The organism is Aquitalea sp. LB_tupeE (genome assembly GCF_013391415.1).
Taxonomy (GTDB): domain Bacteria; phylum Pseudomonadota; class Gammaproteobacteria; order Burkholderiales; family Chromobacteriaceae; genus Aquitalea.
Map to the genome: position 1 here is coordinate 167,240 of NZ_JACAXB010000013.1, position 114,116 is coordinate 281,355.

A 114,116-nucleotide genomic window follows, 5' to 3' on the forward strand; every position below is an offset into this window, starting at 1 on the left:
TGCGTGTGGTTTCATCCTTGAACGGCACCACGGCAATCGCATGCTTGCTGGCACCACCACCGACGATCTCGATGGTCATCTCGGCACGGGCAGACTGGCCAGCAAGCAGGAAATATATTAGCAATAGCTTAAACAGAGTACGAATGCCCGGCATGAGTTCCCTCTGAAACTGAAATTTTTGCAAAAACAGGATATTTCTCCCGACGCTGTTACTCAGCGCGGGCGGAATTCCATCTTGAACTGGCGGTAGCCATCATTGAAATTGGCACCTGGCGGCAAACTGGGGAAGGTGCGTGCTTCCCAGATGGCACGCTGTACCGCCTCATTGTAAGCACTGCTGCTACTTGGCCCTATCACCTGCACCTTGCTCACTTCCAGCGTGGGCAATAGCGTAACCAGCACCACCACCTTGGGGTTGCCGCTCAGGTCCGGCGGCAGTTGCACCAGCGGGGTGATCTTGGCCTTGACCTTGTCGATCCAGCCGCCTTTGGCAGCAGCCGAACCATTCTGTGCGCCGCCAGCCACGCCATTGGCACTACCCGCCTGGGTGCTGCGGGCATTGGCCTTGTGGCCGGTATTGGGGGCATCCAGTTGCGACAGCAAATCGTCGGCCTGGTTGTCATAGGTTTTCGACTGCTTGCTACCCTTGCCTGGCGTGACTGCTGGCGGCAGCTTTGCAGTTTTCTTGTCCGCCACGACTGGGGTAACGGGCTTGGCTGGGGCTTTTTCTACCGTTTTGGGTAATTTTTCCTGCTTTTTCACCGGCTCGGGCTGCTTGGCTGGCGGTGTTTTTACCGGCTCCGGCTTGGGCTTTTCCGGCAGCAACTTATGTACCGGCTCTGGCTTTTTCGGTACTTCAACCGGTGGTTTTACCAGATGCTGCGGCTTGGGTTCCGGCTTTTTCTTCGCACCCAGATTCACCTCGGCAGCCGGCTCCGGCGGTGGTGCGGGAGGGGCTGGGGGCTCTGCAACGCGAACCGGCTTGCTGACCGGTACCGGTTCTACCACGGCAGCGGGGGCTGGCGGCGGACTGCTCCACAACTCCAGCGCCAGCGGCACTTCGCTCACCGGCTGCTTGCTGACAAGGCCGGCCCACAGCATCAGGCCAATCACTGCGCCATGCAGCAGCAAGGAAGCAAGCAAGGACCAGGAGGAAGAAGGAGAACGGCTCATGCCTTACTGATGATTCTGCTGCTTGACGGTGAGGGCAACGCGCTTGATGCCGGCCTTGTGCAGATCATCGGCCACGGACACCACATCGGCGTACTTGAGGTCTTTGTCGGCCGAGATGGCCACCGGACGGTCGGCTCCGGCCAGCATGGCGGCAACCTGGCTGGCGAGCGTGCTGCGCGAATCCACCGGAGTCACCTTGTCGCCATCCTTGATTTGCATCTTGTCACCGGCATCCAGCACCACTTCCAGCGGCGGCGCATCCAGCGTGGCGGCCTGCGATACGCTGGGCACCTGAATGACACCGGGGGTGAACATGGGAGCTGTCACCATGAAAATGACCAGCAGCACCAGCATGACGTCGATGTAGGGCACCACGTTCATCTGGTTCATTTGACGGCGGGGACGGCGGTTGAGCATGACAATCCAGACCAAAGTTCAGCTTGCCATCATAGCACCGCAACCGCAGCGGCCGGATGACAAACATCTTGCTTAACAAAAAACCGGTCAGACTTGCCGGACGGGCGGAAAGTTCTGACCGGTCAGCCGGCCATCAGCGCAGACGGGTGCACAGGGTCAGGCCGTCGCCTATAGGCAATACGCAGTGACGGATGCGCGCATCCTGTTGCAGACGGGCATTGAAAGCGTGCATCAGGTGCACGCCGGGCGGGTCTTGCGGCCGTGGCGACACCACGCGGCCGGACAGGAAGATATTGTCGATGGCGATGACGCCACCGGGCCGTACCAATTGCAGGCAGGCTTCAAAATAGTCCTGGTAGGAGGGTTTGTCCGCGTCGATGAACACCAGATCGAACAGACCGGCCTGCCCCTCTGCCAGCAACTGCTGCAAGGTAAGCAGGGCGGGCTGCAACTCCAGCCGGATACGCTCTGCCACCCCGGCACGTTGCCAGTAGTCGCGGGCAATACTGGTGAACTCTGCGCTGACATCGCAGGCCACCGCATCGCCATCTGTCGGCATCGCCAGCATGGCGGCAAGCATGCTGTAACCCGTGAACACGCCGATTTCCAGATAACGGCGTACCCCCAGCAAATGCACCAGCCAGCCCATGAACTGACCCTGCTCGGGGGCAATCTGCATCTTGGCCATGCGATGGTCAGCGGTGAATTCGCGCAGTTCGCGCATTACCGGGTGTTCAGTCAGGCCAATGGCCATCAGGTAATCATGCAAGGTGCCGTCCAGCGGCACGGTACGACTGGTCATGGATACTCTCGGGAAAATGACAAAACGCCCACTGGCAGCGCCGGACCGACAGGGTGAGCCATCGGTGGCAACAGGGGGCGTTGGTACATGGCCACGGCGAGCGCCGGGCCGGGACTGCTTATTCCGGCTGGTAGACGTAAGGCTTTTGCGGGACGCGCGATTCTTTCCAGCGGAGCTGGTCGTCCAGATTGACATTGCGATCCCACAGGGTGAGGCGCAGTTCGCGACGTTGCTGGTCTACTTCCGGATGCTTGTCCAGAAATTCGCTCATGAATTTGGTGAAGTCGGACTGGTACATGGTGTTCCCCTGGCTATGATCGCAGGATTCTAATGCATAAGCGGCGGCGCTGACCACGGTGAGGCCGGATATTTGCGCTGCATGGCAGCACAAACACCACAGCATTCAATGGCGTTCGATGGCAGGCGACTTGTCGCCATACATCTTGCGGTCGGCCACGTCCAGCAGCTCCTCGATCAGCATGCCGTCCTCCGGATAATAGGCGGTGCCTATGCTCACGCCCAGCAACACGGTATGGCCATCCACCTCGTAAGGCTGCTGGATGGCATGTTTGAGCCGTTCCACCACCCGGTCGGCCTCGCGGTTGGACTCGACATCCTCCATCAACAAGACAAACTCATCACCCCCCAGCCGGGCCACCGTGTCTTCATTGCGCATGACCGCCAGAATGCGGGCGGCAATCAGCTGCAAGACCTTGTCGCCGACAGCATGTCCGTAGCGGTCGTTGACCGGTTTGAAGCGGTCCAGATCGAGAAACAGCACCGCCAGCCGTCTGTCGCTGCGCTTGAGGCGCAAGATGGCGTGCTGCAAACGGTCGTAGAACAGATTGCGGTTGGCCAGTCCGGTCAGGCGGTCGTGATTGGCCAGATGAAACAGGTGGTTCTCACGCCGTTGCTGCTTGGTGAGCTGACCGCAATAAAAGCGTAGCCCCACACCCAGCAATACCAGCAATAACAAGGACTGCCACAGGATGACGCTGCGTTCGAAACCACTGAGCAGATACCAGCCCAGCTGCCAGTCCAGTTGCAGCAGCAAGGGCTGTGATTCGTTGCCGATGGCCCGCTCCAGCCGCAAACGTGGAAAGCCCAGGGTATCCAGCCAGCCATGCTGGCGGCCCGGCATGGTCAGATAGGGTTCCAGGTCCTGACTGGCAGGCCCGCGCGCGCGCAGGCTCAGGCTCAGCCCTTCGGGCAAGGCGGTGTTGGCCGGGCGCAGGTAGTCGGTACGCATGACCAGGGCGACAAAGCGGTCGGCTAGCTTGCCGTGCAGCAACACGTTGCTGGTATTGAGGGGCTGTATCAGCAAATGACCGCGATAGCCTTCCCGTAGCGTGAAAGCAGCTGACATCGCGGTGCGGCCAAAATGCTGGGCGTCCTGCAAAGCCTGACGGAAGCGGCCATCCACCGAGAGTTCGGTGCCCAGCAGCGGGCGTACGGTAGGGTTCATCGGCAAAATGGACACGACCGGGTAGTACTCGGCCTGAACCGGCAAGGTGCTCAGCGCGGCCTGCCCCTGGCCGGTATAGGCATGCAGGTGAAAATCACTGCCCAGGCTGGCCTGCATGGTCCGGTGCCAGGACGGCACATCCGGTGCCCGCACCCGTTCGATGCGCTCCAGCGAGACCAGTTGCGGATAACGTTCGGCCATTTGCTGGACAAACAGCAGCTCCTGCTCACCGGCATGCTGGGCATCGAGCATGCTGAAGGCGGCATAGCTGTCCAGAATGGTCTGGTTCACCAGCAACTTCTGGTTCAGTTGCTCGGACAGGCGCTCGCCCAGCATGTCGAACTCTTGTTCGGCACTGAGTACGGCACGACTGATGAAGGCCAGGGAAATGAGCAGGCTGAGCAAAAGCCACAGCAGCACGCATCCCAGCGTGGTCAGTTTTATCCGCATGGACGAGGAAGGAGAAGGGAAAACCGGAATTCTATAGAAAGCGCTGTCGGCCGGTATGTGCAAAGCCGAACTCTGCCACCAACTAAGTAATTACACCTAGCTTTATTGGTCCTTAATCTAAATACCGGGCTTTAGCTGTGTAAACCAATGCTGACGAACCATGAAAAGTGGCTGATACCACGATTCCGGCAAGGGTCAATCTTTGCTCAGGACGCCCGGTCAGCCTGACGCAAACAGGCACGAATCATGGGGAGTTGACGCCGACTGATGGCCAGTGGCTGTGCAATATCCCGCAGTTGCACACCCCATTGCTCATCTTCTTCATTACCGACGCGCAACAGCGCCAGCAGTGCATGACGCATCACCAGACAGTTGCGGTGAATGCGCAGCACGCTGTCGCCCAGCCGCTGCTCCAAGGCTACCAGTGTCTCGTCCAGCAGATATTCACCATCAGCCGTGACCAGACTGACGTATTTCTGCTCGGCTTTCAGATAGCGCACGGCGGACATGGGAATGTTCAACAGGCTGTCGCGATGGCGCACGGTGAAATGGGCTTCAATGGCAGGGTGTTGGCCACGTCGGGCAGCGGCCTTTTCCAGTGCCATACGCAAACGTTCCAGCCGCACCGGCTTGAGCAGGTAGTCGGCGGCATCCAGTTCGAAGGCATCCACCGCATACTGCTCGTGCGCGGTGGTAAAAACCAGCTGCGGCGGCAGCTGTTGTGTGCGTAGTTTGCGGGCCAATTCCACTCCGCTCATGCCGGGCATGGAGATATCCAGCAGCACCACATCCACCGTCTGCCGTTCCAGCCAGCGGGCGGCTGTGGCGGCATCCGGCAAGGCCGCTACCGCAGTAGCGCCGCACTGGGCCACCTGCCCCACCATGCGTTCGCGCGCCAGTGGTTCGTCATCCACCACCAGCACGCGCAGCGTGTTTACAGCACCCATTGCGGTTTGCCCAGCTTTTCCACCAGTTGCCGCCAGGCCTTGAGGATTTTCTGGAACTTGTTGTTGGCCGGGGACAGGTCACGCACCTGGGTCAGCATGTCATAGGCACGCCGCATATGGCTTTCGTGCCAGCCGTTGCCGTGTACGTAGGCCATGGTGGCATTGGCCAGATTGAGCATCACCTGCACATTGTGCGGCATTTCCTCGTGTGCCTTGACGAAGCGCTCGATGGCCTGCTCGAAACGACCGGCCTGGGCTTCGCGTACCGCCTGGTTGTTCAGCTCCAGTACCGACTGTACGTTTTCGGCGATCAGTTGCCGGCCGACATCGCCCAGTCCCACTTCTTCGAACAGGCTGCCAATGCTGGACAGCAGTTCTTCATTGTCGTGATTGTTGCGCACCAGATCGCGCATGGCGGCATTGCCACTGTCCTGCTTGCCCTGGGCAAAGCAGGCACGGGCAAATTCCATTTGCGCCTCGGCCGGCAGGTTACTGCCCAGCTTCTGGTAGGCGGTTTCGGCACTGGACAACAGGCTGCGGGCCTTTTCGTGATTACCCATGCGGTTCTGCAACTGGCTGTCGATGACATTGCACATCCACTCGCCGGTCTCGTTGTAGCGGTAATCACGCCGCAAATTACCCAGGGTGCGGGCCGCCGTGCCGGTTTCGCCACGCGCCATTTGCACCCGCGCCAGCATGGCGTAATGGGTGGGGTTGCGATGCCAGGTGTATTTGGCAATATTGAGGGTTTCTTCGCTGGCGGCCTCGGCGGTTTCCAGGTCTTTGTTCAGCAAGGCCACTTCGGCCAACTGTTTTTGCCGACGCAATACCACCGGAGATAGTGCGGTGGCTTTTTGCAGGGTGTCCTGCGCGCCGGGCAGGTCGTGATGGATGCGATGCAGCTTGGCAAGCCAGTCGTAGGCTTCCATCACTCGTTCATTGTCCGCCAGCACTTCTTCGAACAATAACTTGGCTTCGTCGTAGGCTTTCAGGCCGGTGAGCGATTTGGCCAGACCCAGCTTGGCCCAGGCCAGTGGCTTGAGTCGCAATACATCCATATACAGGGTGCGGGCGGTGTCATAGTCGCCAATCTTCTGCGCCAGGCTGCCCTTGAGCTTCATGAAGTCCAGCGTGAACTCGCCACGCTGGCTGATGCGTCGGCTACAGGCGTCAATGGCGGCCAGATATTCATGGCGCATGATGGCTTCGTCCACCACGCGAAAAGCTTCGCGGCGGCGCATGGCTTTTTCCAGACGCTGGCTGAGCACTTCGCCGGTGAAGGGTTTGAGCAGGTAGTCATCCGGTGCCAGTTCGGCCGCGGAGATGACGCGCTGCGCCCGTCGCTCGCCGGTGACAATCATGAACACGCAGGACTGCTTGATCAGATTGCGTTCCTTCACCTCTTCAAACAGGTAAAGGCCGTCGTAGCCATTGCCCAGATCATAATCGCACAGCACCACGTCAAACTCGAACTTGGCCATCTTGGCCAGTGCATCACTGGCCTTGCTGGCGTACTCGACCTTGTCGGCACCAAACGAGGCCAGGGTCATGGCCAGCGCACGTTGCATCTCGGGCAGGCTGTCGATAATGAGGAACAGCCGATTGCCGTACGGGTCCTCATAAGAACGGCGTGCCGTATCGGCACTGCTCTGCCCTGCTGTCAGGCTCTGGTAGGTGGTGGAGGGTAGTTTGTCACTCATGGCGTCATCATCTGCCAGCCTGGCTGAAATGTCATTATTCGGCGGTCAGTTTGGCGTAGCGTAAATCCAGCCACTTCAGCCCGTGTTCAGCAAAATTGATCTGCAAGCGCACATCACTGCCACTCCCTTCGGCATTGATCACCACGCCGGAACCGAACTTGGCGTGACTGACCCCCTGGCCAATGCGAAAGCCCTGCAAGGAGACGCTGGCAGCCGGAGCCGCCGCCTCATCCAGCCAGGGCGCGCGGCGCGGGCTTGCTGGCGGCACAGGTTTTACTGTAGCAGACAGTACCCGCACCAGCTCAGCTGGAATTTCTTCCACGAAACGCGAACGAATGGGATAGCGGCTTTGGCCGTGCAACATGCGACTCTGCGCGCAGCTCAGGTACAAGCGTTTGCGCGCGCGGGTGACAGCCACATACATCAGGCGGCGCTCTTCCTCTAGACCCTTGCTGTCGTTCATGCTGTTTTCGTGCGGGAACAAGCCTTCTTCCAGACCGGAGACAAACACGGCATCGAACTCCAGCCCCTTGGCCGCATGCACCGTCATCAATTGCAGGGCGTCCTCGCCGGCTTCGGCCTGATGTTCACCGGCCTCCAGGCTGGCCGCACTGAGGAATTCGACAATGGCCAGCTCCGGTTGGTCAGGGAAGAAACCGGCTGCGGCGCTGACCAGTTCGTCCAGGTTGGCCAGCCGCTCTTCGCCTTCTTTTTTGTCCTGCTCGTACATGGCGCGCAGGCCGGAGTGGTCGATGATCAGGCTGACCGTTTCCGCCAGCGTCATGTCGGTGCTCTTGTTGCGCAAGGCTTCGATCAGCAGCACAAACTCGCCCAGCTTGGCGGCGGTACGGCCACCCCCGGCGGCGCAGCAGGCCTGCCACAGGGTGACACCCTGCTCGCGGCTGATGGCTTGCAGGTTTTCCACGGTGCGGGCACCAATCCCGCGCGCCGGAACATTGATGACACGCAGCAGGGCATTGTCGTCGTCCGGGTTGCTGACCAGGCGCAAATAGGCCAGCGCGTGCTTGACTTCCTGTCGCTCGAAAAAGCGTAGGCCGCCATAAATGCGGTAAGGCAGCTGGGCATTCACCAATACATGTTCCAGCACCCGTGACTGGGCATTGGAGCGGTACAGGATGGCCATGTCCGACAGGTTCATGCCTTCGCGCTGCAGGTTCTTCACTTCATCGATGATGAACTGGGCTTCATCGCCATCGGAATAGGCTTCGTACAGGCGAATCTGCTCGCCCTCGCCCGCGTCGGTCCACAGATTCTTGCCCAGGCGGCCATCGTTGCGTTCGATCAGGGCATTGGCGGCATTCAGGATGGTGCCCACCGAGCGGTAGTTCTGCTCCAGCCTTACAGGCTCGGCCACCTGGAAGTCGGTCAGCAAGGCGCGCATATTGCCAACCTCGGCACCACGGAAGGCGTAGATGGACTGGTCGTCATCCCCCACGGCAAACAGCACGTTGTGCTCGCCGGACAACAGCTTGAGCCAGGCGTATTGCAGGCGGTTGGTATCCTGAAACTCGTCCACCAGAATATGGCGGAAGCGGCCCTGATAATGGGCGCGCAAGGCGGCATTGGCCTGTAGCAATTCATAGCTGCGCAGCAGCAGTTCGGCAAAGTCCACCACGCCTTCGCGACGGCACTGCGCATCGTAGGCGGCATACAGCTCCACCAGCTTGGCCTCGTAGGGGTTCAAGGCCGGCGGCAGGCGGTCGGCACGCAGACCGGCTTCCTTGTTGCCGTTGATGAAGCTTTGCACGGCGCGCGGCGGATATTTTTCGTCCGACAGTTCCAGGCTTTTGAGCAGGCGCTTGATGGCAGCTTGCTGGTCGGCCGAGTCCAGAATCTGGAAGGCCTGCGGCAAACCGGCATCACGGTAATGGGCACGCAAGAAACGGTTGCACAGACCGTGGAAAGTACCAATCCACATGGTACGGACATTCACCGGCACCATGGCGCCCAGCCGGGTATGCATTTCCCGCGCCGCCTTGTTGGTAAAGGTGACCGCCAGAATGCCGGAGGGATTGACCTGACCGGTGGCAATCAGCCAGGCAATGCGGGTGGTCAGTACCCGTGTCTTGCCGCTGCCCGCCCCTGCCAGTACCAGCGCACTTTTGGCCGGCCAGGTGACGGCACGCAGCTGTTCATTATTCAATCCGGCTAAAAGCTCACTCATGACAGGCATTTCTTCAGGGCGTGGTTGATAGGGGGCATTTTACACCAGCTGACCGGCAAGCCGTGGACAGGCTTGCCTGACAGGCAGCGACAGGTTAATTTCTGTCAAACAACCGCCTCTCTCCTCATGCGCTCACGCCTGCTTGTCGCGTTATTCCTCATGCTGCTCCCCCCTTCCTACGCGGCCGGGCTGACTGCCTATACCGAGGAATTACCGCCGCTGAATTATCTGCAAGGCCAGCAGGTGAGTGGCTTTGCCAGCGACTTGCTGACTGCCATGGCCAGCAAGGCCGGCCTGGCGCTCAGGCTGCAACTGCTGCCCTGGTCGCGCGCTTATGCCACGGTGCAAACCACGCCGGATACCATGTTGTTCAGTACCGTGCGCACGCCAGAGCGGGAAAACCAGTTCCGCTGGGTTGGCCCCATCGGCAAACGCCATATTTATCTGTACCGGCTGAGCAAGCGCGAGGACATCCGGCTCACCGATATCCGGCAGCTGGGACAATGGCGTATCGGTACCATTTTTGCCTCTGCCTCGCAAAAACAGTTGGAACAGCTGGGTTTGCGCCCGGGAATAGAGCAGGACAATGCGCCGGATGATGCCAGCAACCTGGCCAAGCTGAGCATGGGCCGTGTGGACATGGTGGCCATGCTGGACTGGGCCATGCACTGGCAACTGCGGCAATCCGGCATGCCGGACCAGCAGATTCGCCCGGTAGCGCTGCTGGATGGTCAGGCACAGTACTGGTTTGCCCTGAACTGGCAAACCCCGGATGCCACCATCAGGCAGCTGCAGAATGCCCTGGATGCGCTGGCAAGAAACGGCGAGCTCAAACGGCTGCGCCAGAAGTACATCGGTACGGAAGACTTCCCTGGCGAACTGGCCGATTTCGGTGCGCAATTACGTCAGGATGGCCCGCTTTTGCTGAGGGACAGCGACAAGCCCTCCGCCCCTTGTCCCGAACCCGGCCTGGGCAGTGGCTGGCGCCACAGACACCGGGCCGGGCCGGAAGGCATTTGCCCGCTCAAACCAGGGTATTGATGGTGCGCCCCAGTGTGCTCAGGCCATCGCCCGCCGCGGTCAGGCCATGCGCGATGGCGCTGCCGGTACCGCTGGCACCACTTGCCAGGCCACTTCCCGCCGCCCGCGCCACCGACTCCACGTCGTCTGCCACCTTCTTAGCACCCTGTTTCAGCACCTGGTAAGTCGTGGGTGTCTGATTGGTGATACCGCCGATTGTGCTCATCTTGCTCTCCCCATACCGTTAATTGGCTGTTATCCGCCATGACATGGTCAGTATCGCTGCCATGTAAATTTACGTTATGCATGGTTAAGAGACAGAGCCAATTGCTTTACATCTTATTACCTTAATTTGGCAACGGTAACCCTAATTAACTTTCCATGCCAATAGAATTAATAAGGAGTAATCAAAGAGAAAGCGGGTGATATCGTGAAAAATCAGGCAATTAAAATAATGGCTGGTTTGCTTTTTTCTGGCGTCATCACCGGCTGTTCTTCTCCGCAAATGCTGGTGACTGCACCAGTACATATCCGCCCACAATTTACCCCGGTGGCATTAGAGGACAGCCCTGGCTCCATCTATCAGCCCAACAAAGCCATGTTGCTGTTTGAAGAGCCCATTGCCAGTCATGTTGGCGACGCGCTGAAAATCAATATTGCGGAAAACCTGACTTCCAGTAATAACGCTAATACCACCTCCAACCGCACCTCCACCATTTCCGAATCCGGCCCGGGCGCCTTGTCATCCATGGGTGGCCTGCTGAAGGAAATCTTTGATTACAGCGGCAAGGCATCCGGCAGCAGCAGCCTCAAAGGCACCGGCCAGGTCAGCAACTCCAACCAGATCAGCGGCAGCCTGATGGTGTCGGTCACCGATGTACTGCCGAATGGTTATCTGGCGATTGCCGGGGAAAAAGCGGTGGCAGCCAGTGGCAATACCACCGTGCTGCGCTTTTCCGGCATTGTGAACAAGCGTGACATCAAGGTGGGCAATGTGGTGTCTTCCAGTGATGTGGGCGATGCCCGCATCGAGCAGATCGTCAACGGTATCGCCAGCGAAGTGGCTTCGCGCACCGATGCCCAGCGCTTCTTCGCCGGGCTGATCAATTTCTGGTAGTTGTTGCGCCGGCCCGCTTGCTGACATCCTGTTCAAAGCGAGCCGCGCCATTGGCACCATCACCGCTGCCCTGCCACTGAGCCATGTTTTCGCTGGAGAACATCTTGTTCAGCAAGGGCGACAGCTTCCTGCCGGTCGAACTCCACTTGTCATAGGCCATGCCGTCCAGCCGGTAAGCGGCATTGGCCAGCACCTTGCCATTCTTTTTCAGCAGCAGGTTGATGTCGGTGATATAGGGCCGCAAATCATCGCTGAACATGGGTGAACCCCATTGCGTGAGCACGGTGTAATACAGCATGGCTTCACAATCGGACGGTGCATTGCCTGGCGCATAAATGCGGCTTTCCATTTCCCGGTCGCGCAATTGCTTTTGCAATTCGGGAATGAAATCCGTCACGATCACATTGGCATTCAATTCGATACAGATATTGCGCAACTCGTCATGCGGATGCGCCATGCCATTGGTGCTGGTATTGGGTGCCATATTGGCAATCGATGTGACAGCGGTACTCGCCAATTGCACACCAGCCACCAGCGGTGAGGTAATCAGGCTGCAGGCACTTAAAGAAAGGGCCGCAGGTGCAATAAGACAGCGCCACAGAACATTCACCTTGAAACTCACCGGACAATCAAAACAGAGCCACCCTAGCAGTAAAAAAAAATGCCCCGAAGGGCATTTACAGTCATTTACACCAAATTGACCGGTCTTATTTTTTCACGCCCAGTTCACGCAGGCGCTCATCCAGATAACTGCCGGCCGTGTGGCGTTCCGACAGGACCACTTCCGGGCGCGGATGCAGGAATAGCGGCAGCGACACCCGGCTGCTGCGCGCGGCTTCGCCTTGCGGATTCACCACCCGGTGCCGGGTGGACGGATAGTAGCCGCGTGATGCCTCTTGCAGCATGTCGCCGATATTGATGATCAGCATGCCGAAGTCACAGGGCACATCCACCCAGTTTCCCGCCATGTCCTGCACTTGCAGGCCGGGCTCGCTGGCCGCGGGCAGGATGGTGAGCAGATTGATGTCACCATGCGCAGCAGCTCGCAATGCGCCCGGTGCTTCCTCGCCGGTCAGCGGCGGATAATGCAGCACCCGCAGCAGGGTTTGCTGGCTGTCGGCAATCATGCCGGACAAGGGTTCGCTGTAGTGGGCCGCGATGTCGGCAGGGGTGTATTGCTCGACCCAGCCCAGCAGCTCGCGCGCCAGCGTATTGGCGCTGACATAGTAGCGGCGGGCATCGTCGGCCAACTGTGGCGGCACGCGGCCCCAGGGGTAGATGTGGAAGTATTCCTTGATGTCCTTCAGGCTGGCGCCCTTGGCGGTCTCGGAAATGGCCGGGGAAAAATAACCGTCCTGCTTCTCCACGGAAAAGGCGTAATCGTGTTTTAGCGGGCTGCCGAAGAAAGCCAGCCAGTCGCTGTAGATTTTTTCCACCAGTTGCTGGTCGATGGGGTGGTTGACCAGCACGCCAAAACCGGTTTCGTGCAGGGAACGGGTGAATTGTTCGGCAGCATCGGCTGCGCGGTAGTCGACAATGCGGACGTTCATGCGAGGGTATCCTTGCGGAAAGCGGCCGTCAGGCAAGATCGGGACGGACCACGGCGGCGGATTCTACTCGCCCCGCCGCCACAGGCAAAGCAGCACGGTGCGAATCAGCGCAAGGCGACTTCGGGTGGCCTGCCCGGTTGCGGGGTCAGCACCACCTTGCCCGCTTCAGCCAGCATGGCCAGCCGCCAGAACAGATAGCTGTCCGGCACAAAGGCCATGACATGTTGCCCCATCACCCTGCCCACCAGCTGCGCTGCTGCTTGTGGCACTTGCTGCTGCAAACCGGCCAGCAAGGCCGCATCGAAACAGTCTGCCGGCTGCTGCTGCAGCTGGCCATTGTGCAGTTCGCGCCAGCCTGGGGCAGCTTGCTGCCAGTACTCCCACTCGGCAGCCAAGGCCTGACGGGACGAAACGTCCAGTTGCTGCGCACTGCCCAGCAACGGGCGCAACACATCAGCATCGCACATACCCATGGCAACATGCCCGTTGTGCTGCACCCTCACCTTGCCACTGACTTCCACCCGCATTACCGGCTGACTGACATGGGCATGGGCGCACACCATGGCCAGCAGCAAGCGGTCATGTGCGCCATCGCCCAGCCACAGGCATAGCGGGTGACGCTGGGCAAACACGCGGAACAACTGCTTGCGGCAGTGCCAGTAGTCCTTGAGAAAGGCTTCGTCGATGTCCGGCAGCCAGCGCATGGACCACCAGATGCGGTTCCACCACGCCACCCGTGCCTGCGGGTCGATGGCATCGGCATCGGCCAGCGGGCCGTGGGCAAAGTCTTCCACCACATCCAGCACCTCATCCCCCGGTAACAGGGTGCGCAAGGCCTGGGCGGCTGAAGGGCCGGTCAGCAGGTGCACGGTGGACTGGGTCACACGCGCTGGTCCATGTCGAGGGCTGGCATCGCGCCTTCCACCGTTTGCGCCACCACCCGTGCCGGTACACCGGCTACGGTGGTGTGCGGCGGCACGTCTTCCAGCACCACGCTGCCTGCGCCCACCTTGGCACAGTCGCCCACGCGGATATTACCCAGCACGGCGGCACCGGCACCCAGCATCACGCCGTCGCCGATTTTGGGGTGACGATCGCCCCGGTCCTTGCCGGAGCCACCCAGCGTCACGCCGTGCAGGATGGACACGTTATTGCCGATGACGGCGGTTTCCCCCACCACCAGCGCGGTGCCGTGGTCCAGCATCACGCCCTGGCCGATACGGGCCGCCGGGTGGATGTCCGCCCCGGTGACTTCGGAAATGCGGTTTTGCAAAAACAGCGCCAGTGTCTTGCGCTGCTGCTGCCACAGCCAGTGGGTGATGCGCTGGCTTTGCAGCGCATGAAAGCCCTTGAAATACAGCAAGGGGGTGGAATAGCTGTCACAGGCGGGGTCGCGCTCGAAACAGGCGCGAATATCCGCCCGGGCCGAAGCACTGATGCTGGGGTCCGAAGCCAGTGCCTCGCGGAACAGCTCCATCAGCGCGCGCGCGTCCATCACCGGGCTGGCCAGTTTGCTGGACAGGTGAAAGGCCAGCACGTCTTCCAGCGTGCTGTGCCGCAATACCGTCATGTGCAGAAAACTGGCCAGCAGCGGCTCGTCACGCGCGGCCTGCTCGGCTTCCTGCAAAATGGTGAGCCACAGGGCGTCGCCGGAATCTTGCTTCATGCTTGTTACTCCATGACCACGCGGCCCGGGCCATGCCGGGCCGGTGCTTACAACAGGACCACGTCAAACTGTTCCTGGGTATAGGTGCTTTCCACCGACAGCGAAATCGGCTTGCCGATGAAGTCCACCAGCATGGCCAGGCTTTGCGATTCTTCGTCGAGGAACATGTCGATGACTGGTTGGGCCGCCAGAATGCGATAGCCCTTGGCGTCGAACTGGCGTGCCTCGCGCACGATCTCGCGCTGCACCTCGTAACACACGGTCTGGGCGGTCTTGATTTCGCCACGGCCCTGACAGGTGGGGCAGGGTTCGCACAACACGTGCGCCAGGCTCTCGCGGGTGCGCTTGCGGGTGATTTCCACCAGACCCAGGCTGGTAAAGCCGTTGAGGGTGACACGGGTGCGGTCGCGCGCCAGCGCCTTGGCCACTTCGCTCAATACCGCAGTCTGGTGCTCTTCATTGTCCATGTCGATGAAATCGACAATGATGATGCCGCCCAGATTACGCAGCCGTAGCTGGCGGGCAATGGCCTGGGTGGCTTCCAGATTGGTCTTGAAAATGGTTTCGTCAAAATTGCGGTTGCCGACAAAGCCGCCGGTGTTGACGTCGATGGTGGTCATCGCCTCGGTCTGGTCGATGATCAGGTAACCGCCAAACTTCAGGTTCACCCGCCGCGACAGCGCCTTGTCGATTTCCGCCTCGATGGAAAACAGCTCGAACAGCGGCCGTTCGCCGGAATAGCGCTCGATTTTGCGCACGGCAGACTGCACGTATTGCTCGGCAAATTCCACCATACGGCTATAGTTTTCGGTCGAATCGACAATCACGTGTTCGGTGGTATCGCTCACCATGTCGCGCAGCACGCGCACCGCCAGCGGCAGGTCTTCGTACAACAGGCTTTGCGCCGGCAGGTGCTGCGATTTGTGGCGGATGTCGGCCCACAGCTTGGACAGGTATTCGATGTCGGCCTGCAGCTCGGTATCGGTGGCGGTTTCCGCGCTGGTGCGGATGATGTAGCCACGCGGCGTGCTGGGCGGCAGCAGTTTTTCCAGCCGTGCTTTCAGGCTGTGGCGTTCCGACTCGCTCTCGATCTTTTGCGAGATGCCGATATGTTCTTCCTGCGGCAAATGCACCAGGAAGCGCCCGGCCAGCGAGATTTGCGTGGACAGCCGCGCACCCTTGGTGCCGATCGGGTCCTTGATCACCTGCACCAGTACGGTCTGGCCTTCGAACAGCATTTTTTCGATGCGTTGCGGTTCGGTAGGGTGCTGGCGCTGCTCCAGCACATCAGCGATGTGCAGGAAGGCGGCGCGTTCCAGGCCGATTTCGATGAAGGCACTCTGCATGCCCGGCAGCACGCGCTTGACCTGGCCCAGATAGATGTTGCCGACAATGCCGCGGCTGGCGGCGCGTTCCACGTGCAGCTCCTGCACAATGGAGTCCTCCAGCACCGCTACGCGGGTTTCCTGCGGGGTGATGTTGACGAGGATTTGTTCCTTGGGGCGCTGAATGTCGCGCGGCAGCGGAATGGACTGATGCAGCATGGTCTTGTCTCCGCTCAAGGAAATGCGTGGCCGAACAGGCCCAGCAGTTCGGCAGTTTCAAACATAGGCAGACCCATCACGCCGGTATAGCTGCCGGCAATATGGTCGATGAACACCGCCGCCAGGCCCTGGATGCCATAAGCACCGGCCTTATCGAACGGTTCGCCACTGTCGATGTAACGCTGGATATCGCTATCGCTCAACACGCGGAAATGCACTTCGGTAATGCTGGTGCGCAATTCGACCCTCTCGTCCTGACGCACGGCCACGCTGGTGACCACCTGATGGTTGCGACCGGAAAACGCCCGCAGCATGCGTGCAGCATCAGCCGCGTCAGCCGGCTTGCCAAAAATTTCTCCATCCAGCACCACGGTGGTGTCGGCGGACAGCAAGGGGCGGGAAGGCAGTCCGCAGTTCTGCACTACGGCCCAACCGGCAGCTGCTTTTTCGCGCGCCAGGCGCTCGGTATACGCCACTGCGGCTTCGCCGGGCAGCACGGATTCATCAATATCTGCGTGGATACGTTCCAGATGCACGCCCAGCTGTTCCAGCAGTTCGCGACGACGCGGGCTGCCGGATGCCAGGTAAATACGGGTATCGCTTGGGGTCATGATGTTGTCGCTGCCAGTGTTATCAATATTTATTAAGCTGCAAGGGTAGCAGAGCGGCCATTTGCCTACCATCTGCTGCACTGCAAAAGCTAGCCGGCTACGTAGCTGCACCTATGCAAAACGCCCTGCATAAAAGCAGGGCGTTTGCTGGTTCATGGCATGGTCAGACGAGGTCGGACTCAGGCCAGGCGGCCATGGCACTGCTTGTATTTTTTACCGCTGCCGCAGGGACAAGGGTCGTTGCGGCTCACGCGCAGGCCTTGCTCGGCCAGGGCGTCGGGCGACAAGGGATTGTCCTCATCGTCCGCTGCACCCAGCGATGAACCCGGCTCGGCGTGCTGCATTTCGTACTCGCCATGCTGATGCGGTTCGACCGCGTCCACGTCTTCCTGACCGCGAATCTGCACCGTCATCAAGACATTGACCACGCTGCGCTTGATGCGCTCCAGCATGTCGGCAAACAGTTCGAAGGCTTCGCGCTTGTACTCCTGCTTCGGGTTCTTCTGCGCATAACCACGCAGGTGAATACCCTGACGCAGGTGATCCATGGCGGCCAGATGTTCACGCCAGTGGGTATCCAGCATCTGCAGCACCAGGCTGCGTTCGAACTGGCGCATCACCTGCTCGCCAGCCAGCTCTACCTTGGCCTGATAGGCAGCGGCAGCCTGCTGGATGATGCGGGCCTTGATGTCCGGAATATCCAGGGTGGATTCGGCCTTGATCCAGTCGGCCACCGGAGCGGCCAGCTGGAATTCGGCTTCCAGGGTTTTCTCCAGGCCAACCAGGTCCCACTGTTCTTCCATGGACTCCGGCGGCAGGTGCAGGTCTACCAGGTCGGACAGCACGCCTTCGCGCATATTGATGACCACGGCGCTGACGTCTTCATCCTGCAGGATGTCGTTACGCTGCTGGTAGATCACCTTGCGCTGGTCGTTGGCCACGTCATCGTATTCCAGCAATTGCTTGCGGATGTCGAAGTTGCGGCCTTCCACCTTGCGCTGGGCGTTTTCGATGGAGCGCGATACCCACGGGTGTTCGATGGCTTCGCCGTCCGGCATTTTCAGACGATCCATGATGGCGGCCACCCGGTCGGAGGCGAAAATGCGCAGCAGCGGGTCTTCCAGGCTCAGGTAGAAACGGGAGGAGCCCGGGTCGCCCTGACGGCCGGAACGGCCACGCAGCTGATTGTCGATACGGCGCGATTCATGACGTTCGGTACCGATGATGTGCAGGCCGCCGGCAGCCAGTACCGCGTCGTGGCGTTGCTTCCACTCGGCACGGATGGCTTCGACGCGGGCGTTCTGCTCGGCCTCAGTCAGGCTGTCGTCCTTCTGTACTGCGCGGATTTCCGGTTCCGGGTTGCCACCCAGCACGATGTCGGTACCACGACCGGCCATATTGGTGGCCACGGTAATCACGCCCGGACGACCGGCCTGCACCACAATGTCGGCTTCACGCGCATGTTCCTTGGCGTTCAGCACATTGTGCGGCAGCTTGGCCTGTTGCAGCAGTTGGGCAATCAGCTCGGAGTTTTCGATGCTGGTGGTACCTACCAGCACCGGCTGGCCACGCTCGTGGCAGTCCTTGATATCGGCCAGGATGGCGTCGTACTTCTCGCGTGCCGAACGATACACCTTGTCCTGCGCGTCCTTGCGCTGCATCGGACGGTTGGTGGGGATCACCACGGTTTCCAGGCCATAGATGCTCTGGAACTCGTAGGCTTCGGTATCGGCCGTACCGGTCATGCCGGACAGCTTGCCGTACAGGCGGAAGTAGTTCTGGAAGGTAATGGATGCCAGGGTCTGGTTTTCGCGGTTGATTTCCACGCCTTCCTTGGCTTCCACCGCCTGGTGCAGGCCTTCGGACCAGCGGCGGCCGGCCATCAGGCGGCCGGTGAATTCATCCACGATCACCACTTCACCATCCTGCACCACGTAGTGCTGATCCAGATGGAAGAGCGAATGGGCGCGCAAGGCGGCCATCAGGTGGTGCATCAGGGTGATGTTGGTGGCGGAATACAGGCTGTCGCCTTCCTTCAGCATGCCCAGCTGAACCAGGATGTCTTCGCAATGCTCGTGACCGGCTTCGGACAGCAGCACGCTATGGGCTTTTTCATCCACCCAGTAGTCGCCCTCACCGTCTTCGGCTTCCTGACGTTTTAGCAGCGGCGGTACCGCGTTCATGCGCTGGTACATGTCGATATTGTCTTCGGCCGGGCCGGAGATGATCAGCGGGGTACGCGCTTCGTCGATCAGGATGGAGTCCACTTCGTCGACCACGGCAAAAGCCAGCTTGCGCTGCACTTTTTCACCGGTGGTGAACACCATGTTGTCGCGCAGGTAGTCAAAACCGAATTCGTTATTGGTACCGTAAGTGATGTCGCAGGCATAGGCGGCCTGTTTGTCGTCATGCGCCATTTGCGACAGGTTCACGCCCACGGTCAGGCCGAGGAAGTTGTACAGGCGGCCCATGATGCCGGCATCACGGCTGGCCAGGTAATCGTTGACGGTGATGACATGCACGCCATTACCGGTCAGTGCATTCAGGTACACCGGCAGGGTGCCCACCAGGGTCTTGCCCTCGCCGGTACGCATTTCAGCAATCTTGCCGTTGTGCAGCACCATGCCGCCAATCAGCTGCACGTCGAAGTGACGCATGCCCAGCACGCGGCGCGAGGCCTCGCGGCAGACGGCAAAGGCCTCCGGCAGGATACTGTCCAGCGATGCGCCATCAGCGATGCGCTTTTTGAACTCGGCGGTTTTTCCCGCCAAAGCCTCGTCGGACAGCGCTTTCATGCCATCTTCGAGGGCATTGATGCGCGCCACTTCCTGACGATACTGCTTCAGCAGACGGTCGTTGCGGCTGCCAAATACTTTCTTGAGTAGCGAGGAAATCATGTATTCCAATCCAGAGGCCCGGACGGGCCGATAAAACAAAATAGCCGAAAGTGTAGCACATCCCGAGAACAAGGTTATGGGGGCGAGCTTGCGCTGAATCAAGCCATGCGGCTCAAACTTCTCGCCGCCACACGACAGCCATGACAAGCTGTCATTGCCACCATGACAAGTAGTTGCACATCATTACAATGAATCCGGATTTGCCAATTAAGGCAAAACCAGCATAAAGACCGGCAAATGGCTGATTTACCGCTATTTTTCTACCAAATCATGTCGTTACATAATCCATACAAAAAATTGTCAAAATTCATCAAAATTTTATGAATGCCTTGTTATCATTCGTGCGCATTTGCAGAGCCAGTTTGATGTTTGACCACGGCGTGCCGTGCCATAACAAAAGATGGTGCTCATCTGATGAAGAAGCGGAACGGGGCCTGCACCGTACCGCCAGGTTAACCACACCAATCGGAGAGGCCTGATGACTAGCGTTATCCGTCCGTTTATTCCCGCCACAGCCAAGCGGCTGCTGCCCAATCGCTGGGACTTGATTGCTTTCCCGCTGATTCTGGGTTTCCTGTTGTTTGCCACCACCGGCATCCAAGGGACCTGGGCCCCGATCAGCGCCTTGCAGACTGAACCCATCTCGCTGGATGCGGCCAATCTGCCCGAATATGCCTTGCGCACCACCTTGCGCATGCTGGCCGCCATGCTTGCGTCCATCGTGTTCACCCTGATCTACGGCACGCTGGCAGCAAAAAGCCGCCGCGCCGGCCAGTTGCTGGTGCCCATTCTGGACATCCTGCAGTCCGTACCGGTGCTCGGTTATATCTCGTTTACCGTGACGTTTTTCCTGGCCTTGTTTCCCGGCCGGGTGCTGGGTGCTGAATTTGCCGCCATTTTTGCAATTTTCACCTCGCAAGCCTGGAACATGACCTTCAGCTTCTACCAGTCGCTGCGCACCGTGCCCAACGACCTGAAAGAAGTGTCGCAAAACCTGCGCCTGTCCGGTTGGCAGAAGTTCTGGAAGCTGGAAGTGCCCTTCTCCATGCCGGGCATGATCTGGAACATGATGATGTCGATGTCCGGCGGCTGGTTCTTTGTGGTGGCGTCCGAGGCCATCACCGTAGGTGACAAGACCGTCACCCTGCCGGGCGTCGGTTCCTACCTCGCCATGGCCATTGCACAGAAGAACCTGACCGCGGTGGGCTGGGTGATTCTCACCATGACCGTGGTCATCATCATTTATGACCAGTTCCTGTTCCGCCCGCTGGTGGCCTGGGCCGACAAATTCCGCCTGGAAGACACCATGTCGCAAGCAGCACCGGAATCCTGGGTACTGAACCTGATCCAGCGCACCCGCGTCATCCAGCAGATGCTGCGTCCTTTTGGCAAGCTGCTGAAAGCCACCGCCCGCTTACGCCTGAACATCAGTCTGCCGCGTGCCATCCACGCAGAGTCCCACTCCAGCGTGTCTCGCGGGCTGGATATTGTATGGGGCAGTTTCATGGTACTGCTGTGCGGCTATGTGAGCTGGAAACTGTACAGTTTCATCAGCAGTGAAGTGGGGCTGGGTGAAACCTTCAAGGTGGTTGGCCTGGGCTTCATCACCCTGATCCGCGTCACCTTGCTGATTGCGCTGGCTTCCATCATCTGGGTGCCGCTGGGCGTGCTGATCGGCCTGCGTCCGCGCCTGGCCGAGATGATTCAGCCGGTTGCCCAATTCCTGGCGGCCTTCCCAGCCAACCTGCTGTTTCCGGTGTTCGTGGTATTCATTGTCCACTTCAAGCTGAACCCGGATATCTGGCTGTCGCCACTGATCGTGCTGGGTACCCAGTGGTACATCCTGTTCAATGTGGTGGCCGGTGCCAGTGCCTTCCCCAATGACTTCCGCGAAGCGGCCACCAATTTCCACATCAAGGGCTGGCAATGGTGGCGGCAAGTCATGCTGCCTGGCATTTTCCCCTACTACATTACCGGTGCCATCACCGCATCCGGCGGGGCCTGGAATGCCAGCATCGTGTCGGAAATGGTGTCCTGGGGCGATGACAAGCTGGCAGCCCATGGCCTGGGCGCATATATCGCCCAGATGACCGCTGCCGGTGACTTCCCCAAGATTCTGCTCGGCATCTGCGTGATGTCGCTGTTTGTCGTTCTGTTCAACCGTTTGCTGTGGCGCCCGCTGTACGCCATTGCCGAAAACAAACTCCGTCTCAACTGACCAGGGGGAAAATCATGCACAACGAAACCACAACCCTGCGGCAGGAAATCTTCTCCCTCAAGCATGTCGACAAGGGCTATCACAAGGGCGGTGAAGACGATATCCAGGTACTGGACGACGTCAACCTCACCCTGCACGAAGGCGAAATCGTCGGCCTCTTGGGCCGCTCCGGTTCGGGCAAGTCCACCCTGCTGCGCATCATTGCCGGGCTGATCCAGGCCAGCAGCGGCGAAGTGAACTACTGCGGCCAACCGCTGACCGGCCCTGCCGAAGGCGTGGCCATGGTGTTTCAGACCTTTGCCCTGTTCCCGTGGCTGACCGTACTGCAAAACGTGGAAGCAGGGCTGGAAGCCCTGGGCGTGGAGCCCAAGGAGCGCCGCCGCCGCGCACTGGCCGCCATCGACCTGATCGGCCTGGACGGCTTTGAAAACGCCTACCCGCGCGAACTGTCCGGCGGCATGCGCCAGCGTGTGGGCTTTGCCCGTGGCCTGGTGGTGAACCCCACCCTCTTGCTGATGGACGAACCGTTCTCCGCGCTGGACGTACTGACTGCCGAAACCCTGCGTACCGACCTGCTCGACCTGTGGAACCAGAAGCAACTGCCGATCAAGTCGGTGCTGATCGTCACCCACAACATCGAAGAAGCCGTATTCATGTGCGACCGCATCATGGTGTTGTCGTCCAATCCCGGCCGTGTAGTCGCTGAAATCAAGGTACCGTTTGCCCATCCGCGCAACCGGCTGGACCCGGCTTTCCGCAAGATGGTGGACGACATCTACGCGCTGATGACCCAGCGCCGCAGCGCCGACACCCTGCACAAGGTGCAGCTGGAAATCGGCAGCCCCTTGACCGAAGTGTCCACCAACCTGATGGCCGGCCTGATGGAAGCGCTGGCCGCCGCGCCATACAACGGCCGCGCCGACCTGCCGGAAATCGGTAGCAAGCTGCTGCTGGAAGTGGACGACCTGTTCCCAGTGGCCGAAACGCTGGAGCACCTGGGCTTTGTCGAACTGCGCGACGGCGATATCGAACTGACCGCCGCCGGCAAACTGTTTGCCGACTACGGCACGCAGGAACGCAAGGTGCTGTTTGCCGAGCATCTGCTGCGCCATATTCCGCTGGCCGCCCGTATACGCCGTGTATTGCAGGAACGTCCGGGCCAGCGCGCACCGCGCCTGCGCTTTGAACAGGAGCTGGAAGACTCGCTCAGCGACAGCGCCGCCGAGGAAACGCTGGATACGGTGATCAGCTGGGGCCGCTACGCGGAAATCTTCTCCTACAACGACCACAGCGAAACCTTCAGTCTGGAAGACATGGAAGGCGGACAGTAAACTGCTGTATGGTAGTGGACACAAGGGCCGCACCCCCCAGGTGGCGGCCCTTGTGCATTATTCGGCTACAATACCTGCTTCCACCCAGTCAGACGTCCCATGTCAGAACGCCAGTTTGAAGATATCGCCCGTGGTGACAGCACGCTGCGCCAGCTTACGCGCGAGGCCAATGCGCTGATGGCGCTGGACCAGGTATTCCGCAGCCAGTTGCCGCCGCAACTGGCCGAAGCTTGCCGTGCCGTGCGCATTCGCGATGGCGAGCTGGTGGTGTTTGCCAATAACGGCATTGTTGCAGCGCGGCTGCGCATGATGGGCAACGGCCTGCTGGCCCCGCTGGAGGCTCGCGGCTACAGCGCCAGCAAGGTACGTATCAAGGTGGACATCCACCTGACACCCCCGCCGCCGCCGCCCAAGCGCATCGGCATCAGCCAGCAGGCGCTGGCCGAAATCGAAGCCGGAGCCCAGCAAGTCAGCAACCCGCTGGTCAGCGCGGCACTGGCGCGGCTGATTGCCCATCACCGCCAGCGCTGAATGGACCACCCGGAGGCCGCTGTACGCCTGTTGCAAGCTGTGCCCTTCACGGCAATATATTAAATTTTGTTTTAAATCAATCAATAACAGCTTAACTGTAACTCTCTTGCAATCTGTCTGGCGTATCAATGCTATCTGGATATGATCAAGGAGTTTTCATGAGCCAGTCTTCCGAGGTGGCACTCAGCCGCAGTACGGCCGCAACGGCAGTACATCGCCCGACCAACAGCAGCACCGTTTTATTGTTCGTGGCTCTGCTGATTGGCGGCTTGCTGTTTGCCGGACTGAACCTGTTTCACGATGTCAATGACACCATTGCCCGCCATGGCAGCTGGATTTCCATCCTGTTGCTGATTCTGGCGCTGCTGATTGCACTGGGCTTCGAGTTCGTCAATGGCTTTCACGACACGGCCAATGCGGTTGCCACGGTGATTTACACCCACTCCCTGCCACCGCACGTGGCGGTAGTGTGGTCTGGCCTGTTCAACTTCCTCGGTGTACTCACTTCCAGCGGTGCCGTGGCTTTTGGCATCATTTCGCTGCTGCCGGTGGAGCTGATCCTGCAAGTGGGTTCCAGCGCCGGTTTTGCCATGGTGTTTGCGCTGCTGATTGCCGCCATCCTGTGGAATCTGGGTACCTGGTGGCTGGGCCTGCCCGCCTCCTCCTCGCACACCCTGATCGGCTCCATCATCGGTGTAGGCATTGCCAATGCGCTGATGCATGGCCGCGACGGCACCAGCGGGGTGGACTGGACCCAGGTGAGCAAGGTGGGCTATTCACTGCTGCTGTCGCCATTGGTGGGCTTTTTCTGTGCTGCCCTGCTGTTGGTGCTGCTCAAGCGTCTGGTCAAGCAGCCACAGCTGTTTGCAGCACCGGAAACCAAGGATGCCCCGCCGTGGTGGATTCGCAGCCTGCTGGTTCTGACCTGCTCGGGCGTATCGTTTGCCCACGGTTCCAACGATGGTCAGAAAGGCATGGGCCTGATCATGCTGATCCTGGTCGGCACGGTACCGCTGTCCTATGGCCTTAACCGGGCGCTGCCTGCCAGCGAAATGGGCAAGTTCGTGCTGGTGGCCCAGGCCACGCAACAGTCGCTGCAGCAAGCCGTACCGGCCGCGGCACCGTCAGAGCCGCGCATGGTGCTGACCCGCTATATCCGCAACCAGCACTGGGAGGCCGATGTGGTACCGGCGCTGGCCGCCGTGACCGGCCAGATTGGCAAACAGATCGAAACCCACGGCAGCCTTGCCGCCGTGCCGCAGGCCTCGGTGGGCAATGTCCGCAATGATATGTACCTGGCGTCCGAATCCATCCGCCTGTTGCAGCAAAGCAAGGACGCGCATCTGGATCAGACCACGCTTGGCAATCTGAAAACCTTCAAGGGTGAGCTGGATGCTGCCACCAAGTTCATTCCCACCTGGGTGAAAGTGACCGTGGCCATTGCACTGGGCCTGGGCACCATGGTGGGTTGGCGCCGCATTGTGGTAACCGTGGGCGAAAAAATCGGCAAAACCCATCTGACCTATGCCCAGGGAGCTTCGGCCGAACTGGTGGCCATGAGCACCATTGGGGCTGCCGATGCCTTTGGTCTGCCGGTTTCCACCACCCACGTACTGTCATCCGGCGTGGCCGGTACCATGGCGGCCAACCGCTCTGGCCTGCAACTGGATACCCTGCGCAACCTGTTGCTGGCCTGGGTGCTGACTCTGCCGGTAGCCATTGCCTTGTCGGCCAGTCTGTACTGGGTGTTCAGCAAGCTGTTTGTCTGAGCCTGCGCCAGCGCAGGTGCCCTACTGACATCGCGCTTACCGCTCTTCATGAAAAAAGCCGCCCGTGGGCGGCTTTTCCGTGTTCTGGCAAAACGGAATCAGATCACATAGTCCTGCTGTCCGGGGGCATCTTTCAGAAACACCGCCAGCTTGCGCGGTGTCACGTACACGGTGTCGCCCGGCACAATGCCCAAGCCACGGAAACGCTCCTTGCTCACCGCAGCTTCGATGGTCTGGCCATCTGCCTGCCGCAGCTCGACCCGCACCACCGGCCCGACCGCGTGAATGTGCTCAACCCGGCCTTGCGCCAATGCACCATCGGCCTGCAAGGTCAGGTCCAGATCATGCGGGCGCACATAGGCTACGGCGGCATCGCCGTCGGCATCCTGATGCTGGCCCAGCGCCTGTTCATAACTGCCGATGGTGAGCTGACCGGCATCCACCCGGCCATGGAACAGGTTCACATCGCCCAGGAACTGGGTGACAAAGGGCGTCGCCGGATGTTCGTAGATATCATCCGGGCGGCCCACCTGCTCGATATGGCCGTGATCCATCACCACCACGCGGTCGGACACTTCCAGCGCCTCTTCCTGATCGTGGGTCACGAACACGCTGGTGATGTGCATGTCGTTGTGCAGGTCACGCAGCCAGCGGCGCAAATCCTTGCGCACCTTGGCATCCAGTGCGCCGAAGGGTTCGTCCAGCAGCAGCACCTTGGGCTCTACCGCCAGCGAGCGGGCCAGGGCGATACGCTGGCGCTGGCCGCCGGACAACTGGCCGGGATAGGCATCCGCCAGCCAGTCCAGTTGCACCATCTTCAACAGCTTCATCACCCGTTCGCGGATTTCCTCTTGTGACGGGCGTTCGCGGCGCGGCTTCACCGACAGGCCGAAGGCCACGTTGTCGAATACCGTCATATGGCGGAACAGCGCGTAATGCTGGAATACAAAGCCTACCTGGCGCTCGGCCACATGGGTGTGGGTGGCGTCGGCACCACCAAACAGCACCTGACCGGCGTCGGGCTTTTCCAGACCGGCAATGATGCGCAGCAAGGTGGTCTTGCCGCAGCCGGACGGGCCCAGCAAGGCCAGCAGCTCGCCGGACGCGACATCAAGACTGACATTGTCCAGCGCAGTGAACTGGCCAAACTGTTTGCGGATATTACGGATTTCAATACTCATCGTGGCTCTCCGGCCGCCGCCCCTGGCAGCGGTTCACATCATTCGGTTCAGGGTTGTGCTGCCTGGGCTTGCAGGCGGGCTTCGGCGGTGCGCAGGGTGGAGGCCTGTTGCTGACGATGCAGCCGCCATTCCACCAGCGATTTCACCAGCAGGGTCACCAGCGCCAGCAAGGCCAGCAGCGAGGCGCAGGCAAACGCGCCAACGAAGTTGTATTCGTTGTAAAGAATTTCCACATGCAGCGGGATGGTGTTGGTTTCCCCGCGGATATGGCCGGATACCACGCTGACCGCGCCAAATTCGCCCATGGCACGGGCATTGGTGAGGATCACCCCGTACAACAGGCCCCACTTGATATTGGGCAGCGTCACCTTGCGGAAGGTCTGCCAGCCGCTGGCCCCCAGCACGATGGCGGCTTGTTCTTCATCCGCCCCTTGCGACTGCATCAGCGGAATCAGCTCACGTGCAACAAAGGGAAAGGTGACAAATACTGTCGCCAGCACAATGCCCGGTACCGCAAAAATCACCTGCAGGCCGTGGTCTTGCAGCCAGCCGCCCACGACGGTATTGGCCCCGAACAGCAGGATGAACATCAGCCCGGCTACCACCGGCGACACGGCAAACGGCAGGTCGATCAGGGTAGTGAGCAGACTTTTGCCACGAAAATCAAAGCGGGCAATCGCCCAGGCTGCCGCCACGCCAAACACCAGGTTGAGCGGCACGGCAATGGCGGCGGAAATCAGCGTCAGCTTGATGGCGGACAGCGCCTCCGGCTCCACCAGCGCGGTGAGGTACAGCTGCCAGCCCTTGTGCAACGCTTCCCAGAACACGCCAATCAAAGGCAGCAACAAGAACAGGAACAGGAACACCAGCGCCACCCCCGTCAGCGCATAGCGTACCGGGCGGCTTTCAGTCGTCAGATTAGCCATGTGGACTCCTTAGCGCGCACCGTGGCGGCGTGCGGCCCACCACTGGATCAGGTTGATTACCAACAGGAAGACAAAGGAAATGCCCAGCATCACCAGTGCCACCGCGGTAGCGCCTTGCTGGTCGAACTGGTCCAGCTTGGAAACGATGATCAAGGGGGCGATTTCCGACACCATCGGAATATTGCCGGCAATGAAGATAACCGAGCCGTATTCACCCGTCGCACGGGCAAAGGCCATGGTGCCGCCGGTAATCAGCGAGGGCAGCGTGGCCGGGAAAATTACCCGACGGAAAATGTCCCAGCGGCTGGCACCCAGGCAGGTGGCGGCTTCTTCCAGCTCTTTTTCCAGGTCTTCCAGTACCGGCTGGACCGTGCGCACCACAAAGGGCAGGCCAATGAAAGTAAGCGCCACGATGATGCCCAGCGGGGTGAATGCCACCTTGATGCCCAGCGGGGACAGAAACTGGCCGATCCAGCCATTAGGCGCATACAGCGTGGTCAGCGCGATACCAGCCACCGCCGTGGGCAGGGCAAAGGGCAGGTCCACCAGCGCATCCACCAGCCGCTTGCCCGGGAAGGGGTAGCGCACCAGCACCCAGGCCACCAGAAAACCGAACACCAGGTTGATGAGGGCGGACAATCCGGCAGTAGCAAACGACAGCCGGATGGATGCCATCACCCGCGGGCTGCCCACCGCAGCGGCGAAACCATCCCAGCCCATGCCGACGGTGGAATACACCAGCGCGGCAAACGGCAGCAGCACGATCAGCGCCAGCCAGAACAAAGTAATGCCAAAGCTGAGCCGGAAGCCCGGCAGTACGCTATGGCGCAAATTGAGGATATTGCTCACAGTCGCTCCGCTTAATGCTTGCTGTAGATCTGGTCAAACACGCCGCCATCGGCAAAGTGCTTTTTGTTGACCGCCGCCCAGGAACCGAACACGCTTTGCACCGTGAAGGTTTTCACATAGGGAAACTGGGCATCGAATTTCTGCGCCACGGCCTTGTCCTGCGGACGCAGATAGTTTTGTGCGGCAATGGTCTGGCCTTCGGTACTCCACAAGAAGCGCAGATAGTCTTCCGCCTGTTTGCGCGTACCTTTCTTGTCCACCACCTTGTCAACCACAGCCACCGGGTTTTCCGCCAGCACCGATAGCGGCGGGTAGACGATTTCAAAGCTGCCACGGCCAAACTCGCGGGCAATCAGCTCGGCTTCGTTTTCAAACGTCACCAGCACATCGCCGATCTGGCGCTGCATGAAGGTGGTGGTGGCAGCGCGGCCACCTCCATCCAGCACCGGTACATTCTTGAAGATGCCAGTCACCAGTGCACGCGCCTTGGCTTCGCTACCACCTGGCTGCTTCAGCCCTGCCCCCCAGGCCGCCAGATAGGTGTAGCGGCCGTTACCCGAGGTTTTCGGGTTGGGAATGATCACTTGCAGGCCGGGCTTGGCCAGGTCGTTCCAGTCGCGCACCTTGTGCGGGTTGCCCTTGCGCACCAGGAATACCGTGGTGGAAGTGAACGGCACCGAGGCATTGGGCAGGCGGCTGGACCAGTTGGCCGGAATCAGGCCGCGTGTGGCCAGCAGGTCGATGTCCGAGGCCTGGTTCATGGTGATGACATCCGCCGCCAGGCCATTGGCCACCGACAAGGCCTGCTTGCTGGAGCCGCCATGCGACTGCTGGATGCTGACGGTTTCGCCGGTCTTGGCCTTGTAGGCTTTCTGGAAGGCCGGGTTGTAGTCCTTGTAGAAATCGCGCATCACGTCGTAAGACACATTCAGCAAGCTGGCATCGGCCAGCACATGGGCGGACAGTAATGCTGCCAACACCGCAGCAAAAGCGCGCAATTTCATGATGGACTCCAGAATGGTGGGAATGCATCATGCTAACCCGCCATCCTTATTCGATTTAATAATATTATTACCTACACTTATATAAAATTAATCTATCAAACCCCTGACGGGTGACAAGCAAGTTTCCACTGGGCCATGCAGGCTGTCTGCAAACCATCACGGCCCGACTGGCCTGAAGCGCGTCACACCGCAACCCGACCCTTGCTGAATGGTGCTCAGTACAAGGGCAGCTACGCTGGCGTGGTAATTGCATGGTGTGCAGCAGTGACGTTCGGGTATGCTGATGCGCGCAAGCGGTTTGAGTACTGGGCAGGCTGGCGGCCACCCCAGTCCTGAAACCGTTTCTATTCAGGACCTGTCATGACCACACTCACCCCGCATCACCTGCGCCGTGAACTGAACGAAGAGGCCCATGCCCGGCCCTATGCCGCCATTCCCTCGCCGGCGCGGCTGACCTCGCTCAGCCTGTATTACGACTTTGACGATGCACCACAACGCGCGGCACTGGCCGACCTGGCGCAGCGCATGGGCCTGCCCGCCCCGCTGCCCGGCCAGGCGTATTACTCGGCCAGCGCGGGCGACCTGCTGGTGCGCTGGTCCTTGCATGCCGAATTTGCCCGCTACACCTTTATTGTCAGTGGTGATTGCAACGACCCCTTCGACCGCACCCCGCTGGACCGCATTCCGTCGGCCTGGCTGCGCGAGCTGCCCGGCGTGGTGCTGGTGGCACTACATGCTGTGCTGTTGCCGGCCGAGCGGGAAACCGAGCTGGCCGACATGTCCAGTCGCTGGTTTGGCGGCCGCGAGCTGATTGGCGCAGAAATCGGCGACGGCAACGGCACCGCCTATACCGACCTGCGACTGCACCCGGATGCCCGTCTGGCCGAAGGCTTCTCCCGTTATGTGGTGGTGGACCGCGCCATGGGCCCTAACCAGTCCGGCCGCATGCTGCAACGGCTGTTCGAGCTGGAAACCTACCGCATGCTCACCTTGCTGGCACTGCCGATTGCCAAGAAGCAAATGCGCGATCTGGATAACCTGGGTATTGAATTGCGCGCCATCACCGAGCGCATGGCCAGCGGCGAGGGCAATGGCTCGGACGCGCAACTGCTGTCCGAGCTGACTGGTCTGGCCACCCGGGTGGAACAGCTGATTTCGGAAAGCCAGTACCGTTTTTCCGCATCCCAGGCTTACTACCGTCTGGTAGAAGCCCGCATTGGCGAACTGCGCGAACAGCGCATCTCCGGCATGCAGCCCTTCCGCGAATTCATGGAGCGGCGACTGTCCCCGGCCATGAACACCTGCGACACCGTGCTGCGGCGGCAAGACCGCATCACTGCCCGGCTGCAACGCACCACTGCCTTGCTGCGTACCCGGGTGGAGGTGCTGCATGAAGAACAGAACCGCGCCTTGCTGGCCAGCATGGACCGCCGCGCTGCCTTGCAACTGCGCTTGCAGGAAACGGTGGAAGGCTTGTCGGTCGGGGTACTCACTTATTACATGGTGAGCCTGTTGCATCACCTGCTGGCTGCAGTGGAATCGGTCGGCGTGCATCTGAACGTGGAACTACTCACCGGCATCGCCATTCCGCTGGTGGCGCTGGCAGTGTGGTTCAGCATGCACAAGCTGAAAGCCTCGCTGGTAGGCGGGCACGATTGAAACGGGTCGGCCTGCCGTCTTCTGGCAGGCCGGTTTGCCAGAAAGCAGCACTTTCATAGCCCGCCACTGCGTCACTGATTGGCCATTGTTTGACAATGATGATTGTCATCATTCAGACATTCCCGGAAAATCCCCTGCCTGTACCAAGGTAAGCGTCATTCAGCCGGTGCGCCCCTGTATGTACATCCGCCAATCAACATCACAACAGGCTTAGCCTCACCCCGCACGGATTCACGTCATGACTCACCAGAACCAGAAGCTCAAACCCGTCCTGACCGGCTTTATTGCCATTGTCATCATCCTGTTGCTTGGACTGGGCCTGATCACCCTGTACAGCCTGCAACGCATAGACCAGACCGCGCATTACGAACAGGACGTCACCAATGAACTGGTTCAGAACATGACGGACGTGCGCTACCACGTGGTGCAGATCCAGCAGTTTCTGACCGATGTCAGCGCCACCGGCGACGCCGATGGTTACAAGGATGCTGAGGAGCACTATCAGGCCGTACAAAAGAATCTGCCCACCATTGCCCGGCTGGACCCGCAACTGGCTGGTCAGGTCAGCAGCATGCAACAAGCCCTTGACCAGTTCTACAACGTTGGCAAACGCATGGCCAAGGCCTATGTCGAAGGTGGCCGTGAAGCGGGCAATGTGTTGATGAAAGAAAAAGGCAGCGGCTTTGATGACCGCGCCGAAGCACTGACCAAACAGGTTGAAAGCCTGAACGAGCAAATCCAGAAGGCAGATAATGCTGCCTATGCCGCCATGAACAAAACGGCGAACGATTTGCGCAACATGATGCTGGGCCTGACCGCCATGCTGGTGGTGGTGGTGGTACTGGGTGGATTACTGCTCTACCGCCGTGTGTTTGGCGTACTGGGTGGCGAACCGGCACTGGCCATGGAAGTGGCCAACCGCATTGCCAGCGGCGACCTGAGCCAGCGCATCGAACTGTCGTCCGCCAGCCAGGGCAGCCTGATGGACAGCCTGTCCACCATGCAGCGCCAGCTGCGCAACATCACCAGCAATATCCGCACCTTGTCCGGCGAACTGGACAGCAGTGCCGACAGCATGAGCGGTGCCGCCCACAATCTGCAGCAAAGCAGTACGGTACAAAGCGAATCCACCCGTTCGATGAGTGTATCGGTGGAAGAAGTGCTGCAAAGCATCCAGCAACTGGGCAGCCAGAGTGAAGACGTTGGCCACGAAGCACGCAATGCCGGTGCCATGGTGAGCGATTGCGAACAGCTGATCCATTCCACTGCCAGCGATATCAGCCACATTGCCCAGCGTATCGGCAGTGCCGCCACCGCGATTGACGACCTGGACAAGCAGACCGACGCCATTGCCTCCATTACCCGCACCATTCATGACATTGCCGACCAGACCAATCTGTTGGCGCTCAATGCCGCGATTGAGGCGGCACGCGCCGGGGAAATGGGCCGGGGCTTTGCGGTGGTAGCCGATGAAGTACGCAAACTGGCCGAACGCACTGGCGTGGCCACGGTGGAAATTTCCGGCCAGATCGACACCATCCGCCAGGGCATGAGCAGTGTAGTGGGCGTGATGCAAAGCAGCGTGGATGCGTCCAATCACGGCGTGGAGCAAACCCACAAGGCACGCGACGCCATCAGCAGCATCCGTCAGAACACCGACCAGATCGCCCAGCATATCCAGGGCATCAGCCTGGCCTTGCACGAGCAACAAACCGCCATGTCCGACATGGCCCAGCGCATCGAAGTGGTGGCCAACATGACCGAGGCCAATCAGGCCACGGTGGAAGCCTCTGCAGCCGCCTCCGACCAGCTGAGCAGCCATGCCAAGGCACTGCATGCCGCGGTTGGCGTGTTCCGTACCTGATTCAGCAGCCATAAAAAAACCGCATCCGGTAAAGGATGCGGCTGAATCCACAGCCGGTAACTGACCCGCACCGGCTGCTTCCACCCAATCGCTTATCCGGTCAGGACTGCACTGCCTCGCGCACTTGTTCCAGCCCGGTAGGGTCGTCCAGCGTGGTCAAGTCACCCGGATCCCGTCCCTCGGCCAGCGCCTGGATAGAACGGCGCAGCACTTTGCCGGAACGGGTCTTGGGCAGCTGGTTGACGAAATACACCCGCGCCGGATTGGCAATGGCCCCCAGCTGGGATGCCACCTTGGCAATCACTTCTTTTTCCAGTGCGGCTTTCTTTTCCGGGTCCTTCAGTACCGACGGGTCGCGCAGCACGGCAAAGGCCTGCGGCACCTGCCCCTTTAGCGTGTCATGCACGCCCACCACCGCCACTTCGGCAATGGCGGAATGGCCAGACACGGCCTCCTCGATTTCCCGGGTGCCCAGGCGGTGGCCGGCCACGTTGATCACGTCATCGGTGCGGCCAAGAATGGTGAAATAGCCGTCGGCATCCCGGATGCCCCAGTCGAACGAGGAGTACACCTTGCGGTCCTGGAACAGGCTGAAATAGGTGTTCACAAAACGTTCGTCCTGCCCCCATACCGTAGTCATGCAGCCCGGTGGCAACGGCGGAATCACTGCAATCACGCCCTTCTCACCCGCCGCTACTTCCTCGCCGGTGGCTTCGTCCAGCAGCTTCACGTTATAGCCATACACCGGCAACCCGGGACTGCCCAGCTTGGTGGGCAAGGCTTCCACGCCATTGCACACGGTCAGCATCGGCCAACCGGTTTCGGTCTGCCAGTAGTTGTCCAGCACCGGGATTTTCAGTTCTTCGGAAATCCAGCTGGCGGTGGGTTCGTCCAGCGGCTCGCCTGCCATGAACAAGGCCCGCAGGCTGGACAGATCGTATTTGTGCAGCCATGCCGGGTCTTGTTTCTTCAGCACACGGATGGCGGTGGGGGCGGAGAACATGATGGTGGCACGGTATTTTTCCACTAGCTGCCACCAGATGCCCGGATCCGGACGAATCGGCAGGCCTTCGTACACCAGCGTGGCCATGCCGCAGATCAGCGGGGCATACACGATGTAGGAATGGCCCACCACCCAACCGATGTCCGAAGTGGAGAAGAAGGTTTCACCCGGCTTGCCGCCGTAGATGTATTCCATGCTGGAAGCCAATGCCACCGCATAGCCGCCGGTGTCGCGCTGCACACCCTTGGGCTTTCCGGTAGTGCCGGAGGTGTAGAGGATGTAGCTGGGGTGGTTGGATTCCACCCACACCACCTCGGCACGGTCATCCAGATGCTGCTGGCGCAAGCTGGCGTAATCCAGATCACGCCCCGGTTTCATCATCGGCGCTTCGGCGAGGCCACGGTTGACCAGGATCACCCTGTCCGGTGCCGCCGTGCCTGCCAGTTCCATGGCCTCGTCCACCAACGGTTTGTAGGCAATCACCTTGCCGCCACGCATGCCGGCATCGGCAGTCACCAAGAGCTTGGGCGCGGCGTCTTCGATACGGGTGGCCAGGCTGGCCGAGGCAAAACCACCAAACACCACCGAGTGAATGGCCCCCAGCCGCACCGTGGCCAGCATGGCAAACACGGCTTCGGGAATCATCGGCATGTAAATCAATACCCGGTCCCCCTTGCCCACGCCCTGTGCCTGCATGATGGCGGCAAAGCGGCTGACTTCTTCGTGCAGCTGACGGTAGGTGTAGGTGAGTTCGGCACCGGTTTCGCTGGACACATGAATCAGCGCGGCCTGGTCGGGCCGGGTTTCCAGATGACGGTCTACCGCGTTGTAGCAGAGGTTGGTTTCGCCACCGGCAAACCAGTGCCGAAACGGTGGGTTGTCGTATTGCAGCACCTGCGTACAGGGCTTGTGCCAGTGAATCCGCTGTGCCTCGGCACCCCAGAAGACATCTGGCTGCTCGATGGAACGGCGGTGGAATTCTTGATAGGCGCTCATGCAGTCTCCCGAGGATGTAGGCTAGTTCATTGTTTTATTTATCAACCAAGCGGTTGCTAGATTAACAAAATAAGCCCTTTGCCTCACAGGGTCAAGCCTGATCACGGCCAAAGCGCTCTGCCCAAGCTGGCGGTGGGCCGGAAGCAACAACAGCAGCGCTAAAAATACCCTAACTTCACTTGAAATACTTATTTATTAATAGCGGTTAATTTGATTAGCGATAAAGCAAAATTCATGGCGTCGTAACCGAATCATCACGCAGGAATCCTAGACTGCCGCCAGTCACTTCTTGCCGAGACACACCATGCCGCTAGACAGTACGCCCCAGCCCGCACACACCGCCACAATGGCTGGCCATTTGTTGCAAACACCGCCGACCGTGAGCCCTTCTGACAACAACTACCATGTCATGGAGCTGTTTTCGCAGGACGAATCGCTGGCCAACATTCCGGTGGTGGAACAGCAACGCGCGGTGGGCATCATCAATCGCAATACCTTCATGAGTACGCTGGCACGACCGTTTCACCGGGAAATCTTCGGCCGCAAGCCCTGCACCGCTTTCATGAATGCCAGCCCGCTGATCGTGGACTACCTGACGCCCATCACCGAGCTGTCCTTCATGGCGCTGGAAGCCGACCGCAAAGTGCTGTCTGACGGTTTTCTGATCAATCTGGACAATCACTATGCCGGCATGGGTCAGGGCGTGTCGCTGATGCAGGCGCTGGCCGACCAGCAGGCAGAAAAACACCGCCAGATGATGGAGAGCATCAACTACGCCAGCGTGATCCAGCAGTCTTTCCTGCAAAGTTCGCGCCGCGACATGGCCAGCACCCTGGATGACTATTTCATGGTGTGGGCCCCGCGCGACATCGTTGGCGGGGACTATTACTACTTCGTCAAACGGCCGGATGGTTTTTTTGTCGCCGTTATCGACTGCACCGGCCATGGCGTGCCGGGTGCCTTCATGACGCTGATCATGGCCTCCACGCTGAAGCAGGTTCTGAGCAGCCACGACCTGCACAATCCGGCCGCGCTACTGCGCGCCATCAACCAGCAGGTAAAACAGTCGCTGGGTCAGCTCACCCCGGAAGAAGCCGGCCTTGCCGACCACCCCGAGCTGAACTCGGACGACGGCATGGACGGGGCCTTCTGCTGGTTCGACAACGCCAGCCGCACGCTGACCTATGCCTCGGCGAAGACACCGCTGTTCGTGCTGCAACCGGGCAAGGATGAAGTGGACACACTGGACGGCAACAAGAAAGGTGTGGGCTACGTCGGCACCCCGCTGGACTATCACTGGGACAACCATCAAGTGCACTTGCCCGTGGGCAGTCGGCTGTATATCAGCACCGACGGCATCATCGACCAGATCGGCGGGCCCAAGCGCATCTGCTTTGGCAAAAAACGGCTGAAGGAAAACATCCTCAAGCACGCTGGCAAGCCGATGCAGCAACAACAGAAGCTGCTGATCGACGCCTTCCTCAAATGGCAGGGCGACAACAGTCGCCGCGACGACGTCAGCCTGTTCGGCGTCCATCTGGCCTGACCCATTACCGCAGCAAGAGAGCACAGCATGAGCCTGACCGATTTTCACCGATTCAAAGAACTGGCCCGCCAGGAAAACGTGGTGTTTTTCTACACCGGCTACTTCTCGCAAAGCATAGTCACTGCGATGGGCGATTCGCTGCGCCTGCGTCTGGCCAGCCTGGACGCCAGCCAGACCGCGCGCCGCAAGCTGTTTTCCGTCTTCGTGGAAATGGCCCAGAACGTGGTGCATTACTCCTCCGACCACCTGAGCGCCAGCAGCGCCGCCGACCATGAAATCCGCATGGGTTCGCTATGGGTGGGCGAGACCGACGGCCAGTTCTATGTGGTGTGTGCCAATCCCATCACCCGCGAAGGCGTGGAGCACATCCGTGCCAAGCTGGAACCGCTGCGAACCATGACCAACGAGGAAATCAAGGCGCGCTACAAGGAAAAACTGCGCGCCGAAGGCGAAGCCGGCAGCAAGGGGGCCGGGCTTGGTTTTCTCACCGTGGCCCGTGACTCCAGCAACCCCATCGAATTTGATTTTGTTGAAGAAAACGGCAGCAGCCCGTTTACCACCTTCTATCTCAAAGCCACCATTTAAAAGCAGCCATCATGCAAAACCTGTATATCGCGCCCACTTCGTCCACCCCGGAAGTGAATTTCCAGTTCGACCGCCACCAGCTGAGCCTGCGCGGCGAAAGCTATCCGGAAAACGCCCATGCCTTTTTCGGCCCCATCATGCAGGCCATCCAGGCCTACCTGCCGACATTGCACTCCACCCAGGTCACTGTGGATGTACAGCTGGCCTACTTCAACAGCTCCAGCACCAAGGTGCTGCTGGAACTGTTCGGCCTGTTCAACGATGCGGCAGTAGCAGGCAATTACGTCACCCTCAACTGGCACTACATCGAGGACGACGAAACCATTCTGGAATTTGGCCAGGAAGTGGCCGACGACTTCACCGCGCTGGATTTCCACCCCTGCGCCCTGGTGGAATAAATCACTGTCCGACAATATCCACTTGGCGGCTGACTGGATACAGCGGCAGGTTTTGGGGTAATCTGGCTGACTACCCCGTCGAGATCTGATTCAGGACATCCGCCATGAATGTGAAGGACTACATGCAGCGCGTCGGCCAGGCGGCGCGCAAAGCCAGCCGCGCCATTGCCAAGGCCGATACCCGCCAGAAAAACCAGGCACTCAATGCCATGGCCGATGCCATCGTGCGCGACAGCGCCAAACTGTTGGCCGCCAACCGGCAAGACCTGGACGCCGCCCGCGCCGCCGGGCTGGATGCCGCCTTCATCGACCGCCTGGCCTTGAGTGAAGCCACCGTCGCCAGCATGGCCGAAGGCCTGCGCCAGATCGCCGCCCTGCCCGACCCGGTGGGTGAAATGGACGACTTCTGCTATCGCCCTTCCGGCATCCAGCTGGGCAAGATGCGTGTGCCGCTGGGCGTGGTGGGCATCATTTACGAAGCCCGCCCCAATGTCACCGCCGATGCCGCCGGCCTGTGCCTGAAATCCGGCAATGCCACCATTCTGCGTGGCGGCTCGGAAGCCTTCCACAGCAACCAGGCCATTGCCGCCTGTGTCAGCGAGGGCCTGCGCGTGGCCGGCCTGCCCGCCGAAGTGGTGCAAGTGGTGGAAACCACCGACCGCGCCGCCGTGGGCGAATTGATCACCATGCAGCAATATGTCGACGTGATTGTGCCGCGTGGCGGCAAGAGCCTGATTGCCCGCATCAGCGCCGAAGCGCGCGTGCCGGTGATCAAGCATCTGGATGGCAACTGTCATGTCTATATCGACGACACCGCCAATCCGGACAAGGCCTTCAATATCGCCATGAATGCCAAGACCCAGCGCTATGCACCTTGCAACACCATGGAAACCCTGTTGGTGCACACTGCGTTTGCCGAATTCATCCTGCCGCGTCTGGCAGAAGCCTACTGGGAAAAAGGCGTGGAACTGCGTGGCTGCGAACGCACCCGCGTCATTCTGGGCAACAAGGTAGTGGCCGCAACGGAAGACGACTGGTTTACCGAATATTCCGCCCCGATTCTGGCCATCAAGGTGGTGAAGGATCTGGACGACGCCATTGGGCACATCAACCATTACGGCAGTCATCACACCGATGCCATCGTCAGCGAAGACTACGGCCGCGCCCGTCGCTTCCTGCGCGAGGTGGACTCTTCCAGTGTGATGGTGAATGCCAGCACCCGCTTTGCCGACGGCTTCGAATATGGCCTTGGCGCGGAAATCGGCATTTCCACCGACAAGATCCACGCCCGTGGCCCGGTAGGCCTGGAAGGGCTGACCAGCCAGAAATGGGTGGTACTGGGCGACGGTCAGGTACGCGGCTGAGCCAGACAATCCATTCTGACAAACCGGCTCCGGCCGGTTTTTTCATGCCCGCGTGCCGACAGACATCGGCAAATATCCCACAGCCATGCCAGCTGCGGCCCTTTATTCCGGTCACCGCTTGCCAGCCTGCAAGGGCTTCTCTAGTGTAGGAAAACTTGGCAGACCGGGGGGTCATCATGCTGCAATGGCTGCTTGCCACGCTTCACCTGCTGGCGCTGGGCTGTGGCCTGGGTGCCATTGCCGCACGCGGTCGCAATCTGGCCGACCAACCCGATGGGCCGGCCTGGCAGCGTAGCCTGCGCGCCAATAACTGGTGGCATCTTGCCTTATGCTTGTGGCTGTTAAGCGGCATATCAATGCTGGTGCAACAAGTGCAACCAGTGTGGGTAGCTGGCAGCTTGCCACCCGCGGCTCTTGCCAAACTCTTATGTTGCCTGCTGCTGTTCACGCAGGAATGGCGCAGCCTGTCCTTGCTGCGCCAATGCCGCGAACGACTGGAAAGGGGCCGCTTGCCAGCAGATGAGCTGCGCAGCCGGCTGTGCCGCGCCAGCCGTCGGCAACTGGCCTTGCTGCTGCTCTTGCTGCTGTTGTCCACCGCCTGGCATAGCGGACTGTTCAACACTCATTAACATCTACCGCCCGCGCACGCGGAACCAGTCCGCCAACACAACACTCCATTTCTTTTTATTGTCGGGAAACCTCCCCATGCCACCACAGACCCTGTCCCGTATCCTGGCTGTCCTGGCTTGCCTTGGCGTGTTCTCCGCCAGCATCACAGCGCAGGCGCAAAGCACCTTGCAATTGCAGTCCGCAAAGGCCCCGGCAGATATTGCCGAATGCTTGCAACAAGGCATGCGCCGTCTGAAAATTCCCGACGATTATGTCAAGCGGGACACCGCCAGTGAGGGCGCCGCCGCCATCCGCCTGCTCAACCCGGTCAGCAGTAACACCAGCCTGCAAGTCAGCATCACACCGCAAGCCTCGGGAAGCCAGGTGCAAGTGGATCAAAACGGCATCCCGCTCACCCCGCCCTGGGAGCGCATGATCAAGCGTTGCACGGAATAAGCAGCTTGCACCCCAGATACGACACTTGGCCGTCCTACCGGACGGCTGTGGATAATATGCAAAACAGGCTTTAGCCAGTGGATAGCCTGAATAGTTTCTGCACAAGCTGTGGATAACTAGCCATTTGCCGTTGATTTATGTGACAAGCCCCATCACTGGCGACCAAACATGCTGTGCACAAACAGCAGAGTGATGCATGCATCGGTGGATACTGTGCACAACCTGTGTATCATTCTGTGGATAAAATCCGCATGACAAGCACCTGCACAAGGGGCAAGCTTGCGGTTTTGCCCTTCCCCTGCACCGCCATGTCCATGTTCCCGCTGCCCTGTGGCGACCATCTGCTGCACGGCGATCATCTGCATTGCCCGCAGCCACGCGCCCATCTGCTGTTATTGCACGGAGCAGGCAATGGCCAGCGTGCGCCTTTTCTGCCCCTGCGTCAGACCTTGCAACAACAAGACATTGCCAGTACCGCTTTTGATTTTGTCGGTCATGGAGAAACCGGCGGCAGCCTGATGGGCTCCAGCCTGGCGCACCGTGTTCACCAAGCAAAGCTTGTGCTGGCGGCCAGCGGGCTGCACACACAGCCATTGGCCTTGCTGGGCAGCAGCATGGGCGCGTATATCGCCATCCGGCTGTTAAGTGAAATTCAGTGCAGCCATCTGATTCTGCAAGTCCCCGGTGTGTACACTCCTGCGGCATTTACCGTCCCGTTCGGCCCGGCATTCAGCACCGTGCTGCGCCAGCCAGATAGCTGGCAAAAGAGTGATGCCTGGGACCGGCTAGCTGGTTTTCGCGGCCACCTGCTGCTGGTGGAGGCCGAACATGATGCCGTGATTCCCCGCGCCCTGACCGAGCGACTGTATGCCAGCGCCACCAAGGCCAAAAGCCGCAGCCGCTTGCTGATTGACGGTGCCGGGCACCTGCTGGCTGCCCACTGGCAGGCCCATCCGGACGCCGCCCGGCGCTATCAGCAGCACATTGCCCGCTTCCTGTTGCAGGACTGAAGCCGCCGCAAGCAGCACGCCATGCCGCCAATCATCAAAATTTCATGACTTAACCATTACACTGGGGCTGACTGTCATCAATTCAGGTTGCTCCTCATGCCTCGCACTTCCCATCCGCAATACGAAAATGGCCTTGCCGCCGGCAAGGCCAGACGTGAACACTGCCCCCGCACCCGGCAGGCAGAATGCGTGCTCAGCCCGACGCGCGACGTGCTGGCCATGCTGCGCCAGAGTTCGGCAGACCGCGTGCCCGGACTGATTGGCCTGCGCTACCAGCGCATGCAAGCCTCTCCGTTTGCCTTTTTTCGCGGCATGGCCATGATTCAGGCCGCCGACCTGGCCGCCGGACCGGACAGCGGCATTCATCTGCAGGTATGTGGCGATGCACACCTGATGAATTACGGCTTTTTCGCCTCGCCGGAACGCCAGCTGATGTTCGACATCAACGATTTTGACGAAACCCATCACGGCCCCTGGGAGTGGGACCTGAAACGCCTGGCCGTCAGCGTGGTACTGGCTGCCCGCCAGCGCGGCTTTGACACAGCCAGCGCGGTTCAGGCGGTTTACCACCTGGTGGGCACTTATCGCCGCCGCATGCAGGAGTACGCCCGTATCAGCCAGCTGGAGCTGTGGTACTGCAAGGTGGGCTTCGAGCAATTGCTGGAACGTTCACCCAACGACACGGTACGCCAACAATTGCTCAAGCTGGCGGACAAGGCCAGAAACCAGACACAGGAAAAACTGCTGCCCAAAATGACCGTGCTGGACAATGGCAATCTGCGCCTGCAGGACAATCCACCCGTCATTTTCCACATGCAGCAACAAGACCAGGTATGGGGTAATGACGAGCACTGGCTGGGCGAAGGGCATGCGCATGATCTGGTTCGCCCCATGCTGGCGGCCTACCGCCACACCCTGAAGGAAGACCGTCAGACGCTGCTGGACCGCTTCCGGCTGGTGGACGCGGCTTTCAAGGTGGTGGGAGTGGGCAGTGTGGGAACGCGTTGCCTGGTGATGTTGCTGCAGGACAACTTCGACCAGCCGCTGTTCTTGCAATTGAAAGAAGCGCGTCGTTCGGTGCTGGAGCCCTACACCGCAGCTTGCGTGCATGGGCATCAGGGCAAGCGGGTAGTCTTCGGCCAACGGCTGATGCAAGCCGCCAGCGATGTGTTTCTGGGCTGGACGAGCGGGCCGGGGGAGCGGCACTTCTATGTGCGCCAGCTGCGTGACATGAAGGCCGCGCCATCGCTGGAGTCATTCACCAGTGCAGACAGCCTGACGGCCTTTGGCCAGGCCTGCGCCTGGGCACTGGCCAGGGCACATGCCAAATCCGGCGGACGCGCGGCCGAACTGGCTGGCTATATCGGTCAGTCAGACAAATTCGACCAGGCCATTGCCAGCTATGCCACTGCTTATGCTGATCAGGTGGAACGTGATTTTGCGGTTTTCACTGCCGCACTGGCCAAACAGGAGCTATAAACAAAAGAGTTGAAAAAACGACACAAGCATTGGCCGGATTGGGGTTTTCAGCAGTTATTTTCCCCGGAGAACACGGTTTAGTATTAAAAATGCCACGGTATATTTTTAATGCCGATTGCAAAAACGGACTTACTACATAACTCCTCACCGGCCATTGCCCGAATAACAAGCTGTGTTGCCCGACCCTGTGGTCTGGATAAAACGCAGCAAGACAAGGCGCCATGACGGTGTTTGACAAAACCAATACAGCCAACCGGGAAGACAACCGTGCGAGTCAATACCCGCCTCATCATCATCATTGCCGCCAGCCTTTTTGCCCTGATCGCGCTGGCGGCATCCTCCTTGTACATCACACGCAGCACGCTGCAGAGTGAAAAACGCGAGCAAATCACCATGCTGTTGCGCATGGCGGAAAACACGCTGGACTACTATGCCAAGCAGGAAGCCAGCGGCAAGCTGAACCGCCAGCAGGCGCAAGACCAGGCGCGCAAGACACTCAAGGCACTGAAAGTGGATGACATTTACTTCTTTGCCCGTGACAAGGATAACCGTCTGGTACTGCATCCCAAGACCGAGCGCGAAGGCAAGGTCGACATGGGCAGCACGGTGCCCGATGGCCGCACCACGGTAGCGGTGTATGACGAAGCCCTGCAAAAGGACCACTACGGCATTGTCACCATCCTCACCTCGCGTGGGGCCAACAAGGAACAATTGCCCAAGCTCAATGGCGTGGTGCGTTTCGACCCCTGGGGCTGGACGATAGGCACGGGCTTCTTCATTGACGATATCGACGCCCTGTTCTGGAAACAAGGCACGGTACTGCTGGTGCTCAGCGCCGTGGCCGTGGTGACGCTGATACTGTTAGGTACGGCCATGTCGCGCAGCATCGTGCGCTCGCTGGGGGGCGAACCTGCCTATGCCGCTCAGGTGGTACGGCACATTGCCCAGGGCGACCTGACCGAGCGGATCGAAGTGAATGGCCCGCCGGAGAGCCTGTTGGCCGCCATGCAGGAAATGCAGCAAAAGCTGCGGGAAATGATCAGCCAGATCCGCCAGTCCACCGATGATATCGGCGTGGCCGGTCAGCAACTGTCGCAACAAATGCAGAAAGTGGACGAGGTTTCCGGCATTGCCAGCAACTCGACCGCATCCGCCGCAGCCTCCATCGAGCAGCTGTCGGTCAGTATCGATCACGTCAAAGACAATGCCGGCGGCTCGGAAGAAGGTGCGCGCCGCTCCAGCCAGCTGGCACGCGAGGGCGAAGTCGTGGCCAAGGAAGCGGCCAGCGGTATTCAGTCCATTGCCACCCAGGTGGGTGACGTCAGCGACATGGTGGGCAGCCTGGCCGAACGCACCCGCAATATCAGCGGCATTGCCGAAACCATTCGCGACATTGCCAACCAGACCAACCTGTTGGCTTTGAATGCTGCCATCGAAGCCGCACGCGCCGGTGAAATGGGGCGCGGCTTTGCCGTGGTGGCCGATGAAGTGCGCAAACTGGCCGAACGCACCGCGACCGCCACTGATGAAATCACCCATATCGTCCAGGCGGTGGTCAACGAAACCGGCACGGTAGCAGGCCGCATGGAAGAAATCCGCCCGGCAGTGCAACTGGGGGTAGGCAAGGCCAACCAGGCGGCAGAAACGCTGGATACCATCAGCCGTCAGACCCAAGCGGCCCTGGAAAGCCTGCATGCGGTGGTGAGCGCCATGACCGAGCAAAGCCAGGCCGGTGCCAATATTGCCGTCAGCGTGGAACAGGTGGCCGGTGTGGTGGAGGAAACCCAGTCCTCGGTACAACTGGCAGTGGAAGCCATGCACAACATCGACAATCACGCACAGCAACTGAACGCTTCGGTATCCCGCTTCCGGCTCTGACGCGGTAAGCCCGTCCCATAGCAACCGGCGGCCCGGCTGCCGGCAAAGTGATGTGCAGATAGAGAAGCAAACCTGGCAGCGCCGGGCTTATTCGGGAAGGTAGTGGCTAGCACGGCCTTCCCGCCCCATCCCCATCACGCGGCCCTTGCATGACACGAGCGCTGCATGTCTCCGCAAGTCTGATGGAATTTGTGATCACACGATAGATCCAGCCCTATGCCTGCTGACCCAGCAGTCCAACAGCGCAGCAGAACCCGGCAGCGTCCAGCCTGTTCGGGGAAGCGCTTACTGGTACAGTCTTCCCGTTTCACTCCCGTCCATCCGCTCTTGCATGGCAACAATACCGCGCACTCCATACAAAATGCGAGGTGTGGTTTGTGATCATACTGTGGCCTGCCTCCTACAGCAGCCTTGTATTTGGGCCACATCCGACCAACAAGGCGACGTCACGCTTGCCCTCCCCCCTGCCGGTGGCATAATGCCCACAGGGCCAAGCCCGCAAAATCAAAAAAATGCATGACCGACAGACAGGCAGATAGATGAAACAATCAAGAACGCTCCAAGGGAGACCTGCATGTCCCAACTCTCCATCACGGCTGCTCAGGCCGAATGGTTGACGCAACAAAACGTCCGCGACGTTGAACTGGCTTTTGCCGATGTCAGCGGATTCCCGCGTGGCAAGACCCTGCCCGCACAGGCCCTGATCAAGGGCCAGGAATTGCGCATTGCCCGCGCCGTGGCCATCCAGACTTGCGTGGGCGAATTCCCCGATTACCGTTTTTACGGCGAGAACGATCCGGACGTGGTGCTGCGCCCGGACTTTGCCACCCTGCGCCCGGTGCCCTGGGCCAAAACCCCGCGCGCGCTGGTTGTGTGTGACAACATCGACCACGACGACAGCCTGTCACCGCTGGCCCCGCGTTCCGCACTGAAAAACATCCTGGCCCGCTATCAGGCACGCGGCTGGACCCCGGTGGTAGCACCCGAGCTGGAATTCTACATTTTCGCCGCCCATGCCGACGCCGATCAGCCCTATCAGGCTCCGGCGCTGCGCACCGGCCGTCGTGAAAGCGGCTTCGATGCCTTCAGCTTTTCCACGCTGAATGATCTGGAAGGCTTTTTTGACGACCTGTACCGCGCCTGTGAACAGCTGGGCATCGACACCGATACCTATGTCCATGAAATGGGCCCCAGCCAGTTCGAGATCAACCTCAAGCACGGCAATGCGCTGGAGCTGGCCGACCAGACCTTCCTGTTCAAGTACGCGCTGAAGGAAATCGGCTACCAGCACGGGTTGAACGTGGTGTGCATGGCCAAACCACTGTCCGGCCAGCCCGGCAGTTCCATGCACTTGCATCAGAGCGTGGTGGATGGCCAGGGCAACAATGTGTTCAGTCTGGCCGATGGCGAAGCCAGCCCGGATTTCTTCCACTATATTGGCGGCCTGCAACAATATCTGCCGCACCTGATGCCGCTGTTCTGCCCCAGTCCCAACTCCTTCCGCCGCTTCGTCAAGGGCCTGGCAGCGCCGGTCAATGTCAGCTGGGGAGTGGACAACCGCTCTGTGGGCATCCGTGTTCCGGTATCCGGCCCGGCCGCCCGTCGCGTGGAAAACCGCTTGCCCGGCTGCGATGCCAACCCCTATCTGTCGCTGGCCGCCAGCCTGGGGGCCGGCCTGTTGGGTGTGGAAGAAAAACGCAGCCCGAGTGAAGCGGCCGTAGGCAATGTCTTTAACAATGACGACGCCGCCACCCTGCCCAACACCCTGGATGCCGCCTGCGCCCTGATGGCTGCGCACGATACCGCCAAGCGCCTGTTCGGTCAGGAATTCACCGATGCGTATCTGGCCGTGAAGGACATCGAACTGAGCCACTACCACAACCAGATCACCGCCTGGGAACGCCAGTACCTGACCACGCTGGCCTGATCTTCACCCAGCCCGCCAAGCTGCCAGCCGCCCTGTTGCGACTGGCAGCTTTTTTCATGTCAACCGCGCTGGATTGACCCTGCCGAATGCCTGGGCCACCATGCTGTTGTCCTGTCAGGACCAGACTGCCAACCCCATCCCCGAGGAATGACATGCGTTTTACTGCCCTGCTCTTGTTGCTGGTGCCGCTGTGCGCACTGGCCGATACTGCAGCCCCGGAAGCGGCCAGCGGCTTTCAGGCCCGCCCTGCCGTCTACAGCCGCCACAGCATGGTCAGCACCGCCAATCCCTATGCCAGCCAAGCCGCGCGCGACATCCTGCGTCGTGGTGGCAGTGCCATTGATGCCGCCATCGCCGCCCAGCTGGTGCTGGGGCTGACCGAGCCACAATCTTCCGGCATCGGTGGCGGGGCTTTCATGCTGTATTTCGATGGCCGCAAACTCACCAGTTTTGACGGCAGGGAAACCGCGCCGGCTACTGCCGAGGCAAACCTGTTTTTGCAAAAAAACGGGCAGCCGATGGATTTTTACCGCGCCGTGGTGGGTGGCCGCTCGGTGGGCGTGCCCGGTGTGGTGGCCATGCTGAAACTGGCGCACCAGCAAGGTGGCAAGCTCTCCTGGGCCAGCCTGTTCCAGCCCGCCATTACACTGGCGCGTAACGGTTTTACCGTGTCACCACGCCTGCACACCCTGCTGGAGAGCGAGCGCTTCTTGCAACAGGACCCACAGGCACGGGCGTATTTCTATCAGGCGGATGGCCGTCCGCAGCCGCTTGGCAGCCTGCTGAAAAACCCGGACTACGCCGCCACGCTGGAATTGCTGGCCAAGCAAGGCCCGGCAGCGTTCTACCAGGGTGAAATCGGCCGGGCCATTATCGAAGCCGTCAACCATCATTCGGCCAACCCCGGCCATATGCTCGCTTCGGATCTGGCCGCCTACCAGGCCATCGAGCGTAAACCACTGTGCGGTGCCTATCGCAGCTGGCAGGTGTGCGGCATGGATGCACCCAGCTCCGGCGGTGCGGCCGTATTGCAGATGCTGGGCATATTGCAGCGCTTCCCGCTGGCGCAGATGCCACCCACCGGCAGCAGCACCATCCACTTGTTTGCCGAGGCCAACAAACTGGCGTTTGCCGACCGCAACCGCTACCTGGCCGACCCTGGCTTTGTCAGCGTCCCCAGCCAGGCGCTGATTGCACCAGACTACCTGCAACAGCGCAGCCAGCTGATCGACCCGGCCCACAGCATGGGCCGCGCCACAGCCGGGGAGCCATCCGGCATCCGGCTCAGTCGCTATGGTCGGGACAGCGCACCGGAATTTCCTTGCACCTCGCATCTGAACATTGTGGACGGCGCCGGACGGGTAGTCAGCATGACCACCTCCATCGAAGACCAGTTTGGCAGTCGGCTGATGGTGAAGGGCTTCTTGTTGAACAACCAGCTGACCGACTTTTCCTTCCGTCCGGATGAAAACGGCACACCGGTTGCCAACCGGGTGGGGGCGCGCAAGCGCCCGCGCAGCAGCATGTCACCCACCATGGTGTTTGATGCCAGGCGGCAATTCGTACTGGCCACCGGCTCGCCGGGTGGCAGCCAGATCATCGGCTATGTCGGCCAGACGCTACTGGGCTTGCTGGACTGGAAACTCGACCCGCAGCAAGCGGTCAGCCTGCCGCATTATGGCAACCGCAATGGCGATACCGAACTGGAAAGCGGACGCGGTCTGGATGCGCAGGCCAGTACCTTGCAAGCCATGGGACATGTGGTCCGGCAGGTAGAAATGACCAGCGGCCTGTCGGCCATCGTCAAAACCTCACGTGGCTATGTCGGCGGCGCGGACCCGCGCCGGGAAGGCGTGGTACTGGGTGATTAGGGGGCTGGCCGCGCTCAGCGACGGCTGGCCTGCAAGCGCTGGGCCAGCTCGGCAATGGCGCGGTCACGATCCAGTGGCGGCATGCTTTGCTGCTGTGCGGCCGTGATCCACTTTTCTACTTGCGCGCGATCACCGCGCGCCGCCTTGAGCAACAGGCCAAAGGCCTGGCCGGTGCTATGTTCCAGCGGCTCCAGCGGGCGTGATTGGGTATGGGCCGCATAAATGCGGCTGTCCGCATCCCGGCTCTGCTTGTTGGGTTTGCCGGTCTGACGCAGCCACAGCAGCAACAGGATGACACTCAACAGGCTTAGCAAGACAAAAGTGAGCATGGTGTAGAAATTTTCCCCAAATAAAGAATGAAATCCACAACATCAGACGGTATCGACTTATGTGCTTATTTTAATATTTGTGATAGATCAACTGCTAGCTAATTAGTTCGAGAGACGCCAGCCTGCTCCCGAGTATGCTAAAACCAAACACAAGATGCTGTCGCCATCCATGCCGACATCATGGCATGCCTTGCGTACAGTACAGCGGGTTTAACGCCAGCTTTGAGAGGAGTATGCCATGTATCAACATATCGTGATTGCTGTAGATGGCAGCAAGACAGCAGAAAAAGCACTGGATGAAGCCATCCGCATTGCAAAAATAGCCAAATCGTCGATATCGCTGGTACATGTCGCCAGCCTCCGCGACATGGCGATTGAAGGTGTGGGCGCACTGGATACCCACCAGTTGCACGATCTGGCTTTCAGACAGGCACGCGAGCTGCTGGAAAAGGCAGAAAAGCGGCTCATCAACGAAGGCATTGCCAAGGTGGAATGCCATATTGCGGAAAGCTGGGAGGGCGGCAAGGATATGGCCGAATCACTGATCCGCTTTGCCGACAGCCGCCATGCCGAACTCATTGTCATCGGCACTCATGGCCGTACCGGGCTGGCCCACCTGTTACTGGGCAGCTTTGCCGAAAACGTGATGCGCAAGACGCATTGCCCCTTGCTGGTGGTACGCGGCAGCGAGGACTGACACAGCGTTTTTCATCCCACCGCACCACAACGCCACAGGCAAGGTGGCGGGTGCCATCCGCAGCGGGCCATGCCCCCTGCGGATTTTCTTTGCCGCGTCAGAACAGGGGCCGCGCCAGCACAAAAAATTCCTTGTTACCGTCGGCACCGGTAATCGGGCTGTCAAACCAGCGCTCCACTTTCCAGTCCAGTTCGTCCAGGCAATCGGCAATCTTGTCCTGCACGCCGGCAAACAGGCTTTCATCGCGGACGATGCCGCCATGCCCCAGGGCTCCGCGCCCTACTTCGAACTGCGGTTTCACCAGACCCAGCAGGCAGCCGTTCTCACCCAGCAAGGGCAAGGCAGACGGCAGGATCAGGGTGAGCGAAATAAAGGACACGTCGCATACCATCAGGTCGAAGGGCAAACCGTCATTGGCCTGCAGCAGGCGCTGGCGGTCCAGCTCACGCGCATTCACGCCTTCAAAGCAACGCACGCGCGGGTCGTCCCACAGCCGCGGATGCAACTGGTCGTGCCCCACATCCACGCCAACCACATAGGCGGCGCCAGCCTGCAATACACAGTCGGTAAACCCGCCGGTGGACTGGCCCACATCCAGCACCCGCCAACCCTGGATGTCCAGCCCGGCTTCTTGCAAGGCGGCATCCAGCTTCTGCCCGCCACGTGAAACAAAGCGATCGGATGGGTCTGGCCGCACTGCCAGCGGCGTACCGGCAGGAAACTTGCTGCTCGCCTTGCTGATGACCTGCCCGTTCAGGCTGACCCGGCCGGATTCCAGCAGGTGTTGGGCAGCCGTGCGCGACGTGGCAAGTCCTTGTTCCACCAACAGAAGATCTACCCGCTTCATCCCGTTTTCCTTGCTTGCATTTCGAAAGGCGACAGGGTGGCCAGTCCGCTGCGGCCTGTCAAGCCTCACGCCGGGGCAAGGCCATGCTGCAAGTCGGCTTGGTGCCTTGCCGTGCTTGGTGCGATGATGTGCGCATTGCCATAAGGAGCACCGCCATGGACACACATCAACTGGATGCCGCCGAAGTACGCGTACTGGGCGCATTGGTAGAAAAACAGGCGCTGACGCCAGACAGCTACCCCCTGACGCTCAACAGCCTGGCATCGGCCTGCAATCAGCTCACCAGCCGTGAGCCGGTGATGCAGCTGTCAGATACCGACCTGAGCCGGGCACTGGACAGCTTGCAGACCAGAAAACTGATTGCCGAGCGCCTGCCCGCCGGCAGCCGGGTGGCCAAGTACGAGCACAGGCTGAACTATGAATGGAATATCGACGGTGCCAGACTGGCAGCCTTGGCCCTGCTGATGCTGCGCGGGCCGCAAACTAGCGCGGAAATCCGCACCCGTGCCGGGCGGGTGTATGGTTTTGCCAGCGTGGAAGAAGTGGAAACCGCGCTGGAAGCACTGGCCGACAAATACCCGCCGCTGGTGCAAAAACTGGCGCGGCAACCGGGCGAGCGCGAAGCGCGCTGGTGCCATTTGCTCAGTGGCGAACCGGTACTGGCCGAAACCGTCAGCAATGCCGTGATTGATGTCGGCCTGACCGGCCGGGTGGCGGCACTGGAGGCCGAGGTAGCGGCACTCAAGGCGCGCCTGCAACAGCTGGAGCAAAGCCTGGGCGAATGACAGCCTGCCCTGCCAACAACAAGCCCCGCCACGGATTCAGCCGCGACGGGGCTTTTGTCTGCTTTGCCTGGAAGACTTACTTGGGCTCGAAAATGGCGTAGGTCTTGCGCGCGGGCTCCAGCACTTCCCACTCGCCTTCGAAACCGGCGGGAATGACAAAGTGGTCGCCAGCATACAGCTCGACACTGTCCCCTTGCAGGTCGGTCAGGCGGACATAGCCTTCCAGCAAAGTACAAAATTCGTGTTCGTGGTATTTCACCCGCCAGCGTCCGCAACCGCCACTCCAGATACCGGCGTGAAATTGACCGCTGGGGTCGGAATAGTGGTTCTCCACCGTCTGGGCGCAGTCACCTTCCAGCCGTCGGTCAGCCGGAGCATTGAATTGCTCAACCCGCACCGGGTTACGCTGAAACACGATGATGTCACTGGCAAGGCCCATGTCTTTCGCTCCATTGTGAAATTATTTGATCAAATCTCTCACAAAGAGGGCACTTACGCAATTACCGTCACGCACCAGTCTGGTGAAACGGGGGATCACAACAGGGCAGCAGGCCTCAGACAGCAGGCGGGCCTTCATTGAGACGCAGCTCCCAATAAGCGACATCCAGCCAGCGCGCCGCCTTCCAGCCCACTTGATGAAAGGTCGCAGCCTGCTCAAAACCCAGCCCCTGGTGCAGCGCAATGCTGGCGGCGTTGGGCAGGGCAATACCTGCAATGGCAAGGTGCAAACCCTGACTGCGCAACTGCTGCAGCAGGCTGCGGTACAAGCGTCCGCCCAAGCCCTGGCCACGCGCCTCGGGCGCAAAGTACACCGAGGTTTCCACGGCATAACGGTAAGCCGGACGTACCCGCCAGCGGGTAGCATAGGCATAGCCCAGCAACTCGCCATTCAGCTCTGCCACCAGCCAGGGCAAGCCCTGCTCGGTCACCTTGTCCAGCCGTGCCACCATCTCCTCGACCGTCACCGCTTCTTCTTCAAAACTGATGGTGCTGTTGAGCACATAGGGGTTGTAGATGGCAGCCATGGCAGCGGCATCAGCGGGTGTGGCGGGGCGGATCAGGATGTCACAACTCATGGCAAGGCTTTCTGGCTGACTGGAGTCAGCATGGCTTGCAAGAATCACGCCAGTCATTGCTATACCTGCCATTCCGGGAAGTACTGCCGGCGCAGGCGAGTCACATAGTCCACCAGATTGGAATACTGGCTGACCACCTGCCGGCTGGGGGTGTCGCCCAGCGTGGCCAGCAGGGCCGAGGCGAGAAAGGCAAATACCGTGGCGTCCAGCCAGCTGGGCGCTGCGCCAAGCATGTAAGGCTTGTCTGCCAGCAGAGCGGATAGGCTGGCGATATCCAGTTGCAGCAGGCGCTGGCGCTCGTCCGTGCTGAAGCGGCCCAGGCCCTGGCCGTGCAGATTGCCGCGCACCTTGCGCCGGATCATGCGGATGACCATGCCACGTAGCAAGAAGGGCAGGCGCTGGAAAAACACCCCCGGCCCGCGGGCAAAAACCGCATCGTCCATCCAGCGTTCATGCACGATGCACCAGTACAAATGGTCGCTGCACAGGCATTCCATGCTCCAGGCCACGGCCTTGTCGGCATCTGATAATCCCGCATCCAGCGTGATGCCATGCTTGCCAGCCAGATGCAGGCGAATCAGCGTGGAATCCGGCACCTGCGTGCCGTCATCCTCGATATAGGGCAGCTTGCCCTTGGGCGCGCTACGCATGCTGCCGCGCTGCTTGCGGTAAGGCAGGCCGGAGAGCTTGAGCAGCAATTCGGCCTTGATGACAAACGGGCTGGGGTCGGGCAGGCCGAAGGCTGGTCCGAAGGTGTAAAGCGTAATCATGCAAGCTTCTCCACGGGGCGGGAATCGCTCAGACTAGCACCCCGGCCCGGCAATGACGATGGCTTTAATCCATCAGTTGCTGATACAGGTACACCAGCACGCGGGCCAGTTCCGCCGCAGTCTGTTCCTGACCGGCATTGCCGGTGTGGCCACCGGCATCGGTTTCCATCAATAAAGCCGGATGGCCCAGCTCCAGCATGCGCGCCACCATTTTACGGGCATGACCGGGGTGTACCCGGTCGTCCCGCGTACTGGTGGTGAACAGGGGCAGCGGGTAGCGCACAGCGGCCTGCAACTGGTGATAGGGCGAATAGGCCTGCAAGGACGCCGCCTGCTGCGGATCAGCCGGGTCGCCGTATTCGTCTATCCAGCTGGCACCCGCCAGCAGTTCGGTGTAACGCAACATGTCCAGCAAGGGCACCTCGCACACCACGGCCTTGAACAGCTCGGGGCGGCGCACCATGCAAGCGGCTACCAGCAGGCCACCATTGCTGCCGCCTTCAATACCCAGCTTGTCCGGGCTGGTGAGGCCGCTGCCGATCAGTGCCTCGGCCACGCTGCAGAAATCGTCAAACGAGACCGGGCGATGGATACCTTGCGCCGCCTGATGCCAGCCGGGACCAAACTCGCCGCCACCACGAATACAGGCCAGCACGAAGGCACCGCCTTTTTCCAGCCAGTGCGCGCCGAAATTTTCCACGTAGTAGGGCATCATCGGCACTTCAAAACCGCCATAGCCGTACAACAGCGTCGGCGTGCGGCCATCCAGCACCGTATCGCGGGCACGCACCACGAAATAGGGAATGTCCACGCCATCGGGTGCCGTGGCCCAGCACTGCTCGGCCACAAAGCGGCTGGCATCGAATGCGGCGGGCTGCTGGCGCAGGCAGTCTTGCGCGCCAGTGGCCACATTCAGCCGGTACAGGCCGGTGGGCGTGAGGAAGTCGCTGAAGCTGTAGCACAGCACATCGCTGTTCCAGGGCTGGTCGGCAAATTCGATGACGCCGCTATCCGGCACCGGCAGGCTGCGCGCTTGCCAGCTGTCGTCTTGCCAGTCGAAAGCCAGCAGGCGACTTCGCACATTGTCGATCAGGTTGACCACCACGCTGTGGCGGGTGGTTTCCACCGACTCCACCGCCAGCCTGGCGGCCGGGGCCACCAGTTGCTGGATATGGCCCTCATTCTCCAGCAGGCATGTCAGCGGCACGGCCAGCAGGCTGCCGGCGGCATGGGTTTCGCCCTGCCAGCACCAGTCTTCCGCCAGTTTGACGATGAACTGGCCATGCAGATACGCCTCGATATCGGCCTTGGGCGGCAGGGGCAGCGGATGGGTCTGCAAGTCGGCGTCGATCAGGTGGTAAGTCTTGCTGTAAAAGCCATCGGCCGCTTCGATCAGGTCCAGCCAGCCATCCGGGCCATCCAGATAACGCCAAGCGGCCACCATCATGGCATCCGGGTCGGCGACAAACAGCTGTTGCCATTGATGCTGACCGTCATCGCCCCGTTCCACCAGCCACACTTCGCGCGGGTAGCCGGAGCGGCTCAGCGGTGCGCCCTTCCAGCCGGGGCACACCAGCACACTGTCCGGGTCGCGCCAGGCAATATGGTTTTTGCCGTGCGGAAAGCGAAAGCCCTGCTCCACCCAGCTGGTGGTTTCCAGGTCGTATTCCCAGGCCAGGCTGGCATCACCCCCCCCCTCGCTCAAGTGCACCAGCACGCGGGACGGCTGCACCGTGCAGTGCGCCACCCCGTCCAGATACCAATCCTTGCCGGCAGCGCCAGCAATGGCATCCACGTCCAGCACGGTATGCCATTGCTGGCTGGCCGCCTGATAGTCCGCCAGTGTGGTGCGGCGGTAAATGCCGCGCGGGTGGTGTTCATCCTGATGAAAGTTGTACAGCCAGCCGGCGTGTTCGGAAAAGAAGGGAATCTGCCGGGTATCGCGCAGGTGGCCCAGGATGTCCTGGCGCAAGGGCGCGTAGCGTTCATCGGCATCCAGTAGCGCCTGGGTACGCTTGTTTTGAACAGCAACCCAGCTGTCTACGGCGGGGTCGTCCAGGCTTTCCAGCCACTGGTGGGTATCGGGGAGGTGGGACATGGGAGAACCAGAAATGCAAACAGGCGCACAGCTTAGCATCGACAGCCTGGCTTGCTGCAGCCGCATGAAGCTTGGTCACAACACCATATCTGTCTTTGGTACGGTAGCGATCAATCAAATAATGGCTATCGGCCTTTGCATGGCGTTCTTATTTAATTGAATTTACTTAAAGATCACCCCAGAAAACTCTACGCTCAACTCATATTTATAATAAATAATTAAAAATTAGAACTTTAATTAAAATTTATTGCAAGTCTTTAATGATTTTATTTAATAAATGCTATTGCGCGACAGCATAGGTGAGTCCTATAAATTCGGTAGAAATTTCTGAATTACTCAGGAAAAAATCCCAGCAAGGAGCTCGTCATGAAAAAAATCATCGCAGCCACCACTTTGGCCTCCCTGCTGCTTGCTGAAGCAGCATTCGCTTCCACCGGCACCATCAATTTCCGGGGGGCGATTGTCAAAGCGCCTTGTGCAATCCCGACGGCAACCTGGGTGAACTATGCGCAAAAACCAGCCACCTATCGCATGGCACGTCAGGCCACCCCCACGTCCTACTGTGCCGATGCCACGGCAACCCAATCGGTGCAGATACGCCGGATTGTCACCACGGAAAGTCGTACTGCCGATGTCCGCAACGAGCCGGTCAGAAGCATGGTGACCATTGTGTATAACTGAGCACGTCTCATGGAACATGCAGATCAAACCAGCCTGCCCTTCCAGTTGGCGCAGGCCTGGTTTGCCAGTCAGTGCTGGTGAATCCAGCGCGCCACCTTTTCCACTACCTCGGATTCGATTCCGTTATACCCATGCGCGGCCCACGGCTGGCACGGGTCGCCCTTGTCCACGCCGCCATCCACCAGCAGCATTTCCTTGCTGCGGGATGACTGCAAACCATCCATCACCGGCTGGACATTCTGATAAAGCGTTACCTTGCACTGGTCATGCAGATGCTGCACCACCAGTACCGGCTGAGTCAGTTGCGGCAACGCCAGGTCGGCAACACTGCCGCGGTCGCGGTTGATGGTAGAGGTGAGTACCACACCATCCACCTTACCCTGCAGGCGAATGGCCACGGCGGCGGCCGAGGTCGTGCCACGACTGGTGCCCACCAGCCATACCGGCACAGCGGCTCGCTGGCGCAAGGTATCAATCACCACCGCAATATCCTGCGCGTGCTCGGCACTCATGCGGAAATCAGCCCGGTTCAGGTTGTCAGGGTGGTCGGACGGCGCATCCACCACCGCCACCTGAAAGCCCTGCGCGGCCCACTGCTGCCGGGTACGCACCAGAAAATTACCGGCACCGGCATGCAGCCGGCCGTCATCCCCCAGCCTGAGCATCCCTTCTCCGCCGGTAAACAGAATCAGGCTGGCCTGCGGCTTGCCATGCGGTTCCAGCAGCAACAAGCGCAGCGTGACTGATGGCCGGGTTTCCAGCGTCAGCATCTGCTCCTGTGCCTGCGCGGCTCCACAACAGAAGAGCAGCAAGGCTGTCAGCATGTGTTTCATGGTTCCTCCGGCAAGTATCTCGACATGACGCAGCAAATTCCGGTCAGCGGCACTCAGTCGCTCAATACCCGATGGAACACCTCCAGCACGCGGTCGATATCGCTGCGGCTGGTTTGCCAGTGCGTTACCAGCCGCATACGACCAGCCTCGGGGGGATTGACCTTGATGCCGGCTGCGGTCAAAGCGGCCATCAGTTCGCTGACATCAATATCGGCCAGAAAACGGAACCACACCATATTGATGTGAACATCGTCCAGCTCGACGTCAATGCAGGGCATGCCATGCAGCTGCTCCGCCAGATAACGGGCATTGGCATGGTCCTCGTTCAGGCGCTGTGTCATCTCGGTGAGTGCCAGAATACCCGGTGCCGCCAGCACGCCAGCCTGGCGCCAGCCACCACCCAGCAGCTTGCGCTTGTAACGGGCGCGGGCAATGAAGTCGGCCGAACCGGCCAGGATGGAACCCACCGGCGCGGCCAGGCCCTTGGACAGACAGCACATCACACTATCGGCATGGCGGGTGATGTCCTGCACATCACAGCCCAGATGGGCAGCGGCATTGAACACGCGCGCACCATCCAGATGCACCGGCACGCCGTGACGGCGGGCGATATCAGCGGTGCGCTGCATGATGTCCAGCGGTATCACCCGTCCATTGCTGTGAGCGTTTTCCAGACAGATCAGCCCGGTTTGCGGCCAGTGGACATCCTGCCCCACCCGGATACGCGCTTCGATTTCGTCCGGGTCCATCACCCCCTTGTCACCGGCAATGGTGCGCAATTGCACCCCGGCAATCACCGCCGCGCCGCCGGTTTCGTGCCACACGATATGGCAGTCGTCACCCAGAATCACCTCGTTGCCGCGCTGGCAGTGGGTGAAGATGGCCAGCTGATTGCCAAAGTTGCCGGTGGGCACAAACAAGGCGGCTTCCTTGCCCAGCAAGCGGGCGGCCAGGGTTTCCAGTTCGGCCACGGTCGGGTCGTCACCATAGACATCGTCCCCCACCACGGCATGGGCCATGGCATGACGCATGGCTTGGGTGGGTTGGGTGACGGTATCGCTGCGCATATCAATCCACTGCATGCTGTGCTCCTGCAAATGAAAGCGGCGGCCACATGGGCCGCCGTGTAGGGAAATGCCAGATCAGGCCTTGCCTGATTGTGCCAGCAAACTGCTTGCCGGGGGTGATACACAAATTGTCGGCGTCACTCCATCAGGCTATTCGATAGGCCTGCTTCAATGCACTCACCCGCCGCTGTGCTGCCTGCATGGCGGTGTGGGTCATCGAGATGTCGCTGCCGCACTGGCAGCGCAGGCTGTGGTCGGGGGAGAGGGATTTCAGATGATGGCGGTTTTCATGACCGCATTCCACGCAGGCAATCACCACGGTGGCGTTGTAGTGCTTGTCCAGATCGATATCGAAACTCGGGTGCTTCATGGAGAACTCCCTTGAGATCACTCAGGCCGGCCCGGATCAGAGGAATGCCGACATGCATTCGTGACGGACCTATGCAGAAGGATAGGCAAGCTGGCGGAAAGTTCCAGTAAATCAGTTGCTTGCTTTTTTCCGGGCAAAGACTGGTCAGCCCCGGCGCTCTTGGTTATGCTTGGCCGTTTTTGGTTCCGGATATACAGCAGATGTCGCACGATGCAGATCTTGACCGCCGCTTTGGCGGTATTGGCCGCCTGTATGGCCCCGATGCACTCAGCCGCTTTCAGGCAGCCCATGTCTGTGTGGTGGGGGTGGGTGGCGTGGGTTCCTGGGCGGTGGAAGCGCTGGCCCGCAGCGCAATCGGCCGCCTGACGCTGATTGATCTGGACAATATTGCCGAATCCAACACCAACCGCCAGCTGCCAGCACTGGACCCGCACTACGGCATGGCCAAGGTGACGGCACTGGCCGAGCGGGTGCGCGCCATCAACCCGGCCTGCGTGGTGCAGGAAATCGAGGATTTCGTTACCGAAGACAATCTGGACGCCATGCTGGGCCAGGGCTTCGACTTCATCATCGATTGCATCGACAACCTGCGCGTCAAGACTGCCATGGCCGCCTGGTGCGTGCGCCGTCGCCAGCCGTTTATCGTGTCCGGCGGTGCCGGTGGCCAAATGGACCCCACCCTGATCAAGCTGGCTGATCTGGGTGAAGTGACGTACGACCCGCTGTTGTCCAAGCTGCGCTACAACCTGCGCCGTTATCACGGTTTCCCGCGCGATGCAGGCAAGAAGCTGCACGTTCCTTGCGTGTTCTCTACCGAACAGCTGGTTTATCCCGACACGCAAAGCTGCGCTGCCGACAGCGCCCGTGGCCCGCAAGGACTGTCCTGTGCCGGCTTTGGTGCCAGCATGGTGGTGACTGCCAGCTTCGGCTTGGTGGCGGTTTCCCATGCGCTCAAGCAACTGGCCAAGCCGCCCAAAAAGCGCTGAAGCGCGCCGACTCAAATATGCAAAAAGGCCTCCATCTGGAGGCCTTTTTTGCGTCAGCAAGACCGATCAGTTGGCGATCAGCTTTTCCACCTTGGCAGCGCGTTCGCCCGGTGCCGGATGGCTGGCCAGCATGCTGCTGTCGTTGCCGTACAGCTCGGCCAGCTTGCGCAGGGCCGACGGTGCGCCTTGCACATTGTAGTTGTGACGCTTGAGAAAGCCCACGCCGTAAGCATCGGCATCGCTTTCCTGAGACTGGGAGAACTGGGCGTTGACGATGGCTTCGGCAAAATTACCCAGATCGGACTCGCTCAGGGCCACGGCGGTGCTGTTGCCGCTGCTGCCGGCAGCCTTGCGTGCTGCGGAGGCAGAGTAAGCCAGTTGCATGGCTTTCTTGGTATGGCCCAGTTTCACGTGGCCGATTTCATGGCCGATGACGAAACGCACCTGGTCGTCATCCATCTTGTCCAGCAGGCCGCTGTACACGCGTACCGTGCCATCGGCCATGGCGAAGGCGTTGACGTCCTTGGTCTGGTAAACCTTGAAGTTGAGCTTGGTGCCGTCTTCGCTGTCCAGACCCTTGACGATCTTGGCCAGGCGTTTGCCATAAGCGCTGGAAGGCGGAGCAACCTTGTTCTTTTTGTCCATGACGACGCTGGATTCCGCCGCCAGGTTCTTCACGTCTGCATCGCTGAGCGTGGCAGCCTTGAGCAGGTCGCTACCGGAGCTGATCATGCCGTTGAGGTCGAAAGCCTGGGCGGTGCCAGACAGGGACAGTGCAAAAACGAGAGCAAGGGGCAATTTTTTCATATCAAAATTCCTTTTTTAGAAGCGCCATTATGCTAACGTAATTTAGCAAAAATTAACATACAGCTTGGCTCGGTAGCTTACGCGCAAGAAAAAGCCCCGCTCATCATCAGCGGGGCCGGGTACCGGGCAAGGACTGCATCAGGCCAACAGGCAGGAACTCTGGCTCTGCGCGCTGATACGGCGCAGCTGGATGGTTTCCTTGCTGCAACGGTCAGCAGCCTGCGGGCAGCGGGTGCGGAACACGCAGCCGGACGGCGGGTTGATCGGGCTGGGCAGATCGCCTTGCAGAATCTGGATCACCTTGCCCTTTTCCTGCTTCGGGTCCGGGATGGGAATGGCCGACAGCAAGGCGCGGGTGTAAGGGTGGGCAGGCGCATCGTACAAGGCATGTTTTTGCGCCAGCTCCATCTCGCGGCCCAGATACATCACCAGGATGCGGTCGGAGATATGTTTCACCACTGCCAGGTCGTGGGCGATGAAGATCAGCGCCAGCCCCATCTCGCGTTGTAGCTCTTTGAGCAGGTTGATGATCTGCGCCTGGATAGACACGTCCAGCGCCGACACCGGCTCGTCGCAGATGATCAGCTTGGGTTCCAGAATCAGCGCGCGGGCAATGCCGATGCGCTGGCACTGGCCGCCGGAGAACTCGTGCGGATAGCGGTTGATCATCTGCTCGCGCAGGCCCACCTTGCGCATCATGCTGCGCACGCGCTGCATGATGTCCTCGGCGGACAGCTCCGGCTTGTGCACGCGCAGTGGTTCGCCAATGATCTGGGCGATGGTCATGCGCGGGTTGAGCGAGGCCAGCGGATCCTGGAAGATCATCTGGATATCCTTGCGCACCGCATGCCAGTCCTTGTCGGTGCCGCGCGTCAGGTCCTTGCCCATCCACACGATTTCACCGGCAGTCGCCGGAATCAGATTGAGAATGGCGCGCGACAGCGTGGACTTGCCACAGCCGGACTCGCCCACTACGCCCAGGGTTTCACCGGCATACAGATCAAAACTGACCCCGTCCACCGCCTTGAGCGTGCGCTTGGCGCTCCACGGCCAGCGGCCGTCGCCCTTCACCTGAAAATGCACTTTGACATCACGCACCGACAGAATCGGTTGTTTGGCTTGTTCAGACATGCGCCACCTCCTGTGCGGCCAGCTGCAATTCGGCTACCGGCTTGTGACAGGCGCGCAGCACCTGTGGATTGGCACTGCTGGCGGCCAGCGCCGGTAGTTCGTCGGCGCAGCGGCTGCTGGCATGGGTGCAACGCTCGGAGAACGGGCAGCCCTTGGGCATGTGCGCCATATTGGGCGGATTACCCGGAATGCTCACTAGCTCGCTGCCGTCGTGGTCCAGCCGCGGCAAGGCGCCCAGCAGGCCGATAGTGTAGGGATGGCTGGGCTGATAGAAGATGTTGTCCGCCGTGCCGTATTCCATGACGCGGCCGCCATACATCACCATCACTTTTTCGCACAGTCCGGCCACCACACCCAGGTCGTGGGTGATCATCACGATGGAGGTGCCGAAATCACGCTGCAGGTCTTTGAGCAGGGTGAGGATCTGCGCCTGTACCGTCACGTCCAGCGCGGTGGTGGGTTCGTCGGCAATCAGCACTTCCGGCTCGCACAGCAGGGCCATGGCAATCATCACCCGCTGGCGCATGCCGCCGGAAAACTCATGCGGGTACATATTGATGCGACGGGCAGCCTCGGGAATGCGCACTGCGTCCAGCAGTTCGATGGCACGTTTTCTGGCATCGCGGCGGCTGATGCCCTTGTGCAGCTCCAGCACCTCGGTCATCTGGCGCTCTACCGTCAGATAGGGGTTGAGCGAGGTCATCGGGTCCTGGAAGATCATTGCCAGACGGTCGCCGCGAATGCGGTTGAGCTCGGCCGGGCTCATGGCCAGCAGATTCTGGCCCTGGTACAGCGCCTCACCGGTGGTTTTGCCGTTACGCGCCAGCAGACCCATCATGGCCAGCACGGTCTGGCTCTTGCCAGAGCCGGATTCGCCGACGATGCCCAGGGTCTGGCCCTTTTCCAGCTCGAAGCTGACGCCGTTGACGGCGCTGACCACGCCGTCGTTGGTCTGGAACTGTACGCCCAGATTACTTACTTTCAATAGACTCATCTGTTGCTACCTCAACGATCTTTCGGATCGAGCGCATCGCGCAGGCCGTCGCCGATATAGTTGGCGCAGTACAGGGTGACCGACAGCATGCCGGCCGGGAACAGCAGAATCCACGGGCTGGCATCCATAACCCCGGCCCCGTCCTGAATCAGCACACCCCAGCTGGTCATCGGCTCCTGCACCCCCAGGCCCAGGAAAGACAGCACCGACTCGGTCAGGATCACGCCCGGCACGGTGACGGTAGTGTAGATCACCACGATGCCCAGCAGATTGGGCACGATGTGGCGGAAGATGATCTTGGGAGTGGATACGCCAATGGCGTGGGCGGCCTCGACATATTCCTTGGACTTGATCGCCAGTGTCTGGCCACGCACCACCCGCGCCATGTCCATCCAGGAGAACACGGTAATGGTGAGCACCACCAGATAGAAGTCGCGGCCCAGCAGGGTCACCATCAGGATGGCAATCAGCAGGTAGGGCACGGCGTACATCATGTCGACAATACGCATCATCAGCGCATCCACCTTGCCGCCCATGAAACCGGCAGTTGCACCCCAGACAATGCCCAGTGCCACCGAGGCAATGGTGGCCAGCGCGCCCACCATCAGCGAAATGCGTCCGCCAATCAGGCAGCGCACCAGCAGGTCACGCCCCAGCGCATCGGTACCGAACCAGTGGGTATTCACCAGCGTCGGGGCGATGCCCATCGCATCCCAGTCGGTGTCTTCATAAGTGTGCGGCAGCACCATCGGCCCGAACACACAGGCCAGGGTGATGAAGGCCAGCACGATCAGGCTGATGACCGCCGCCTTGTTGCGGAAAAAGCGCAGGCGCGCGTCGCGCCACAGGCTGCGGCCTTCTACGGCGGCATCGGAGAGGCCATTGTCCAGCGCAGCCGTCATGGCTTTCTGTTTGCTTTGCATCATGATTTTTGCTCCCGCTCAGTAGCGAATCTTCGGGTCCAGCAGCGCATAGGCCAGATCCACGAGCAGGTTGAGAACAACGGTAATCACCGTCACCAGCACCACCAGGCCCAGCACCAGCGTGTAGTCGCGGTTGGCGGCACCATTGACGATGAGCTTGCCAAGGCCGGGCAGGCCGAACACGGTTTCGGTCACTACCGCAGCGGTGATGGAGGAAATGGCAAGCGGGCCGATGACCGACACCACCGGCATCAAGGCCGGCTTGAGCGCATGGCGCAGCACGATGGTGCGCATGGGCAAGCCCTTGGCGCGGGCGGTACGAATGAAGTTGCTGCCCAGCACCTCGATCATGCTGCCGCGCATCACGCGGCCGATGGTGGAGATGTTGATGAACACCAGCAAGGCCATCGGCAGCACCATGTAGCGCAGCGAGAAATCATCCCAGCCGCCAGCGGGCAGCCATTCCAGGCCGATGGCAAACACCATCACCAGCACCGGGCCCAGCACGAAGGACGGAAAAGCACCGCCGATATTGCCCAGCAGCATTACCAGATAGTCGATGATGCTGTTCTGGCGCAGCGCGGCCACAATGCCCAGCGCCACACCGATGAACAGGGAAATCACGATGGCACCACCGCCGATAGCGGCCGACACCGGCAGAGCCTTGCCCACCAGGTCGTTCACGCTCCAGTCGGCATAGCGGAAGGATGCACCCAGATCGCCCTGCAACAGGCTCTTGATGTAATACAGGTATTGCTGCCACAAGGGCAGGTCGAGATGGTATTTGGCCTGCAGATTGGCCAGCACGGCGGCAGACACCTTGCGTTCCCCGTCAAACGGGCCGCCCGGGGTCAGGTGCAACAGCAGATAGCAAACGGTAATGACGGCCAGCAGTGTGGGAATGGTCGCCAGCACGCGTCGGAAAGTATAGGACCACATGGGGATACTCCAGCCGGGGTCGTCCGCCAGCGCAGTGCACGTCTTGTGAACGTGCCCGCAGGGCGAGGTGCTCCGGCATGATGCGCTACATCACAAGCCGGATGTCCGTCTGGCGGACATCCGGCCTCTGTTCAACCGGGGGCTGCAGCCCCCTCCTCTTGCATCACTCAGTCAAGCGCAAGGCTTAGTGCTGGATGATGTAGAGGTCCTTGCCGCGGTAGCGGTCCATCGGGTTCTTGCCATAGCCACCCACATAGGACTTCACCAGACGCGGTGCGGTGTATTGCAACAGCGGGATCATCGGATAGTCATCCATGATCATCTTCACCGCCTGGGTGAACAGTTGCTTGCGCTTAGCCTGATCGGTGGTGTCGCTACCTTGCTTGATCAGTGCTTCGGCCTTGGCATTGCAGTTCTTGTTGTCGTTCTGGTCGTTGTCACACTGTACCAGCGCGAGGAAGGTGGTGGCGTCGTTGTAGTCGGCGTTCCAGCCATTACGGGCGATCTGGTAATCGGCATCGTGACGCTTCTTCAGCAGTACCTTGAACTCCAGGCTTTCCAGCTCGGTGTTCAGGCCCAGCTTGGACTTCCATTCGGCAGCGGCAAAGATGGCCATCTTCTTGTGGTAGTCACTGGTGTTGTAGACAAACTTCAGCTTGGTGCCAGGCTGTACACCGGCCTGGGCCAGCAGCTTCTTGGCCTCTTCCACACGTTTGGCCATCGGCCATTTTGCCCAGTCATAGCTGGTGACATCGGCACCGGCAGTACCGGTAACGATAACGCTATAGGCCGGAGACTGGCCGTCGGCAGTCACTTTCTTGGCCAGGATGTCACGGTCGATCACCATGGACAGTGCCTTGCGCACGCGCACGTCTTTGAGCAGCGGGTCCTTGTTGTTCAGCGAGTAGTAACGCAGGCCCAGGAAAGGCGCATTGCGGATTTCCTTCGGATACTGGGTCTTGTACTTGTCATAGGTGCCGGACGGCAGTTCCAGTACCCAGTCGTTTTCGCCGGATTCATACAGCTTCACGTCAGCGTTGTGGTCTTCGATCGGCAGATAGGTAATCTTGCCCAGCTGCACGTTCTTCACGTCCCAGTACTGGGCGTTCTTTTCCACTACCACCTTGCTGTTGACCTGCCAGTCCTTCAGCGCAAACGCGCCGTTGGAAATCATCTTGCCCGGCTTGGTCCAGTCCTTGCCGAACTTGTCGATGGTGGCCTTGGGCAGCGGAGCCAGCTGGGTATTGGCGACCAGCGACGGCATGAACGGTACCGGGTACGGGGTTTGTACTTCCAGCGTGTACTTGTCCACGGCCTTCACGCCCAGGGCAGAAGCGGGCTTCTTGCCTTCGGTGATTTCCTTGCCGTTCAGGATGAAGATGCCATAGGTAGAGGCATAGGGAGATGCAGTCTTGGGCTCGACAAAACGCTGCCAGCCATAAACAAAATCGCTCGCGGTCACAGCGGAACCATCCGACCACTTGGCATTCTTGCGCAGCTTGAATACCCAGGTGTTGGGGCTGGTCTGTTTCCAGGACTCGGCTACACCCGGCACGACCTTGCCAAAGCTGTCGGTGGCGGTGAGGCCTTCAAACAGGTCGGCGGTAATGGTGTTGGCCGGTACCGATTCGGCCAGCACCGGGTCCAGCGACTCGGGCTCGGAACCGGTGTTACGGGTGAGTTCCTGCTTGGCAGCCAGTTTGACACCAGCCGGTACCTGCGCGGCCAGGGCCAGGCCGGAGCAAGCAGCCAGCGCCAGCGCCACTGCGGATGCGGTCATACGGAGCGATTTATTGTGATGCATTCGCCTATTCTCCTGTTCTGTAGAACCCCGCTTATTGCGGGTGTGTAATTGGCCCGGATTATGTCCGGCATTTTCCGTTTAACTGTCCGAAACGGACGGCAAATTATGCGCCAGCGGTTTTGCAATTCTCAAGCCTCACTAGAAACAATATGACAATCGTTTTGCAAAATCCGTGTCATTTCAACGACTAGGCCTTTTTTTTCAGCATTTTTGCGCAATATTTCAACAGCAACAGCAACAAAACCCACACCATCCATGAGCAATGGTATTGGCTGGTATTAATATCTTGCATGCATGGCTTATTTAAATGGCAGTCTGCCCGGCAGCACCCATTCAATATCCACGTTTTATACCTTCGGCATTAATGTGGCCGCCAATCCGCCTCATAGGGACGTGGGCAAAAAACATGGAAATATCCTGTAAAGCCAGGTGGTGCGCGACTGGCAAGGTGGCCATGACGGCAGATGCGCAAGCCCAGCGACTCGGACAAATTGTCTGACAGCCTGGCAGATCCAATAAAAAAAGCTCCCATGCGGGAGCTTTTTTACAACGGTCGGGCCAGGATGGAATCAGTCCAGCATGCGCCACTGAATGGCTTCGCCCGCGCGCAACGGCACCAGCACATCATCGCCATAGGCCAGTTCCGCCGGCACGGTCCAGCTTTCCTTCACCAGGGTAATGGTGTCGGCATTGGGGGCCAGGCCGTAGAAAGCCGGGCCGTTCAGGCTGGCAAAGGCTTCCAGCTTGTCCAGCGCACCGGCCGCTTCAAACGCTTCGGCATACAGTTCGATAGCCGCATTGGCGGTATACATGCCGGCACAGCCACAAGCAGCTTCCTTGGCGTGACGGGCATGCGGTGCGCTGTCGGTGCCGAGGAAGAACTTGGCCGAACCGGAGGTGGCGGCGGCGACCAGCGCCTGGCGGTGCAATTCGCGCTTCAGCACCGGCAAACAGTAATGATGCGGACGGATGCCACCAACAAAGATGGCGTTGCGGTTCATCAGCAGGTGATGCGCGGTGATGGTGGCGGCAATATTGTCCGGCGCGCTGGCCACATATTCGGCGGCATCCTTGGTGGTGATGTGTTCGAACACCACGCGCAGCGACGGCAGGCGGGCCAAGAGCGGCTGGAATACCTGTTCGATGAACACCGCTTCGCGGTCGAAGATGTCGATGGCGGAGTCCGTCACTTCACCATGTACCAGCAGCGGCATGCCGCATTCGGCCATGGCTTCCAGCGCGGGCATGGCTTTATCAATGCTGCTGACGCCAAAGTCGGAATTGGTGGTGGCACCGGCCGGATACAGCTTGATGCCATGCACGAAACCACTGGCGCGCGCCTTGCGTACTTCTTCGGCACTGGTGTTGTCGGTGAGGTAAAGCGTCATCAGCGGTTCTAAGCGGCTGCCGGCCGGCAATGCGGCCAGAATACGCTCGCGATAGGCGGCGGCAGCTTCCACCGTGGTCACCGGGGGTTTCAGGTTCGGCATGATGATGGCACGGCCCATCTGGCGGGCAGTGTCGGGCAGTACGGCAGCCAGGGCTGCGCCATCGCGCAGGTGCAGGTGCCAGTCGTCGGGGCGGATCAGGGTCAGTGTCGTCATGCGCTCGGGCTCTATGTCGGGTCTATGTCTGGGCTGGCAGTATCGGTTGCGATCAGGCTTACTTGCGACGCAGCACCATGCGGAACTTCCCTTCCGCCGTGGTGGTGGACTCCAGCAAGGCATTGCCGGTCTGGCGGCAAAAAGCCTCGAAATCCTTGGGGGCACCGGCATCGGTGGCAATCACTTCCAGCACGCTGCCGCTTGCCATGTCGGCCAGCGCCTTCTTGGCGCGCAGGATGGGCAAGGGACAGTTGAGGCCGGACAGGTCAATCAGGCGGTCGGGAGTCATGGGGCGTGTCGCTCAGTCTTTACGTTACAATGCACAGGTGAAGGCAGTATTCTACCGGCTATCTATCCGAGTAGTTTACGCCACCCGTCAAGCCCTTCCCAAATCGGAATGCCCGCCATGTGCGTGATTGCTTTTGCCTACAAGATGCCCGGTCTGGGCCAGTTGGTTTTGCTGGCCAACCGCGACGAATACTATGCCCGCCCGGCCGCAGCGCTGGACTGGTGGGAAGGCCATACCGACACCCTGGGCGGGCGCGACCTGCAAGCCGGCGGCAGCTGGCTGATGGTGGATGGCCGTGGCCGCTTTGCCGCGCTGACCAACTTCCGCGAAGGCTATGGCAAGAGCGGGGAACGCTCGCGCGGCGAGCTGGTCCAGCGCTTTGTCACTGGTGATGACGACCCCTTTGCCTTTGCCGACTGGCTGCGCGACAACCACCAGCACTATGCCCCGTTCAACCTGCTGTACGGCAAGGTGGACGACCTGTTCCACTTTCACAGCCGTGGCGCGCGCATTGCCCGGGTGACACCCGGCATCCACACCCTGTCCAATGCCACGCTGGACACCCCGTGGTTCAAGAGCGAACGGCTGGCCGAACACTTGCGCGGCCTGCGCCGTCCGCCCGGCGAGGATGAAGCCTTTGGCTGGCTGGCCGACGCCACCTCCGCCGGGCCGGGCCAACTGCCCAACACCGGGGTGGGGCTGGCGCTGGAAAAGGTCTTGTCACCGGTTTTCATTCAGGGCCGCGACTACGGCACCCGCGCATCGATGCTGCTCAACGTATCGGCCCGTGGTGATGTAAGCTTGTCCGAACTTTCCTGGGGGCTGGCCGGCCGTGAAGCCGGTCGCCGCCGTTATACCATCCGGCCGGGGCAAATCCAGCACCCGGCCAAGCCTTGAGCAGGAGATGTGCGTGAATCTGTCCCGATTTGGTCTGGCCCTGGCCGGACTGCTGCTGGCCCTGGCTGCCCAGGCCAGCGAATACAACAAGGGCTTCAACAACACCAACTACGCGCTGGAAGACCTAAAGCCCTGGGAAGAAGGCAAATACAGCATCCCGGCTTATCCTGCGGCACCTGACTGGATTGGTTTTTATGTCGGCCCGGAAGTGGCCAACAAATACTTTGCCGACAGCAAAAGCATGACTGTGGGTGAAGATGGTGTGGTACGACTGATCTTGCGCGTGCAAAGCCCGGCCGGTGCCGAAAACCTCAGTGTGGAAGGCATTCAGTGCAGCGCCAACACCTACCGCAGCTACGCTTTTGGCGACAGCATCAACAAACGCTGGATTGAATCCATGCGCGAGGAATGGCGCAAGATTGAATACGATGACAAGGCCCGCCGTGCCCTGCGCGAGGACCTGTGTGTAGACAAGACCGCGCCGAAATCCGCCGAACAGGCGGTCAAGCTGCTGCGTGCCGCCCCCTGGCGCTGACAGCGGCGTTACGCACCGCAGGGTAATAGCCGACATTCCTGACGGTTGTTGCCCTGCTTGCACCAGCGCGGTGCATTCGCCATGACAAACAAGTGAATTTGGGTTATCAATAGGGCTTTACCCATTCTTTGGCCGTATTGTGTCTTCACCTGCTCCCTCCCCGCGCAGCGCCCTGGCGCTGGCCCAGTTCAAGATCCTGCTTTCCGCCCTCGGTTTTGGCAGCATGGCCATTCTGGCGCGCTTTGCCTATGCCGATGGCGTGTCCACCCCCAGCCTGCTGTTCCTGCGTTTTTTCCTGGCTGGCGTGCTGCTATTGCCCTGGGTACTGTGGAAAAAACTGCCGTGGCCACGCGGACGGGCGCTGCTGGTGCTGATCGCCATGGGCAGCATGGGCTATGCCGGCATGGCCGCCTGTTATTTTTCCGGCTTGCACTATGCCAGCGCCGGCACCATCGCCCTGCTGCTCTACCTGTTTCCCGCCATCGTGCTGGTGCTGTCCACCTTGCTGCTGGGCGAGCGCTTTACTGCACGACGCCTGCTGGCACTGGCGTTGGCGCTGGGTGGACTGGTCATCACCATAGGGCTGGAACTGAGTGCGCAGCCCCTGGGACTGCTGCTGGGCCTGGTCTCGGCCATCATTTATTCGCTGTACATCCTGGCGGGCAGCCGCTACACCAGCGAGTGTGACCCGCTGAGTTCCGCCTGCGTGGTGGTGTTTTCCGCTGCCAGCTGCTACGGGCTATATCTGGCCAGTACCGGTTTTCATGGCCCGGCCAGCCTGCACGGCTGGCTGTCGGTATTGGGCATTGCTTGCTTGGGCACAGTAGCCGCACTGGCACTGTTTCTGTCCGGACTGGCCAAAACCGGAGCCACCCAGGCCTCGCTGATCTCCACTGCCGAACCAGTCGTCACCATCCTGCTGGCCTGGCTGCTGCTGGGTGAACCGCTGGGCTGGAGCCAGGCGCTGGGAGGCGGGCTGATTCTGGCTGCAGTGGTGTTGATCAGCCGCGAAGCACGGCCGGAGCAGGTGCAACTGACCGAGCTGCATGACTAAAACCGGATGATACAAAGGGAACATCAATGAAATACGGTCTGACCGGCCTGCTGTTGGCAGGACTATGTAGCAATATGGTGCTGGCCGCTGACGAGCATTGCCAGAATGCCATGACGCAGACCGACATGAATGTGTGTGCAGCCAAGCTGCATGATCTGGCTGATACACAGCTGAACAGCCTCTACAAGCAGTACCGCCAGCGCTTGGCTGCCGACGACCAGCAACGACTGACTGTTGCCCAGCGTGCCTGGATAGGCTACCGCGATGCCGCTTGCCGCTTTGAAACCGCCCAGGTCAGTGGTGGCAGCATCTTCCCGACCATCTGGTTGCAGTGCCTGACTGGCAAGACGGAGACACGCATCAAGGAGCTGCAAAAACTGCTGCAATGCAAGGAAGGCGATCTGGACTGCCCTTCACTTCAATAAAACACTACAAGCCATGCCGGAGCATGCAAGTGGCTCAAGACCCGGCCTGCCAATGCCCGCTCTTGCCACCTTCTTTTTCCAGCAGCTGCACGGCGTTAATCACCATGCCACGGTCCACCGCCTTGCACATATCGTAAATGGTGAGGAGGCCGACGCTGGCTGCGGTAAGGGCTTCCATTTCCACCCCGGTCTGGCCGCTGCACTCGGCAGTCACGGTAATACCGACACTGCTGGCGGCTTCGTCCAGCGCAAATTCGACAGCCACGCGGGTGAGTGCAATGGGGTGACACAGCGGGATCAGGTCGGCAGTGCGTTTGGAAGCCATGATGGCGGCGATGCGGGCAATGCCCAGCACGTCGCCTTTTTTATGATGGCCATCGCGAATCAAGGCCAGGGTGGCGGGCAGCATGCGGATACTGCCGTGTGCCACCGCACGGCGGCGCGTGACCTCTTTGTCACCCACGTCCACCATGTGGGCCTGGCCACTGGCGTCGAAATGAGTCAGTCCGGGCATGAAAACCTCCAGCAAGCGGCAGCGCTGACTGCCATCTGATTTGAATGGCTGGCAGTGTGCGGCTAACGGATCAATTTGCCAATCAGCCAGAAGAGGGAGAGCAGCAAGCCCACGCCGCCCGTCCATTTGCACAGCCGCAGGCAACGCCTCAGGTAGCGCGGATTACGGGTGAGCGCATAGCTGATGGACGCCCAGCCGAAGGCCAGGATGATGACAATCGCCCACAAGCGCCACCACAGCAGCATGCTTACACCACCTCGGGCAGGCGATGGAAGCTGGAGGGTGCATCCAGCGGGTCGACAAAGCTGGCGTATTCCCAGGCATCCGGGGTTTCCAGCAGTTTGCGCAGCAGCTTGTTGTTCATCGCATGGCCGGATTTATGGCCGGAGAAGGCGGCAATCAGCGGGTGGCCGACAATATAGAGGTCGCCGATGGCGTCCAGAATCTTGTGACGCACGAATTCATCGGGGAAGCGCAGGCCTTCCGGATTGAGCACGTATTCATCATCAATCACGATGGCGTTATCCAGGCTGCCGCCCAAGCCCAGTCCATGCTGGCGCATGTATTCCACTTCATGCATGAAGCCGAAGGTGCGGGCACGGCTGATTTCATCCAGATAAGAGCTGCTGGCAAAGTCGATTTCGACTTTTTGCGGTGCCAGATTGAAAGCCGGGTGATTGAATTCGATGGACAGGGTGATCTTGAAGCCGTCCATCGGGTCCAACCTGACCCATTTGTCGCCTTCGACGATTTCCACCGGCTGTTTCACCCGGATGAAGCGTTTGGGCACGGACTGCTCGACCACACCAGCACTTTGCAGCAGGTAAATGAAGGGGGCGGCGGAGCCATCCATGATGGGGATTTCCGCCGCCGTCACCTCGACTACAAGGTTGTCGATGCCAAAGCCGGCAAAGGCTGACATCAAATGCTCGATCGTGCCGACACGCACGCCGGTGTCTGTCACCAGCGTGGAGGAGAGGCGCGTGTCGTTGACGAGCGCAGGCTCGACTTTCACATCCACCGGCTCGGGCAAGTCGGTTCGGCGAAAGACGATGCCGGTGTCGGGCGCTGCCGGCAGCAGGGTGAGTTTCACCCGCTCGCCAGAATGCAAGCCGACACCTGTGGCGCTGATCGCTTGTTTTAGCGTGCGCTGGAATATCATGTGAAGCTCTCAGGCAATCGGGAAAACCCGATTCTAGCACAGGCTGTCGCCATGCTTTATTGATTGCTCGTCACACGTTAATAGTATTTAACTATTTATCCTGGCAGACCTTTCTTAATCTGCCTGCTTGCGCAGGAAGGCCGGAATGTCATAGCTGTCGCTCACTTCCGGGTTGGAGAAGTCGGTGGACGGCGCAGCGCGGCGACGGCCCTGACGCATGATGGCCGGGGTATCGAAATCGTCGTAGTTGATGACTTCCACCGCACGGTCGTCGGTGCCGGTCTTGACGATCTTGATGTACTCCGGACGCTCTTCGCGTACCGGCTTTTGCTGGCCCAGGCCGGTGGCAATCAGGGTCACACGGATGGTGTCTTCCGGCATTTCTTCCACTTCGGCGGTACCGAACTTGATCTGTGCATCTTCGTCGGCGTACTGACGGATGATGCCCATGATTTCGCGGTATTCGCTCATCTTCAGGCAACCCGGTGCGGTGGAGATGTTCACCAGCACGCCCCGTGCGCCTTCCAGGGTGATGTTGTCCAGCAGCGGGCTGGCTACGGCCTGCTCGGCGGCCACGCGGGCACGGTCGATGCCGGAGGCGTAGGCAGAACCCATCATCGCCAGGCCCATTTCACCCATTACGGTGCGTACGTCGGCAAAGTCGACGTTGATCAGGCCGGGGCAAGTAATCACTTCGGCGATACCGGCTACCGCGCCCTTGAGCACATCGTCAGCAGCACGGAAGGCTTCACGCATGGTCACGTCGTCGCCCAGCACTTCCATCAGCTTTTCGTTGGGGATGACAATCAGCGAGTCAACATGCTTTTTCAGGTCTTCGATACCGCTCTGGGCCACTTTCAGGCGCTTGCCTTCGTGTTCGAACGGACGGGTGACCACGCCTACGGTGAGGATGCCCAGTTCCTTGGCCACTTCAGCCACCACCGGGGCAGCACCGGTACCGGTACCACCGCCCATGCCGGCAGTCACGAACACCATATTGGCGCCACGCAGGGCGTCGGCAATGCGTTCGCGATCTTCCAGTGCGGCGCTGCGGCCCACTTCCGGGTTGGCACCGGCGCCCAGACCACGGGTCAGGTTGTTGCCCAGTTGCAGTTTCTGCGGCGACTTGTTGCGCTGCAGTGATTGCGCATCGGTATTGGCGCAGATGAATTCAACGCCATGCACATGGCTGCTGATCATGTTGTCGATGGCATTGCAACCGCCGCCACCTACACCGATCACTTTGATCACAGCCGCGTTGGCGGTCTCTTGCATTACTTCAAAAACCATTCCGCTCATTTGCCTCTCCTCAAGTTTAAGATGAGCTTGCATTCCACTATTTACTGCTGCCCGAAAAACAAAAATCACAGCAGCGGCCACCCGGCCGCCGTTGCTTAGAAATTACCGGCGAACCAGGCCTTCATGCGGCCAAACAGCTGGCCCACACCCGCGCTTTCCACTTTGGGTCCGCTATGGGTCTGGATCTGGTCCTTGCCGTACAACAACAGGCCGACACCGGTCGAGAAACGTGGCGTCTTCACAACCTCGGCCAAGCCGCCTACATACTTGGGCACGCCCACGCGTACCGGCATGTGGAACACTTCTTCTGCCAGTTCCACCATGCCCGGCATCAGGCTGGCACCGCCGGTCAGCACGATGCCGGAGGATAGCAGGTCCTCGAAGCCGCTGCGGCGCAGTTCCTGCTGTACCAGCTGGAAGAGTTCTTCCACCCGCGGTTCCACCACTTCAGCCAGCGTGGCGCGCGACATCTGGCGCGGCCCGCGCTCGCCCACACCCGGTACTTCGATCATCTGGCCCGGATCGGCCATGCTCACCAGTGCCACGGCATGCTGGATCTTGATGTCTTCCGCTTCCTTGGTGGGGGTGCGCAGCGCCATGGCGATGTCGTTGGTGATCTGGTCACCGGCAATCGGAATCACCGCGGTATGGCGGATGGCACCATTGGCATACACGGCGATGTCGGTGGTACCGCCACCGATGTCGATCAGGCACACGCCCAGGTCTTTTTCGTCTTCCGACAGCACGGCAATGGCCGAGGCCATCGGTTGCAGCACCAGGTCGGACACTTCCAGACCGCAACGACGTACGCATTTGGTGACGTTTTGCGCCGCAGACACCGCACCGCTAACGATGTGTACCTTGGCTTCAAGTCGTACGCCGCTCATGCCCAGCGGCTCGCGCACGCCTTCCTGGCCGTCGATGCTGTATTCCTGGGTGAGGATGTGCAGCACCTGATGGTCCGGCGGGATGGTGACGGCGCGCGCGGTTTCGATCACGCGGTCGATGTCCATCTGGGTGACTTCACGGTCCTTGATGGCCACCATGCCGTGCGAATTGATGCTCTTGATGTGCGAACCGGCAATGCCGGCAAACACCTCGTGAATCTTGCAGTCAGCCATCAGTTCGGCCTCCTCCAGTGCACGCTGGATGGCCTGCACGGTGGATTCGATATTCACCACCATGCCGCGCTTCAGACCACGTGATGGGGTCTGGCCCATGCCGATGATGTTGAGCTGGCCGTCATCCAGGACCTCCGCGACAATCGCCACGATCTTGGACGTACCAATGTCCAGGCCGACCAGCATGTTCTTGCTTTCCTTAGGTTTGCTCACCTGTCGCTCCAGCTAGGTATTACTTTTTCACTTGTGCCGGCGGGGCCTTGTAATCAGGCATCCGCACGGCAAATCCATTGGGGTAGCGCATGTCCACGTAATCGATGTGGTACGGCAGCACTGCCAGCTTGTCTTTCCAGTACTGGGCGAATCGCTCCACCCGTAAATCCACGTCGCCCCGGCCAAGGTCCAGCTTGATGCCGTTGTCCAGGTCCACTTGCCAGGCCCGACGCGGTGACAGCCAGATTTCCTGCGGGGCCAGCCCCGTCGGTTTCAGTCCCTGACGCAAACGCGCCAGCATGGCTGTCATGTCCTTTTCTGCCCCTGCCGGGCCATGAAACACCGGCAGTTGCTGGTCGCTGGCGGCGTCGAAGCGGTCGCCGTGGCTGTCCACCAGCCCGTTTTCGCCCCAGCGCGCCTGCGCCACATGTTCTTCCACTGCAATTTCCAGTGCATCCGGCCAACGCCGGCGCACCTGTGCGTCCCGCACCCAGGGCAGCTTGCCAAACGCCGCCCGGGTCTTGTCGATGTCCAGCGTGAAGAACGTCCCCGTCAGCTCGTGCTCGGCAATGAAGCGCAACTGTTCCGGCGTCACTCTTTTCATCTGTCCCTGGATCTGGATTTTCTTCACCGGAAACACCGGTGCATGTGTCACCCAGAATCCACCTGCATACAACAGCATCAGCAGCGAGGCACCCAGCAGGAAATTGGCCAGGCCTTTCAGCAGCTGATGGTTATCCCACATGCACCATATCCAGCACGTTCAGGCAGAGGTCCTCATAGCTGATGCCCTGGGCGCGCGCGGCCATCGGCACCAGGCTGTGGCTGGTCATGCCCGGATTGGTGTTCACTTCCAGCAGGTAAATACCGCCGGCTTCATCCATCAGGAAATCCACCCGACCCCAGCCCTGACCGCCCAGTACCTGGAAGGCTTGCAGGCACAATGCACGGGCGCGCTGTTCCACTTCTTCACTCAGGCCGGACGGGCAGCGGTATACCGTGTCGTCGCGGAAATACTTGGCCTGGTAGTCGTAATACTCGGTGGCCGGTTCGATCTTGATGGTGGGATAGGCCTGGCCATCAATCACGGCACAGGTGTATTCGCCACCACCGACAAATCGCTCGGCCAGCACCAGCGGGTCGTATTTGCGGGCTTCCTCAAACGCGGCTTTCAGTTCGCCCGGCTGTTTTGCTTTGGTGACGCCAATGCTGGAGCCTTCGGTCGCCGGCTTCACGAACAGCGGCAGGCCCAGTCGTGCTTCCACGGCGGCAAAGTCGCTGTTTTCATCCAGCAGTTCGAATTCCGGAATCGGCAAACCAGCCCCGCGCCACAACAGCTTGGTACGCCATTTGTCCATGCAGATGGCCGAGGCCATCACACCGCAGCCGGTGTACGGAATGCCCAGTGTTTCCAGCGCACCTTGCAGGGTGCCGTCTTCGCCAAACGGGCCGTGCAGGATGATGAAGACGCGGTCGAAACCTTCTTCTTTCAGCGCTGCCAGCGGTTTTTCGGCAGGGTCGAAGGCATGGGCGTCCACACCGCGCGAACGCAAGGCGTTCAACACGCCGTTGCCGCTCATCAGCGAAATTTCACGCTCGGCGGAGCTGCCGCCCATCATCACTGCCACTTTGCCGTACTGCTTCATTGCTCTTCCTTACTGGGAGGGCCTGTCCCCTCCCGCCAAAATTCGTCTGCCTGTTACAGCTTGCCGGCCACCAGCTTGCCCGGTACTGCACCAATGGAACCGGCACCCATGGTGATGACCACATCGCCATCGCGGGCAATGTCCATGATGGTGCGCGGCATGTCGGCAATCTGTTCGACAAACAGCGGCTCCACCTTGCCCGACACGCGCACCGCGCGGGCCAGTGCACGGCCATCGGCGGCCACGATGGGCGCTTCACCAGCGGCGTAGACTTCGGACAGCAGCAGTGCATCCACGCCGTTCAGCACTTTGACAAAATCTTCAAACAGGTCGCGGGTGCGGCTGTAGCGGTGCGGCTGGAAAGCCAGCACCAGTCGCTTGTCCGGGAAAGCACCGCGTACTGCGGACAGCGTGGCGGCCATTTCCACCGGGTGGTGGCCGTAGTCGTCCACCAGGGTGAAGCTGCCGCCGGCCGGCAGCGCCACTTCGCCATAACGCTGGAAGCGACGGCCCACGCCGGCAAACTCGGCCAGACCGCGCTGGATGGACGGAATATCCGCTCCGCATTCCAGACCGATGGCAATGGCCGACAAGGCATTCAGCACGTTGTGACGACCCGGCAGGTTGAGCACCACCGGGAAGCGCTGCTGGCTGCCGTTGTTGACCACCACGTCAAAATGCATCTGCCCACCGGCAGCCACTACATTGGCGGCATAGATGTCGGCGGAATCGTCCAGACCGTAAGTGGTCACCGGCTTGGTGATGCGGCTGCGGATTTCGCGCACATTCGGGTCGTCCACGCACAGTACTGCACGGCCATAGAAGGGCAGGCGGTGCAGAAAATCGACAAAAGCCTGTTTGAGCTTGTCGAAGCTGTGGTCGTAGGTGTCCATGTGGTCGGCGTCGATATTGGTGACCACCGCCATCACCGGGGTGAGGTGCAGGAAAGACGCGTCGGATTCATCGGCCTCGGCCACCAGGAACTCGCCGGAACCCAGCTTGGCATTGGTGCCAGCCGCAGTCAGCTTGCCGCCAATCACGAAAGTGGGGTCCAGCCCGGCTGCCGCCAGCACCGAAGCTGTCAGGCTGGTGGTGGTGGTTTTGCCATGGGTGCCGGCAATGGCAATGCCTTGCTTGAAGCGCATCAGCTCGGCCAGCATCATGGCACGCGGAATCACCGGAATACGGCGCTCGCGGGCGCACAGCACTTCCGGGTTGTCCGCCTTCACCGCGGTGGAAGTCACCACCACGTCGGCACCTTCCATATAGGTTGCATCATGGCCAAAGAACACGCGTGCGCCCTGGCTTGCCAGGCGCTGGGTGGCGGCACCATCGGCCATGTCCGAACCGGACACGGTGTAGCCCAGGTTCAGCAGAACCTCGGCAATGCCGCACATGCCGACACCACCGATGCCGACGAAGTGAATGTGTTTGACCCTGTGTTTCATGTTCTTTCTCGTTGCTTCCGACAGCTGTGCTGCCGTATTACTGTTCGTCTGCCAGTGCCTGGCACAGATCGGCCACCCGGGCGGCTGCGCCGGGGCGGGCCAATGCACGTGCCTGGCTGGCAAGTTCCAGCAGACGGGGCCGGTCAAGACCAGCCAGTACGTCTGCCAGCTTTTGTGCTGTCAATTCGCTTTGCGGCAGATGAATCGCCGCACCTTCCGCTGCCATCCACTTGGCGTTGTCACGCTGATGCGCGGTGGTGGACACCACCAGCGGCACCAGAATGCTGGCCACGCCTGCTGCACACAGCTCGCTTACCGTAATGGCACCGGCGCGGCAGATGATCAGGTCGCAGTCGGCCAGGCGGCTGGGCATGTCATCAATAAACGGCAACAGCCTGACATCCTGTTCCAGCCCGGTGGCACGATAGGCTGCCTGCACCTCGGCAAAGTTGGCCTCACCGGTCTGGTGGGTCAGCTGCGGGCGTTGTTCGGCCGACAGCAGTGCCATAGCCTGCGGCAGGGTCTGATTCAGTACCCGCGCACCCAGGCTGCCACCCACTACCAACACCCGTAGCGGGCCGCTGCGTCCGGCCATACGCTGCGCCGGTGCCGGCAGGGCTTCGATTTCCTGCCGAACCGGGTTACCTGTTACCAGCGCCTTGGGCCCGCTCTTGGCGGCGCTGCCGTCAAAACCGCACACCAGCTTGCGGGCAAACGGCAGCAAGGCCTTGTTACTCAGCAAAAGGCTGGCATCGGCATTCACCAGCACCAGCGGCTTCCACAGCAGGCCGCTCATCACGCCACCGGGCAGGCAGACGTAGCCGCCCATGCCCAGTACCACGTCCGGGCGATGGCGCAACAGCAGCTGCGCCGAGCGGACAAAAGCGCCACACAGCTGCAGCACGCCCTTGAGCGAGCCTATCAGTCCCTTGCCGCGCACACCGTGGAATGCCAGCCGCTCCAGCGGAATGCCGGTGGGCGGTACCAGCTTGTTTTCCATGCCGCGCTCGGTGCCCAGCCACACCACTTTCCAGCCACGCTGTTGCAGCGCTTTGGCCACGGCAAGGCCGGGGACGATGTGTCCACCCGTACCTGCTGCCATTACCATGACCGTTCTGTTCGTCATCTTCATCAAACCTTGTAACCGCGCATGATGCGCTGATTTTTGCTTCGTTCTGCGGCCTCGCAGAAACCGCCGCCACCGGGCTTCGCCCTCTCGCGCCTATCGGCGCTTGTCCTGCGCGACTACACTTTGTAGCCGCGCATGATGCGGCGGTTTTCATAATCAACCCGCAGCAGCACAGCCATGGCGATGAGGTTCATCAACATGGCCGAACCACCAAACGACATCAGCGGCAGGGTCAGGCCCTTGGTGGGCAGCAAGCCCATATTCACGCCGATGTTGAAAAACACCTGAATGCCCAGCCAGATGCCCATGCCCTGCGCCACCAGCGCCTGGAAAAAGCGTTCCAGCTTTTTCGATTCCACGCCGATGTGAAACGCACGCCGCACCACCCAGGCATACAGGCCGATGACCACGCAGATACCGACAAAGCCGAATTCTTCCGAAATCACCGCCATGATGAAGTCGGTGTGAGCCTCGGGCAGGTAGAACAATTTTTCGATGCTGGAGCCCAGTCCCACGCCATACCACTCACCACGGCCAATGGCGATCAGCGAGTGCGACAGCTGATAACCCTTGCCGTACGGGTCATCCCACGGGTCCATGAAGCCCAGTACCCGCTTGAGCCGGTATGGCGAGGAGATGATCAACAGCACGATGGCGACGGCGGCCATCACCGCCAGACCGGAGAAAATGCGCATATTGATGCCACCGAGGAACAACACGCCCATGGCAATGCTCATCACCACCATCAAGGCACCGAAGTCCGGCTCGCGCAGCAGCAGGAAGGCCACCATCACCATGGCGGCAAACATCGGCGCAAAGCCTTCTTTCAGGCTGTGCAGCTTGTGGGTCTTGCGCACGGTGTAATCGGCGGCATAAATCACCGTGGCGAACTTCATGATTTCCGACGGCTGCAGATTGAGCACGAACAGGTTGATCCAGCGGCGCGAACCATTCACCACCCGGCCAATGCCGGGAATCAGCACCAGCACCAGCAGCACGATGCCCAGCAGGAATAATTTGCCGGCGTACTTCTGCCAGATGCGCGTCGGCACCTGGAACATCACGTAGGACGCGCAAAGGCCGATCACCATGAAAATGATGTGGCGGATCAGGTAGAAATAGCGGTTTTGCGTGGCAGCATCGGCCTCGGCATAGGCAATCGACGCCGAATACACCATCACCAGACTGATGGACAGCAGCAGGGCCAGGGCCCAGGCCAGTGCCTCGTCAAATGGTTTGATGGCGGTGTAGCGGCGCGCCGAGTGCACGATCATGGCTGCCCCTTTCCGGTCGCGGCCTTGATCTGCGCCACGGTGTCGATGAACACCTGGGCGCGATGGCCGTAGTTACGGAACATGTCCAGACTGGCGCAGGCGGGCGACAGCAGCACCACATCACCCGGCTGGGCCAGTTCAGCTGCGGCGCGGGTGGCTTCTTCCAGCGTGGCGTAGTCGTACAGCGCAACGCCGCTATCTGCCAGCGCGGCGCGGATACGGCCGGCATCACGGCCAATCAGCAACACGCCGCGGGCAATACGCTGGCAAGCAGGTGCCAGCGGGCTGAAATCCTGACCTTTGCCATCACCACCGGCAATCAGCACCACCTTGCGGGTCATGCCATTGAGGGCGGCTTCGGTAGCGCCGACATTGGTACCCTTGGAATCGTCAATCCAGGCGATGCCGTCAAATTCGTCCACCAGTTCCACCCGGTGCGCCAGACCCTGGAAGCTTTGCAGGCCTTGCAGCAGGGCGGCACGGTCCAGCCCGATGCTGTCGCACAAGGCCAAGGCGGCCAGCGCGTTGGCGGCATTGTGCAGGCCTTGCAGTTGCAGGCTGGCTTGCGGCAGCACGGCTTCGCCCTGTGCGCTGAGCCAGTATTGGCCATCCTGCTGGGTGAGGCTGTATTCCACCGGCTGCTTGAGCGAGAACCATTTGACCACATGACCGGGGCGCACCATGGCCGGGGCCAGGATGTCATCACGGTTCAGCACCTGCACGCCCAGTCCATTGAACACGGCGGTTTTGGCGTGGGCGTAGTCCAGCAGGTCGTTGTAGCGGTCCAGATGGTCTTCGGAAATATTCAGCACGGTGGCAGCATCTGCCGCCAGGCTGTAGGTGGTTTCCAGCTGGAAGCTGGACAGCTCCAGCACCCATACGTCCGGCTGCTTGCCGGATTGTTCGCGTTCCAGCAGGGCTTCCAGTACCGCCAGGCCGATATTGCCAGCCACGATGGTATCCAGCCCGGCCTGCTGGCACAGATGCCCCACCAGACTGGTGACGGTGGTCTTGCCATTGGAACCGGTAATGGCAATCACCTTGCTGCCATTACCCTTGATGGCGCGGGCCAGCAGTTCCACATCGCCCACCACTTCGCCACCGGCACGGCGGAAAGCATCCACGGCTGGAGTCTTCAGCGGTACGCCGGGGCTGAGCACCAGCATGTCGACACCGGCAAAGGTGCTGGCATCGAATGCGCCGACGCGCAGTTCGGCAGCTGGTACATGCTGCTGCAGCTCGGCCACGCGCTCGGGCGCGGGCTTGCTATCGGCCACCACCACGCGTGCGCCGTGGGCAGCCAGATAGCGCGCGGCAGCCAGCCCCGAGCCTCCCAGCCCCACTACCGCGATGTGTCGATCAGCAAAGTCCATGAGCCCTTGTCCTTAACGCAATTTCAACGAAGCCAGGCCAGCGAGCACCAGCATCATGGTGACAATCCAGAAGCGCACTACCACCTGGGTTTCCTTCCAGCCCTTCAATTCGTAGTGGTGATGCAGCGGTGCCATGCGGAATACCCGCTTGCCGGTAAGCTTGAACGAAGCCACCTGGATCATCACCGACAACGCTTCCATCACGAACAGACCGCCCATGATGAACAGCACGATTTCCTGTCGCACAATCACCGCCACGGTGCCCAGTGCCGCGCCCAGCGCCAGTGCGCCGACATCGCCCATGAACACCTGCGCCGGATAGGCGTTGAACCACAAGAAGCCCAGGCAGGCCCCGCAGATGGCGGCACAGAACACCACGACCTCATGCGCGCCGGGAATGAAGGGCAGGCCCAGATATTTGGAAAACACCACGTGGCCAGCCACGTAAGCGAAGATGGAAAGGCCGGAGGCCACCATTACCACCGGCAGCGCGGCCAGGCCGTCCAGACCGTCAGTCAGGTTGACCGCATTGGAGGTGCCGACGATCACCAGATAGGTCAGCACGCAGAAGCCCACCACGCCCAGCGGATAAGCCACGGTCTTGAAGAAGGGCACGATGAACTCGGTGGAGGCCGGCAGCTTGGCGGTAGCAATCAGGAAAATGCCCGCAGCAATGGCGATGGTGGATTGCCATACCATCTTGAATTTGGCCGACACGCCTTTCGGGTCCTTGTACACCACCTTGCGCCAGTCATCGTAAAAGCCCAGCGCACCGGTACCCAGCATCACCGCCAGCAGCAGCCAGACGTATTTGTTGGACAGATCAGCCCACAGCAAGGTGGTGATGGTGATGGACAGCATGATCAGCGAACCGCCCATGGTCGGCGTACCGGCCTTGACCAGATGGCTTTGCGGACCGTCGTTGCGCACAGCCTGACCGACTTTCAGCTCGGTCAGCTTGCGGATAACCCACGGGCCCATCAGCAGCGAGATGGTCAGCGAGGTAAGCGCCGCCATCACTGCCCGCAGGGTGACGTAGTAGACAACGTTGAAAGTCCGGATATGAGAACCCAGCAGATCGGCTAGCCAGAGCAGCACCTTACACTCCCTCTTCTTGTTGTTTTGCGGTCGTCAGGTGTTCCACCACCCGTTCCATACGCATGAAGCGCGAGCCTTTCACCAGCACGGAAGCTCCCGCTTGCAAATTGGCATCCAGCCAGTTGGCCAACGCCGTGAAATCATCAAAACACTGTGCACCAGCGCCAAAGGCGGCTGCGGCGTGACGGCTGAGTTCGCCCAGCGTCACCAGCTGCGCAATGCCACGCAGGCGGGCATGTTCGCCCACCTCGGCATGCAGTTGCGGCGCGGTATCACCCAGTTCGCCGATATCACCCATGACAAAGCAATGCGGCCCCGGCAGACCGGCCAGCACGTCGATACCGGCTTTCATCGAATCCGGATTGGCGTTGTAGCTGTCGTCGATCACCACACCGCCATGGCGGCCGGTTTTCTGTTGCAGACGGCCCTTGGCATTGCCAAACACCGCCAAACCGGCAGCAATGGCTGCCAGCGGTACATCCAGCGCCAGTGCCATAGCCGCAGCGGCCAGCGCATTGCGCACATTGTGTTCACCCGGCGCAGGCAGGCTGATGACCTGCTCGCCGTGCGGGCTGCACAGGGTAAAGCGGCTGCCCAGTGCCTGCAGGCTGATGTCACGCGCGCTGATGTCTGCTGCGTGTTGCAGGCCGAAGCTGCAAACACGGTGTGCACCGGCAGCGCTGCGGAACAAGGCGATATTGGCGTCATCAGCATTGACGATGGCTACGCCGTCCGCTGTCAGGCCGGAGAAGATTTCCGCCTTGGCACGGGCGATGTCGGCGGTATCGGCAAAATGGCCGATGTGGGCACGCATGGCATTGTTGACCAACGCTACTTGCGGACGGGCCAGGCTGCTCAGATAAGTCAGCTCGCCGTGGTGGTTCATGCCCATTTCCAGCACCGCATAGCGGTGGGCGGCAGTCAGACCCAGCAAGGTCAGCGGCAGGCCGATGTCGTTGTTGAAATTACCAGCGGTGGCATGTACCGCCTGCTCTCCAGCATGGGCCTTGAGAATGGCGGTCAGCATTTCCTTGACCGTGGTCTTGCCGTTGGAGCCGGTAATGCCCACGCGCAGTGCTGGCAGTGCGGCAGCCCAACCCGCGGCCAGACGGCCCAGCGCCAGCCGGGTGTCGTCCACCTTGATCAGGCTGGCCTTGTCCAGCACAAAGTCTTCGGCCACCAGTGCAGCGACGGCACCGCGCGCCAGTACATCGGCGACAAAGTCGTGGGCGTCAAAACGCTCGCCCTTGAGCGCGACAAACAAATCGCCCGGCTGCACCGCACGGCTGTCGGTCACCACGCGGCTCAGACGGGCTTGGCCGTCTGCACCCACCAGCGTGCCAACTGCCCATTGCGCGGCCTGCTGCAAGGTCATCATGCTTCGTCTCCCCAGGCCGTCAGCGCCTCTTCGGCAATGCGGAAGTCGGAGAACGGGTGTTTGACACCGCCGATATCCTGATATTCCTCGTGACCCTTGCCGGCAATCAGCACGATATCGCCCGCCTGTGCCTGGCTCACCGCCCAATGGATGGCCGCCGCGCGGTCGGCTTCGATATGGCCGGCATGGCGCATGCCCGCCAAAATCTGCTCGATAATGGTTTGCGGGTTTTCGGTGCGCGGGTTATCGCTGGTCACCACCGCCACATCGGCAATGCGCTCGGCAATTTCACCCATCATCGGGCGTTTGCCCGGATCGCGGTCGCCACCGCAACCGAACACGCAATACAGCTTGCTACCTGCCGGACGGATGTCGGCCAGCGTGGCCAGTGCCTTTTCCAGCGCATCCGGGGTATGGGCGTAGTCAATCACCACCAGCGGTTCGTGACTGCCGCCAATGCTCTGCATACGGCCACGCGCCGGCTGGATGCGCGCCATCACGGCGGCGGCGTCGGCCAGGCTGATACCGTTGACGCACAAGGTGGCCAGGCAGGCCAACAGGTTGCTGGCATTGAAACGGCCCACCAGGCCGGTGCGCACATCCACCTCGCCCCATGGCGTGGCAACCCGCAGTTGCAGGCCATCCAGATTGGCCGTCAGGCTGAGCGGGCGCACATCGCCCTCGGTCAGGCCGTAGCTCACGACTTGGGTACGGTTAGCATCAATATCCTGTACCAGTTGGCGGCCAAACGGGTCGTCCACATTGATGACCGCGTGCTTGAGGCCTTCCCAGTGGAACAGCTTGGCCTTGGCCGCCCCGTAGGCTTCCATGCTGCCGTGATAATCCAGATGGTCGCGGGTCAGGTTGGTGAATACTGCGGTGGCAAAACTCACACCGTTCACCCGTGCCTGGTCCAGGCCATGGCTGGATACCTCCATGGTCACCACATGCGCGCCCTGACGGCGGTATTCGGCCAGCTTTTGCTGTACGGTGACCGGGTCCGGGGTGGTGTGCGTGGTTTGGGTCAGTTCGCCATAAAAACCATTACCCACGGTGCCGATCAAGGCAGCTTTCTGGCCCAGCAGCGAAAACGCCTGCGCCAGCCAGTGGGAAATGGAGGTCTTGCCATTGGTGCCGGTAATGCCGATCACCGTCATCGCCTGACTGGGCTGGCCATAAACATGTGCCGCCACCATGCCGGCACGCTCGCGCAGCGCCGGAACAGGCAGGTTGGGGAGGGTCCAGTCCGGGTTCCAGCTGAAGCCATCGGCAGCATCCCACAGCACGGCGGCCGCACCTTTTTCCAGTGCAGCAGCAATGAAGTCGCGGCCATCGGTGTATTCACCGCGGCAGGCCAGGAAGACATCGCCGGGCAATACACGGCGGCTGTCCGCTTCTACCCGTTTGATGGGGAAGCCCAGCTGGTTCAGTTCTGCCGGATCCCAGTCCGGCAAGCTTGTCAGGCGACTTTTCATGTTCTGTTTCTTCAAAAATCCGCAGGGACCGGGGTGGAATCCGGTAGCAAGCTGTTATTGGACGGCTCGTCCGGCTGCACATTCAGCACGCGCAGCGCGCCGCCAGCCACCTGGGAAAACACCGGTGCGGAAATGGCACCGCCGTAGTATTTACCGGCCGTGGGTTCGTCAATCATCACGGCCACAATCAGTTTCGGGTTCTTGCCCGGAGCAAAGCCGATAAACAGCGCACGGTGCTTATTGGCCACATAGGTGCGGCCTTCCAGCTTGCGCGCGGTACCGCTTTTGCCGCCTATGCTGTAACCGATGATGCGGCCACCGACGGCACCACCACCCGGTTCGCTGTTGGCGACCAGCAGGTCGTGCATTTCGTGGGCGGTTTTCTCGGCCAGTACCCGCTTGCCCGGCATCGGGTTGTTGGTCTTGTACAGCGAGATAGGCAGCATCACGCCATCATTGGTAAAGATGGTGTAGGCCCGCGCCATCTGGATCAGGCTGACCGATACGCCATAACCAAACGACATGGTGGCCTGTTCGATGGGTCGCCAGTTCTTCCAGTCACGCAGGCGTCCGGCTGCCTCGCCGGGGAAGCCGGTATTGGGGGGGCGGCCAAAGCCCAGCGCATCGTAATAAGTCCAGAAATCCTGCGGACTGCTCATCAAGGCCAGCTTGCTGGTGCCGACGTTGGACGACTTCTGGATGATGCCCAGAATGTTCAGGCTGGCTTGTGGCGACACATCACGGATGGTGGCCGGGCCGATCATGTAGGTGTGGGTATCCAGTACCGAATTGACCGTGGTCTTGCCATGCTCCAGCGCCAGCGAAATCGACAGGGGCTTCATGGTGGAACCCGGCTCGAACAGGTCGATCACCGCGCGGTTGCGCAGCATTTCCGGCGTGGTACCGGTGCGATTGTTGGGGTTGAACGACGGGTAGTTGGCCAGTGCCAGCAACTCGCCGGTCTTGGCATCCAGCACCACCACACTACCGGCCTTGGCCTTGTTCTCTTCCACCGCCGCCTTGATTTCGCGGTAGGCCAGATACTGGATGCGATGGTCCACTGCCAGGGCCAGGGTTTGTCCGTCCTTGGGCGGTTCAATCGCGGCAACATCTTCAATGATGTGACCACGGCGATCCTTGATCACCACACGACGGCCGTCCTTGCCGGCCAGCATTTTTTCGCGCGCCAGCTCCACCCCTTCCTGGCCTTTGCCATCCACCCCGGTGAAACCGATGATGTGGGAGATGATTTCGCCAGCCGGATAAAAACGGCGGTATTCCTGTTGTTTGGCAATGCCGGGAATGCCCAGCGCCATCACCTTGTCGGCGACTTCAGGATTGATCTGGCGCTTGATGTATACGAATTCTTTTTTGCGATCGGACAGCTTGGTGGCCAGCTCTTCCGGCGACATGTCCAGCAAGCTGCCCAGTTCACGCAGCTTGGCCGGTGCCACCGGCTCCATGTCCGCTGGGCTGGCCCAGATGGTTTGCACCGGCGAGCTGATGGCCAGCGGTTCGCCATTGCGGTCGGTAATCACCCCGCGATTGGCCTCCAGCGTCATCGCCCGACGGAAGCGCGCCTCACCCTGGCCTTGCAGGAAGTCCTGCTGCACCACTTGCAGATAAATGGCCCGGCCGATCAGTGCCAGAAACAGCATGCCGAGCATCAGCAAGACAAAACGCACACGCCCCGCCGTCATTTTCAGGGCAGGGCTGGCATCCGCAATGCGTTCACGCTGGTGGGCCGAGTAGCTGGTGCGCATCAGGCTCCCCCCCGCGGTGTAATGACCTGGATCTGGCGCGGGTCGGGCGTGTGCATGCCCAGACGGGTGCTAGCGGCTTTTTCAATCACCGCATGGGCACCCCAGGTGCTTTGTTCCAGCTGCAACTGGCCATACTCGACTTCCAGCTGCTGGGCGGATTTCTGCTCTTTCTGCAGGTCGCTGTACAGCCTGCGCGACACGTGCTGGGACGTGACCACCGACCAGGCGGACACCACCACAAGAGTCAGGAGAATCGCGCACAGACGGTTCATGCATCCCCCTCACGCCACGGCGCAGCCGTGCGCTGGGCAACGCGCATGATGGCACTGCGCGAACGGGGGTTTTCACGGATCTCTTCGTCGCTGGCGCGCACGGCCTTGCCCACGTTATTGAGCGGGGGCTGGGCCATGTCTTCGGCCCGCACCATCACCCAGCTGGGCAGCTTTTCCACACTGCTGGCATCGCGCAGGTATTGCTTGACGATGCGGTCTTCCAGCGAGTGAAAGCTGATGATGGCCAGACGGCCGTCTTCAGCCAGATGGCGCGCCGCCTGCGGCAGGACGGCCTTGAGCTCGTCCAGCTCGCGGTTCACAAAGATCCGGATCGCCTGGAAGGTACGCGTGGCTGGGTCCTGACCCGGTTCCCGAGTACGGACGTTTTTCCCAACGAGCAAGGCGAGCTCACGCGTGGTCTGGATGGGAGCGAGCTCCCGTTGCGCAACAATGGCTGCTGCGATCTTGCGAGCAAACCGCTCTTCACCATAAGTCTTGATGACCTCTTTGATTTCGTCTTCTTCCGCACTGGCCAGCCACTGGGCGGCGGTAATGCCGCGGGTGGTGTCCATGCGCATGTCCAGTGGCGCGTCGAAGCGGAAACTGAATCCGCGACGGCCATCGTCGATCTGTGGCGAGGACACGCCCAGATCCATCAGTACACCATTCACCGTGGCCACACCCAGGCGGGCCAGTTCCTGGCCCAGGGTCTCGAAACCGTTGTGAACAATAGTGAAACGGCTGTCTTCTGCCGCCAGCCGTTCGGCTTCGGCGATGGCTTCCGGATCCTTGTCAAAGGCAATCAGCCGGCCCTCAGGGCCCAGCCGTGACAGGATCAAGCGGCTATGACCACCTCGGCCAAAGGTACAGTCGACGTACACGCCATCAGCCTTGATGGCGAGTGCTTCGACAGCCTCGGCAAGCAGCACCGTGCGATGCACGAACGGGGTGGGGTTCACAGCGTAAAGTCTCCAAGATGTTGTGCCAGGTCGGCTTGGTCTATTGCCAGGGCGTCATTGGTCTGGCTGTCCCATTCCTCGGCATTCCACAGCTCGAAGCGGTTACCCATGCCCACCAGAGCGACGTCCTTGTCGAGGCCGACCAGGTCGCGCAGGCGGGAGGGAAGCAGGATGCGTCCGGCGCTGTCCATTTCCAGCGTTTCTGCGTGGCCAAGCACGAGGCGCTGGTAGCGTTTCAGCGTGGGATTACCGGTGGGAAGGGCGAGAAGGCGGGCTTCGACCGGACGCCAGTTGGGTTCGGGGTAGATCAGCAAATGATCGGGGGATTCGAGGGTCACCACCAGCTTGTGGCCAAACGCGGACAGCAGTGTCTCACGGTGTCTGGCCGGAATGGCCAAACGACCCTTGCTATCAAGAGAGACAATACTGACGCCACCAATCATGAGCTGGAAACCACCGCTGAAAGTTGAGGGGCCGTCGCCCCACTTTTACCCACTTCACCCCACTTTCCGCCACTATAAGAAAGAACTGCACCACGGTCAACATCGCTTGGTGCTAATTCACCTTTTGCGACAATGACTTAGCGGCACGGTGAAAATGTGCTTTCCGTGTCAAATCAGTGAGTTAATCAGCACTGTCAAAGTGAGCTATGAACTGGAATGGTGCAGGAAGGCAACACAATGATTTTTAATGACAAGAACATCAGACAGCTTGCGATGCTTGCGCAGCACCTGAAAGAAAAGCTTGAAAAAGAAAAAACGGAACGGCATGCACTGCGCATGCCGCTCCGCTTGTTGAAGCTGCAAGGCCTTGATCAGGCCAGTTTCTGCTTCAGGATTTCCTGCACCTGGGCCGGATTGGCCTTGCCCTTGGAAGCTTTCATCACCTGACCGGCCAAGGCGTTCAGTGCCTTTTCCTTGCCTGCGCGGAATTCTTCCACCGCCTTGGGATTGGCCGCAATGGCTTCTTCCACCATTTTTTCGATGGCCCCCACATCCGACACCTGTTTCAGGCCGTCACGCTCGATGATGGCATCAGCAGACAAGTCGCTATCCCACAAGGCATCAAACACCTGCTTGGCCAGCTTGCTGGACAGGGTGTTGTCGGCAATGCGCTGGATCAGGCCGGTCAGGCGTTCGGCCGAGATCGGGCAGTCGCCAATATCCTTGCCTTCGCGGTTCAGGCGGGCAGCGATTTCGCCGTTCACCCAGTTGGCGGCCAGCTTGCCCTGACCGGAGGCCTGGGCAACGGCTTCGAAATATTCCGCCGTGGCGCGACTGCCGGTCAGCAGGGCCGCGTCGTAGGCCGACACGCCGAAGGCTTCGACAAAGCGTGCCTTCATGGCGCTGGGCAGTTCCGGCATTTCGCTGCGGATGCGGGCGATCTGCTCGTCGCTGATGCGCACCGGCAGCAGGTCCGGATCGGGGAAGTAGCGGTAGTCGTGCGCGTCTTCCTTGCTGCGCATCATGCGGGTTTCGCCGCTGTCCGGGTCGAACAGCACGGTAGCCTGTTCCACGCGGCCGCCATCTTCCAGGGTGTCGATCTGCCACTGGATTTCATACTTGATGGCCTGCTCCAGGAAGCGGAAGGAGTTCAGGTTCTTGATTTCGCGGCGGGTGCCGAATTCCTGCTGACCGAACGGGCGTACCGAGACGTTGGCGTCCACGCGGAAGCTGCCTTCCTGCATGTTGCCGTCGCAAATGCCCAGCCACATCACCAGGCTGTGCAGGGCGCGGGCATAGGCCACGGCTTCTTCCGGCGAACGCATGTCCGGTTCGGACACCACTTCCAGCAGCGGAGTACCGGCGCGGTTAAGGTCGATACCGGTCATGCCGCTGAAGTCTTCATGTAGCGATTTGCCGGCATCTTCTTCCATATGGGCGCGGGTCAGTTTGACCAGTTTTTCTTCCTCGCCCACCAGAATCGGCAATACACCGCCTTCAACAATCGGCAGCTCCATCTGGCTGATCTGATAGCCCTTGGGCAGGTCGGGGTAGAAGTAGTTTTTGCGCGCAAATACGTTCTTCTGATTGATCTTGGAGCCCAGCGCCAGGCCCAGGCGGATGGCTTTTTCCACCACGGCCTTGTTCATCACCGGCAATACGCCGGGAAAAGCCAGTTCCACGGCCGAAGCCTGGGTGTTGGGCTCGGCACCAAAGGCGGTGCTGGTGCCGGAAAAAATCTTGGTAGCGGTGTTGAGCTGCACATGCACCTCAAGACCGATGACGACTTCCCATTTCATCGCGGAGAAATCCTTTTGCTATGCCGACAGGGGCGGACGCAGCGCCACCCCTGTTCGGCCTTGATTACAGGGCGGGAGCGCGGGTGTGCCAGTCGGTAGCCAACTGGAACTGGTGCGCCACATTCAGCATTTTTGCTTCGCCAAAATAATTGCCGATGATCTGCAGACCTACCGGGCGGCCCTGGCGGTCGAAACCGGCCGGTACGCTCATGCCAGGCAGGCCGGCCAGGTTGACCGACAGGGTGTAGATGTCGGACAGGTACATCTGCACCGGATCGCCGGATTTCTCACCGATATTGAAGGCAGCAGTCGGTGCCACCGGCCCCAGGATCACGTCGCACTGTGCAAACGCGGCGGTGAAGTCGTTGGCGATCAGGCGGCGAATTTTCTGCGCTTTCAGGTAGTAGGCATCGTAATAGCCATGCGACAGCACATAACTGCCCACCAGAATGCGGCGCTTGACCTCGGCACCAAAACCTTCGGCACGGGTCTTCTCGTACATGTCCACCAGGTCTTTGTAATCTGCCGCACGGTGGCCGTAACGCACGCCGTCGTAACGTGACAGGTTGGTGGAGGCCTCGGCCGGTGCAATCACGTAGTAGGCCGGGATGGACAGCTCGGTATTGGGCAGGCTGATGTCCACCACCTGCGCGCCCTGCTTTTTCAGCTCGGCCACGGCGTCTTCAATCACCTTGGCCACGTCGGCATCCAGGCCGTCGGCAAAGTACTCGCGCGGCAGACCCACGCGCAAACCGGCCAGCGGCTGGTTCAGATCGCGGGTGTAGTCTTCGCGGGCACGTTCCAGGCTGGTGGAGTCACGCTCGTCGAAACCGGCCATCACGTTCAGCATCAGTGCGCAGTCTTCGGCGGTCTGGGCAATCGGGCCGCCCTGATCCAGCGAGGAGGCATAAGCCACCATGCCGTAGCGCGATACCACGCCATAAGTGGGCTTGATGCCGGTCACGCCACAGTGACTGGCCGGCTGGCGGATGGAACCGCCGGTGTCGGTGGCGGTGGCCACCGGCGTCAGGCGTGCAGCGACAGCAGCAGCGGAACCACCGGACGAGCCGCCAGGAATGGCGTTCAGGTCCCACGGGTTTTTCACGGCACCGTAGTAGCTGTTTTCGTTGGACGAGCCCATGGCAAATTCGTCCATGTTAGCGCGGCCCAGCGTGATGAGGCCGGCGGCATTGCACTGCTCCACCACATGGGCGCTGTAGGGCGAGATGAAGTTGTCCAGCATCTTCGAGCCACAGCTGGTTTTCCAGCCCTGCTGACAGAAGATGTCCTTGTGGACCATGGGCACGCCGGTGAGCAGGCCGGCATTGCCAGCCGTACGGGCAGCGTCAGCCGCCGCCGCGTCAGCCAGGGTGCGGGCGCGGTCCACGGTGATGAAGGCGTTCAGCTGCGGGTTCAGCGCCTCGATGCGGTCGAGGTATTGCGTGGCCAATTCCACGCTCGACACCGCGCCCGCCGCCAGTTGTTGCGACAGTTGCTTGAGGGTGGCGTTCGTCATTTTGTCTTGATATCCGGTTAAGCTGGGATCGGGGAGCAGAGCAACCCGGCCTGTGGGACGGGTTTCGCTGTTCGGAAAAAAGCGATTCCTAAATGGGAACCATCCGAACAGCGAAGGCTCTGAAACTCACTCGATAACCTTGGGAACGAGGAACAAGCCCTTTTCCACCTGCGGAGCAATGGCCTGGAAGGCCTCTCGCTGGTTGGTCTGGGTCACGATGTCTTCACGCAGGCGCAGGCTGACATCCTGTGGATGCGCCATCGGTTCGATGCCATCGGTGTTGACGGCCTGCATCTTCTCGATCAGGCCAAAAATATTGTTAAGCTGGTTGCCAACCGCGACGATTTCTTCATCGCTTACGTTGATGCGGGCAAGCTTGGCAATCCGCGCGACATCCTGGTGCGTCAGAGACATGGCGTCCTCGTTAAAACCTTTAATATTTCAAGCTTTATAGGGTATCATAAGGGGTTTGATTCTCCCAAGATCGACGTCACACATCGCCGCAGGAAAGACGCAGCTGACAACAGGGTTTTCTGTCTGTCATGTCTGTTGTTCATTTCCGTGCTGCAATGCAACAATGATGTCCCCGGAACGCCGCCGTCCGCTGCCTCAGGCCTGCGCCGCGACGGGCCCCGGGAAGCCAAGCCCATGCTAAGAATTTGCCGGACGCGCATCGCGCCCGACTGACGGAAACTGAACCAGGACCGCCCAATGTTTCGTTCGCTCACCGGATACTTCTCCAACGACCTTGCCATCGACCTTGGCACGGCCAACACCCTCATTTACATGCGTGGCAAGGGCATCGTGCTTGACGAGCCGTCGGTGGTCGCCATTCACAGCGACGCGCCCACCAACAAGAAATCCATCCTGGCCGTGGGCCTGGAAGCCAAGAAGATGCTGGGCCGTACGCCAGGTTCCATCCAGGCTATCCGCCCGATGAAGGACGGCGTGATTGCCGACTTCACCGTGACCGAACAGATGCTCAAGCAGTTCATCAAGAAGGTGAACCCCAACCGTTTCTTTGCTGCCAGCCCGCGCATCGTGATTTGCGTACCCTGCGGTTCCACCCAGGTGGAACGCAAGGCCATCCGTGACTCCGCCCTGGCTGCCGGTGCGCGCCGTGTCGAGCTGATCGAAGAGCCGATGGCCGCCGCCATCGGTGCCGGCCTGCCGGTAGAGGAGCCGACCGGTTCCATGGTGGTGGACATCGGTGGCGGTACCACCGAAGTAGGCGTGATTTCGCTGGGTGGCGTGGTGTACTCCAACTCGGTACGTGTTGGTGGTGACAAGTTTGACGAAGCCATCATCAATTACATCCGCCGCAACTACGGCATGCTGATTGGCGAAACCACCGCCGAAGAAATCAAGAAGACCATCGGCTCGGCCTTCCCCGGTGCCGAGGTGCGTGAAATGGAAGTCAAGGGCCGCAACCTGGCCGAAGGCATTCCGCGTGCCTTCACCGTGTCGTCCAATGAAATCCTGGAAGCACTGACCGAACCCCTGAACCAGATCGTTTCCGCGGTGAAGATCGCGCTGGAACAGACCCCGCCGGAACTGGGTGCCGACATTGCCGACAAGGGCATGGTACTGACCGGTGGTGGTGCGCTGCTGAAGGACATCGACCGCCTGCTGGCCGAAGAAACCGGCCTGCCGGTGTTCGTGGCCGAAGAGCCGCTGACCTGCGTGGTACGCGGTTCGGGCAAGGCGCTGGAAAAAATGGACAAGATCGGCACCATTTTCACCAACGTTCCCTGATTGTTGCCTAAACGGAGTTGCTGCCGCCCCGTCAAGGGGTGGCATACCGCCTGATGGACTTCGCCAACACCCCCAGCTTTTTCCGCTCCGGGCCCAAGCCCGGCACGCGCCTGTTCCTGTGCGCGCTGGCCTCCATCGCACTACTGGTGGGCGACAGCCGTTACGGACTGATGGAACAGGCCCGCGATGGCATGTCCCTGGTGCTCTACCCCTTGCAGCGGGTGGTCAACATGCCGCTGGGCATGGTGCGGCATTTCGGCGACTACTTTACTGCCCAGGCCGATCTGAAAAACGAAAATGACCAGCTGCGCACTCGCCAGCTGGAAATGTCCGCCCGACTGGCCAGGCTGGAAACCGTGGAACGGGAGCTGAACGAACTGCGTCAGCTCAACAGCATCAAGGCCACGCGTACGGATGCCCCGCAGCTGGCCGAAACGCTGTATACCGGCCGTGACCCTTTTTCTTACAAGATCATCATCGACAAGGGTGCCGACGCCAATTTGCAGCCGGGACAACCGGTGGTGGATGCGCACGGCCTGCTGGGACAGATTACCCGCGTACAGCCGCTGACAGCGGAAGTCACGCTGATTATCGACAAGAATCAGATGGTACCGGTGATGATTGCCCGTACCGGCGAGCGCGCCATCTTGTACGGCTATGGTGGCGGCGTGGAAATCCGCTACCTGCCCTTACACGCCGACGTGCGTGAAGGCGACAGCATTGTCACCTCCGGCATTGACGGCCTGTATCAGGAAGGCACGCCGGTAGCGCGGGTGAGCAAGGTAGAACGCAATGCCGGCGCGGCATTCAGCCGTATCACCACCGAGCCGCTGGCCGGTGTGCAGCAAACGCGCTATGTGCTGGTATTGCAGCAAAAGGGCCAGACACCACCACGCCCGGCCGAACCGGTCGTACCTGTGAAAAAGACCAAGGGCAAGAAGCCCGCCGATTCGGAGTAAGCATGTCGTTCGACCGCCCTAAGGAATTGCTCAAGCCGGTCAAGCGCCGCTTTATTTTCATGACCTTTCTGCTGGCTGTGCTGGTGGAAATGGTGCCGCTGCCGCATGGCTCCACCCGCTGGCTGCCCGACTTCATCAGCCTGGTGCTGCTGTACTGGGTGATCAACCAGCCGCGCCGGGTCAATGTGGGCCTGGCCTTCCTGATGGGGCTGGTGGCCGACATTGCCACTGCCGGCATGCTGGGCCAGCACGCGCTGGCCTATTCGGTGACTGCCTATCTGGCGCTTAGCCGTCAACGCCAGCTGATCATGTTCAACCTGGGCCAGCAGGCCTTGAGTGTGCTGGCGCTGATGCTGTGCAATCAGAGCATCATGGTGGTGGCGCGCATGCTGACCGGCGCGGCCTTTGTCGGCTGGAGCTATTTCCTGCCGCCCCTGATCGGGGCCCTGTTGTGGCCGCTGCTGACCAAGCTGCTGCTGTTGCCTTACCGTCATCACTCGGTGTAAGTCGTGCGCCCTACCCGTTTCAAGAACCCGCAGGCTGAAGATGGCCAGTTCCAGCTTCGGCTGATTGTGGCTTATGGCTTCATGCTGCTGATGTTCTGCCTGCTGATCGCCCGTTTTGTCTGGCTGCAGGTATACCAGTACGAGCACTTTTCCACGCTGGCGCAGAACAACCGCATCTCGCTGCTGCCCATCCTGCCCAACCGCGGTCTGATCATGGACCGCAACGGCGTCATCCTGGCGCAGAATTATTCGGCTTATACGCTGGAGCTGGTGCCCAGCAAGATGCCGGACATGAACGCCACCATTGCCGAGCTCTCCAAGCTGGTCAACATCACTCCGCGTGATGAAAAGCTGTTCAAGAAGCTGCTGGGCGAATCCAAGGATTTCGAATCCATTCCGCTCAAGGTGAAGCTGACCGAGGAAGAAGCCGCCCGCGTGGCGGCCAATGCCTGGCGCTTTCCCGGCGTACAGGTGAAGGCGCGCCTGTTCCGCGACTACCCGTACAAGGAACTCACCAGCCATGTGCTGGGCTATATCGGCCGCATCAACCAGAAAGACCAGGAGCGGCTGGACGACGAAGATAAAGGTACCAATTACAAAGGCACCAATTACATCGGCAAGACCGGTCTGGAAGCGGTGTACGAAGATGATCTGCACGGTCAGGTGGGCTTTGAAGAAGTGGAAACCGACTCCGGCGGCCGTGCCATCCGCAGCCTGCGCCGCACCCCGCCAGTCAATGGCAACAACCTGAAACTGGCACTGGATATCCGCCTGCAAGAGGTTGCCGACAAGCTATTCGGCAACCGTCGTGGCGCGCTGGTGGCCATCGACCCGCAAACCGGTGGTGTACTGGCCTTCCTGTCCAAGCCGGGCTTCGACCCCAATCTGTTCATCGATGGCATCGATAGCCAAAGCTGGGCGGCGCTGAACAACGACTGGCAAAAGCCGATGATCAACCGTGCGCTGCGCGGTACCTATCCGCCCGGCTCCACCTTCAAGCCCTTCATGGCCATGGCGGCACTGGAAACCCACTCCATCGGCATGCATGATGTACGCCCGGCACCGGCGTTCTTTACCCTGCCCGGCTCGAGTCACCAGTTCCGCGACAGTAACAAGAACGGCAATGGCTCGGCCAATCTGGCCAAGGCTATCCAGGTATCCAGCGATACCTTCTTCTACAAACTGGCCTGGGACATGGGCATCGACAAGATTGCCCCCACTGTGGGCCAGTTTGGCCTGGGCCGTCCCACCGGCATCGACCTGGACGGCGAAGCCAGCGGCGTATTGCCCACCAAGGAATGGAAAGCCAAACGTTTTGCCCGTTACAAGGAAGAGTTCCGCCGCTGGTATCCGGCCGACGTGGTGAGTATCGGCATCGGCCAGGGTTTTAACTCCTACACCCCGCTGCAAATGGCGAATGGCATCGCCACGCTGGCCAATGACGGCGTGGCGTACAAACCGCACCTGGTGCAGGAAGTGGTGGATGCGCGCAGTGGCAAGAGCCGACTGATTGCCGCCAAGCCCGACCATGTGCTGCCGTTCAAGCAGGAAAACTTTGAATACGTGAAAGCCGCCATGCAGTCGGTGCTCAAACCTGGCGGCACCGCCTGGCGTCTTGGTGTGGGCCTGCCTTATACCATGGCGGGCAAGACCGGGACGGCGCAGGTGGTGGCCATCAAGCAAGGTGCCAAGTACAACGCCTCGGCCCTGGCCGAGCAATACCGCGACCACTCCTGGTTTGTCGCCTTTGCCCCGGTGGACAAGCCGCGCATTGCCGTGGCCATCATCGTGGAAAACGCCGGTTTCGGCGCGGCTGCGGCTGCACCGATCGCGCGTGGCCTGTTCGACTACTACATCACCGGCAAGGTGCCGGGCTCCATCAGCGGAGACCTGAAAACCGTGCCACTGGATACTGCCGATGACGCTGCAGCCGCATCTGATTAAACGCCTGTGGCTGGCCATCAAGGCCCCGCTGGATGGCCCGCTGATGCTGTTTCTGGGCCTGATCTTCGCCCTGAGCCTGGTGGTGCTGTACTCCGCCAACAACCAGGGGCTGGACAAGATAGACAACAAGCTGGTCTACACGCTGTTGTCACTCACCATCATGTGGTTGCTGGCCCGCAGTCGCCCGCAAAGCATCATGAACTTTGCCCCGCCCATCTACGGCATCGGCGTAGTACTGCTGCTGGCGGTGCATTTCAAGGGCGTTACCGTAAACGGTTCCACCCGCTGGCTGGAGCTGGGCATCACCCGTATCCAGCCGTCGGAAATCATGAAGATTGCCCTGCCGATGATGCTGGCCTGGTTCTTCCAGAAATACGAACTATCGATGCGCTGGTGGCATTACCTGGTGGCGGCAGTGATGATAGCCATTCCCTGTGCGCTGGTGCTGAAACAGCCTGACCTTGGCACCACCATGCTGATTGCGGCCTCCGGCTTCTTTGTACTGTTTTTTGTCGGCCTGCCATGGAAGGTGATTCTGGGCGGGATGGTGGCAGCAGGCGCCAGCATGCCGGTGGTGTGGAACATGTTGCACGACTACCAGCGCCGCCGGGTGATGACCATGATAGACCCGATGGAAGACCCGCTGGGTGCCGGTTATCACATCATCCAGTCCATGATCGCCATCGGCTCTGGCGGCCCCTGGGGCAAGGGCTGGCTCAATGGCACCCAGACGCATCTGGACTACATTCCGGAGCGCACCACCGACTTCATCTTTGCCGTGTATTCCGAGGAATTCGGCCTGGTGGGCAATATCGTGCTGGTGATTCTTTACACTCTGGTGCTCAGCCGCGCGATGATGATTACCGCCGGGGCGCAAACCCTGTATGGCCGCGCCATGGCCGGGGCCATCACCCTGTCCTTCTTTGTCTATGCCTTCGTCAATATGGGCATGGTGGCGGGCATCCTGCCGGTGGTGGGCGTGCCGCTGCCCTTTGTTTCCTATGGCGGCACCGCTACCGTCACCCTGTTTGTCGGCATGGGCATGCTGATGAGCATAGGCAATGCCCGGCGTTAAGTTGTCGCCAGACCGTCCATAACGGTCTGGCCGTCACCCGGTCTTTGGAAATCAGGGCCAAGGCGCGCCCACCCAGACTGTACAGCCAGCGGGGGTTTGGTCAGCGGGTCTTACAGCCCCAGCCCCCAGCGCCACACGCCATACACCACAAAGCTGACCACAATCGCCAGCAAGGTCTTGCCGCTCTTCCACGCCACCAGCGCCGCCACGATGATGCCTGGCAGATAGGCATTGTGCAGGCTGATATCCACCGTACCCGCCGGTGCCAGCGCCATCGGCACCACCAGTGCCGACAATACGGCGGCCGGCACATAATGCAGCGCGCGGTTCAGCCAGTCCGGAAAAGCCAGCCGCTGGCCGAATACCAGAAAACTGGCGCGAATCAATACAGTCAGCAGCATCATGCCGCCAATGGCAAGCCAGTGATTCATGCTGTCTGCTCCTTGTCCTTTTGCCACTGTTCCAGCAACAGGCCGGTGGTCACACCCACCACGGCCGCCAGCATCAGGTCCAGCTTGTAGGGCAGACCGCGCGCCAGCATGGCCACCGCACTGGCAGCCAGTGCCGCACCCAGCGCCGGGCGATGCTTGAGCTGCGGCGCCACGATGGCAGCAAAGGTTGCCCCCATGGCAAAGTCCAGCCCCAAGGTGGCCAGACCGGGCAAGGACTGCCCCAGGCTCACCCCCACCATGGTCCAGAACAACCAGTTGCCATACATGGCCAGTGACGATGCCAGCCAGTACCACTGGCCACCATCCGTGCCCTTGGTGCGAAAGCGGTGCTCCACCACGGCAAAGGTTTCATCGGTCAGCCAGAAAGCCAGCGGCCAGCGCCAGCGCAAGGGCCAGTCACGGGCATAGGGCAGCAAGGTGGCGCTGTACAGCGCATGACGCAGGTTGACTACAAAGGTGGTGAGCCACAACACCGGCAAGGCAGTGCCGGCACCGATCAGGCTGACGCCGATGAACTGGGAAGAACCGGCAAACACCAGCACCGACATGCCAAGCGCAGTGGCCGGGGACAAACCGGCCGCAATGGCCAGCGTACCGAAAATCACCCCGAACGGGGCTGCCCCCACCAGCATGGGCACGGTATCGCGCGCGCCTTCCAGCAACAGCGCACGGCGGTTGAGGGCATGCATCATGATGCCTCCCGCGGGCCGGGCCATACCGCGCGCAGGCTGTCCCCATGCAGGCTCATGTTGGCCCCTTCTGTGGCACGCACCGGCAAGTGGCGGTGATCGAAATCATCCAGGCAATGAATGTTCACGCCGTAGTGATCCGGCATCGCACGCTTGCGATGGAAGGTGTAGATACCGCAGTGCTGACAAAAGAAATGGCGGGCAATGCCGGTATTCCAGCGGTACTCGCTCAGCGCATCGCTACCGGACAGGATCTCCAGCTGGCTTTCATGCACCCGTGTCATCAGCGCATTCTTTTTCACACACAGCGAACAATCACAGGTAGTCAGTTCTTCGGGTTCGGCATGCAGACGAAAGCGCACTGCGCCGCAATGACAGGAGCCGGTATAAGACATGGGCAGGGAATCATGATTGGGAACAGTCCTACCCTACCATGCCAATTGCTTGCCAGCTTGAACGATCTTGCGCTCAGCGCCGCAGGCTGCGCTGATAGGCTGCCGGGGTAATGCCCAGCGCCTGACGGAAAATGCGGGTGAGGTGTGGCTGGTCGGCAAAGCCCAGTGCCTGCGCGGCTGTCGCCGGGCTATGACCGCCAGCCAGCATTTGCCGGGCGCGTACCACGCGCAACTGATTGCGCCAGGCGACCGGCGGCAAACCCAGATGCCGGGAAAACTGCCGGTTCAGTTGCCAGGGCGACAGGCCCACAGCCGCCGCCAGGGTGGCCAGCGACAGATTGTCCGCCAGGCAGTCGGCCAGCATTTGCCGGGCCCGTTCCACCGCCTGTGGCCAGGGACGCTGTGGCCGCTCGGCAATCTGCATATGGCGTAATACCACCTGGCTGAACACGGCATACAGGGCTGATTCGCGCTGCAAGGTGTCCTGACTGTCACGCAGCAGGGCATGCAGCTGGTTCAGTTGCGCGGCCAGCTGCGGGTCCAGCACCACGGTTTCGCGAAAATAAGGCATAGCAGTCGACTGACCACTGATTTCAGCCGCCAGCTGGCCAATCAGGCTGGCGGAGGGGTAAAAGCCGCGATAAGCCCAGCCTTGCTGGTGCGCGCACTCGCCAGTATGGACTTCACCGGGGTTCATCAACACCAGCGCCCCCACCCCGGCAATATGGTTGCCCCCGCGGTGGCGGTAAGCCTGCGCGCCGGCCAGCAAGGCATTCACCACATATTCTTCGTGAAAATGCGGTGCAAATACCTGTTCGCGGTAAAAGGCATCCAGGCATTCCAGCGGCGCGATGTCATCGGCGCGGAAGAAACGGGAAAATTCGTGCTTGGAGTGGGGCATGGCAGCGGGCGGGACAAACAATGTCGCTTGCATTCTGGCATAGCCCCGGACAGAAAACTTGAACGATCTTGCTCAGGAGCCGGCCATGAAGGTACGGATGCCGGAGCCGACAAACTGCACGCCAACGCAGATCAGCAAGAAGCCCATCAGCCGGGTAGTCACCTCGCGGCCGCCACGGCCCAGCCGGGCGGAAATCATGGCCGAGGAGCGCAGCACCAGCCACATGCCCAGACTGGTGGCGGCAATGGCGACAAAGGTCATGCCGAAGGCCAGCGTCTTGGCCGTCCAGCCGGACAATTCGGCAATTTCGGTGGAAATGCCGATCACCACTGCGATGGTTCCCGGACCGCTGATGCCCGGCATGGCCAAGGGGAAGAAGGCATAGTCTTCACGCTCGCCGGTTTTGGGTGCCATGCCCGGGTCCTGCGACAAAAACAGCATGCGATAACCCAGCACCGCCACCACCAGCCCACCGGCAATACGCAGCGCACCATAGGAAATGCCAAAAGCCGCCATGATGAGGTTACCGGCCAGCAGGCTGACCAGCATGATGCAGGCGGCAAACAGGCAGGCACGACGCGCCTGGTTGGCCCGCCCGGCTTCGCTCATGTCCTGGGTCAGCGAAATGAACAGCGGAATCTTGGACAGCGGGTTGGTAATGGTGATCAGACTGAGCAGACCACCAAACAGGAACTTCAGCGACAGGGTTTCCAGCATGATGACAAAACAATTAAATATAAGTCGCCGATTATAATGATCTGCCGGGCAAATGATAGCCCGATGTCGTGTCAGCCCTGGTGCGATGTCGCATCCCCTGCGGACTGGCTGCGGCACTTTGTCGCAGGTGGCACGGTCTGAACTGTGCTAATTTGCCCGCAACCCAATACAGGAGAACCTCATGTCCCTTTCCCGTTTGTTTACCTTGCTCGCCGGCCTCATGCTGGCGGCAACCGTTTCTGCCCACGGTTTCAAACTGGGCGCACTGGAACTGGGCCATCCCTGGAGTCGGGCCATGCCGGAAGCCAGCCCCACCGGCGCGGCCTACCTGAGCATCAAGAACACCGGCAAGCAGGCCGATACCCTGCTATCCGCCAGCACCCCGCGGGCAGACAAGGCCGAGCTGCACGTGCACATCAACGACAATGGCGTGATGCGCATGCGTGAAGTCAGCGGTGGCGTAGCCGTGGCGGCTGGCAGTGAGGTGAAATTTGCCCCCGGCGGCTATCACATCATGCTGATGGGCCTGAAGCAGCCGCTCAAGGCTGGCGACCATTTCCCGCTGACACTGAAATTTGCCAAGGCAGGCAGCATCACGGTAGAGGTGCAAGTGGAAAAAGACATGCCCGCCGAGATGGATCACAGCGGCCATTGACCACGCACTGCCAATACCAGCAAGGATGTAGTGTTGCCATGCAAAACCAGCCGGCCAACCAGTGAAATTCACTACCAAGCTACTGATTTTCCTGGCCGAATCCGCCACCCGCCCGCAAAAGCGGGCATTTTTCTGCCCGACGTTGCGCCGATGTGACATCGTGCAATGCAGCATCCGCTACTTGTTAGAGTATTCGCTTTACCGTTGCACCAAGCTTGGGCAAACTGGCGTCCGGAAATTGAGTTGAACAACGCTCTGTACTGCTCAGTCCGCCGGTTACCCTAACAGTAGTAAGCGCCAAGTCTGCACCAAGGAAGAGTCAACACGATGGAGGAGCGGACCTTGCTCAGCGAGGCCCGTCAAATAAATAGATCGACTCAGGGAACCGGCGGATTTTTCCTCATTCTGCGTTATGCTATCCGGCATTCTTTCTTTGCCAGCCAGCCATGACCGCCACCTCGCACTCCCCCTCTGCATTACCCCGAATCAGCATCGAATACTGCACCGGTTGCCGCTGGATGTTGCGTGCCGCCTGGATGGCACAGGAACTGCTCACCACCTTTGAAAAAGAACTGGCCGAAGTGGCCTTGCGTCCCGGCACTGGCGGTGTGTTCCGTGTCTGTGTGGATAGCGAGCAAATCTGGGACCGCAAGCAAGATGGCGGCTTCCCGGACATCAAGCAACTGAAGCAGCTGGTACGCGACCGGGTGGCACCGGACAAGTCACTGGGCCACAGCGAGCGCGCTGCCGACTGATAGCCGCTGCATGACCGGTCAACGCAAGATCATCCATGTCGATTGCGACTGCTTTTATGCCGCCATCGAAATGCGCGACAACCCGGCGCTGCGTGATATCCCGCTGGCGGTGGGCGGGCAGCCGGACAGCCGCGGGGTCATTGCCACCTGCAACTACATTGCCCGCCGCTTTGGCGTACACAGCGCCATGCCATCGGCGCGCGCGCTACGCCTGTGTCCGCAATTGCTGATCCTGCCGCCGGACATGGCGCGTTACCGCGCAGCCAGCCAGCAGATCATGGCCATCTATGAGCGCTACACCCCGCTGATCGAGCCGCTGTCGCTGGATGAGGCCTATCTGGACGTCAGCACCCAGCCCTACGAACAAGGCAGTGCCACGTTGATGGCCGCAGCCATCCGCCGCCAGATTCAGGCTGAAGTGGGCATTACCGCCTCAGCCGGTATCGCCCCCAACAAGTTTCTGGCCAAGATTGCCAGCGACTGGAACAAACCGGACGGGCAGTTCGTGATTCGCCCGCAAGATGTCGACGCCTTTGTGCTGCAACTGCCAGTGGAAAAAATCCATGGGGTGGGCAAGGTGACGGCGGCGCATCTGAAAAAGCTGGGCATTCACCGCTGCAGCGATTTGCGCCAATGGGAAATGAGCGACCTGATGCGGCATTTCGGCCGCTTTGGTGAGCGACTATACGAGCTGGCCCGTGGCCGGGACGAGCGGCCGGTCAGCACCGACCGCAGCCGCAAATCCATCAGCGTGGAAGAAACCTATGCGCAAGACCTGCCGGACTTCTCCGCCTGCCTGGACAAGCTAGCCGAGCTGATGGCCAAGTTGCAGGGCCGCATTGCACGGGCAGGCAATCCGCCGTTCAAGGGTTTGAGTGTAAAACTGAAGTTTGCCGATTTCAGCCAGACCACGGCCGAGCATGTCGGCCAGCAGTTGAGCAGCGCCGCGTACACCGACTTGCTGGGCGTGGCATTTGCCCGCGGCAACAAACCGGTCCGGCTGGTAGGTGTGGGGGTAAGACTGGCCGACGAAGCCGACCAGCCACAGCAATTAGCGCTGTTTGAGGACAGTTGATTTTACTGCCTGGCTTCCAGCAAGGCCGCCCGCGCGGCAGCACTGTCCTGCCACATGCGGACCACACTGGCACGTTTGCCCAGCAAAGCCAGATATTCTTCAATGCCCGGAATGATGGTGGTGAGGTCCTCACCATAGACTTCGCGCGTAGACCAGGCCACCAGCGGCAATACACAAGCGGCGGAGATATCGGCAAAGCTGAAATATTCGCCAGCCAGCCACGGGCCGTACTGCACCAGACGTGACACGGCCAGCAGGCTGCGCTCGATGGCGGCCTTGGCCGTCGCCTTGCCGGCATCGTCCAGCGCGGCACCAAACAGCAGATGGCGGTACAAGGGGGCGGTTGCCGGCATCAGGTACAAGTCCAGCATGGTCATCAGCTCGCGCGCACAGGCGCGACCATTCGGAGTAGGCGGCAACAGCGCGGCGGTCGGGTAGGCATCTTCCAGCCATTCCAGAATCACGGTGGACTCGGACAGAGCATGGCCATTGATGTCGACATAGGGAATCTTGCCCATCGGGCTTTGTTCCAGCATGGCCGGTTCCTGCGAAGGGCGGGTCGGCACTTCCTGGAAGTTGACGCCTTTCTCCAGCAAGGCAATTTTCACCTTGTTGTAGTAGGCAGACAGCTGCACGCCGTAGAGCTTGATCATGCGGATTTCCTTGCGGGCCTGGCCCTGAAGTGAACATGGATGCTTTGCCTTGCAACGCACGCGGCACAAGGCAAAACAGGCGCTGGCAGGCCTCATGGCCTGACAACGCCTGCATTATGCCATTTTTCGGCCGGACAGCCAGCCGGGCCGGGTTTAACGGGCCAGCGTCTGCGCCTTTTGCTGCAAACGGCTGCGAATCAGTGGAATCAGCTGCTGTGCGGCTTTTTCGCCTTCCAGAATGGCCTGATGACGTGCTTCGAAATCGGCGGAGCCGATATTCAGCACATTGGGCCGTACCACGACATCCGCCTGTTTCAGTTCAGCCGCCAGTGTCGGGCCGCTCATGATGTTGAAGCTTTGGTCCAGCATGGAGAACAGGCCGGTGGCCTTGCCCGCCTTGGGCTTGGCGGAAATATCCACCGCAATGACAAAATCGGCACCCATCTCGCGGGCCGCCGATACCGGCACCGGGCTGACCAGGCCGCCATCGACATAACGCTTGCCGCCAATCACCACCGGCAGGAAGACATTGGGAATGCTGGCTGAGGCCCGCACCGCCTGACCGGTGTTACCCATGCGGAATACCACTTTCTGACCGGAGTCCAGCTCGGTGGCGACAATGCCCAGTTTGCGCGGCAGTTTTTCAATGGGCCGGTTGCCCAGCTGGGTGTTGATATAGTTTTCCAGCTTCTCCCCCTTGAGGAAGCCCTTGGTGGACAAGGTCCAATCGGTCAGTTCGGACTCGTCCAGCTGCATGGCCTTGGCTTGCAGCTGCATGCCGTTCAGGCCGGAAGCATACAGGCTGCCCACCACGCTGCCGGCGCTGGTACCAGTAATGATGTCGGGCACGATGCCGTTGGCTTCCAGCATCTTGATGACACCAATATGGGCAAAGCCCTTGGCGGCACCGCCGCCCAGGGCCAGCGCAACACGTGGCTTGACCGGGGTTTTCGGAATGCTGATTTCGCTTGGAGCTTGGGTAATGGTACAGGCGGCCAGCAGGACCAGCAGGCTGGCCGGCATCAGGCGGCGAAGAAGCGTCATGGTAGCGGGTACGGGTAGTGACGGGGTTGAATGCGTAATAGGCTGATTCGATTATTGCAGCGCAACATGGTTCCCGGCAACGCTCAAAAATCTGCCTGCCGGCGCAGGGAGGGCATCCCGCACCGGCCTGGCAAGCAAGCATCTTGAACAGCTAGGCCTTGCCCGGCCAGCTGCCGGGTTTGACGAATTCGATCACCTGACGGCCATCCGGCAGGGTATTGCCCTTTTTCTTCAACGTGCTTTTCCAGGCATGGCCGTACACCACTTCATAGGTGGCAGGCAGCTTGCCGTCGCGGCGGCGGGTTTCATAAGCGGCTTCCACCCGTTGCCAGGCCTGCTTGCCCATCAGGCCGCGATTGCGGTCGCGGGTGGCGTTGTGTGCGCCGATGGCCTTGAGGTCGTGCATCACGTCGCGCACCTTGTCGTAGGTAAGCACGATCTTGTCCATGTCCATCACCGGCTCGGCAAAGCCTACCCGCATCAGCGCATCGCCCAGGTCGTGCATGTCGATGAACTGGTTGACGTGGGTAGCCTGGTCCACGCCACCAAAAGCTTCGCGCAACTCGAACAGGGTATCGGGGCCCAGGGTGGAGAACATCAGCATGCCGTCCGGCTTGAGCACGCGCTCGAATTCGCTGAACACGCTGTCCGGAATGTTCACCCATTGAATGGTGAGGTTGGACCAGATCATGTCCACACTGTTATCGGCCAGGGGCAGTCTTTCCACATCGGCACACACCTGCCAGGGCTGGCTGCGCTTGAACAGCTTTTTCAGCAGGCCGTCACCGGCACGCTGACGCTCACGCGAGGCACACAGCATGGCATGGGCCAGGTCCAGCTCCACCACCTGGGCGTCCGGGTATTGGGCGCGCAGCTGGGCGGCACCATAGCCGGTGCCGGTGCCGGCATCCAGAATCACTTGTGGCTGGTGCTTGATGTAGGACAGGCGCTCGGCCATGCGGTCGGACACTTCGCGCTGCAACACGGCAGCGGCGTCATAACTCGCGGCCGCGCGCTCAAAAGAGGCACGGATACGGTCTTTGTCGGTATAAAACGCTTCGCTCATGCAGAGGCTTCCAGATGCTGGGCCAGCTTGGCGACAAACTCGTCCTGATGGGACAAAAATGGCGCATGCGAAGCCTGGGTGAATTCATGCAAGGTGGCATCGGCCAGCGCGGCTTGCAGCCAGCGGCCAGCACCTATCGGGGTGATGGCATCGCGCACGCCGTAAAACAGCGCCACCGGGCAGCGGATTTGTCCGGCCAGTGCGCGTGCGTCGGCGTCCAGCAGCAATTGCAGTGCGGGCAGCAAACCTTGCGGACGGCCATGGGCAAACAATTGTTCGCGCACGGCCTTGACCGTGTCACGCGCCGCCGGGGCACCCATCATCTGCAAGGCCAGAAAGCGCTCCAGCGTTTGCTCGAATGCGCCATCCAGGCTGGCACCCACGGCTTCGATGGCGGCACGTTGCTGGGCATGCGGCCAGGAGTCGTCGCGCACAAAGCGCGGGCTGGTGGCCACCAATGCCAGACTCTTTACCTTGTCCGGGTGGCGCGCTGCCCAGTGCTGGGCAATCAGCCCGCCCAGCGACCAGCCGACAACTTGTACCGGAAAAGGGAATTGGGCATCGACCAGGTCAGCCACTTCGTCGGCATCAAAGCGCGCCAAAGGGGCGGATGCACCATGGCCGGGAAGATCGACCAGATGGACGCAGTAATGCTCGGCCAGCTGGCTGGCAACACGGTCGAACACACCGCCATGCAGGCCCCAGCCGTGCAGCATGACCACATCCGGGCCACGGCCACGGCTTTCAACAAACAGATTCATGGGCAGTTAAATGGGGGAACAGGGCCTGTTTCGCAAGCCCTGCCGGTAAAAGAAAAGCCGCTGCCGGGCAAAACTCAGGCCGCACGGCGGAATTCCTGCACAAAGCGCGCCAGCCGCTCCCAGTCGATGGTTTCTGCCGGGCTGGGGGTGGCAAAGTAATAGCCCTGTAATTTGGCGCAGCCCATTTCCTGCAGACGGGACAGTTGGGCAGCGGTTTCCACGCCCTCGGCCACCACATCCAGCCCCAGTGCCTGGGCCAGTGCCAGAATGGCACGCACAATGGCGACCGATTCTTCCTTGCGGTCCAGATCAAACACAAAGCTCTGGTCGATCTTGAGGACATCAAAGCGATAGCGATGCAGGTAGGACAGCGCAGAATAACCGGTGCCAAAGTCATCCAGTGCCAGCTTGACCCCCAGCTGATGCAGCGCGTGCATCACGGTGGCGGCAATTTCCGGCACATCAATCAACGCACTTTCGGTAATTTCCAGATGCAGGATGGCGGCCGGCAGCTGGTAGCCCTCGATGATGCCGCGCACCCAGCTCACCAGTTCCGGGTCGTGGAAATTGGCCGAGGACAGATTGAGGTGCAATGCAATATTGCTCCCTACCAGTCCGGCATCCAGCCATTGGCGCAACTGGCGGCAAGCGGCATTGATCATGTAGCGGTCCACCCGGGTGATCAGGCCGCTTTCTTCAGCCACCGGCAGAAACAGTGCAGGGGAAATCAGGCCACGCTGCGGATGCCGCCAGCGCACCAGCGATTCAAAGCCCACCAGCTCGCCACTGCGTGCATCGATGAAAGGCTGGAAGTAGGGTTGCAACTGGTCTTCCGCATCCAGCGCACGGCGCAACTCGCTTTCCAGTGCCAGTTGGTCGGCCTGGTTGATACGCAACTGGTGGTTGAACACGGTATAGCCCTGCCGCCCCTGCTGTTTGGTGCAGTACATGGCATGGTCGGCATCGCGCAGCAGCTCTTCCGCTTTCTGATAGTGGTCACGGTCTGCCAGTACCATGCCCACACTGGCAGTGGAAAATACCTCCCGTCCAGCCAGAATCACCGGCCGTTCGAACTCGCTGACGATGCGTCGCGCGATCATCTCGCAGCCATCCAGCGTTTCGGTGCCAAACAGCAGGATGGCAAATTCGTCCCCACCCAACCGGGCCAGGAAGTCATAGTGACGCAGGCAGGAGCGGATACGGGCACCGGCTTCGAACAACAAATGGTCGCCGGCCAGATGCCCCAGGGTATCGTTCACCAGCTTGAAGCGGTCCAGGTCGATGAAAATGACACTGAAGCGGGCACCGTTGCCGGACAGGTAACTGTCCCAGGCCCGACGCAGCGTCTTGGCAAAGTAGTTGCGATTAGGCAGCTTGGTCAGCGGGTCGTGCAGGCTGTCGAACTCCAGCTGGGCATTCACCGCATCCAGCTCGCTGGTGCGCTCGCGCACGCGTTCTTCCAGTTCGGCATAGGCATTTTGCAGGTCGTGCATGGCGCGGACACGAGCCAGGGCGGTACCGATATTGTTGGCAACGAATTCCAGCACTTCCTGATCGCGATAGCTGTAAATCACATCGTTCTGGTAGCTGTGTACCGACAGCACCCCCAAGAGTTCGTGTCCGCAATACAGCGGCACCCCAAGCCAGCTGCACATCGGAGGGGCTGTACTTTCTTCCGTCGGGTTCAGCTGTGCAGGGCTACGGTCCAGCAATAATGGCCGGCCACTGTGCAATACCTGCTCCACCAGCCCCCGGCCGGGACGACGGGTCTGGCTGACCTGCTGGAAGTCATCCGCGCAGTAGGGGAAGCTCAGCATGTCGCTGTTCATGTCGTACAGGGCAACCTGGCAGTTACGCCCGGCCACCAGCTCCATCAGCAAGCGATGCACACCAGCGAGGAAAGCTTCCAGCGACAGGCTGGTATTGGACAGGTCGGCAATGCGGAACAGTACGTCCTGAAAACGCTCGGCACGTTGCCGGTCGGAAATCTCCGAACGCAGACGCGCATTCACCCCCTCCAGTTCGCAGGTGCGCAACCAGACCTGGCGCTCCAGCTGGCTGCGATACAACATGCGATCCAGCGCATAGGCAATATGCCGGGTGACAAACAGGAACAAAGCCTGCTCGGCCGAGGTGCAAGGCGCCTGGTTGGCATAGAACTGCAATACGGCAGCACCGATCACCCCATTGCTGACATTGGTCAGCGGCACTCCCATCCACAACTCGGGCAGCGGGCCTTCCAGTACCAGCTGCTCTTGCTGGCAGACTTCCAGCAGACGCTGCCGGGTCAATACCAGCGGCTTGCCCATGCGCATCAGCCAGGCGGTCAGAGAACGGGTGGTTTGTTCCTTGCTGAAAACGGCTTCGGGTGATGGTGGGGCCGGGTCTTGCTGATCGGCATAGAAGGGGTAGTACAGCTGGCCACCCTGTTCGTCAAACAGCGCAATGTAGAAATTGCTGGCATCCATCAGCCGCATCAAGAGCCGGTGCAGCTTGGGCAGCATCTCATCCAGCGTATTGCACTCGCCCGGTAGCTGGCTGATTTCCAGCAGGGTTTCATTCATCACCCGGGACTGGGACTGGGCCGAATGCAGGCTGGCACTGTGCAAATGCCCCGCCAGCAGGGCAAGCACCGCATCGGCGGTGTCGGCTATGCGTCCGCGCCACACCAGCCAGCCCAGCGTATCGCCATGTAGTACCAGCGGCAGGGCGGCACCGTCTGGTCCGGGTAAACGTCCTGCAGACAAGGCTTGCGCACTGGGCAGGCTGTCTGCCGCACCCAGTGTTGCCAGACACTGCCAGCTGGAGCCCACCAATGCCCATAGCGCAGCAGCCGTTGTTTCGCCCTGCCGCTGGATCAGGGCCAGCGCAGTGCGGGCAGCCTCTTGCTGCGTGGACAGGTAATCCGCCGTACTCTTCATGTCGTTATCGTAGTATGAGTTAGCCGGGAAATCCGGTCATGCTACGAACAGACACAGTCATCCCCTATGACTGTATTGCTGACACCACGCAGTCCAGCAAGCCCTCCAGCTGTTCCGGCGTGTGGGCTGCGGACAAGGTCATGCGCAAACGGGCCGTTCCCTCGGGAACAGTAGGCGGCCGTATCGCCGGCACCCAGTACCCACGCGCTTTCAATTGTGCAGCCAGCAACATTGCCTGCTCGTTCCTGCCTATGATAATCGGCTGTATCGGCGTACGGGATGACATCAGCTGAAAATTTACATCAGCCAACCTTTCCCTGACCCTGCTGACGTGTTGCTGCAGGCACTCCCTGCGCCACGGTTCGCTGGCAATCAGCTGCAAGCTGGCCAGTACGGCGGCAGCCAGTGCAGGGGGTTGTGCGGTGGTATAGATGTAGGTACGGGCACTGTTCACCAGCCATTGCACCAGCTGGGCGCTGCCAGCCACGAAGGCACCGGCCACCCCAGCTGCCTTGCCCAGGGTTGCCATGTAGATCAGCCGCTCACCACCCACCTCTTGTTCCGCCGCCGAGCCATGTCCATTGCCAAGCACACCAAACCCGTGCGCATCATCGATATAAAGCCAGGCGTCGTATTTATCGGCCAGTTCCAGCAGTTTCTTTAACGGTGCTTCATCACCATCCATGCTGTACACCGCATCCACCGCAATCAGCCGGGTCCGTGCCGGCGTAGTAGCCAGTAGTTCTTCCAGATGCTGCACATCGTTATGGCGGAAACGGCGGAAGCTGGCGCGCGATAACAAGCAGGCATCATTCAATGACGCATGATTGAGTTTGTCGGCAAAAACGGCGTCGCCTCGCCCGACCAGACTGGTAATCACCGCCTGATTGGCCGCATAGCCCGAACTGAACATCAAGGCGGCCTCGCTACCGCAAAAATCGGCCAGGGCCTGCTCCGCCTGTTCGTGAATGGCAAAATGTCCGGCCACCAGATGCGAGGCACCGCCACCTACACCCCATTGCTGCAATGCAGCCCGGGTGGCTTCGATCAAGGCCGGGTGATTGGCCAGGCCCAGGTAGTCGTTACTGGCAAATGCGATGTAACTTTTACCATCAATCACCACCTGACTGGACTGCGGTGTTTCCAGCAAATGACGCTGTCGCAAACGGTGCTGTTGCTGCAATTGCAGCAAGGCTGCGGAGAGGTCTTGGGCGCGCATGAGGCTTTCCGGAAAAAAACGCAAAAATCGGCCGGATTTTCACAAAAGTATTCCTTATATATACATTGTAAAAATCCGGCCGATTCGGCGGGCAAAACACAGGTCAAATTACAGCGGCGACAGGTCCAGTTTTTCCATCAGCACACGGTCGGCATCGACATCCGGATTTCCCGTCGTCAGCAGTTTGTCACCGTAGAAAATCGAGTTGGCACCAGCCAGGAAGCATAGCGCCTGCATGGCCTCCGGCATCTCGCGCCGACCGGCAGACAAACGCACATAACTTTTCGGCATGGTAATGCGGGTGACGGCGATGGTACGCACAAATTCTGTCCAGTCCAGCGGGTCCGCCCCTTCCAGCGGCGTACCACCCACTTTCACCAGATTATTGATGGGAACCGACTCCGGCTGCGGCTCCAGATTGGCCAGTTGGGCAATCAGCCCGGCACGGTCCGCACGGGTTTCATTCATGCCGACAATGCCACCACAGCACACCGACAAACCGGCACCGCGCACCTTGCCCAGGGTGTCCAACCGGTCTTCATACTCACGGGTATGAATGATGTCACCGTACTTTTCCGGTGCGGTATCCAGATTATGGTTGTAGTAATCCAGACCGGCCTGTTTCAGCTTTTCTGCCTGGCCATCTTTCAGCAAACCAAAGGTGGCACAGGTCTCCAGTCCCAGCGACTTCACTTCGCTGACCATGCGCAGGGTCTGTTCCAGATCGGCATCCTTCGGGCCACGCCAGGCGGCACCCATGCAGAAGCGACCGGCACCATTGGCCTTGGCGGTACGCGCAGCCTCAATCACCTCGTCCACCGTCATCATCGGCTGGTTTTCCACCGGCGTATCGTGATGTACCGATTGCGGGCAATAGCCGCAATCCTCCGGACAGCCGCCGGTCTTGATGGAAATCAGCGTCGACAGCTGTACCTTGGTCGGATCAAAAAACTGGCGATGAATCTCCGCCGCACGGAAAACCAACTCCATGAAGGGCAGCGCCAGCAGAGCTTCGATTTCTGCTACCGACCAGACATTGCTTTCTGGATGCGGTGTTGCCGGACGGGAAAACTGAATGGTTTGCGTGGTCATGATGCGCTTTCATTGCAACAAAAATGCCAATTGTATTTATTGCCAAATTACAACTGAACAAATGGATAATTTAAGAAAAAAACGGCATGGCTGAGAGTGTCTGGCCGCAGTCTTGCAGAGGGCTTCCCATGCTGTCAAATATCAAAAGAATATTTATTGACAATTGCTCAATATTTAATCAGCACTGTCTGTTGTGTAATCGCCGAAACTGTCATGCCGGGCTGTGTAATGGCTGTAAAGCCAGCTTGCCTGCCTTGCCGCCCATGTACTGCCCCATTTGCGCAGAGCCAGCATTGACGCGGGATATTTGCGGCTTTTGCCTGCGCCACCCACCCGCTTTTGACGCCATACACACTCCATACCTGTTTGGCTACCCCCTGAATGCAATTATTTATGCAGTGAAGTATGGAAAACGGCTGGAAATGACTGGCGTACTGGCCGCGCTGATGGCCGAATTTGCCCAAAAACACCCGTTTTCAAGCGACATCGTCATCCCCGTTCCCTTGTCAAAAGAAAGACTTGCAGAACGCGGCTTCAACCAGAGCATTCCACTGGCCCAGGCAATCGCTGCTACAATGCAAAGCCGTTTTTCCACCACACTGTGTTGGCGAAAACGCAACACTGTGCCGCAAGCCTCTCTTGGCCGTGCCGAAAGAAGCCGAAATGTCCGTCATGCATTTGGCGTAAAACAACGCATTGACGGGCTTTCCGTCGCTATTGTCGACGATGTGGCCACGAGTGGAGCGACCCTGTCTGCCCTAGCTGAAATACTCAAAAAACAGGGGGCAAAACGGGTCGATGCGTGGGTGCTCTGCAGGGCATCTTTCCCAAAAACTTGACCAAGATTTTGATTCTTTGGAACAATCCAGCCAGCCAACGATGTTCACCGTTGTTCTTTTTCAGCCGGAAATCCCGCCCAATACGGGCAATGTGATTCGTTTATGTGCCAACACCGGCTGTGAACTGCATCTGGTCAAACCCATGGGTTTTCCCATGGAGGATGCCAAGTTGCGACGCGCGGGGCTCGACTACCACGAATATGCCCGTGTCGTTGTCCATGAAAACTGGGCTGCCTGCCAGCAGGCCCTGCAAGGACGGCGGATTTTCGCTGCAACAACCAAGGGCGCGACGCGCCACGACCAGATTAATTTCCAACCTGGGGACGTTTTGCTGTTCGGTCCCGAATCCCGCGGCTTGCCGCCAGAAGTGCTGGAGGATTTTCCCTCCACACAGAGGATTCGTTTGCCCATGCGTCCCGAATCGAGAAGCCTCAACCTTTCCAATGCCGTTGCGATCACGGTATTCGAAGCGTGGCGGCAGCTGGATTTTGCAGGAGGGAGCTGACAGTTCACAGGCCGGCCAACACTAACGGGCCAGCAAGAAATGTTGATGCCTGAAGTGAAACGGATGGCATGCCGGACCTGGAGCCAGTCATGGCACAGGCCGCAGGCAGCCAGCCCACCGTCGCGAAGGCAGGGGAGTGCACCCGCAAGGGATATATCCGCCGACGTTTTTTGATGTGCCCAACAGCATAAGGGAGGTCTATGCAATCAGTACTCCGATGGCTGTGGCTTGTTTTTGTCAGTCTCGTACTTGTGGCTTGCTCCACCGTGAAGACGGCCAGCGCCACCAACCAGTCGGCCAAGCCGACCAATAAGCCC

Annotated in this window: 111 protein-coding genes (2 of these 111 running past the window's edge); 39 read left to right on the top strand and 72 right to left on the bottom strand. The window is 60.3% G+C overall.

The features are described from left to right. From tolB to uvrD, 9 genes are all read right to left on the bottom strand, one after another. On the bottom strand, positions 1–154 hold the beginning of the coding sequence (gene tolB / locus HWX34_RS06120; RefSeq protein WP_178971413.1) for a Tol-Pal system beta propeller repeat protein TolB. Its footprint begins 1,148 nt before the window's first position; 154 of the gene's 1,302 nt are visible here — the first part of the coding sequence; the start codon lies at positions 152–154; its stop codon lies off the left edge, out of view. 59 nt (positions 155–213) lie between these two features. After that, positions 214–1,173 carry a TonB C-terminal domain-containing protein gene (locus HWX34_RS06125; protein WP_178971414.1) on the bottom strand — a complete coding sequence of 320 codons (960 nt, stop codon included), beginning with the start codon at positions 1,171–1,173 and terminating at the stop codon, positions 214–216. Between the two features lie 3 nt (positions 1,174–1,176). Next, positions 1,177–1,590 (bottom strand): biopolymer transporter ExbD, encoded by a 414-nt coding sequence (locus HWX34_RS06130; protein WP_131356292.1) that lies wholly within the window; start codon positions 1,588–1,590, stop codon positions 1,177–1,179. A gap of 133 nt (positions 1,591–1,723) precedes the next feature. Further along, entirely contained in the window at positions 1,724–2,392 is a 669-nt protein-coding gene (locus HWX34_RS06135; protein ID WP_178971415.1) for a class I SAM-dependent methyltransferase, read from the bottom strand. Positions 2,393–2,510: 118 nt separating this feature from the next. Beyond that, complete coding sequence (locus tag HWX34_RS06140; protein ID WP_178971416.1) at positions 2,511–2,690, bottom strand: DUF3460 family protein; 180 nt, start codon at positions 2,688–2,690, stop codon at positions 2,511–2,513. Positions 2,691–2,795: 105 nt separating this feature from the next. Then, positions 2,796–4,277, bottom strand: coding sequence for a sensor domain-containing diguanylate cyclase (locus HWX34_RS06145; RefSeq protein ID WP_178971417.1), 1,482 nt, complete (start codon positions 4,275–4,277; stop codon positions 2,796–2,798). A 236-nt stretch (positions 4,278–4,513) separates the two neighbouring features. Then, on the bottom strand, positions 4,514–5,254 hold the full coding sequence (locus tag HWX34_RS06150; RefSeq protein ID WP_178971418.1) for a LytTR family DNA-binding domain-containing protein: 741 nt from the start codon (positions 5,252–5,254) through the stop codon (positions 4,514–4,516). Further along, positions 5,242–6,954 carry a tetratricopeptide repeat-containing response regulator gene (locus HWX34_RS06155; RefSeq protein WP_178971419.1) on the bottom strand — a complete coding sequence of 571 codons (1,713 nt, stop codon included), beginning with the start codon at positions 6,952–6,954 and terminating at the stop codon, positions 5,242–5,244. The genes HWX34_RS06150 and HWX34_RS06155 overlap by 13 nt, the downstream gene beginning before the upstream one ends. Positions 6,955–6,988: 34 nt before the next feature. Continuing rightward, a complete protein-coding gene (gene uvrD / locus HWX34_RS06160; RefSeq protein ID WP_178971420.1) occupies positions 6,989–9,139 on the bottom strand; it encodes a DNA helicase II in 2,151 nt (716 codons plus the stop codon). A gap of 159 nt (positions 9,140–9,298) precedes the next feature. Here uvrD and HWX34_RS06165 point away from each other — a divergent pair, with 159 nt between their 5' ends. Beyond that, the gene (locus HWX34_RS06165; protein WP_218645072.1) at positions 9,299–10,180 is read left to right on the top strand and encodes an ABC transporter substrate-binding protein; all 882 of its coding nucleotides are present in this window, start codon (positions 9,299–9,301) and stop codon (positions 10,178–10,180) included. On the opposite strand, the gene HWX34_RS06170 is transcribed toward HWX34_RS06165, so the two are convergent. Then, on the bottom strand, positions 10,164–10,385 hold the full coding sequence (locus HWX34_RS06170) for a hypothetical protein (RefSeq protein ID WP_178971422.1): 222 nt from the start codon (positions 10,383–10,385) through the stop codon (positions 10,164–10,166). The two genes, HWX34_RS06165 and HWX34_RS06170, sit on opposite strands and share 17 nt — an antisense overlap. Before the next feature lie 228 nt (positions 10,386–10,613). Between HWX34_RS06170 and HWX34_RS06175 the strand changes: the two genes are divergently transcribed. Next, positions 10,614–11,276 carry a flagellar basal body L-ring protein FlgH gene (locus HWX34_RS06175; RefSeq protein ID WP_178971423.1) on the top strand — a complete coding sequence of 221 codons (663 nt, stop codon included), beginning with the start codon at positions 10,614–10,616 and terminating at the stop codon, positions 11,274–11,276. On the opposite strand, the gene HWX34_RS06180 is transcribed toward HWX34_RS06175, so the two are convergent. From HWX34_RS06180 to secA, 7 genes are all read right to left on the bottom strand, one after another. After that, entirely contained in the window at positions 11,263–11,793 is a 531-nt protein-coding gene (locus HWX34_RS06180; RefSeq protein ID WP_178971424.1) for a cell division protein FtsI, read from the bottom strand. The genes HWX34_RS06175 and HWX34_RS06180 overlap by 14 nt on opposite strands. Positions 11,794–11,983: 190 nt before the next feature. Then, the gene (locus tag HWX34_RS06185; protein ID WP_178971425.1) at positions 11,984–12,826 is read right to left on the bottom strand and encodes an isopenicillin N synthase family oxygenase; all 843 of its coding nucleotides are present in this window, start codon (positions 12,824–12,826) and stop codon (positions 11,984–11,986) included. Positions 12,827–12,930: 104 nt separating this feature from the next. Continuing rightward, positions 12,931–13,710 (bottom strand): DUF3658 domain-containing protein, encoded by a 780-nt coding sequence (locus HWX34_RS06190; protein ID WP_178971426.1) that lies wholly within the window; start codon positions 13,708–13,710, stop codon positions 12,931–12,933. After that, positions 13,707–14,492, bottom strand: coding sequence for a serine O-acetyltransferase (cysE, locus tag HWX34_RS06195; RefSeq protein WP_178971427.1), 786 nt, complete (start codon positions 14,490–14,492; stop codon positions 13,707–13,709). The genes HWX34_RS06190 and cysE overlap by 4 nt, the downstream gene beginning before the upstream one ends. Before the next feature lie 47 nt (positions 14,493–14,539). Next, a complete protein-coding gene (gene rng, locus HWX34_RS06200) occupies positions 14,540–16,036 on the bottom strand; it encodes a ribonuclease G (RefSeq protein ID WP_045846438.1) in 1,497 nt (498 codons plus the stop codon). A 14-nt stretch (positions 16,037–16,050) separates the two neighbouring features. Beyond that, on the bottom strand, positions 16,051–16,647 hold the full coding sequence (locus HWX34_RS06205; RefSeq protein WP_178971428.1) for a nucleoside triphosphate pyrophosphatase: 597 nt from the start codon (positions 16,645–16,647) through the stop codon (positions 16,051–16,053). Between the two features lie 179 nt (positions 16,648–16,826). Further along, the gene (gene secA, locus HWX34_RS06210; protein WP_178971429.1) at positions 16,827–19,544 is read right to left on the bottom strand and encodes a preprotein translocase subunit SecA; all 2,718 of its coding nucleotides are present in this window, start codon (positions 19,542–19,544) and stop codon (positions 16,827–16,829) included. Positions 19,545–20,022: 478 nt separating this feature from the next. On the opposite strand from secA, the gene HWX34_RS06215 reads away from it, so the two are divergent. The 4 genes from HWX34_RS06215 (at position 20,023) to HWX34_RS06230 (ending at position 25,393) form a co-directional block, all read left to right on the top strand. Further along, complete coding sequence (locus HWX34_RS06215; protein ID WP_178971430.1) at positions 20,023–21,762, top strand: ABC transporter permease subunit; 1,740 nt, start codon at positions 20,023–20,025, stop codon at positions 21,760–21,762. Positions 21,763–21,776: 14 nt separating this feature from the next. After that, entirely contained in the window at positions 21,777–23,093 is a 1,317-nt protein-coding gene (locus tag HWX34_RS06220) for an AAA-associated domain-containing protein (RefSeq protein ID WP_178971431.1), read from the top strand. A gap of 99 nt (positions 23,094–23,192) precedes the next feature. Beyond that, positions 23,193–23,624, top strand: a complete 432-nt coding sequence (locus HWX34_RS06225; protein ID WP_178971432.1) for a DciA family protein — start codon at positions 23,193–23,195, stop codon at positions 23,622–23,624. Between the two features lie 158 nt (positions 23,625–23,782). Beyond that, positions 23,783–25,393 (top strand): inorganic phosphate transporter, encoded by a 1,611-nt coding sequence (locus tag HWX34_RS06230; protein ID WP_178971433.1) that lies wholly within the window; start codon positions 23,783–23,785, stop codon positions 25,391–25,393. A gap of 98 nt (positions 25,394–25,491) precedes the next feature. Here HWX34_RS06230 and HWX34_RS06235 read toward each other — a convergent pair whose 3' ends face one another. The 4 genes from HWX34_RS06235 to HWX34_RS06250 are packed head-to-tail and all read right to left on the bottom strand — an operon-like array spanning position 25,492 to position 29,353. After that, a complete protein-coding gene (locus tag HWX34_RS06235) occupies positions 25,492–26,574 on the bottom strand; it encodes a sulfate/molybdate ABC transporter ATP-binding protein (RefSeq protein WP_178971434.1) in 1,083 nt (360 codons plus the stop codon). Positions 26,575–26,621: 47 nt separating this feature from the next. Further along, a complete protein-coding gene (cysW, locus tag HWX34_RS06240) occupies positions 26,622–27,500 on the bottom strand; it encodes a sulfate ABC transporter permease subunit CysW (RefSeq protein WP_178971435.1) in 879 nt (292 codons plus the stop codon). 9 nt (positions 27,501–27,509) lie between these two features. Further along, positions 27,510–28,340 carry a sulfate ABC transporter permease subunit CysT gene (gene cysT / locus HWX34_RS06245; protein WP_178971555.1) on the bottom strand — a complete coding sequence of 277 codons (831 nt, stop codon included), beginning with the start codon at positions 28,338–28,340 and terminating at the stop codon, positions 27,510–27,512. A gap of 20 nt (positions 28,341–28,360) precedes the next feature. Further along, positions 28,361–29,353, bottom strand: coding sequence for a sulfate ABC transporter substrate-binding protein (locus HWX34_RS06250; protein ID WP_178971436.1), 993 nt, complete (start codon positions 29,351–29,353; stop codon positions 28,361–28,363). A gap of 360 nt (positions 29,354–29,713) precedes the next feature. On the opposite strand from HWX34_RS06250, the gene HWX34_RS06255 reads away from it, so the two are divergent. Both HWX34_RS06255 and HWX34_RS06260 read left to right on the top strand, forming a co-directional pair. Continuing rightward, positions 29,714–31,012, top strand: a complete 1,299-nt coding sequence (locus tag HWX34_RS06255; RefSeq protein WP_178971437.1) for a DUF3422 family protein — start codon at positions 29,714–29,716, stop codon at positions 31,010–31,012. A gap of 238 nt (positions 31,013–31,250) precedes the next feature. After that, a complete protein-coding gene (locus HWX34_RS06260) occupies positions 31,251–32,876 on the top strand; it encodes a methyl-accepting chemotaxis protein (protein WP_178971438.1) in 1,626 nt (541 codons plus the stop codon). Positions 32,877–32,976: 100 nt separating this feature from the next. Here the strand turns inward: HWX34_RS06260 and HWX34_RS06265 are convergent, their stop codons facing one another. Then, positions 32,977–34,875 (bottom strand): propionate--CoA ligase, encoded by a 1,899-nt coding sequence (locus HWX34_RS06265; protein ID WP_178971439.1) that lies wholly within the window; start codon positions 34,873–34,875, stop codon positions 32,977–32,979. Positions 34,876–35,254: 379 nt separating this feature from the next. On the opposite strand from HWX34_RS06265, the gene HWX34_RS21545 reads away from it, so the two are divergent. The 11 genes from HWX34_RS21545 (at position 35,255) to ggt (ending at position 47,998) form a co-directional block, all read left to right on the top strand. After that, on the top strand, positions 35,255–36,421 hold the full coding sequence (locus HWX34_RS21545) for a SpoIIE family protein phosphatase (protein ID WP_218645073.1): 1,167 nt from the start codon (positions 35,255–35,257) through the stop codon (positions 36,419–36,421). A gap of 27 nt (positions 36,422–36,448) precedes the next feature. Continuing rightward, positions 36,449–37,006: a SiaB family protein kinase gene (locus HWX34_RS06275; protein WP_178971440.1), complete on the top strand. Its 558-nt coding sequence runs from the start codon at positions 36,449–36,451 to the stop codon at positions 37,004–37,006. Between the two features lie 11 nt (positions 37,007–37,017). After that, positions 37,018–37,404: a DUF1987 domain-containing protein gene (locus HWX34_RS06280; RefSeq protein ID WP_178971441.1), complete on the top strand. Its 387-nt coding sequence runs from the start codon at positions 37,018–37,020 to the stop codon at positions 37,402–37,404. Positions 37,405–37,508: 104 nt separating this feature from the next. After that, positions 37,509–38,768, top strand: coding sequence for a glutamate-5-semialdehyde dehydrogenase (locus HWX34_RS06285; RefSeq protein ID WP_178971442.1), 1,260 nt, complete (start codon positions 37,509–37,511; stop codon positions 38,766–38,768). A 176-nt stretch (positions 38,769–38,944) separates the two neighbouring features. After that, positions 38,945–39,397 (top strand): DUF2214 family protein, encoded by a 453-nt coding sequence (locus tag HWX34_RS06290; RefSeq protein WP_178971443.1) that lies wholly within the window; start codon positions 38,945–38,947, stop codon positions 39,395–39,397. A 76-nt stretch (positions 39,398–39,473) separates the two neighbouring features. Beyond that, complete coding sequence (locus HWX34_RS06295; protein WP_178971444.1) at positions 39,474–39,833, top strand: hypothetical protein; 360 nt, start codon at positions 39,474–39,476, stop codon at positions 39,831–39,833. A gap of 251 nt (positions 39,834–40,084) precedes the next feature. After that, a complete protein-coding gene (locus HWX34_RS06300; RefSeq protein WP_178971445.1) occupies positions 40,085–40,843 on the top strand; it encodes a S9 family peptidase in 759 nt (252 codons plus the stop codon). A 96-nt stretch (positions 40,844–40,939) separates the two neighbouring features. Continuing rightward, entirely contained in the window at positions 40,940–42,322 is a 1,383-nt protein-coding gene (locus HWX34_RS06305; RefSeq protein ID WP_178971446.1) for a DUF2252 domain-containing protein, read from the top strand. 267 nt (positions 42,323–42,589) lie between these two features. Continuing rightward, a complete protein-coding gene (locus HWX34_RS06310) occupies positions 42,590–44,200 on the top strand; it encodes a methyl-accepting chemotaxis protein (RefSeq protein ID WP_178971447.1) in 1,611 nt (536 codons plus the stop codon). 574 nt (positions 44,201–44,774) lie between these two features. Next, positions 44,775–46,127 carry a glutamine synthetase family protein gene (locus HWX34_RS06315; RefSeq protein ID WP_178971448.1) on the top strand — a complete coding sequence of 451 codons (1,353 nt, stop codon included), beginning with the start codon at positions 44,775–44,777 and terminating at the stop codon, positions 46,125–46,127. Positions 46,128–46,279: 152 nt separating this feature from the next. Beyond that, the gene (ggt, locus tag HWX34_RS06320) at positions 46,280–47,998 is read left to right on the top strand and encodes a gamma-glutamyltransferase (RefSeq protein ID WP_178971449.1); all 1,719 of its coding nucleotides are present in this window, start codon (positions 46,280–46,282) and stop codon (positions 47,996–47,998) included. A gap of 14 nt (positions 47,999–48,012) precedes the next feature. Here ggt and HWX34_RS06325 read toward each other — a convergent pair whose 3' ends face one another. Further along, positions 48,013–48,327 (bottom strand): hypothetical protein, encoded by a 315-nt coding sequence (locus HWX34_RS06325; RefSeq protein WP_178971450.1) that lies wholly within the window; start codon positions 48,325–48,327, stop codon positions 48,013–48,015. A 238-nt stretch (positions 48,328–48,565) separates the two neighbouring features. Between HWX34_RS06325 and HWX34_RS06330 the strand changes: the two genes are divergently transcribed. Then, positions 48,566–49,024: a universal stress protein gene (locus tag HWX34_RS06330; protein WP_178971451.1), complete on the top strand. Its 459-nt coding sequence runs from the start codon at positions 48,566–48,568 to the stop codon at positions 49,022–49,024. Between the two features lie 97 nt (positions 49,025–49,121). Here the strand turns inward: HWX34_RS06330 and HWX34_RS06335 are convergent, their stop codons facing one another. Then, positions 49,122–49,871, bottom strand: coding sequence for a TlyA family RNA methyltransferase (locus HWX34_RS06335; RefSeq protein WP_178971452.1), 750 nt, complete (start codon positions 49,869–49,871; stop codon positions 49,122–49,124). Between the two features lie 155 nt (positions 49,872–50,026). Here HWX34_RS06335 and HWX34_RS06340 point away from each other — a divergent pair, with 155 nt between their 5' ends. Further along, the gene (locus tag HWX34_RS06340; protein ID WP_178971453.1) at positions 50,027–50,656 is read left to right on the top strand and encodes a YceH family protein; all 630 of its coding nucleotides are present in this window, start codon (positions 50,027–50,029) and stop codon (positions 50,654–50,656) included. Between the two features lie 76 nt (positions 50,657–50,732). On the opposite strand, the gene HWX34_RS06345 is transcribed toward HWX34_RS06340, so the two are convergent. From HWX34_RS06345 to HWX34_RS06360, 4 genes are all read right to left on the bottom strand, one after another. Next, complete coding sequence (locus tag HWX34_RS06345) at positions 50,733–51,095, bottom strand: cupin domain-containing protein (protein ID WP_178971454.1); 363 nt, start codon at positions 51,093–51,095, stop codon at positions 50,733–50,735. A gap of 115 nt (positions 51,096–51,210) precedes the next feature. Continuing rightward, the gene (locus HWX34_RS06350) at positions 51,211–51,732 is read right to left on the bottom strand and encodes an arsinothricin resistance N-acetyltransferase ArsN1 family B (protein WP_178971455.1); all 522 of its coding nucleotides are present in this window, start codon (positions 51,730–51,732) and stop codon (positions 51,211–51,213) included. A gap of 59 nt (positions 51,733–51,791) precedes the next feature. After that, positions 51,792–52,502, bottom strand: coding sequence for a glutathione S-transferase family protein (locus HWX34_RS06355; protein WP_178971456.1), 711 nt, complete (start codon positions 52,500–52,502; stop codon positions 51,792–51,794). A gap of 64 nt (positions 52,503–52,566) precedes the next feature. Next, positions 52,567–54,600 carry a prolyl oligopeptidase family protein gene (locus tag HWX34_RS06360; protein WP_178971457.1) on the bottom strand — a complete coding sequence of 678 codons (2,034 nt, stop codon included), beginning with the start codon at positions 54,598–54,600 and terminating at the stop codon, positions 52,567–52,569. Between HWX34_RS06360 and HWX34_RS06365 the strand changes: the two genes are divergently transcribed. Both HWX34_RS06365 and HWX34_RS06370 read left to right on the top strand, forming a co-directional pair. Then, the gene (locus HWX34_RS06365; protein ID WP_178971458.1) at positions 54,599–54,760 is read left to right on the top strand and encodes a hypothetical protein; all 162 of its coding nucleotides are present in this window, start codon (positions 54,599–54,601) and stop codon (positions 54,758–54,760) included. The genes HWX34_RS06360 and HWX34_RS06365 overlap by 2 nt on opposite strands. Before the next feature lie 206 nt (positions 54,761–54,966). Beyond that, positions 54,967–55,281 carry a hypothetical protein gene (locus tag HWX34_RS06370; RefSeq protein WP_178971459.1) on the top strand — a complete coding sequence of 105 codons (315 nt, stop codon included), beginning with the start codon at positions 54,967–54,969 and terminating at the stop codon, positions 55,279–55,281. A 68-nt stretch (positions 55,282–55,349) separates the two neighbouring features. Here the strand turns inward: HWX34_RS06370 and HWX34_RS06375 are convergent, their stop codons facing one another. The 3 genes from HWX34_RS06375 to HWX34_RS06385 all read right to left on the bottom strand — a co-directional run bounded on the left by HWX34_RS06375 (position 55,350) and on the right by HWX34_RS06385 (position 57,551). Beyond that, a complete protein-coding gene (locus HWX34_RS06375) occupies positions 55,350–56,114 on the bottom strand; it encodes an alpha/beta hydrolase (RefSeq protein ID WP_178971460.1) in 765 nt (254 codons plus the stop codon). A 53-nt stretch (positions 56,115–56,167) separates the two neighbouring features. Further along, complete coding sequence (gene ltaE / locus HWX34_RS06380) at positions 56,168–57,196, bottom strand: low-specificity L-threonine aldolase (protein ID WP_178971461.1); 1,029 nt, start codon at positions 57,194–57,196, stop codon at positions 56,168–56,170. A gap of 130 nt (positions 57,197–57,326) precedes the next feature. Beyond that, positions 57,327–57,551: a hypothetical protein gene (locus tag HWX34_RS06385; protein WP_178971462.1), complete on the bottom strand. Its 225-nt coding sequence runs from the start codon at positions 57,549–57,551 to the stop codon at positions 57,327–57,329. Between the two features lie 200 nt (positions 57,552–57,751). On the opposite strand from HWX34_RS06385, the gene HWX34_RS06390 reads away from it, so the two are divergent. Continuing rightward, entirely contained in the window at positions 57,752–58,537 is a 786-nt protein-coding gene (locus tag HWX34_RS06390; protein WP_178971463.1) for a ThiF family adenylyltransferase, read from the top strand. 66 nt (positions 58,538–58,603) lie between these two features. Here the strand turns inward: HWX34_RS06390 and HWX34_RS06395 are convergent, their stop codons facing one another. The 8 genes from HWX34_RS06395 to HWX34_RS06430 form a co-directional block, all read right to left on the bottom strand. Next, complete coding sequence (locus HWX34_RS06395; protein ID WP_178971464.1) at positions 58,604–59,344, bottom strand: M48 family metallopeptidase; 741 nt, start codon at positions 59,342–59,344, stop codon at positions 58,604–58,606. A 138-nt stretch (positions 59,345–59,482) separates the two neighbouring features. After that, positions 59,483–60,475 carry a murein tripeptide/oligopeptide ABC transporter ATP binding protein OppF gene (gene oppF / locus HWX34_RS06400; RefSeq protein WP_178971465.1) on the bottom strand — a complete coding sequence of 331 codons (993 nt, stop codon included), beginning with the start codon at positions 60,473–60,475 and terminating at the stop codon, positions 59,483–59,485. Beyond that, positions 60,468–61,469 carry an oligopeptide/dipeptide ABC transporter ATP-binding protein gene (locus HWX34_RS06405; RefSeq protein WP_178971466.1) on the bottom strand — a complete coding sequence of 334 codons (1,002 nt, stop codon included), beginning with the start codon at positions 61,467–61,469 and terminating at the stop codon, positions 60,468–60,470. Before HWX34_RS06405 ends, oppF begins: the two co-directional genes overlap by 8 nt. An 11-nt stretch (positions 61,470–61,480) precedes the next feature. After that, positions 61,481–62,395 (bottom strand): ABC transporter permease subunit, encoded by a 915-nt coding sequence (locus HWX34_RS06410; RefSeq protein WP_178971467.1) that lies wholly within the window; start codon positions 62,393–62,395, stop codon positions 61,481–61,483. Positions 62,396–62,410: 15 nt separating this feature from the next. Next, positions 62,411–63,331 (bottom strand): oligopeptide ABC transporter permease OppB, encoded by a 921-nt coding sequence (gene oppB, locus HWX34_RS06415; protein WP_045846475.1) that lies wholly within the window; start codon positions 63,329–63,331, stop codon positions 62,411–62,413. Positions 63,332–63,515: 184 nt separating this feature from the next. Then, positions 63,516–65,135, bottom strand: coding sequence for a peptide ABC transporter substrate-binding protein (locus tag HWX34_RS06420; RefSeq protein WP_178971468.1), 1,620 nt, complete (start codon positions 65,133–65,135; stop codon positions 63,516–63,518). Positions 65,136–65,704: 569 nt separating this feature from the next. Continuing rightward, on the bottom strand, positions 65,705–66,739 hold the full coding sequence (gene pyrC / locus HWX34_RS06425) for a dihydroorotase (protein WP_178971469.1): 1,035 nt from the start codon (positions 66,737–66,739) through the stop codon (positions 65,705–65,707). 58 nt (positions 66,740–66,797) lie between these two features. Further along, entirely contained in the window at positions 66,798–67,028 is a 231-nt protein-coding gene (locus HWX34_RS06430; protein WP_089082925.1) for a sulfurtransferase TusA family protein, read from the bottom strand. 117 nt (positions 67,029–67,145) lie between these two features. On the opposite strand from HWX34_RS06430, the gene HWX34_RS06435 reads away from it, so the two are divergent. The 4 genes from HWX34_RS06435 to HWX34_RS06450 all read left to right on the top strand — a co-directional run bounded on the left by HWX34_RS06435 (position 67,146) and on the right by HWX34_RS06450 (position 69,939). Then, a complete protein-coding gene (locus HWX34_RS06435) occupies positions 67,146–67,925 on the top strand; it encodes an NRDE family protein (RefSeq protein WP_178971470.1) in 780 nt (259 codons plus the stop codon). 13 nt (positions 67,926–67,938) lie between these two features. Continuing rightward, on the top strand, positions 67,939–68,460 hold the full coding sequence (locus tag HWX34_RS06440; RefSeq protein ID WP_178971471.1) for a CNP1-like family protein: 522 nt from the start codon (positions 67,939–67,941) through the stop codon (positions 68,458–68,460). Positions 68,461–68,599: 139 nt separating this feature from the next. Next, positions 68,600–69,514, top strand: a complete 915-nt coding sequence (locus HWX34_RS06445; protein ID WP_370459678.1) for a DMT family transporter — start codon at positions 68,600–68,602, stop codon at positions 69,512–69,514. A gap of 26 nt (positions 69,515–69,540) precedes the next feature. Next, positions 69,541–69,939: a lysozyme inhibitor LprI family protein gene (locus HWX34_RS06450; protein ID WP_178971472.1), complete on the top strand. Its 399-nt coding sequence runs from the start codon at positions 69,541–69,543 to the stop codon at positions 69,937–69,939. A 34-nt stretch (positions 69,940–69,973) separates the two neighbouring features. Here the strand turns inward: HWX34_RS06450 and moaC are convergent, their stop codons facing one another. The 21 genes from moaC to gatC all read right to left on the bottom strand — a co-directional run bounded on the left by moaC (position 69,974) and on the right by gatC (position 92,235). After that, on the bottom strand, positions 69,974–70,453 hold the full coding sequence (moaC, locus tag HWX34_RS06455) for a cyclic pyranopterin monophosphate synthase MoaC (protein WP_178971473.1): 480 nt from the start codon (positions 70,451–70,453) through the stop codon (positions 69,974–69,976). Between the two features lie 62 nt (positions 70,454–70,515). Next, positions 70,516–70,698, bottom strand: a complete 183-nt coding sequence (locus tag HWX34_RS06460) for a hypothetical protein (protein WP_255496592.1) — start codon at positions 70,696–70,698, stop codon at positions 70,516–70,518. 2 nt (positions 70,699–70,700) lie between these two features. Further along, the gene (gene lpxC, locus HWX34_RS06465; RefSeq protein WP_178971559.1) at positions 70,701–71,612 is read right to left on the bottom strand and encodes a UDP-3-O-acyl-N-acetylglucosamine deacetylase; all 912 of its coding nucleotides are present in this window, start codon (positions 71,610–71,612) and stop codon (positions 70,701–70,703) included. A 117-nt stretch (positions 71,613–71,729) separates the two neighbouring features. Continuing rightward, positions 71,730–72,914 carry a cell division protein FtsZ gene (gene ftsZ / locus HWX34_RS06470; RefSeq protein WP_045846485.1) on the bottom strand — a complete coding sequence of 395 codons (1,185 nt, stop codon included), beginning with the start codon at positions 72,912–72,914 and terminating at the stop codon, positions 71,730–71,732. Between the two features lie 95 nt (positions 72,915–73,009). Beyond that, entirely contained in the window at positions 73,010–74,221 is a 1,212-nt protein-coding gene (ftsA, locus tag HWX34_RS06475) for a cell division protein FtsA (RefSeq protein ID WP_218645090.1), read from the bottom strand. Between the two features lie 46 nt (positions 74,222–74,267). Further along, a complete protein-coding gene (locus tag HWX34_RS06480) occupies positions 74,268–74,993 on the bottom strand; it encodes a cell division protein FtsQ/DivIB (RefSeq protein ID WP_178971474.1) in 726 nt (241 codons plus the stop codon). After that, positions 74,983–75,894 (bottom strand): D-alanine--D-alanine ligase, encoded by a 912-nt coding sequence (locus HWX34_RS06485; RefSeq protein WP_178971475.1) that lies wholly within the window; start codon positions 75,892–75,894, stop codon positions 74,983–74,985. The genes HWX34_RS06480 and HWX34_RS06485 overlap by 11 nt, the downstream gene beginning before the upstream one ends. A 53-nt stretch (positions 75,895–75,947) precedes the next feature. Continuing rightward, positions 75,948–77,342, bottom strand: coding sequence for a UDP-N-acetylmuramate--L-alanine ligase (gene murC, locus HWX34_RS06490; RefSeq protein ID WP_178971476.1), 1,395 nt, complete (start codon positions 77,340–77,342; stop codon positions 75,948–75,950). Between the two features lie 37 nt (positions 77,343–77,379). Continuing rightward, positions 77,380–78,468, bottom strand: a complete 1,089-nt coding sequence (murG, locus tag HWX34_RS06495; protein WP_178971477.1) for an undecaprenyldiphospho-muramoylpentapeptide beta-N-acetylglucosaminyltransferase — start codon at positions 78,466–78,468, stop codon at positions 77,380–77,382. Positions 78,469–78,587: 119 nt separating this feature from the next. Then, entirely contained in the window at positions 78,588–79,745 is a 1,158-nt protein-coding gene (gene ftsW / locus HWX34_RS06500; protein WP_178971478.1) for a putative lipid II flippase FtsW, read from the bottom strand. Continuing rightward, positions 79,742–81,118 carry a UDP-N-acetylmuramoyl-L-alanine--D-glutamate ligase gene (murD, locus tag HWX34_RS06505; RefSeq protein WP_178971479.1) on the bottom strand — a complete coding sequence of 459 codons (1,377 nt, stop codon included), beginning with the start codon at positions 81,116–81,118 and terminating at the stop codon, positions 79,742–79,744. The genes ftsW and murD overlap by 4 nt, the downstream gene beginning before the upstream one ends. Positions 81,119–81,130: 12 nt before the next feature. Continuing rightward, a complete protein-coding gene (mraY, locus tag HWX34_RS06510) occupies positions 81,131–82,216 on the bottom strand; it encodes a phospho-N-acetylmuramoyl-pentapeptide-transferase (RefSeq protein ID WP_089082937.1) in 1,086 nt (361 codons plus the stop codon). A gap of 1 nt (position 82,217) precedes the next feature. Continuing rightward, on the bottom strand, positions 82,218–83,594 hold the full coding sequence (gene murF / locus HWX34_RS06515) for a UDP-N-acetylmuramoyl-tripeptide--D-alanyl-D-alanine ligase (protein WP_178971480.1): 1,377 nt from the start codon (positions 83,592–83,594) through the stop codon (positions 82,218–82,220). Then, entirely contained in the window at positions 83,591–85,069 is a 1,479-nt protein-coding gene (locus tag HWX34_RS06520) for a UDP-N-acetylmuramoyl-L-alanyl-D-glutamate--2,6-diaminopimelate ligase (protein WP_178971481.1), read from the bottom strand. Before HWX34_RS06520 ends, murF begins: the two co-directional genes overlap by 4 nt. A gap of 11 nt (positions 85,070–85,080) precedes the next feature. Next, positions 85,081–86,832 carry a penicillin-binding protein 2 gene (locus tag HWX34_RS06525; RefSeq protein WP_178971482.1) on the bottom strand — a complete coding sequence of 584 codons (1,752 nt, stop codon included), beginning with the start codon at positions 86,830–86,832 and terminating at the stop codon, positions 85,081–85,083. After that, positions 86,832–87,104, bottom strand: coding sequence for a cell division protein FtsL (gene ftsL / locus HWX34_RS06530; RefSeq protein WP_045846495.1), 273 nt, complete (start codon positions 87,102–87,104; stop codon positions 86,832–86,834). The genes HWX34_RS06525 and ftsL overlap by 1 nt, the downstream gene beginning before the upstream one ends. Next, entirely contained in the window at positions 87,101–88,063 is a 963-nt protein-coding gene (gene rsmH / locus HWX34_RS06535) for a 16S rRNA (cytosine(1402)-N(4))-methyltransferase RsmH (protein ID WP_178971483.1), read from the bottom strand. Before rsmH ends, ftsL begins: the two co-directional genes overlap by 4 nt. Beyond that, complete coding sequence (gene mraZ / locus HWX34_RS06540; protein ID WP_045846497.1) at positions 88,060–88,506, bottom strand: division/cell wall cluster transcriptional repressor MraZ; 447 nt, start codon at positions 88,504–88,506, stop codon at positions 88,060–88,062. The genes rsmH and mraZ overlap by 4 nt, the downstream gene beginning before the upstream one ends. A 371-nt stretch (positions 88,507–88,877) precedes the next feature. After that, a complete protein-coding gene (gatB, locus tag HWX34_RS06545; RefSeq protein ID WP_062788752.1) occupies positions 88,878–90,305 on the bottom strand; it encodes an Asp-tRNA(Asn)/Glu-tRNA(Gln) amidotransferase subunit GatB in 1,428 nt (475 codons plus the stop codon). A 64-nt stretch (positions 90,306–90,369) separates the two neighbouring features. Then, the gene (gene gatA, locus HWX34_RS06550) at positions 90,370–91,821 is read right to left on the bottom strand and encodes an Asp-tRNA(Asn)/Glu-tRNA(Gln) amidotransferase subunit GatA (RefSeq protein WP_178971484.1); all 1,452 of its coding nucleotides are present in this window, start codon (positions 91,819–91,821) and stop codon (positions 90,370–90,372) included. 126 nt (positions 91,822–91,947) lie between these two features. Further along, positions 91,948–92,235 carry an Asp-tRNA(Asn)/Glu-tRNA(Gln) amidotransferase subunit GatC gene (gatC, locus tag HWX34_RS06555; RefSeq protein WP_045846500.1) on the bottom strand — a complete coding sequence of 96 codons (288 nt, stop codon included), beginning with the start codon at positions 92,233–92,235 and terminating at the stop codon, positions 91,948–91,950. A gap of 297 nt (positions 92,236–92,532) precedes the next feature. Here gatC and HWX34_RS06560 point away from each other — a divergent pair, with 297 nt between their 5' ends. Genes HWX34_RS06560 through rodA form a run of 5 tightly spaced genes read left to right on the top strand, consistent with a single transcriptional unit; the run spans position 92,533 to position 98,060 of the window. After that, positions 92,533–93,576 carry a rod shape-determining protein gene (locus HWX34_RS06560; protein ID WP_045846501.1) on the top strand — a complete coding sequence of 348 codons (1,044 nt, stop codon included), beginning with the start codon at positions 92,533–92,535 and terminating at the stop codon, positions 93,574–93,576. Positions 93,577–93,629: 53 nt separating this feature from the next. Beyond that, the gene (mreC, locus tag HWX34_RS06565; protein WP_178971485.1) at positions 93,630–94,535 is read left to right on the top strand and encodes a rod shape-determining protein MreC; all 906 of its coding nucleotides are present in this window, start codon (positions 93,630–93,632) and stop codon (positions 94,533–94,535) included. A gap of 2 nt (positions 94,536–94,537) precedes the next feature. Next, the gene (gene mreD / locus HWX34_RS06570) at positions 94,538–95,041 is read left to right on the top strand and encodes a rod shape-determining protein MreD (protein WP_178971486.1); all 504 of its coding nucleotides are present in this window, start codon (positions 94,538–94,540) and stop codon (positions 95,039–95,041) included. 3 nt (positions 95,042–95,044) lie between these two features. After that, on the top strand, positions 95,045–96,985 hold the full coding sequence (gene mrdA, locus HWX34_RS06575) for a penicillin-binding protein 2 (RefSeq protein ID WP_370459679.1): 1,941 nt from the start codon (positions 95,045–95,047) through the stop codon (positions 96,983–96,985). Further along, complete coding sequence (gene rodA / locus HWX34_RS06580; RefSeq protein WP_178971487.1) at positions 96,960–98,060, top strand: rod shape-determining protein RodA; 1,101 nt, start codon at positions 96,960–96,962, stop codon at positions 98,058–98,060. Before mrdA ends, rodA begins: the two co-directional genes overlap by 26 nt. A 110-nt stretch (positions 98,061–98,170) precedes the next feature. On the opposite strand, the gene HWX34_RS06585 is transcribed toward rodA, so the two are convergent. The 5 genes from HWX34_RS06585 to HWX34_RS06605 form a co-directional block, all read right to left on the bottom strand. Continuing rightward, positions 98,171–98,491: an AzlD domain-containing protein gene (locus tag HWX34_RS06585; RefSeq protein WP_178971488.1), complete on the bottom strand. Its 321-nt coding sequence runs from the start codon at positions 98,489–98,491 to the stop codon at positions 98,171–98,173. Then, positions 98,488–99,204 carry an AzlC family ABC transporter permease gene (locus tag HWX34_RS06590; RefSeq protein ID WP_255496593.1) on the bottom strand — a complete coding sequence of 239 codons (717 nt, stop codon included), beginning with the start codon at positions 99,202–99,204 and terminating at the stop codon, positions 98,488–98,490. The genes HWX34_RS06585 and HWX34_RS06590 overlap by 4 nt, the downstream gene beginning before the upstream one ends. Continuing rightward, positions 99,201–99,596 carry a GFA family protein gene (locus tag HWX34_RS06595; RefSeq protein WP_178971489.1) on the bottom strand — a complete coding sequence of 132 codons (396 nt, stop codon included), beginning with the start codon at positions 99,594–99,596 and terminating at the stop codon, positions 99,201–99,203. The genes HWX34_RS06590 and HWX34_RS06595 overlap by 4 nt, the downstream gene beginning before the upstream one ends. A 73-nt stretch (positions 99,597–99,669) precedes the next feature. Continuing rightward, the gene (locus HWX34_RS06600) at positions 99,670–100,530 is read right to left on the bottom strand and encodes an AraC family transcriptional regulator (RefSeq protein WP_255496594.1); all 861 of its coding nucleotides are present in this window, start codon (positions 100,528–100,530) and stop codon (positions 99,670–99,672) included. Between the two features lie 39 nt (positions 100,531–100,569). Beyond that, positions 100,570–101,214, bottom strand: a complete 645-nt coding sequence (locus HWX34_RS06605; RefSeq protein ID WP_089082951.1) for a MarC family NAAT transporter — start codon at positions 101,212–101,214, stop codon at positions 100,570–100,572. A 181-nt stretch (positions 101,215–101,395) separates the two neighbouring features. On the opposite strand from HWX34_RS06605, the gene HWX34_RS06610 reads away from it, so the two are divergent. From HWX34_RS06610 to dinB, 3 genes are all read left to right on the top strand, one after another. Next, positions 101,396–101,869: a copper chaperone PCu(A)C gene (locus tag HWX34_RS06610; RefSeq protein ID WP_178971490.1), complete on the top strand. Its 474-nt coding sequence runs from the start codon at positions 101,396–101,398 to the stop codon at positions 101,867–101,869. Between the two features lie 446 nt (positions 101,870–102,315). Further along, positions 102,316–102,624, top strand: coding sequence for a SelT/SelW/SelH family protein (locus HWX34_RS06615; RefSeq protein WP_178971491.1), 309 nt, complete (start codon positions 102,316–102,318; stop codon positions 102,622–102,624). Between the two features lie 10 nt (positions 102,625–102,634). Next, a complete protein-coding gene (gene dinB, locus HWX34_RS06620; RefSeq protein WP_178971492.1) occupies positions 102,635–103,699 on the top strand; it encodes a DNA polymerase IV in 1,065 nt (354 codons plus the stop codon). A 2-nt stretch (positions 103,700–103,701) separates the two neighbouring features. Here dinB and HWX34_RS06625 read toward each other — a convergent pair whose 3' ends face one another. The 7 genes from HWX34_RS06625 to bioB form a co-directional block, all read right to left on the bottom strand. Continuing rightward, positions 103,702–104,352, bottom strand: coding sequence for a glutathione S-transferase family protein (locus HWX34_RS06625; RefSeq protein ID WP_178971493.1), 651 nt, complete (start codon positions 104,350–104,352; stop codon positions 103,702–103,704). Positions 104,353–104,505: 153 nt separating this feature from the next. Then, positions 104,506–105,396, bottom strand: coding sequence for a patatin-like phospholipase family protein (locus tag HWX34_RS06630; protein WP_178971494.1), 891 nt, complete (start codon positions 105,394–105,396; stop codon positions 104,506–104,508). A gap of 151 nt (positions 105,397–105,547) precedes the next feature. Next, positions 105,548–106,462 carry a malonyl-ACP O-methyltransferase BioC gene (gene bioC, locus HWX34_RS06635; protein ID WP_178971495.1) on the bottom strand — a complete coding sequence of 305 codons (915 nt, stop codon included), beginning with the start codon at positions 106,460–106,462 and terminating at the stop codon, positions 105,548–105,550. Next, complete coding sequence (gene bioH / locus HWX34_RS06640) at positions 106,459–107,223, bottom strand: pimeloyl-ACP methyl ester esterase BioH (protein WP_178971496.1); 765 nt, start codon at positions 107,221–107,223, stop codon at positions 106,459–106,461. The genes bioC and bioH overlap by 4 nt, the downstream gene beginning before the upstream one ends. A 74-nt stretch (positions 107,224–107,297) precedes the next feature. Further along, the gene (locus HWX34_RS06645) at positions 107,298–110,144 is read right to left on the bottom strand and encodes a bifunctional diguanylate cyclase/phosphodiesterase (protein ID WP_178971497.1); all 2,847 of its coding nucleotides are present in this window, start codon (positions 110,142–110,144) and stop codon (positions 107,298–107,300) included. A gap of 64 nt (positions 110,145–110,208) precedes the next feature. Then, positions 110,209–111,363, bottom strand: coding sequence for an 8-amino-7-oxononanoate synthase (gene bioF, locus HWX34_RS06650; protein WP_178971498.1), 1,155 nt, complete (start codon positions 111,361–111,363; stop codon positions 110,209–110,211). A 108-nt stretch (positions 111,364–111,471) separates the two neighbouring features. Continuing rightward, complete coding sequence (bioB, locus tag HWX34_RS06655) at positions 111,472–112,455, bottom strand: biotin synthase BioB (protein WP_178971499.1); 984 nt, start codon at positions 112,453–112,455, stop codon at positions 111,472–111,474. A 128-nt stretch (positions 112,456–112,583) separates the two neighbouring features. On the opposite strand from bioB, the gene HWX34_RS06660 reads away from it, so the two are divergent. The 3 genes from HWX34_RS06660 to HWX34_RS06670 form a co-directional block, all read left to right on the top strand. Beyond that, positions 112,584–113,294, top strand: a complete 711-nt coding sequence (locus HWX34_RS06660; RefSeq protein WP_178971500.1) for a ComF family protein — start codon at positions 112,584–112,586, stop codon at positions 113,292–113,294. Positions 113,295–113,334: 40 nt separating this feature from the next. Beyond that, complete coding sequence (locus tag HWX34_RS06665) at positions 113,335–113,799, top strand: tRNA (cytidine(34)-2'-O)-methyltransferase (protein WP_178971563.1); 465 nt, start codon at positions 113,335–113,337, stop codon at positions 113,797–113,799. A 266-nt stretch (positions 113,800–114,065) separates the two neighbouring features. Further along, positions 114,066–114,116 carry the start of a septal ring lytic transglycosylase RlpA family protein gene (locus HWX34_RS06670; protein WP_370459680.1) on the top strand. Its footprint extends 747 nt past the window's final position, so 51 of the gene's 798 nt are visible here — the first part of the coding sequence; its start codon is at positions 114,066–114,068; its stop codon lies off the right edge, out of view.

Excerpts from the sequence above, each read along its gene's own strand:
- HWX34_RS06185 (WP_178971425.1), bottom strand. The coding sequence starts at position 12,826 with ATGAACGTCCGCATTGTCGACTACCGCGCAGCCGATGCTGCCGAACAA.
- HWX34_RS06430 (WP_089082925.1), bottom strand. The coding sequence starts at position 67,028 with ATGACTCCCGACCGCCTGATTGACCTGTCCGGCCTCAACTGTCCCTTG.
- murF (WP_178971480.1), bottom strand. The coding sequence starts at position 83,594 with ATGATGACCTTGCAGCAGGCCGCGCAATGGGCAGTTGGCACGCTGGTG.
- HWX34_RS06260 (WP_178971438.1), top strand. The coding sequence starts at position 31,251 with ATGACTCACCAGAACCAGAAGCTCAAACCCGTCCTGACCGGCTTTATT.
- cysW (WP_178971435.1), bottom strand. The coding sequence starts at position 27,500 with ATGGCTAATCTGACGACTGAAAGCCGCCCGGTACGCTATGCGCTGACG.
- rodA (WP_178971487.1), top strand. The coding sequence starts at position 96,960 with ATGACGCTGCAGCCGCATCTGATTAAACGCCTGTGGCTGGCCATCAAG.
- HWX34_RS06155 (WP_178971419.1), bottom strand. The coding sequence starts at position 6,954 with ATGAGTGACAAACTACCCTCCACCACCTACCAGAGCCTGACAGCAGGG.
- HWX34_RS06610 (WP_178971490.1), top strand. The coding sequence starts at position 101,396 with ATGTCCCTTTCCCGTTTGTTTACCTTGCTCGCCGGCCTCATGCTGGCG.
- ftsW (WP_178971478.1), bottom strand. The coding sequence starts at position 79,745 with ATGATCGTGCACTCGGCGCGCCGCTACACCGCCATCAAACCATTTGAC.
- uvrD (WP_178971420.1), bottom strand. The coding sequence starts at position 9,139 with ATGAGTGAGCTTTTAGCCGGATTGAATAATGAACAGCTGCGTGCCGTC.
- gatA (WP_178971484.1), bottom strand. The coding sequence starts at position 91,821 with ATGACGAACGCCACCCTCAAGCAACTGTCGCAACAACTGGCGGCGGGC.
- HWX34_RS06255 (WP_178971437.1), top strand. The coding sequence starts at position 29,714 with ATGACCACACTCACCCCGCATCACCTGCGCCGTGAACTGAACGAAGAG.
- gatB (WP_062788752.1), bottom strand. The coding sequence starts at position 90,305 with ATGAAATGGGAAGTCGTCATCGGTCTTGAGGTGCATGTGCAGCTCAAC.
- HWX34_RS06615 (WP_178971491.1), top strand. The coding sequence starts at position 102,316 with ATGACCGCCACCTCGCACTCCCCCTCTGCATTACCCCGAATCAGCATC.
- HWX34_RS06605 (WP_089082951.1), bottom strand. The coding sequence starts at position 101,214 with ATGCTGGAAACCCTGTCGCTGAAGTTCCTGTTTGGTGGTCTGCTCAGT.
- bioF (WP_178971498.1), bottom strand. The coding sequence starts at position 111,363 with ATGCGCGCCCAAGACCTCTCCGCAGCCTTGCTGCAATTGCAGCAACAG.
- HWX34_RS06250 (WP_178971436.1), bottom strand. The coding sequence starts at position 29,353 with ATGAAATTGCGCGCTTTTGCTGCGGTGTTGGCAGCATTACTGTCCGCC.
- HWX34_RS06345 (WP_178971454.1), bottom strand. The coding sequence starts at position 51,095 with ATGGGCCTTGCCAGTGACATCATCGTGTTTCAGCGTAACCCGGTGCGG.
- HWX34_RS06590 (WP_255496593.1), bottom strand. The coding sequence starts at position 99,204 with ATGATGCATGCCCTCAACCGCCGTGCGCTGTTGCTGGAAGGCGCGCGC.
- HWX34_RS06175 (WP_178971423.1), top strand. The coding sequence starts at position 10,614 with ATGGCTGGTTTGCTTTTTTCTGGCGTCATCACCGGCTGTTCTTCTCCG.
- HWX34_RS06170 (WP_178971422.1), bottom strand. The coding sequence starts at position 10,385 with ATGAGCACAATCGGCGGTATCACCAATCAGACACCCACGACTTACCAG.
- murD (WP_178971479.1), bottom strand. The coding sequence starts at position 81,118 with ATGGACTTTGCTGATCGACACATCGCGGTAGTGGGGCTGGGAGGCTCG.
- HWX34_RS06595 (WP_178971489.1), bottom strand. The coding sequence starts at position 99,596 with ATGTCTTATACCGGCTCCTGTCATTGCGGCGCAGTGCGCTTTCGTCTG.
- HWX34_RS06600 (WP_255496594.1), bottom strand. The coding sequence starts at position 100,530 with ATGCAAGCGACATTGTTTGTCCCGCCCGCTGCCATGCCCCACTCCAAG.
- HWX34_RS06560 (WP_045846501.1), top strand. The coding sequence starts at position 92,533 with ATGTTTCGTTCGCTCACCGGATACTTCTCCAACGACCTTGCCATCGAC.
- HWX34_RS06290 (WP_178971443.1), top strand. The coding sequence starts at position 38,945 with ATGCTGCAATGGCTGCTTGCCACGCTTCACCTGCTGGCGCTGGGCTGT.
- mreD (WP_178971486.1), top strand. The coding sequence starts at position 94,538 with ATGTCGTTCGACCGCCCTAAGGAATTGCTCAAGCCGGTCAAGCGCCGC.
- HWX34_RS06665 (WP_178971563.1), top strand. The coding sequence starts at position 113,335 with ATGTTCACCGTTGTTCTTTTTCAGCCGGAAATCCCGCCCAATACGGGC.
- HWX34_RS06230 (WP_178971433.1), top strand. The coding sequence starts at position 23,783 with ATGAGCCAGTCTTCCGAGGTGGCACTCAGCCGCAGTACGGCCGCAACG.
- ggt (WP_178971449.1), top strand. The coding sequence starts at position 46,280 with ATGCGTTTTACTGCCCTGCTCTTGTTGCTGGTGCCGCTGTGCGCACTG.
- HWX34_RS06435 (WP_178971470.1), top strand. The coding sequence starts at position 67,146 with ATGTGCGTGATTGCTTTTGCCTACAAGATGCCCGGTCTGGGCCAGTTG.
- HWX34_RS06265 (WP_178971439.1), bottom strand. The coding sequence starts at position 34,875 with ATGAGCGCCTATCAAGAATTCCACCGCCGTTCCATCGAGCAGCCAGAT.
- cysE (WP_178971427.1), bottom strand. The coding sequence starts at position 14,492 with ATGAAGCAAGATTCCGGCGACGCCCTGTGGCTCACCATTTTGCAGGAA.
- mreC (WP_178971485.1), top strand. The coding sequence starts at position 93,630 with ATGGACTTCGCCAACACCCCCAGCTTTTTCCGCTCCGGGCCCAAGCCC.
- moaC (WP_178971473.1), bottom strand. The coding sequence starts at position 70,453 with ATGCCCGGACTGACTCATTTCGACGCCAGTGGCCAGGCCCACATGGTG.
- oppB (WP_045846475.1), bottom strand. The coding sequence starts at position 63,331 with ATGTGGTCCTATACTTTCCGACGCGTGCTGGCGACCATTCCCACACTG.
- HWX34_RS06390 (WP_178971463.1), top strand. The coding sequence starts at position 57,752 with ATGTCGCACGATGCAGATCTTGACCGCCGCTTTGGCGGTATTGGCCGC.
- ftsZ (WP_045846485.1), bottom strand. The coding sequence starts at position 72,914 with ATGAGCGGAATGGTTTTTGAAGTAATGCAAGAGACCGCCAACGCGGCT.
- HWX34_RS06325 (WP_178971450.1), bottom strand. The coding sequence starts at position 48,327 with ATGCTCACTTTTGTCTTGCTAAGCCTGTTGAGTGTCATCCTGTTGCTG.
- HWX34_RS06295 (WP_178971444.1), top strand. The coding sequence starts at position 39,474 with ATGCCACCACAGACCCTGTCCCGTATCCTGGCTGTCCTGGCTTGCCTT.
- HWX34_RS06630 (WP_178971494.1), bottom strand. The coding sequence starts at position 105,396 with ATGACGCTTCTTCGCCGCCTGATGCCGGCCAGCCTGCTGGTCCTGCTG.
- HWX34_RS06150 (WP_178971418.1), bottom strand. The coding sequence starts at position 5,254 with ATGGGTGCTGTAAACACGCTGCGCGTGCTGGTGGTGGATGACGAACCA.
- HWX34_RS06330 (WP_178971451.1), top strand. The coding sequence starts at position 48,566 with ATGTATCAACATATCGTGATTGCTGTAGATGGCAGCAAGACAGCAGAA.
- HWX34_RS06205 (WP_178971428.1), bottom strand. The coding sequence starts at position 16,647 with ATGACCCCAAGCGATACCCGTATTTACCTGGCATCCGGCAGCCCGCGT.
- HWX34_RS06135 (WP_178971415.1), bottom strand. The coding sequence starts at position 2,392 with ATGACCAGTCGTACCGTGCCGCTGGACGGCACCTTGCATGATTACCTG.
- murC (WP_178971476.1), bottom strand. The coding sequence starts at position 77,342 with ATGAAACACAGGGTCAAACACATTCACTTCGTCGGCATCGGTGGTGTC.
- HWX34_RS06140 (WP_178971416.1), bottom strand. The coding sequence starts at position 2,690 with ATGTACCAGTCCGACTTCACCAAATTCATGAGCGAATTTCTGGACAAG.
- ltaE (WP_178971461.1), bottom strand. The coding sequence starts at position 57,196 with ATGCAGTGGATTGATATGCGCAGCGATACCGTCACCCAACCCACCCAA.
- HWX34_RS06525 (WP_178971482.1), bottom strand. The coding sequence starts at position 86,832 with ATGCGCACCAGCTACTCGGCCCACCAGCGTGAACGCATTGCGGATGCC.
- HWX34_RS06315 (WP_178971448.1), top strand. The coding sequence starts at position 44,775 with ATGTCCCAACTCTCCATCACGGCTGCTCAGGCCGAATGGTTGACGCAA.
- HWX34_RS06355 (WP_178971456.1), bottom strand. The coding sequence starts at position 52,502 with ATGATTACGCTTTACACCTTCGGACCAGCCTTCGGCCTGCCCGACCCC.
- HWX34_RS06285 (WP_178971442.1), top strand. The coding sequence starts at position 37,509 with ATGAATGTGAAGGACTACATGCAGCGCGTCGGCCAGGCGGCGCGCAAA.
- mraZ (WP_045846497.1), bottom strand. The coding sequence starts at position 88,506 with ATGATTGGTGGCGTCAGTATTGTCTCTCTTGATAGCAAGGGTCGTTTG.
- HWX34_RS06420 (WP_178971468.1), bottom strand. The coding sequence starts at position 65,135 with ATGCATCACAATAAATCGCTCCGTATGACCGCATCCGCAGTGGCGCTG.
- HWX34_RS06335 (WP_178971452.1), bottom strand. The coding sequence starts at position 49,871 with ATGAAGCGGGTAGATCTTCTGTTGGTGGAACAAGGACTTGCCACGTCG.
- HWX34_RS06220 (WP_178971431.1), top strand. The coding sequence starts at position 21,777 with ATGCACAACGAAACCACAACCCTGCGGCAGGAAATCTTCTCCCTCAAG.
- HWX34_RS06480 (WP_178971474.1), bottom strand. The coding sequence starts at position 74,993 with ATGTGGGATAACCATCAGCTGCTGAAAGGCCTGGCCAATTTCCTGCTG.
- HWX34_RS06125 (WP_178971414.1), bottom strand. The coding sequence starts at position 1,173 with ATGAGCCGTTCTCCTTCTTCCTCCTGGTCCTTGCTTGCTTCCTTGCTG.
- gatC (WP_045846500.1), bottom strand. The coding sequence starts at position 92,235 with ATGTCTCTGACGCACCAGGATGTCGCGCGGATTGCCAAGCTTGCCCGC.
- HWX34_RS06660 (WP_178971500.1), top strand. The coding sequence starts at position 112,584 with ATGCTGTCAAATATCAAAAGAATATTTATTGACAATTGCTCAATATTT.
- HWX34_RS06385 (WP_178971462.1), bottom strand. The coding sequence starts at position 57,551 with ATGAAGCACCCGAGTTTCGATATCGATCTGGACAAGCACTACAACGCC.
- HWX34_RS06235 (WP_178971434.1), bottom strand. The coding sequence starts at position 26,574 with ATGAGTATTGAAATCCGTAATATCCGCAAACAGTTTGGCCAGTTCACT.
- HWX34_RS06375 (WP_178971460.1), bottom strand. The coding sequence starts at position 56,114 with ATGAAACACATGCTGACAGCCTTGCTGCTCTTCTGTTGTGGAGCCGCG.
- HWX34_RS06365 (WP_178971458.1), top strand. The coding sequence starts at position 54,599 with ATGGGAGAACCAGAAATGCAAACAGGCGCACAGCTTAGCATCGACAGC.
- HWX34_RS06225 (WP_178971432.1), top strand. The coding sequence starts at position 23,193 with ATGTCAGAACGCCAGTTTGAAGATATCGCCCGTGGTGACAGCACGCTG.
- HWX34_RS06275 (WP_178971440.1), top strand. The coding sequence starts at position 36,449 with ATGAGCCTGACCGATTTTCACCGATTCAAAGAACTGGCCCGCCAGGAA.
- ftsL (WP_045846495.1), bottom strand. The coding sequence starts at position 87,104 with ATGAACCGTCTGTGCGCGATTCTCCTGACTCTTGTGGTGGTGTCCGCC.
- bioC (WP_178971495.1), bottom strand. The coding sequence starts at position 106,462 with ATGAGCGAAGCGTTTTATACCGACAAAGACCGTATCCGTGCCTCTTTT.
- HWX34_RS06360 (WP_178971457.1), bottom strand. The coding sequence starts at position 54,600 with ATGTCCCACCTCCCCGATACCCACCAGTGGCTGGAAAGCCTGGACGAC.
- HWX34_RS06300 (WP_178971445.1), top strand. The coding sequence starts at position 40,085 with ATGACAAGCACCTGCACAAGGGGCAAGCTTGCGGTTTTGCCCTTCCCC.
- HWX34_RS06215 (WP_178971430.1), top strand. The coding sequence starts at position 20,023 with ATGACTAGCGTTATCCGTCCGTTTATTCCCGCCACAGCCAAGCGGCTG.
- HWX34_RS06450 (WP_178971472.1), top strand. The coding sequence starts at position 69,541 with ATGAAATACGGTCTGACCGGCCTGCTGTTGGCAGGACTATGTAGCAAT.
- oppF (WP_178971465.1), bottom strand. The coding sequence starts at position 60,475 with ATGTCTGAACAAGCCAAACAACCGATTCTGTCGGTGCGTGATGTCAAA.
- HWX34_RS06485 (WP_178971475.1), bottom strand. The coding sequence starts at position 75,894 with ATGAAGCAGTACGGCAAAGTGGCAGTGATGATGGGCGGCAGCTCCGCC.
- rng (WP_045846438.1), bottom strand. The coding sequence starts at position 16,036 with ATGCTGCATCAGTCCATTCCGCTGCCGCGCGACATTCAGCGCCCCAAG.
- bioB (WP_178971499.1), bottom strand. The coding sequence starts at position 112,455 with ATGACCACGCAAACCATTCAGTTTTCCCGTCCGGCAACACCGCATCCA.
- HWX34_RS06645 (WP_178971497.1), bottom strand. The coding sequence starts at position 110,144 with ATGAAGAGTACGGCGGATTACCTGTCCACGCAGCAAGAGGCTGCCCGC.
- HWX34_RS06130 (WP_131356292.1), bottom strand. The coding sequence starts at position 1,590 with ATGCTCAACCGCCGTCCCCGCCGTCAAATGAACCAGATGAACGTGGTG.
- murG (WP_178971477.1), bottom strand. The coding sequence starts at position 78,468 with ATGACGAACAGAACGGTCATGGTAATGGCAGCAGGTACGGGTGGACAC.
- secA (WP_178971429.1), bottom strand. The coding sequence starts at position 19,544 with ATGATTTCCTCGCTACTCAAGAAAGTATTTGGCAGCCGCAACGACCGT.
- HWX34_RS06280 (WP_178971441.1), top strand. The coding sequence starts at position 37,018 with ATGCAAAACCTGTATATCGCGCCCACTTCGTCCACCCCGGAAGTGAAT.
- HWX34_RS06405 (WP_178971466.1), bottom strand. The coding sequence starts at position 61,469 with ATGAGTCTATTGAAAGTAAGTAATCTGGGCGTACAGTTCCAGACCAAC.
- pyrC (WP_178971469.1), bottom strand. The coding sequence starts at position 66,739 with ATGACGACACTGACCCTGATCCGCCCCGACGACTGGCACCTGCACCTG.
- HWX34_RS06625 (WP_178971493.1), bottom strand. The coding sequence starts at position 104,352 with ATGATCAAGCTCTACGGCGTGCAGCTGTCTGCCTACTACAACAAGGTG.
- HWX34_RS06305 (WP_178971446.1), top strand. The coding sequence starts at position 40,940 with ATGCCTCGCACTTCCCATCCGCAATACGAAAATGGCCTTGCCGCCGGC.
- HWX34_RS06460 (WP_255496592.1), bottom strand. The coding sequence starts at position 70,698 with ATGCTGCTGTGGTGGCGCTTGTGGGCGATTGTCATCATCCTGGCCTTC.
- HWX34_RS06520 (WP_178971481.1), bottom strand. The coding sequence starts at position 85,069 with ATGAAAAGTCGCCTGACAAGCTTGCCGGACTGGGATCCGGCAGAACTG.
- HWX34_RS06165 (WP_218645072.1), top strand. The coding sequence starts at position 9,299 with ATGCTGCTCCCCCCTTCCTACGCGGCCGGGCTGACTGCCTATACCGAG.
- bioH (WP_178971496.1), bottom strand. The coding sequence starts at position 107,223 with ATGAATCTGTTTGTTGAAAGCCGTGGCCGTGGCCCGGATGTGGTCATG.
- HWX34_RS06350 (WP_178971455.1), bottom strand. The coding sequence starts at position 51,732 with ATGAGTTGTGACATCCTGATCCGCCCCGCCACACCCGCTGATGCCGCT.
- HWX34_RS06585 (WP_178971488.1), bottom strand. The coding sequence starts at position 98,491 with ATGAATCACTGGCTTGCCATTGGCGGCATGATGCTGCTGACTGTATTG.
- ftsA (WP_218645090.1), bottom strand. The coding sequence starts at position 74,221 with ATGCTGGTCGGCCTGGACATTGGTACGTCCAAGATCGTGGCGATTGTC.
- HWX34_RS06340 (WP_178971453.1), top strand. The coding sequence starts at position 50,027 with ATGGACACACATCAACTGGATGCCGCCGAAGTACGCGTACTGGGCGCA.
- HWX34_RS06410 (WP_178971467.1), bottom strand. The coding sequence starts at position 62,395 with ATGATGCAAAGCAAACAGAAAGCCATGACGGCTGCGCTGGACAATGGC.
- dinB (WP_178971492.1), top strand. The coding sequence starts at position 102,635 with ATGACCGGTCAACGCAAGATCATCCATGTCGATTGCGACTGCTTTTAT.
- HWX34_RS06370 (WP_178971459.1), top strand. The coding sequence starts at position 54,967 with ATGAAAAAAATCATCGCAGCCACCACTTTGGCCTCCCTGCTGCTTGCT.
- HWX34_RS06395 (WP_178971464.1), bottom strand. The coding sequence starts at position 59,344 with ATGAAAAAATTGCCCCTTGCTCTCGTTTTTGCACTGTCCCTGTCTGGC.